The organism is Sphingobacterium sp. N143, assembly GCF_030325625.1.
In the GTDB taxonomy this organism is placed as follows: domain Bacteria; phylum Bacteroidota; class Bacteroidia; order Sphingobacteriales; family Sphingobacteriaceae; genus Sphingobacterium.
This window is the reverse complement of the sequence record NZ_JACAIS010000001.1, coordinates 346029-461371: the sequence shown is the minus strand read 5'-3', so window position 1 is coordinate 461371 and position 115343 is coordinate 346029. Positions and strand designations below refer to the sequence as shown.

The 115343-nt window shown below is 41.6% G+C and carries 97 protein-coding genes and 1 riboswitch (2 of these 98 cut by a window edge); of the genes, 48 read left to right on the top strand and 49 right to left on the bottom strand.

Annotated features, from left to right (window positions below):
• On the bottom strand, window positions 1-705 hold the 5' portion of the coding sequence (locus HX021_RS01945) for an SIMPL domain-containing protein (RefSeq protein ID WP_286587919.1). The gene continues 30 nt to the left of window position 1, outside the view; only the first 705 of its 735 coding nucleotides appear in the window; the start codon lies at window positions 703-705; the stop codon falls past the left edge of the window.
• A 93-nt stretch (window positions 706-798) separates the two neighbouring features.
• On the opposite strand from HX021_RS01945, the gene HX021_RS01940 reads away from it, so the two are divergent.
• A complete protein-coding gene (locus HX021_RS01940; RefSeq protein WP_286587917.1) occupies window positions 799-3639 on the top strand; it encodes a prolyl oligopeptidase family serine peptidase in 2841 nt (946 codons plus the stop codon).
• A gap of 171 nt (window positions 3640-3810) precedes the next feature.
• A complete protein-coding gene (locus HX021_RS01935) occupies window positions 3811-6000 on the top strand; it encodes a glutamine synthetase III family protein (RefSeq protein WP_286587916.1) in 2190 nt (729 codons plus the stop codon).
• A 95-nt stretch (window positions 6001-6095) separates the two neighbouring features.
• On the opposite strand, the gene HX021_RS01930 is transcribed toward HX021_RS01935, so the two are convergent.
• The gene (locus HX021_RS01930) at window positions 6096-8543 is read right to left on the bottom strand and encodes an outer membrane beta-barrel protein (protein WP_286587915.1); all 2448 of its coding nucleotides are present in this window, start codon (window positions 8541-8543) and stop codon (window positions 6096-6098) included.
• A gap of 340 nt (window positions 8544-8883) precedes the next feature.
• Here HX021_RS01930 and HX021_RS01925 point away from each other — a divergent pair, with 340 nt between their 5' ends.
• From HX021_RS01925 to HX021_RS01910, 4 genes are all read left to right on the top strand, one after another.
• Window positions 8884-10920: an FUSC family protein gene (locus HX021_RS01925; protein WP_286587913.1), complete on the top strand. Its 2037-nt coding sequence runs from the start codon at window positions 8884-8886 to the stop codon at window positions 10918-10920.
• Between the two features lie 178 nt (window positions 10921-11098).
• A riboswitch (SAM riboswitch) is annotated at window positions 11099-11211 on the top strand.
• Window positions 11212-11434: 223 nt separating this feature from the next.
• On the top strand, window positions 11435-12745 hold the full coding sequence (locus HX021_RS01920) for an O-acetylhomoserine aminocarboxypropyltransferase/cysteine synthase family protein (RefSeq protein ID WP_286587911.1): 1311 nt from the start codon (window positions 11435-11437) through the stop codon (window positions 12743-12745).
• A 29-nt stretch (window positions 12746-12774) separates the two neighbouring features.
• Window positions 12775-13818: a homoserine O-acetyltransferase family protein gene (locus tag HX021_RS01915; RefSeq protein WP_286587909.1), complete on the top strand. Its 1044-nt coding sequence runs from the start codon at window positions 12775-12777 to the stop codon at window positions 13816-13818.
• Between the two features lie 39 nt (window positions 13819-13857).
• The gene (locus HX021_RS01910) at window positions 13858-15039 is read left to right on the top strand and encodes a homoserine dehydrogenase (protein ID WP_286587907.1); all 1182 of its coding nucleotides are present in this window, start codon (window positions 13858-13860) and stop codon (window positions 15037-15039) included.
• A 43-nt stretch (window positions 15040-15082) separates the two neighbouring features.
• On the opposite strand, the gene HX021_RS01905 is transcribed toward HX021_RS01910, so the two are convergent.
• Entirely contained in the window at window positions 15083-17413 is a 2331-nt protein-coding gene (locus HX021_RS01905) for a GH92 family glycosyl hydrolase (RefSeq protein ID WP_286587905.1), read from the bottom strand.
• 240 nt (window positions 17414-17653) lie between these two features.
• On the opposite strand from HX021_RS01905, the gene HX021_RS01900 reads away from it, so the two are divergent.
• Window positions 17654-17869, top strand: a complete 216-nt coding sequence (locus HX021_RS01900; protein WP_286587903.1) for a hypothetical protein — start codon at window positions 17654-17656, stop codon at window positions 17867-17869.
• Between the two features lie 123 nt (window positions 17870-17992).
• Window positions 17993-18547 carry a glucosidase family protein gene (locus HX021_RS01895; RefSeq protein ID WP_286587901.1) on the top strand — a complete coding sequence of 185 codons (555 nt, stop codon included), beginning with the start codon at window positions 17993-17995 and terminating at the stop codon, window positions 18545-18547.
• Between the two features lie 69 nt (window positions 18548-18616).
• Here the strand turns inward: HX021_RS01895 and HX021_RS01890 are convergent, their stop codons facing one another.
• Window positions 18617-19351, bottom strand: a complete 735-nt coding sequence (locus HX021_RS01890; protein ID WP_286587900.1) for a GntR family transcriptional regulator — start codon at window positions 19349-19351, stop codon at window positions 18617-18619.
• A gap of 94 nt (window positions 19352-19445) precedes the next feature.
• Here HX021_RS01890 and HX021_RS01885 point away from each other — a divergent pair, with 94 nt between their 5' ends.
• The 3 genes from HX021_RS01885 to HX021_RS01875 are packed head-to-tail and all read left to right on the top strand — an operon-like array spanning window position 19446 to window position 23914.
• A complete protein-coding gene (locus HX021_RS01885; protein ID WP_286587899.1) occupies window positions 19446-20792 on the top strand; it encodes a sugar porter family MFS transporter in 1347 nt (448 codons plus the stop codon).
• A gap of 42 nt (window positions 20793-20834) precedes the next feature.
• Window positions 20835-22583 (top strand): class I mannose-6-phosphate isomerase, encoded by a 1749-nt coding sequence (locus tag HX021_RS01880; protein WP_286587898.1) that lies wholly within the window; start codon window positions 20835-20837, stop codon window positions 22581-22583.
• 32 nt (window positions 22584-22615) lie between these two features.
• On the top strand, window positions 22616-23914 hold the full coding sequence (locus tag HX021_RS01875; protein ID WP_286587897.1) for an amylo-alpha-1,6-glucosidase: 1299 nt from the start codon (window positions 22616-22618) through the stop codon (window positions 23912-23914).
• Between the two features lie 129 nt (window positions 23915-24043).
• Here HX021_RS01875 and HX021_RS01870 read toward each other — a convergent pair whose 3' ends face one another.
• The 4 genes from HX021_RS01870 to HX021_RS01855 form a co-directional block, all read right to left on the bottom strand.
• Complete coding sequence (locus HX021_RS01870; protein ID WP_286587896.1) at window positions 24044-25480, bottom strand: c-type cytochrome domain-containing protein; 1437 nt, start codon at window positions 25478-25480, stop codon at window positions 24044-24046.
• The gene (locus HX021_RS01865) at window positions 25477-26358 is read right to left on the bottom strand and encodes a sugar phosphate isomerase/epimerase family protein (RefSeq protein ID WP_286587893.1); all 882 of its coding nucleotides are present in this window, start codon (window positions 26356-26358) and stop codon (window positions 25477-25479) included. Before HX021_RS01865 ends, HX021_RS01870 begins: the two co-directional genes overlap by 4 nt.
• 3 nt (window positions 26359-26361) lie before the next feature.
• The gene (locus HX021_RS01860; RefSeq protein WP_286587892.1) at window positions 26362-27861 is read right to left on the bottom strand and encodes a DUF1501 domain-containing protein; all 1500 of its coding nucleotides are present in this window, start codon (window positions 27859-27861) and stop codon (window positions 26362-26364) included.
• Between the two features lie 113 nt (window positions 27862-27974).
• The gene (locus HX021_RS01855) at window positions 27975-30731 is read right to left on the bottom strand and encodes a DUF1553 domain-containing protein (RefSeq protein WP_286587890.1); all 2757 of its coding nucleotides are present in this window, start codon (window positions 30729-30731) and stop codon (window positions 27975-27977) included.
• Between the two features lie 545 nt (window positions 30732-31276).
• On the opposite strand from HX021_RS01855, the gene HX021_RS01850 reads away from it, so the two are divergent.
• The 3 genes from HX021_RS01850 to HX021_RS01840 all read left to right on the top strand — a co-directional run bounded on the left by HX021_RS01850 (window position 31277) and on the right by HX021_RS01840 (window position 33387).
• Entirely contained in the window at window positions 31277-31543 is a 267-nt protein-coding gene (locus tag HX021_RS01850) for a glycoside hydrolase N-terminal domain-containing protein (RefSeq protein ID WP_286587889.1), read from the top strand.
• Between the two features lie 202 nt (window positions 31544-31745).
• Window positions 31746-32510 (top strand): type I methionyl aminopeptidase, encoded by a 765-nt coding sequence (gene map / locus HX021_RS01845; RefSeq protein ID WP_286587887.1) that lies wholly within the window; start codon window positions 31746-31748, stop codon window positions 32508-32510.
• 22 nt (window positions 32511-32532) lie between these two features.
• Window positions 32533-33387, top strand: a complete 855-nt coding sequence (locus tag HX021_RS01840; protein WP_286587886.1) for a helix-turn-helix domain-containing protein — start codon at window positions 32533-32535, stop codon at window positions 33385-33387.
• Window positions 33388-33474: 87 nt separating this feature from the next.
• Here the strand turns inward: HX021_RS01840 and HX021_RS01835 are convergent, their stop codons facing one another.
• Window positions 33475-34026 carry a cysteine hydrolase family protein gene (locus HX021_RS01835; protein ID WP_286587884.1) on the bottom strand — a complete coding sequence of 184 codons (552 nt, stop codon included), beginning with the start codon at window positions 34024-34026 and terminating at the stop codon, window positions 33475-33477.
• Window positions 34027-34306: 280 nt separating this feature from the next.
• Between HX021_RS01835 and HX021_RS01830 the strand changes: the two genes are divergently transcribed.
• Window positions 34307-35098, top strand: a complete 792-nt coding sequence (locus tag HX021_RS01830; protein ID WP_286587883.1) for an alpha/beta fold hydrolase — start codon at window positions 34307-34309, stop codon at window positions 35096-35098.
• 77 nt (window positions 35099-35175) lie between these two features.
• Here HX021_RS01830 and HX021_RS01825 read toward each other — a convergent pair whose 3' ends face one another.
• From HX021_RS01825 to HX021_RS01805, 5 genes are all read right to left on the bottom strand, one after another.
• Window positions 35176-36480 (bottom strand): cryptochrome/photolyase family protein, encoded by a 1305-nt coding sequence (locus HX021_RS01825; protein WP_286587882.1) that lies wholly within the window; start codon window positions 36478-36480, stop codon window positions 35176-35178.
• An 84-nt stretch (window positions 36481-36564) separates the two neighbouring features.
• The gene (locus HX021_RS01820; RefSeq protein ID WP_286587880.1) at window positions 36565-37620 is read right to left on the bottom strand and encodes an NAD(P)-dependent alcohol dehydrogenase; all 1056 of its coding nucleotides are present in this window, start codon (window positions 37618-37620) and stop codon (window positions 36565-36567) included.
• Between the two features lie 156 nt (window positions 37621-37776).
• Window positions 37777-38181 (bottom strand): hypothetical protein, encoded by a 405-nt coding sequence (locus tag HX021_RS01815; RefSeq protein ID WP_286587878.1) that lies wholly within the window; start codon window positions 38179-38181, stop codon window positions 37777-37779.
• Window positions 38182-38295: 114 nt separating this feature from the next.
• Window positions 38296-38910, bottom strand: coding sequence for a GrpB family protein (locus HX021_RS01810; RefSeq protein WP_286587877.1), 615 nt, complete (start codon window positions 38908-38910; stop codon window positions 38296-38298).
• Between the two features lie 20 nt (window positions 38911-38930).
• Window positions 38931-39737, bottom strand: a complete 807-nt coding sequence (locus HX021_RS01805) for an AraC family transcriptional regulator (RefSeq protein ID WP_286587876.1) — start codon at window positions 39735-39737, stop codon at window positions 38931-38933.
• Window positions 39738-39814: 77 nt separating this feature from the next.
• Between HX021_RS01805 and HX021_RS01800 the strand changes: the two genes are divergently transcribed.
• Window positions 39815-40870 carry an SDR family oxidoreductase gene (locus HX021_RS01800; protein WP_286587874.1) on the top strand — a complete coding sequence of 352 codons (1056 nt, stop codon included), beginning with the start codon at window positions 39815-39817 and terminating at the stop codon, window positions 40868-40870.
• Between the two features lie 210 nt (window positions 40871-41080).
• Here the strand turns inward: HX021_RS01800 and HX021_RS01795 are convergent, their stop codons facing one another.
• From HX021_RS01795 to HX021_RS01785, 3 genes are all read right to left on the bottom strand, one after another.
• Window positions 41081-42223, bottom strand: a complete 1143-nt coding sequence (locus HX021_RS01795) for an acyltransferase family protein (protein ID WP_286587872.1) — start codon at window positions 42221-42223, stop codon at window positions 41081-41083.
• 127 nt (window positions 42224-42350) lie between these two features.
• The gene (locus HX021_RS01790) at window positions 42351-43319 is read right to left on the bottom strand and encodes a glycoside hydrolase (RefSeq protein ID WP_286588515.1); all 969 of its coding nucleotides are present in this window, start codon (window positions 43317-43319) and stop codon (window positions 42351-42353) included.
• A gap of 460 nt (window positions 43320-43779) precedes the next feature.
• Complete coding sequence (locus tag HX021_RS01785) at window positions 43780-44019, bottom strand: hypothetical protein (RefSeq protein WP_286587870.1); 240 nt, start codon at window positions 44017-44019, stop codon at window positions 43780-43782.
• A 284-nt stretch (window positions 44020-44303) separates the two neighbouring features.
• Here HX021_RS01785 and HX021_RS01780 point away from each other — a divergent pair, with 284 nt between their 5' ends.
• Entirely contained in the window at window positions 44304-44498 is a 195-nt protein-coding gene (locus HX021_RS01780; RefSeq protein ID WP_286587868.1) for a YqaE/Pmp3 family membrane protein, read from the top strand.
• Window positions 44499-44522: 24 nt separating this feature from the next.
• Here the strand turns inward: HX021_RS01780 and HX021_RS01775 are convergent, their stop codons facing one another.
• The gene (locus HX021_RS01775; RefSeq protein ID WP_286587866.1) at window positions 44523-44954 is read right to left on the bottom strand and encodes an SRPBCC domain-containing protein; all 432 of its coding nucleotides are present in this window, start codon (window positions 44952-44954) and stop codon (window positions 44523-44525) included.
• Window positions 44955-45255: 301 nt separating this feature from the next.
• Between HX021_RS01775 and HX021_RS01770 the strand changes: the two genes are divergently transcribed.
• On the top strand, window positions 45256-45702 hold the full coding sequence (locus tag HX021_RS01770) for a hypothetical protein (protein WP_286587864.1): 447 nt from the start codon (window positions 45256-45258) through the stop codon (window positions 45700-45702).
• A 152-nt stretch (window positions 45703-45854) separates the two neighbouring features.
• On the opposite strand, the gene HX021_RS01765 is transcribed toward HX021_RS01770, so the two are convergent.
• Entirely contained in the window at window positions 45855-46295 is a 441-nt protein-coding gene (locus HX021_RS01765) for a hypothetical protein (RefSeq protein ID WP_286587862.1), read from the bottom strand.
• A gap of 192 nt (window positions 46296-46487) precedes the next feature.
• On the bottom strand, window positions 46488-46832 hold the full coding sequence (arsC, locus tag HX021_RS01760) for an arsenate reductase (glutaredoxin) (protein ID WP_286587860.1): 345 nt from the start codon (window positions 46830-46832) through the stop codon (window positions 46488-46490).
• A gap of 184 nt (window positions 46833-47016) precedes the next feature.
• Here arsC and HX021_RS01755 point away from each other — a divergent pair, with 184 nt between their 5' ends.
• The 4 genes from HX021_RS01755 to HX021_RS01740 all read left to right on the top strand — a co-directional run bounded on the left by HX021_RS01755 (window position 47017) and on the right by HX021_RS01740 (window position 50883).
• Entirely contained in the window at window positions 47017-47925 is a 909-nt protein-coding gene (locus tag HX021_RS01755; RefSeq protein ID WP_286587859.1) for a helix-turn-helix domain-containing protein, read from the top strand.
• Between the two features lie 81 nt (window positions 47926-48006).
• On the top strand, window positions 48007-49011 hold the full coding sequence (locus HX021_RS01750; RefSeq protein WP_502958989.1) for an aldo/keto reductase: 1005 nt from the start codon (window positions 48007-48009) through the stop codon (window positions 49009-49011).
• A gap of 269 nt (window positions 49012-49280) precedes the next feature.
• Window positions 49281-50012 (top strand): class I SAM-dependent methyltransferase, encoded by a 732-nt coding sequence (locus tag HX021_RS01745; RefSeq protein ID WP_286587856.1) that lies wholly within the window; start codon window positions 49281-49283, stop codon window positions 50010-50012.
• A 139-nt stretch (window positions 50013-50151) separates the two neighbouring features.
• The gene (locus tag HX021_RS01740) at window positions 50152-50883 is read left to right on the top strand and encodes a 3-keto-disaccharide hydrolase (RefSeq protein ID WP_286587855.1); all 732 of its coding nucleotides are present in this window, start codon (window positions 50152-50154) and stop codon (window positions 50881-50883) included.
• A gap of 89 nt (window positions 50884-50972) precedes the next feature.
• On the opposite strand, the gene HX021_RS01735 is transcribed toward HX021_RS01740, so the two are convergent.
• The 5 genes from HX021_RS01735 to HX021_RS01715 all read right to left on the bottom strand — a co-directional run bounded on the left by HX021_RS01735 (window position 50973) and on the right by HX021_RS01715 (window position 54174).
• A complete protein-coding gene (locus HX021_RS01735) occupies window positions 50973-51443 on the bottom strand; it encodes a hypothetical protein (protein ID WP_286587853.1) in 471 nt (156 codons plus the stop codon).
• Window positions 51444-51555: 112 nt separating this feature from the next.
• On the bottom strand, window positions 51556-51873 hold the full coding sequence (locus tag HX021_RS01730) for a DMT family transporter (protein WP_286587851.1): 318 nt from the start codon (window positions 51871-51873) through the stop codon (window positions 51556-51558).
• 74 nt (window positions 51874-51947) lie between these two features.
• Window positions 51948-52508: a Crp/Fnr family transcriptional regulator gene (locus HX021_RS01725; RefSeq protein ID WP_286587850.1), complete on the bottom strand. Its 561-nt coding sequence runs from the start codon at window positions 52506-52508 to the stop codon at window positions 51948-51950.
• 136 nt (window positions 52509-52644) lie between these two features.
• Entirely contained in the window at window positions 52645-53553 is a 909-nt protein-coding gene (locus HX021_RS01720) for an NAD(P)/FAD-dependent oxidoreductase (protein ID WP_286587848.1), read from the bottom strand.
• A 24-nt stretch (window positions 53554-53577) separates the two neighbouring features.
• Window positions 53578-54174 carry a class I SAM-dependent methyltransferase gene (locus tag HX021_RS01715; RefSeq protein WP_286587846.1) on the bottom strand — a complete coding sequence of 199 codons (597 nt, stop codon included), beginning with the start codon at window positions 54172-54174 and terminating at the stop codon, window positions 53578-53580.
• 260 nt (window positions 54175-54434) lie between these two features.
• Between HX021_RS01715 and HX021_RS01710 the strand changes: the two genes are divergently transcribed.
• Window positions 54435-55097: a DUF1349 domain-containing protein gene (locus HX021_RS01710; RefSeq protein WP_286587844.1), complete on the top strand. Its 663-nt coding sequence runs from the start codon at window positions 54435-54437 to the stop codon at window positions 55095-55097.
• A gap of 40 nt (window positions 55098-55137) precedes the next feature.
• On the opposite strand, the gene HX021_RS01705 is transcribed toward HX021_RS01710, so the two are convergent.
• From HX021_RS01705 to HX021_RS01690, 4 genes are all read right to left on the bottom strand, one after another.
• Window positions 55138-55593, bottom strand: a complete 456-nt coding sequence (locus HX021_RS01705; RefSeq protein WP_286587842.1) for a response regulator transcription factor — start codon at window positions 55591-55593, stop codon at window positions 55138-55140.
• Window positions 55594-55671: 78 nt separating this feature from the next.
• A complete protein-coding gene (locus tag HX021_RS01700; protein ID WP_286587841.1) occupies window positions 55672-55932 on the bottom strand; it encodes a hypothetical protein in 261 nt (86 codons plus the stop codon).
• Between the two features lie 62 nt (window positions 55933-55994).
• Complete coding sequence (locus HX021_RS01695; RefSeq protein WP_286587840.1) at window positions 55995-58547, bottom strand: BamA/TamA family outer membrane protein; 2553 nt, start codon at window positions 58545-58547, stop codon at window positions 55995-55997.
• Window positions 58548-58709: 162 nt separating this feature from the next.
• On the bottom strand, window positions 58710-59159 hold the full coding sequence (locus HX021_RS01690; RefSeq protein ID WP_286587839.1) for a DinB family protein: 450 nt from the start codon (window positions 59157-59159) through the stop codon (window positions 58710-58712).
• A 247-nt stretch (window positions 59160-59406) separates the two neighbouring features.
• Between HX021_RS01690 and HX021_RS01685 the strand changes: the two genes are divergently transcribed.
• The 11 genes from HX021_RS01685 to HX021_RS01635 all read left to right on the top strand — a co-directional run bounded on the left by HX021_RS01685 (window position 59407) and on the right by HX021_RS01635 (window position 75232).
• Window positions 59407-60006, top strand: a complete 600-nt coding sequence (locus HX021_RS01685; RefSeq protein WP_286587837.1) for a TetR/AcrR family transcriptional regulator — start codon at window positions 59407-59409, stop codon at window positions 60004-60006.
• Between the two features lie 78 nt (window positions 60007-60084).
• A complete protein-coding gene (locus HX021_RS01680; protein WP_286587836.1) occupies window positions 60085-61281 on the top strand; it encodes an efflux RND transporter periplasmic adaptor subunit in 1197 nt (398 codons plus the stop codon).
• Between the two features lie 21 nt (window positions 61282-61302).
• A complete protein-coding gene (locus HX021_RS01675; protein ID WP_286587835.1) occupies window positions 61303-64491 on the top strand; it encodes an efflux RND transporter permease subunit in 3189 nt (1062 codons plus the stop codon).
• A 6-nt stretch (window positions 64492-64497) separates the two neighbouring features.
• Complete coding sequence (locus tag HX021_RS01670) at window positions 64498-65937, top strand: efflux transporter outer membrane subunit (protein ID WP_286587834.1); 1440 nt, start codon at window positions 64498-64500, stop codon at window positions 65935-65937.
• A gap of 197 nt (window positions 65938-66134) precedes the next feature.
• A complete protein-coding gene (locus HX021_RS01665) occupies window positions 66135-66617 on the top strand; it encodes a DUF4822 domain-containing protein (RefSeq protein ID WP_286587831.1) in 483 nt (160 codons plus the stop codon).
• A 317-nt stretch (window positions 66618-66934) separates the two neighbouring features.
• Window positions 66935-68041 (top strand): sensor histidine kinase, encoded by a 1107-nt coding sequence (locus HX021_RS01660; RefSeq protein ID WP_286587830.1) that lies wholly within the window; start codon window positions 66935-66937, stop codon window positions 68039-68041.
• Window positions 68038-68799, top strand: a complete 762-nt coding sequence (locus HX021_RS01655; RefSeq protein WP_286587829.1) for a LytR/AlgR family response regulator transcription factor — start codon at window positions 68038-68040, stop codon at window positions 68797-68799. The genes HX021_RS01660 and HX021_RS01655 overlap by 4 nt, the downstream gene beginning before the upstream one ends.
• Window positions 68800-69030: 231 nt before the next feature.
• The gene (locus tag HX021_RS01650; RefSeq protein WP_286587828.1) at window positions 69031-70134 is read left to right on the top strand and encodes an efflux RND transporter periplasmic adaptor subunit; all 1104 of its coding nucleotides are present in this window, start codon (window positions 69031-69033) and stop codon (window positions 70132-70134) included.
• A gap of 36 nt (window positions 70135-70170) precedes the next feature.
• Entirely contained in the window at window positions 70171-73320 is a 3150-nt protein-coding gene (locus HX021_RS01645) for an efflux RND transporter permease subunit (RefSeq protein WP_286587826.1), read from the top strand.
• Between the two features lies 1 nt (window position 73321).
• Entirely contained in the window at window positions 73322-74740 is a 1419-nt protein-coding gene (locus tag HX021_RS01640) for an efflux transporter outer membrane subunit (RefSeq protein WP_286587825.1), read from the top strand.
• Window positions 74741-74863: 123 nt separating this feature from the next.
• Window positions 74864-75232: a VOC family protein gene (locus tag HX021_RS01635; RefSeq protein WP_286587823.1), complete on the top strand. Its 369-nt coding sequence runs from the start codon at window positions 74864-74866 to the stop codon at window positions 75230-75232.
• A 49-nt stretch (window positions 75233-75281) separates the two neighbouring features.
• Here HX021_RS01635 and HX021_RS01630 read toward each other — a convergent pair whose 3' ends face one another.
• Together HX021_RS01630 and nhaA are read right to left on the bottom strand one after the other, a co-directional pair.
• Window positions 75282-76520 carry a DEAD/DEAH box helicase gene (locus tag HX021_RS01630; RefSeq protein WP_286587821.1) on the bottom strand — a complete coding sequence of 413 codons (1239 nt, stop codon included), beginning with the start codon at window positions 76518-76520 and terminating at the stop codon, window positions 75282-75284.
• Window positions 76521-76692: 172 nt separating this feature from the next.
• A complete protein-coding gene (gene nhaA, locus HX021_RS01625) occupies window positions 76693-77883 on the bottom strand; it encodes a Na+/H+ antiporter NhaA (protein WP_286587819.1) in 1191 nt (396 codons plus the stop codon).
• A gap of 604 nt (window positions 77884-78487) precedes the next feature.
• On the opposite strand from nhaA, the gene HX021_RS01620 reads away from it, so the two are divergent.
• Entirely contained in the window at window positions 78488-80113 is a 1626-nt protein-coding gene (locus HX021_RS01620) for an ABC-F family ATP-binding cassette domain-containing protein (protein ID WP_286587818.1), read from the top strand.
• A 260-nt stretch (window positions 80114-80373) separates the two neighbouring features.
• On the opposite strand, the gene HX021_RS01615 is transcribed toward HX021_RS01620, so the two are convergent.
• On the bottom strand, window positions 80374-81357 hold the full coding sequence (locus HX021_RS01615; RefSeq protein WP_286587817.1) for an endonuclease/exonuclease/phosphatase family protein: 984 nt from the start codon (window positions 81355-81357) through the stop codon (window positions 80374-80376).
• A gap of 204 nt (window positions 81358-81561) precedes the next feature.
• Between HX021_RS01615 and HX021_RS01610 the strand changes: the two genes are divergently transcribed.
• Genes HX021_RS01610 through HX021_RS01600 form a run of 3 tightly spaced genes read left to right on the top strand, consistent with a single transcriptional unit; the run spans window position 81562 to window position 84888 of the window.
• Window positions 81562-82737: a glycosyltransferase family 4 protein gene (locus HX021_RS01610; RefSeq protein WP_286587815.1), complete on the top strand. Its 1176-nt coding sequence runs from the start codon at window positions 81562-81564 to the stop codon at window positions 82735-82737.
• A complete protein-coding gene (locus tag HX021_RS01605; protein WP_286587813.1) occupies window positions 82725-83726 on the top strand; it encodes a lysylphosphatidylglycerol synthase transmembrane domain-containing protein in 1002 nt (333 codons plus the stop codon). The genes HX021_RS01610 and HX021_RS01605 overlap by 13 nt, the downstream gene beginning before the upstream one ends.
• The gene (locus tag HX021_RS01600) at window positions 83713-84888 is read left to right on the top strand and encodes a glycosyltransferase family 4 protein (protein WP_286587812.1); all 1176 of its coding nucleotides are present in this window, start codon (window positions 83713-83715) and stop codon (window positions 84886-84888) included. Before HX021_RS01605 ends, HX021_RS01600 begins: the two co-directional genes overlap by 14 nt.
• Window positions 84889-84891: 3 nt before the next feature.
• Here the strand turns inward: HX021_RS01600 and HX021_RS01595 are convergent, their stop codons facing one another.
• From HX021_RS01595 to holA, 6 genes are all read right to left on the bottom strand, one after another.
• Entirely contained in the window at window positions 84892-86112 is a 1221-nt protein-coding gene (locus tag HX021_RS01595) for a sterol desaturase family protein (RefSeq protein WP_286587810.1), read from the bottom strand.
• Window positions 86113-86324: 212 nt separating this feature from the next.
• Window positions 86325-87908, bottom strand: a complete 1584-nt coding sequence (locus HX021_RS01590) for an MDR family MFS transporter (RefSeq protein WP_286587808.1) — start codon at window positions 87906-87908, stop codon at window positions 86325-86327.
• A 2-nt stretch (window positions 87909-87910) separates the two neighbouring features.
• Entirely contained in the window at window positions 87911-89014 is a 1104-nt protein-coding gene (locus tag HX021_RS01585; protein ID WP_286587806.1) for an HlyD family secretion protein, read from the bottom strand.
• Between the two features lie 14 nt (window positions 89015-89028).
• Entirely contained in the window at window positions 89029-90339 is a 1311-nt protein-coding gene (locus HX021_RS01580; RefSeq protein ID WP_286587804.1) for a TolC family protein, read from the bottom strand.
• Window positions 90329-90946: a TetR/AcrR family transcriptional regulator gene (locus HX021_RS01575; protein WP_286587803.1), complete on the bottom strand. Its 618-nt coding sequence runs from the start codon at window positions 90944-90946 to the stop codon at window positions 90329-90331. Before HX021_RS01575 ends, HX021_RS01580 begins: the two co-directional genes overlap by 11 nt.
• Window positions 90947-91358: 412 nt before the next feature.
• Window positions 91359-92369 carry a DNA polymerase III subunit delta gene (holA, locus tag HX021_RS01570; RefSeq protein ID WP_286587802.1) on the bottom strand — a complete coding sequence of 337 codons (1011 nt, stop codon included), beginning with the start codon at window positions 92367-92369 and terminating at the stop codon, window positions 91359-91361.
• A 322-nt stretch (window positions 92370-92691) separates the two neighbouring features.
• Here holA and HX021_RS01565 point away from each other — a divergent pair, with 322 nt between their 5' ends.
• The 8 genes from HX021_RS01565 (at window position 92692) to HX021_RS01530 (ending at window position 102626) form a co-directional block, all read left to right on the top strand.
• On the top strand, window positions 92692-93153 hold the full coding sequence (locus tag HX021_RS01565; RefSeq protein WP_286587800.1) for a type I restriction enzyme HsdR N-terminal domain-containing protein: 462 nt from the start codon (window positions 92692-92694) through the stop codon (window positions 93151-93153).
• A 169-nt stretch (window positions 93154-93322) separates the two neighbouring features.
• On the top strand, window positions 93323-94024 hold the full coding sequence (gene clpP / locus HX021_RS01560; RefSeq protein ID WP_286587798.1) for an ATP-dependent Clp endopeptidase proteolytic subunit ClpP: 702 nt from the start codon (window positions 93323-93325) through the stop codon (window positions 94022-94024).
• Between the two features lie 2 nt (window positions 94025-94026).
• Entirely contained in the window at window positions 94027-95277 is a 1251-nt protein-coding gene (clpX, locus tag HX021_RS01555) for an ATP-dependent Clp protease ATP-binding subunit ClpX (RefSeq protein WP_286587797.1), read from the top strand.
• A gap of 157 nt (window positions 95278-95434) precedes the next feature.
• Window positions 95435-96268: an AMP nucleosidase gene (locus tag HX021_RS01550; protein WP_286587793.1), complete on the top strand. Its 834-nt coding sequence runs from the start codon at window positions 95435-95437 to the stop codon at window positions 96266-96268.
• A 247-nt stretch (window positions 96269-96515) separates the two neighbouring features.
• Complete coding sequence (locus HX021_RS01545; protein WP_286587791.1) at window positions 96516-97676, top strand: efflux RND transporter periplasmic adaptor subunit; 1161 nt, start codon at window positions 96516-96518, stop codon at window positions 97674-97676.
• A gap of 78 nt (window positions 97677-97754) precedes the next feature.
• Window positions 97755-100907 (top strand): efflux RND transporter permease subunit, encoded by a 3153-nt coding sequence (locus HX021_RS01540; protein ID WP_286587789.1) that lies wholly within the window; start codon window positions 97755-97757, stop codon window positions 100905-100907.
• Window positions 100907-102373 carry an efflux transporter outer membrane subunit gene (locus HX021_RS01535; RefSeq protein WP_286587788.1) on the top strand — a complete coding sequence of 489 codons (1467 nt, stop codon included), beginning with the start codon at window positions 100907-100909 and terminating at the stop codon, window positions 102371-102373. The genes HX021_RS01540 and HX021_RS01535 overlap by 1 nt, the downstream gene beginning before the upstream one ends.
• A gap of 25 nt (window positions 102374-102398) precedes the next feature.
• Complete coding sequence (locus tag HX021_RS01530; RefSeq protein ID WP_286587787.1) at window positions 102399-102626, top strand: DUF6965 family protein; 228 nt, start codon at window positions 102399-102401, stop codon at window positions 102624-102626.
• A gap of 174 nt (window positions 102627-102800) precedes the next feature.
• On the opposite strand, the gene HX021_RS01525 is transcribed toward HX021_RS01530, so the two are convergent.
• The 6 genes from HX021_RS01525 to dinB form a co-directional block, all read right to left on the bottom strand.
• Window positions 102801-103004 (bottom strand): YwbE family protein, encoded by a 204-nt coding sequence (locus HX021_RS01525; RefSeq protein ID WP_286588511.1) that lies wholly within the window; start codon window positions 103002-103004, stop codon window positions 102801-102803.
• A 127-nt stretch (window positions 103005-103131) separates the two neighbouring features.
• Window positions 103132-104457: an RIP metalloprotease RseP gene (gene rseP, locus HX021_RS01520; protein ID WP_286587785.1), complete on the bottom strand. Its 1326-nt coding sequence runs from the start codon at window positions 104455-104457 to the stop codon at window positions 103132-103134.
• 18 nt (window positions 104458-104475) lie between these two features.
• A complete protein-coding gene (locus HX021_RS01515; RefSeq protein WP_286587784.1) occupies window positions 104476-105633 on the bottom strand; it encodes a 1-deoxy-D-xylulose-5-phosphate reductoisomerase in 1158 nt (385 codons plus the stop codon).
• 16 nt (window positions 105634-105649) lie between these two features.
• The gene (locus tag HX021_RS01510; RefSeq protein WP_286587783.1) at window positions 105650-106456 is read right to left on the bottom strand and encodes a beta-carotene 15,15'-monooxygenase; all 807 of its coding nucleotides are present in this window, start codon (window positions 106454-106456) and stop codon (window positions 105650-105652) included.
• A 234-nt stretch (window positions 106457-106690) separates the two neighbouring features.
• Window positions 106691-108817, bottom strand: coding sequence for a S9 family peptidase (locus HX021_RS01505; RefSeq protein WP_286587781.1), 2127 nt, complete (start codon window positions 108815-108817; stop codon window positions 106691-106693).
• Between the two features lie 119 nt (window positions 108818-108936).
• On the bottom strand, window positions 108937-110034 hold the full coding sequence (gene dinB / locus HX021_RS01500) for a DNA polymerase IV (RefSeq protein WP_286588510.1): 1098 nt from the start codon (window positions 110032-110034) through the stop codon (window positions 108937-108939).
• A 281-nt stretch (window positions 110035-110315) separates the two neighbouring features.
• On the opposite strand from dinB, the gene HX021_RS01495 reads away from it, so the two are divergent.
• Window positions 110316-110720 (top strand): hypothetical protein, encoded by a 405-nt coding sequence (locus tag HX021_RS01495; RefSeq protein WP_286587779.1) that lies wholly within the window; start codon window positions 110316-110318, stop codon window positions 110718-110720.
• Between the two features lie 74 nt (window positions 110721-110794).
• Here HX021_RS01495 and HX021_RS01490 read toward each other — a convergent pair whose 3' ends face one another.
• From HX021_RS01490 to HX021_RS01480, 3 genes are all read right to left on the bottom strand, one after another.
• The gene (locus HX021_RS01490) at window positions 110795-111748 is read right to left on the bottom strand and encodes an exonuclease (RefSeq protein ID WP_353621004.1); all 954 of its coding nucleotides are present in this window, start codon (window positions 111746-111748) and stop codon (window positions 110795-110797) included.
• A gap of 4 nt (window positions 111749-111752) precedes the next feature.
• Entirely contained in the window at window positions 111753-112328 is a 576-nt protein-coding gene (gene coaE / locus HX021_RS01485) for a dephospho-CoA kinase (protein WP_286587778.1), read from the bottom strand.
• Window positions 112329-112389: 61 nt separating this feature from the next.
• Window positions 112390-113340, bottom strand: a complete 951-nt coding sequence (locus HX021_RS01480; protein WP_286587776.1) for a CdaR family protein — start codon at window positions 113338-113340, stop codon at window positions 112390-112392.
• A gap of 321 nt (window positions 113341-113661) precedes the next feature.
• Between HX021_RS01480 and HX021_RS01475 the strand changes: the two genes are divergently transcribed.
• Window positions 113662-114297: a hypothetical protein gene (locus tag HX021_RS01475; protein WP_286587774.1), complete on the top strand. Its 636-nt coding sequence runs from the start codon at window positions 113662-113664 to the stop codon at window positions 114295-114297.
• Window positions 114298-114481: 184 nt separating this feature from the next.
• Here the strand turns inward: HX021_RS01475 and HX021_RS01470 are convergent, their stop codons facing one another.
• Together HX021_RS01470 and yajC are read right to left on the bottom strand one after the other, a co-directional pair.
• The gene (locus HX021_RS01470) at window positions 114482-114898 is read right to left on the bottom strand and encodes a hypothetical protein (protein ID WP_286587772.1); all 417 of its coding nucleotides are present in this window, start codon (window positions 114896-114898) and stop codon (window positions 114482-114484) included.
• A gap of 201 nt (window positions 114899-115099) precedes the next feature.
• A protein-coding gene (gene yajC, locus HX021_RS01465) for a preprotein translocase subunit YajC (RefSeq protein ID WP_286587770.1) crosses the window boundary here: on the bottom strand, window positions 115100-115343 show its 3' portion. It continues 74 nt past the right edge of the window; the window shows 244 of its 318 coding nt (coding positions 75-318); its start codon lies off the right edge, out of view; its stop codon occupies window positions 115100-115102.

The window sequence follows — 115343 nt, the reverse complement described above, 5'->3', positions numbered from 1 at the left end:
TATATTTGCTGTTTTCTTACGTGAAGTTGTGTTAAAGGCCCCACCCGAAGAGTATTCTTCATTATCATTTTGACCAGTTATCTGAAAAATTCCAAGATCCGCTTTTACCAAATCCCCAAGCCCGGCATCAGCTTCCTCCGCAATATTTACGGCCCGCTGGTGGGCATTTTTGGAAGCCTGTGAAATGAGCTCCAGTTTTAAATCTTCCAGTTTCGAATAATAATAATTGGGTACGCTTGAACTCAGTTCTATCCCTTTCGAAATCAAAGTTGAAATCTCTCTTGAGGCATTATCCACTTTATTGAGGTCTTTTGATTCCACACTGACGGTCTGCGATAAGGTATAACCTGAAAAAGTATTGTAACCGTTTCCTTTACCATCTGTATGATATTCGAAATCTTTCGCAATATTGACCGCCTCAAAACGAATTTCATTGGCTTTAACTCCTTGTTGGACCAAAAAATCCCGCACCAGATTACGATCGGTGGCTAATTGTGCCGAAGCCGCACTTAATTCATAATTTTTTCTACTAAAAGTAGCATTCCACTTGACCAAGTCGGATTCAAAATCTTTTTTCGCATTACCATTTACAGTAATTGTCTGCGTGGAATTAAACTTGTACCGATAAGCAGCTCCCAATATCCATGCAGTTAGCAGTACAACAATGCCCACGATAATAGAAATAATAACAGATGGTGATTTCATAACCAGTTTTTTATATTTACGTAACAATGAATATACCAAAAAATCAACGTTTTTTTATTTTTTATAGATAAATTGCGACAAAAAGAATTAAATATGAATAAGAAAAATATCTGTATTCCATTCTGCTTTCTTGTGACACTTGCAGCTCAAGCACAAAAGAAACCATTAGACCATACAGTATATGATAGCTGGCAAAGCATCTCCACTCCATACATCAGCAAATCCGGTAAGTTTATCCTTTACCAAGTGAATCCACAGGAAGGAGACAATCAACTTTTATTGAAAACAAAAGAGAACAAGGAACTTATTCAGGTCGCCAGAGGGTATAACGCACAACTGACCGATACGGAAAATCATCTGATCAGTCTGATCAAAGCTCCATTTGCACTTACCAGAGAGGCCAAAATCAAAAAGAAAAAGGCGGCGGATTTCCCAAAAGACTCCCTGGTCATCTACAACCTGACCACATCATCTGTTGTCAAATTTGCTCAGGTAAAGTCATACAAGCTTGCGGAACAAGGCAATAATTTCGTTTCATTCCTTTTCGACAAAGAAACAAATGAAAAACCTGCTTCCATTAATACAGGTAATACAGGAGGAGAAACCACCGAAGCAAAAAAAAATACCGATAAACAGAAGAAAACGGCCACACTGGCCCTTTATAATTTGAATTCAGGTGATTCTGTTCAATTTACGTCTGTCGACCAGTACGCTTGGAATAATAACGGGACCAAAATTGTTTTCTCCAAGAAAGTAGAGACCAAAAATGCCAACGAGGGCCTATCAAAGGAATCTGGGGTTTACCTCTATGATGTAACCACTAAAAATCTAAAGAAAATATCAAATGGTCAGGGCGATTATAAGAACTTCAGTTTTGACGAATCAGGAAATCAATTGGCCTATTTGGGAGATCTCTCCAATGAAAAGGCCCTGCTTAAGAAGTATAATCTTTACTATTACTCAGCAGGCATCGATACGGCACAATACTTGGCCACGCAAAGCAGCCATGGTATTCCCAAAAATTGGGCTGTCAGTGGCGATGGCCACATTCGCTTTAGCAAAGATGGTCAAAAGCTTTTCTTTGGCATTGCGCCTATCCCACGGATCAAAGACACCACGTTAGTTGATTTTGAACATGCCAAGGTCGATGTATGGGGATGGCAGGACGATTATTTGCAGCCCATGCAGCTGGTCAATCTGAAAAAGGACCTAGCAAAAAGCTTCCTCGCAGTTACTTACCCTAAAAGCAACCGCAATGTTATCCCCTTAACAGATGAAACGTTTAATTCGACCATGCTTACACCTGACGGAAATGCTGAATATATTTTGGCCCGCACAGATTTTGGAAAGCGGATTGAGAGCCAATGGGAAGGTAGAACAAGGGATGATATTTATCTTGTTTCGACAAGAACTGGAAACCGGGAATTGATTCTTTCCAACTTTTCGGGAACGGCAAGCTTAAGTCCCGACGCAAAATATATAGTCTATTTTGACCAGGATAAAGGAACCTGGAACTCCTATCAAGTGAGCTCAAAAAGAAAAATCGTCTTGAATGATGGCATTCCAGCTGCTTTTGCGGATGTGGAGAATGATATGCCCAGCACTGCACAGGGATATGGTATGGCTGCTTGGAGCCCTGATTTTAAAGGTATCTATGTCAACTCCAGATATGACATCTGGTATTTCAATCTGGATGGATCCAAAAAATCAATTCTGACCAATGGATATGGTGCAGCCTCCCAGACAACACTACGTTATCTTCCCCTACGCCGCGAAGAAGACCGTGATCAGGCTTTAACTTTGGATTATAAAAAAGGCGGTCTTTTGACATCCTTTGACAATAAAACCAAAGAATCCGGTTTTTATCAGTTTAAAGGTCAGCATAATGATCCGAAGATGCTCTTAGTGGAGCCAAAAAGCTTTAAGAACATCAGTTCTTCCGCTGACCAACAAACCATTCTATACAGCAAGGAAGATTATGTTCATTCACCCGATATTTACGTCAATAATAGTAAGTTTAAGGATGAAGTGCGACTATCCGCCATTAATCAACAACAGGCAAACTATAATTGGGGAACGGCGGAACTTGTCCACTGGACCACCCCTGCGGGGCATCCGGCCGAAGGCATTCTCTATAAACCAGCGAACTTCAATCCTGCAAAAAAATACCCTATCATTGCTTATTTCTATGAGAAACTGTCGGACGGCCTCCATACCTATCAGCCCCCAGCCCCTACGCCTTCCCGGCTAAATATACCCTTCTTTGTGAGTAACGAATATCTGGTATTTGCGCCCAATATTAGCTATGAAACCGGACATCCCGGCAAATCAGCAGAAGAATATATCAATTCAGGCATGAAATACCTCGCCCAAAATCCATGGGTAGATAGCACCAAAATGGGAATCCAGGGACAAAGTTGGGGTGGGTATCAAGTTGCGCATCTCATTACACGTACCAATATGTATGCGGCAGCATGGACTGGGGCTCCTGTGGTCAATATGACATCGGCTTATGGTGGCATACGGTGGCAATCAGGCATGTCCCGTCAGTTTCAATATGAGCATACCCAAAGCCGCATTGGAAAAACATTATGGGAAGCACCAGAACTATATATTGAAAACTCACCTTTGTTTCATTTGGATAAAGTAAATACGCCGGTCGTGATCATGGCCAATGATAACGATGGAGCCGTTCCTTGGTATCAAGGAATCGAAATGTTTACCGCCCTTCGACGGTTAAACAAACCTGTGTGGATGTTAAATTATAATGGTGACGAACATAACCTAATCCAAAGACAGAATAGGAAAGATATACAGATTCGGGAACAGCAATTCTTCGATCATTACTTAAAAGGAGCTCCGGCACCCAATTGGCTCAAGAAAGGTGTTCCAGCAACCTTAAAAGGGATAGACTGGGGCCTAGATTACAAGTAACGAATATCAAAACAGGGTAATTTCACTACATTACCCTGTTTTTTTTGACCAAAAATCATTTTATAACAGTTATTTTATAAAAAACATTGAAAAAAATTTCAATTTTTAACAAAAACACAATACTTTTGAAAAACAAAATCAACAAAACTGTAATTTAATTATAAAATACAAATGTCGAACCTAAGATTCAAAGCAGTAGAAGCAGCAGGCTCACGCCAAATTGCTCCATTTGAAAAAGTTGAAACAAAAAAAGCAACTGACATTTATGGAAAAAACGTTTTTTCCATAAACAAAATGAAAGACTACCTTCCAAAAAATTCATATAAGGAGTTAGTTGCATCCATTGAAGAGGGACAGATTATTTCAAGGGACCTGGCTGAGCACATTTCTCAGGCCATGAAAACATGGGCCCTTAATCACGGTGTTTCTCACTATACACACTGGTTTCAACCTTTGACAGGTTCAACCGCTGAAAAACATGATGCCTTTTTTGAACCCGATGATGATGGTGAAGCCATTGAAAAATTCACCGCAGACGCCTTGGTTCAACAAGAGCCTGATGCATCATCATTCCCTAACGGAGGTATCCGTAACACGTTCGAAGCGAGAGGTTATACTGCATGGGATCCTTCCTCCCCTGCTTTCATCTATGAAACAGGTGCTGGTAAAACACTCTGCATCCCTACAGTATTTGTTTCCTATACCGGAGAATCTCTAGATTACAAGGCTCCTTTATTAAAAGCCATCAATGCGATTGACAAGGCTGCAACCGAGGTCGCACAATATTTTGACAAATCGGTCACTAAAGTAAATCCATCACTGGGTATTGAACAAGAATATTTCTTGGTTGACCTATCTTTATATAATGCCCGTCCAGACCTTCAGTTAACTGGCCGTACCTTATTTGGCCATATGTCTGCCAAAGGACAACAACTGGAAGATCATTACTTCGGTGCGATCCCAGAGCGCGTATTGGCCTATATGGTGGACCTGGAAAATGAGGCATTAAAATTAGGTATTCCATTAAAAACACGTCATAATGAGGTTGCACCCTCACAATTTGAGTGTGCCCCAATGTATGAAGAAATTAACTTGGCAATAGATCACAATCAATTGTTGATGAACGTGATGGAGCAAGTTGCTTTGAGACATAACTTCAAGGTATTGTTACACGAAAAACCATATTCTGGCGTCAATGGCTCCGGAAAACACAATAACTGGTCTTTGATCACCAATACCGGTGTGAATCTATTGTCGCCAGGAAAAACACCTAAAAACAACTTGATGTTTTTGACATTCTTTGTCAATACCATCAAAGCTGTTTTTGAAAATGCCGATTTAATGCGTGCATCTATCGCTAGTGCAAGTAACGATCACCGTTTAGGTGCCAACGAAGCTCCACCGGCAATTATCTCCATCTTCTTAGGTTCTCAACTCGATGAATTATTAGAAGAAGTAGAATCAGCTCGTGTGGCCAAAAAGGTAAAAGCTGAAGCCAACTTATGGCATGGCATCCCTAAAGTCCCCGAATTGAAATTGGACAATACCGACCGTAACCGTACTTCACCTTTCGCTTTTACTGGCAATAAATTTGAATTCCGCGCCGTGGGCTCTTCTGCAAATTCTGCCCTACCAATGACCGTATTAAATGCGATCGTCGCGGCACAATTGATCGAATTCAAAACCGAAGTAGATAAACAGATCAAAAAAGGCACGAAAAAAGATCTTGCGATCTTAAATGTTGTCCGTAAATACATCAAAGATTCAAAAGCGATCCGTTTTGAAGGAAACGGATATAGTGAAGAATGGGAAAAAGAAGCTGCAGCACGTGGCCTTTCGAACATCAAATCTACACCGAAAGCATTGGATGTCTATGTGAAAGAAGAGTCATTGACTTTATTTGAGTCATTGGGTATCTATACAAAACGTGAATCAGAAGCCCGTCACGAGATCTTATTGGAAAATTTCTATAAGAAACTTCAGATTGAAGCTCGTGTGATCGAGGAAATGGTCAACAACCAAATCGCTCCGGCATGTTTCACTTACCAAAATGAATTGATTGAAAATGTGAAAGGCCTTAAAGACTTAGGTCTGGCACCAGCAGCATTCAGTTCACAATTGAATTTTGTGGAACGCATCTCAACACATGTAAACACTATTCTGGAGCAAGCTGAAGCTATGCGCCAAGAACGTAAGAAAGCAAACCAGATTGAAGATGTACGTGAAAAATCAATCGCTTACGATGAGCAGGTAAAACCATATTTCGATGTGATCCGTTACCATGTCAACAAATTGGAAAAAATCGTGGACGATAAAAAATGGCCTCTTCCAAAATTGAGAGAGATTCTATTTTTAAGCTAATATATAGCTCCCAACTAAAAAGAGCACCCCAGCTGGGGTGCTCTTTTTAGTTGGATACCAGTGGGTTTATGCAGAAACTTTACCCACCCGTACAATTATTTTTTTAAACGGCTGTCTTCCTCATTATCGCCGCCCCTCTTATTCACTGACTTTATATTGACGTTTCCAAAACGATACGACAGTGAAAGGCGGATCACCCGACTATCATATCCGTTTCGGATATGGTAATAGCCATTTTCCTGATAGCTGGACAATCTCCGCTTGCCCCTGGTATTCAATATATCATTCACGGCAAGCTTCACATTTAGTTTTTTATCGAACAATGTTTTTCCAGCCCCTACGTCTACCCCATAGTACGACTGAAAGCTGAAGACACCATAGACCGCCGGAGAGAAATAATTCGCCGTCAGCTCAACACTGGAGGTTTCACCAATATGGATATCATGACTGGAACTCACCTGAAAAGATAGTTTTTCCAATTGCCGCGGGGCACCCGAACGCGCATCAAAATTATATTTACTGTAAAATGCAGATGCATTGTTGGAGGTAGTCCACCATTTGAACAGCTTAACCGGTACAGTAATATTCATATTGTAATAATCGAAATAAGTTAAATTCCGGTCGGTCTGTGCAATGGCTTTGGTCGCTGAATTGCTCTCGATCACCTGCGTGATCGCATCGCTGGTCCTCTTGTAGCCAAGGTTCAACAAGTAACGTTCCTTAAAAGTATAATTCAATTCATACGAATTGGTATATTGTGGGTTCAAATATGGGTTACCATATTGATAAGTATACTGGTCCAGATAATAAATAAATGGATTCAATGCACCATAATCCGGGCGGTCTATCCTTCGGCTATAACTGAGGCCAAGTTTGTGATGATCATTGATCTGTTGCTGCATGAATAGCGTTGGAAAGAAATCCGTATAATTACACCTGGTCTGCTGCCCCAAAGTCACTGAATTCCCTAGTGAACCTGTATTTTCAATACGGAGTCCTGTTTGTACCGAAAATTTGCCAAAGGATTTATTCAAGGTAAAATAAGCCGCGACAATATTTTCATGATATAAAAAACGATTGCTCTGTTTCTTGTCCAGCACAAACTCCCCTTCGTGATTTTGATTCGCATAGATCAAATTATTATCGGTTTTCACGCGACTGTATTTCAGGCCTGCTTCAAATTTGGTTGTCTTATCAAAAGGATGGACAAAATCGGTTTTAAAAACAAGAATTTTGGTATTCGACAGCATATCGTTTCGAAAAACCTTGGGCATCTTAAACTCTTCCCAATCCGCATCCAGAAAACGGTTGCCTACATTGCTTTTATCTTGATTTTTGGAATAGGAATAATCAGCGTTAGCTGTCAGTTCAGTCCCTAAACTGTCGAAGCTTTTTTTGTAGTTGAGATTATAGGTTAGGTAATGATAGCTGAAATCCGAAAAATTACTCCCCAATACAACTGAATCTAGTTTTCCTTTTTCTGAGGCAATCAAATTGGTTCCCTGCCGTGTAGAATTTCCACCGCTCACATTGCCATTCACCACAAAGCCAAGCACCTCATGTTTCCCTAGGTCAAAATCTGCTGCAAATTTAAAATTATGCGCGCGGTAACGAAACTTGGAATAAGAATCTGAATTGAAGTAAGTCACTGTTGCTGAATCATGCACGGAGCGGTCGATAGTTAAATCATTAAATCCTAAGCTGTTATTATAATTATATGAGGTAAACAAATTCACCCAATTGTTTCGATGATTAAGTAGAAAGCCTCCATCTATTTTTCCATATTTTCCCTGTCCAAGGTTCAAGTTTAAGCTCACATTACTACCGAACTGCGTATTTTTCTTGGTTTTGATATTGATGATACCCGCATTTCCGGCAGCATCATATTTTGCCGGTGGATTGGTTAATACTTCAATTGACGCAATTGAATTTGAGGCGGTATTTTCCAACAGCCGAGAAACTTCATCTGCAGAAAGATAGGTAGGTTTCCCATCAAGCATAATAACGACATTGCTTTTTCCGCGCAGATTTATTTTTTTATTGTCCAAGGTAACACCCGGCACCTTTTGGAGAAGCTCCAATGCATTATTTCCAGTTGCCAATACACTATTTTCCACATTCAGCACAATTTTATCCAATTGACTTTCGATCAACGGTTTCTTACCGATCACCTGCGCTTCACTCAAAACCTGAGCAGTTACTTGTAAGCGAATGGTATCCAAGGTCAGCCTGCTACCTGTCTTTAACATGACTTCGTCGGAACGATAGACCGCATACCCTACCGCCGATACCTGCATCGTATATTTCCCTTCAGGGATTTCCTGTAATTCAATCGCACCATTCTCTTTGGACAATGTACCTTTCAATGGTATATCACTGGGGCTTCGCAACAGTAAAACACTGGCAGCATGAATCGGCCGCCCAGCCTGGCCAACGACAATGGCATTTAGCTTTCCGCCACCAGATTGTCCAAAAACAGCTCCCTGGAAAAAAAATAGAACCATAAGAATGAATAACGGCAGTTTCTTTTTTTGTGAGTTCATTATGTTTTGTTTATACCATCAATTGGATAGTGAGTTCATTTAGATGACAGCAAACATCCAGTATTCATTACATGTATACCAGTAGAAATAGACAGAAACACCAAAATAGTCGGTAAATGGAGAAATAACTTCGGTAAACCATTTTATCGTTTTTCAACCAGTATCCCAGGAGAAGCTCATTCATTGGGCCTGGCTTTCACAGGTGTTTGGCAGAGAAGTGATTCAAAATAAAAATTCATAAAAACGTAAATATTCAAAATAATTAAAATGAATAAATAAAATATTAAACATAATATTTGTATTTTTGCCGAAAAAATTAGCAAACTGATTGATAAACGTCGTGTCATTAAAAAGAAGATTTTACCGTATGCGGGGCCAGATTATGCGCTTTGTCCAAGGCGAGCACAGTGGTGATGCGCTACGGAATGTTTCTATCAGCATCTTACCTGCTTTAGCAATTTATCTTCTGGGGGCCCATGCCAATACAGCCATCGGTATTGGAGTAGGTTCATTATTGACGACCTTGACCGACCCGCCAGGAAACCGGAAAGACAAACTTCATTCGGCCTTGATATGTATACCTACATTCTTTATCGCCACCTTACTTACCGCCTATCTATTTCCATATCATTGGCCACTGGTCATCCTTTTGGGACTGGCTGGGTTTATCTGCACATTATATGGTTTATTTGGTCCCCGCTATGCGGCTATTGGTAATATGACCCTCATTTTAATGAGCTTTGTTATTGGCCTGACCCCGCAACAACCGATTACTGTAAGTTTGCATATTGCAACAGGAGCCTGTATTTATTATTTTTTTAGTCTTTTACAAGCTTATGTTCTTCCGTATCGTTCTTTGCGGCATGCTATGGCCAATGGTTTCCATGGACTGTCCCAATTTTTGCTTATACGTGCACAATCTTACGACCCCAACATCCCGCTGAACCTCACGTATAGCCGGGTCGGAAAAATTCATGGGCAAATAAGTGAACAACAGGAGCAAATTCGCTCATTGTTATTTCGTGAAAAAAAAATCATTGGTTATCAGTGGCATAAAAGTAATTACTGGCTCAGCCAGGTCTATGGTTTAATTGATCTCCATGAACTGATCATTGCCCTTGATCATGACTATGATGCCATTCGCAAAAACCTTTCCCCGACCGGCAGTCTTCCCCTTATTCGGCATGCCATCAACCTTTTAGCGTTGGAAATTGAGAGCTTTTCACACCCAAAAACTAGGTTCCGTTACGAACATCAATTGTATTACAACAATATTAAAATCAACGAGATCCTAAGCAAGCTCAACGCTATCCAGGAACAGCAGAATGGACCAGCAAAGCCGATCCTTTCCTCCATTGTGACCAATATTGAGGCGATCATCGAAGTACTCAACCGTATTCAGGTTGCCTTTTACCAAAATCAGGAAATCAAAAACAGAATCGGAACGGAAGAGTATCAACAATTCATCAATCGCCCATTAAGCAGTCTGCATGAGATCAAGGATAAGCTCAATACTAAAAACCCTTTATTTCGCTTTGCCCTCCGTATGGCATTGCTCTTTAGTGTCGGCGCCTTAATCGGTATCTTATTTTTGGATTTTAAATATACCTATTGGATTCTGCTCACCATCGCCATTGTTGCCAGGCCCGCATTTTCGATGACAAAAAGCCGCAATATTGAACGGATCGTTGGAACATTTTCTGGCATTTTGACCGGTCTATTTTGCTTATCGGCTTGTCATGACATCACTCTGCTCCTCCTTATTTCCACCTTAGGTCTTTTTGGCTTTTTTCTGTTCAATCGTTCCAACTACATGGTTAGTGTTATTTTTATCACCGTTGGAATAGTCATCGCTTTAAACCTATTTGAGGGTAATATTAACCTGATCTTAGGCAGCCGCATCGCGTTTACGCTAATAGGTGCCTTCTTAACTATTGTCGGATACTACCTGATCCCAGTCCGCCAAAGTACGAGCATGATCCAATTGGCCAAAGAAGTATCACTTTACAATCAGTATTACTTTGAAGTCATCAACAAAGGTCTTTATCATGATTTAGAGAGTTCCTTTGATCTACGGTTGGCCAGGAAAAAGGCACAAACAGCCATGGCATTATTCTCCGCCTCTATCAATCAGATGCGCAAAGAACCTGAACATAAATGGTTGGACTGGACATATATCCATTACTTCCAGGCACTATCCTATCGAATCAATTCCCATTTGGTCGGGCTTTCAATTTTATTGAGTAAAAAGAATCAAGTCCATGCACAGGGCGATCTGTACGACAGAATCAATGCGTTAAAACCGCTTTTGACAGATTTGGAACAAATCGCTGAACATATCAATCTAAATAAAGCCAAACGAGAAATACTGAATTAACATCCGCTCACCTCCTGGTACCAAACAACCGGCTAATTCCTTTCCGGAACAGTTCCCATCCAAAAATAGTTTAACTAAAAAAACAGCTTTTCTTTTGCATTACTAAAAAAGAAGTTTATATTTGCAAGGTCTTCAAATGAAGATTTCTAATCAACACCTTCCTTAATCAGCAGGTCTTGATTTATAAAGAAGTGGCGAGAGACTGGCTCAATGACCCACTGGCAACCTTCAATTTGCTTGAAAAGGTGCCAAATCCTGTCCAAAACAATATCGTTTTGGAGCATATAAATGAAATAAGACAATGATTATTACATTACAGACAGACCATTTAACAAGTAAAAGAGCAATACATAGCACCGCCATGTCTATGCGAATGCGTATGCATATGCACTTTCCAACTTGTTAAAGATCATTTCCTTTTTCTTGGATGCGATTTAACAGACCTTTATGAAGGTGTGTATGCTTCTTTTTTCTCGTTAATCATTCTTTTTGAACCCTTAAAATCTAAGATATTATGTCTTCAAACAAAAATCTAAAATTCGAAACATTACAGGTCCATGCCGGACAAGTTGCTGACCCTACAACAGGTTCCAGAGCTGTACCCATATATCAAACCACCTCATTTGTATTTGAAGATGCCGAACATGGGGCCAATTTATTCGCATTAAAACAATTCGGGAATATCTATACACGGATTATGAATCCGACCACAGATGTTTTTGAACAACGTATTGCGGCTCTTGAAGGGGGTGTTTCGGCACTTGCCGTCGCATCGGGTCAGGCAGCACAATTTATTGCATTAAACAATATCCTAGAAAATGGTGACAACTTTGTCGCTGGATCCAATCTGTATGGGGGTACATTTAACCAATTCAAGGTTGCCTTTAAACGATTGGGTATCGAAGCTCGTTTTGCTACAGACGCTGAATCAGATAAGATTGAAGCCCTAATTGATGAGAAGACAAAAGCGATCTTTGTAGAGACTATTGGTAATCCAAGTTTCAATATTCCTGATTTTGAAAAAATTGCCGCAGTTGCAAAAAAATATGATCTTCCCCTGATTGTCGATAATACTTTTGGAGCGGGAGGCTATCTATTCAAACCATTGGAACATGGAGCACATGTTGTTGTTGAATCCGCAACCAAATGGATCGGTGGTCATGGAACCAGCATCGGCGGGGTAATTATTGATGGTGGAAATTATAATTGGGGCAATGGAAAATACCCACAATTTTCCGAACCTTCCGAAGGTTACCATGGATTGGTTTTTTCTGAAGTATTTGGTGAAAATGGTCCTTTTGGAAATATTCAGTTTGCTATTCGGGCACGTGTGGAAGGCTTGCGGGATTTTGGTCCTGCCCTCTCGCCGTTCAATTCTTTCCTCCTGCTTCAGGGACTAGAAACACTGTCGTTACGCGTACAACGCCATGTTGACAATACCTTAGAAATTGCCAAATGGCTTGAAGCTCACCCACAAGTTGAAAAAGTAAATTACCCGGGATTGAAAAGCTCGCCAAGTTTTGCCAATGCACAAAAATATCTTAAGAATGGTTATGGTGCTGTACTTTCATTTCAATTAAAAGGTGATGCGGCCCAAAAAGCGAATAACTTTATCGATAGCCTGGAATTAATCAGTCACCTAGCCAATGTGGGCGATACCAAATCATTAATCATTCATCCTTCAGCGACTACGCATCAACAGCTAAGCGAAGAGGATCAAGCCAATGCTGGAGTATTTCCAGGAGTATTGCGTCTTTCGGTAGGAATAGAACACATTGATGATATCAAAGCCGACCTACAACAAGCATTTGATAAAATCAAATAGTCAATAAACGATCAACATTTAAGCATCCTATGAGCAGGCATATCTATCAACACCCTAAGCCTTTTGTATTTGAGAATGGAAAGGAAATTATTGATCTACAGATCAGTTATGAAGTATTTGGGGAGCTCAATGCAGCACATAATAATGTGGTCTGGGTATGCCATGCGCTAACAGCAAATGCGAATGTACTGGATTGGTGGCCCGGCCTTTTTGGGGCAACGGAGCTATTCAATCCAGACGATTACTGCATCATCTGCGCAAATGTGATTGGCTCAGCTTATAATGGAACCAATCCGCTATCCATCAACCCATTAACTGGTCAACCTTACTACCTTTCTTTTCCGGAATTTACGATCAAAGATTTAGTTAAGGCCCATCAGTTACTTGCTGCTCATCTTGCCATCCAACAGATAGCGGTTTTAATAGGCGGGTCTTTGGGTGGGCAACAGGCATTGGAATGGGCAGCTTCAAATGAAATCTTGATCGATCATCTTATCGTTGTAGGCACCAATGCAGTACACTCCCCTTGGGGCATCGCATTTAACGAAAGTCAACGGCTAGCGATTACTGCTGACCGAACTTTTTATGCTAACCATCCGGATGGAGGCATAAAAGGCCTCAAAGTCGCCAGATCTATTGCCCTGTTATCTTACCGTAATTATACAACCTATGGGCATACGCAGCAAGATGACGATCCGAACAAACGTGATCATTACCGAGCTGCTTCATATCAGAATTATCAGGGCGAAAAATTGGTGCGGCGCTACAATGCTTACAGTTATTTTTACCTGACAAAAGCAATGGACAGCCATAACCTGGGACGGGGCAGAGCATCTATAACAGCTGCACTGGCCAGTATCTCCTGTCCGACATTGGTCTTAGGAGTTGACACTGACCTGCTTTTCCCTCCTGAAGAACAGCAATTTATTGCTCAACATATTCCTAATGCCTGCTATCAGGAAATTGAATCGACCTACGGCCATGATGGTTTTTTGATCGAAACAAAAAAACTAACAGCAATCATTACTACTTTCCTAGAAGATAAGAAAGAATATATCAATGAATTAGTATAAGAGAAGTAAACATTAATATAAGAGAATCTAAGAAGAAATATGAGTAACAAATTAACGATAGGGATGTTTGGATTTGGGGTTGTGGGCCAGGGTCTATATGACATCATCAAAACCAAAAATCTTAATCTGGAAATCAAGAAATTCGTCATTAAAAATGCTGATAAAAAACGGTCTTTACCAGCCGATTTATTTTCTACCGATGCTGAGGCTATCTTAAATGATCCGGATATCAACACCGTTGTTGAGCTAATCGATGATGCAGAGGCAGCCTATCAATTAACTGTGCGTGCCCTGAAATCTGGAAAAAATGTAGTTTCTGCCAATAAAAAAATGATTGCCAACCATTTGGAGGAATTGGTAAACATCCAACATGAATTTGGAACAAGCTTACTTTATGAAGGAGCAGTATGTGGCAGTATTCCCATTATTCGGAATCTAGAAGAATATTATGACAATGAGTTGTTACATTCTGTCAGCGGAATTTTCAATGGATCATCCAACTATATTCTTTCGAAGGTGTTCAATGAAAATCAACAGTATGCTGATGCCTTAAAAAAAGCACAGGAGCTCGGATTTGCAGAAACCGACCCTACCTTGGATGTGGGGGGTTATGATCCTAAATTCAAGGTCTGTATTGTCGCATCACATGCCTATGGTATTTATGTCAAACCTGACGATGTATTCAATATCGGTATCGATAAATTGGGGCACCAAGATATTCGTTTTGCAAAGGAAAAGAATTTCAAGATCAAGTTGATACCTACGGCCAAAGAAATTGATGGCAATAAAGTGGTGCTTTATGTATTACCTCGTTTAGTGAGCAAGGAGAGCATGCTTTATAATGTCGAGAACGAGAATAATGGGGTATTGGTCAAGGCGGCCTTTGCAGATGAACAATTTTTCTATGGCAAGGGAGCTGGTGGTCACCCGACGGGCTCAGCAGTTTTGTCAGATATTGCGGCATTACGCTATGGCTACCGCTATGAATATAAAAAACATCTGGATTCAAGCTCCTTACACTATAGCCAAGATTATGTCATTAAGGTATACTTGAGATACACCGACGATAAGTTAATTGAGAAATTGAATTTTAACGAAATCACTGAACGATATTACGCTGCAGATTTTAAATATGTTATAGGCCACATTAATCTACATCAGATTGCCACCCACAAAGCTGATTTGGATCAAGAAGGAAATTTCATTGCTGAAATCGCGTAGGGCAATCAACAACCAACCTATCCCTAAATAGCCCCATATGGGGCTATTTACTTTTTAATTGAAGATCCAAAACCCCACCTTTGAGCAACTGTTCGAAAGGAAGCGACCAACTAGCCCAGGGCTGATTATTCAATCGGATCTGATCTACCAGAAAACTGTCCGCATCGCTTTTCTTTACCCGAATTATAAATTTATTTTTCCGTATGGCCTTTGGCAGTTGTATGGTAACCTGATCAAATAGTGGTGCACCGATCTGAAATGCGGGATCCTTTGTGGTCAGGCTGCGTACATCAAATAATCCCATACTTGACAAGACATACCAGGCACCAAGTTGTCCCTGATCTTCATCCTGGCCATAACCATACCCATGTATCCCATCGGTACCATAAAACTCGTTACAGATTGCCCGCACCCATTTCTGGCTCAAATCTGGTCTTTCCGAAAAATAAAACAGCCATGAAACATGTAGATTAGGCTGATTACCATGATTATAAAGACTCTGAATTCCTGCAAATGCATCAATCTGTGTACCTCCACCGAATACATTTTTTTGGGATACGGTAAAAATACTGTCCAATCGATGATTAAAAAGATCCTTTCCCACCAGTTTAACCAATTCTTGTGGTACATGCGGAACATAAAATGTATATTGCCAGGCATTCCCTTCCTGAAAGCCGCGCCAGGGTTCAGTGGGATTGAAATTGGAGATAAAGCTCCCCACACTGTCCTTGGGCCGCATAAACTTGGTCGTCGGGTCGTATAATACCTTCCATGCATCTGAAAGTTTATGCAATTTGGCATAATCCGATTCATGCCCCAGCTGGCGGGCAAATTGGGCTGCTGCAGCAGCAGAAAAAGCATATTCCAGTGTATGAGAAGCACCAAACGGAGATCCACTGGTCATCAATTCGGGGTTCCCCCCATCATCTTTTATATAAGGTGAATATCCTTTATTGACAAAGACACCTACATCCAATTTTCCGGCTCCGGGAATCCGTCCCTTTGCTTCCAATTCATTTTTTCGAACAGCCTCGTAAGCAAGATTCACATCGTAATTACGAATACCGACATTATATGCTGCTGCAATTGCCAATCCTGTAAAATTGGTCCCCACACCGGAAACATATTTACTGTTGGCAATACCATCCCCCAACCAGCCAGCATCCCGATATACCAACAATTGGCTTTGAACCCAATCGTTATAATAATCTGGATAAGCAATGGACCAGAGCTGCGTAAGGTTCCAAAACGCACCCCAGATCGCATCTGTATTATAATGCTGATGTATTGGGTTTCCTTGGGCATTGAGGGCAATCTGTCCAACTGTTCCATCATTTTTAGGATAGGCACCATTGCTGTCACTCGCAAGTCCCCGTCCAAGCAATGCATGAAATAATCCAGTGTAAAACTTGATACGGTCATTTTCCTTTCCACCTTCAACACGTATGCGCCAAAGTGCATTATTCCAGGTTTCAAGGGCCTGATGTTTGGCTTTTATAAATGATAGTCCTTTGGCTTCCCGCGTTAAGTTTAAACGCGCATTTTCAACAGAAGTATAAGAGAGCCCTGTTTTTATATCGATAGCTTCGCCCTGCTTTGTGTCAAATCGGAGAAATAGGCCTGCACCTTTTCCCTGGATGCTTTTATGCTGATCGTACCTGTCTTCATCCTTGAACGTACCAAATGATTTCGGCAGTTTGCTTATTTCAGCAAAAAAATACATCTTAATCGTTGCACCCGGCTGATATTTTTGCACATAGACCGGATTTGTAACCACATAGCCCCAAATCTTTTGCTCGTCATAATTTACTTCGGCATCCACTACCGGCCCACTCTCACCCATGACATGGCCAATATCAAATAGAATATTGGCAGCATCCGTCTTCGGAAAAGTATAGCGATGAAATCCGACACGTTTGCTTGCTGTCAGCTCCGCAACAATATCATAATCTTTTAACCTGACTTTGTAATATCCAGCAGTCGCAAATTCCTCTTGCTTATCAAATGTGGAACGATAGCCACTTGCTGGTTGATCCAATTGTCCAGGAACAGTTTTAAGCCTGCCAACAGATGGGGCGAAGACAATCCCCCCAATCTGAAATTCATGAAAATTGGCAAAACCCGCGATAGAATGGTGCCTATCATCATAGCCTACCGCTTCCCATCCCGACTTATTTCCAACACTTCCATTGGTACTTGGAGCAAGTTTGGCCATCCCAAAAGGAACTGCCGCGGGGGTATAAAAGAAATATCGACTGTGTGCAGAACCTATATTGGGTTTTACATATCTGGTTAAATCGAATGTAGGCTGGCCAAGCACACAGGTCATACCCATGAGCAAACCACAAAAGTAAAATAAGATGCATTTAATCATAATTCTCCGTTAGGTTCAAGGCAAATTTACAAAAAATAATATATGTATAAACATAAGTTAAATAATAGGGTTTGAAAAACCACTGTAATCATAAGAGAAATAACAAAATTTTCGTATTCCAGCTATAAATAAGGCTGCTTAAGCATGAATACATAAATAATAATATTTTTTCATAGCTTTGATTGTATATACATACAAAATAAAATTGACCTTCAACTAAAAATTATAAACACAATTTAAATGAAAAAAAAATTAACATTATTTAGTCTGACCCTCTTTTTACTAGCCAGCAGCTCATCGGCCCAACAGCATACTCCACAAATTGAGCTTGCAAAAACCATCCTAGCAGATACGAAGTTAAGCTATGTGGATAGTTTGGCCCGCCAGATCATCAAAGAGGGATTTAATGCTGGGAGTGGCTATTCACAGATCTGGGCAAGGGACCTCAATACCTAATGAGCTTTCCAACGAGGCTATCGATATCTATGACAATGCCATGCTCATTATAGCATTGAAAACACTGATCGACATGTTACCCAATGCTACGAAAACAGAAGAGTGGAAGGCCTTAAAAAAACCTTGGAAACAAACAGCCGACGTTATTTATGGGACCACGGAAAACAGAAATTTATTCCACATATCTACCCCGATAGATCTCCACTCCCTGCAGGATTCGATGAAAATACAATCCATTATCATGGTGGGACAACCATTGCCATTGAAGCAAATCTGCTGACGCATGATGAGATAAAGATTGTCAACAAACAGATGTTACAAAATGTACAATTATCAGGCATGCCAAGCATTGGGTTAACCTTATACCCCACTTACCCGATCAATTTTTTCAAGGGTAGCATGGCACAACATTATCAGTATCAAAACGGAGGTGACTGGACCTGGTTTGGGGGGAGGACGATCCAACAGCTTGTGCACAACGGTTTCTATCAGGAAGCCTATGAGCAATTACAACCGATGATTGACCGAGTTGTCAAAAACAAAGGCTTTTATGAGTGGTACGGAAAAAACAATGTCCCTAGTGGATCCGGCAAATTCAAAGGCTCAGCAGGTGTGTTAAGCAAAGCCATCAGCCTGATGAATCAATGGGCAAAGAACACAGTAGGTCAACAGCAATAAGCTCGTTTTATCGCCTAATTCCTGTAGCTAGCATAGCTACAGGAATTATATATTGTAAAATCACAGCAATTAATAATCCCGCCTACTTTCGACTGTATAGGTAAAGCTCTCCGCCCGATAGAATCCCACATTGTACTCAATAGCTTTTCCGGCTTGGTCGAACACAAATCGTTTTCGGGACAAAATAGGATCTCCAACATTGATCTCCAATTTTTCGGCGATAAACTTATTTGCTGCCATCGCATCGATTTCTTCCTGTGAAAGATCTGCAACAACATGATAGTCGGCTTCTAGCATTTCATACAAAGGACGTTTGAAATCTTCATCTCCGGTCAGGCCAATACGCGGGTGGAAATAAGAAATAAAATAGACAAAAGGGTCATCTTTTTTCCCTCTTAGCCGCTCGAGTTTTAATAGCTTTTGGTTCGCGTCCACATGAAAGAACCTTGTAATGGCTCTGTCTGGGATGACCCAGCTAACATGAAGCTCAAAATTCTTCACTTCGATTCCACGATTTTTCATCTCCTGGGAAAAACTAAGCCAGTTCTTCGACTTTGAGCTAAATTTTGAACTAGCGACTTTGGTACCAATCCCCTTTTTTCTGATCAATAAATCTTCATAAACCAACTTATTGATCGCCAGACGCAGTGTAGAACGTGAAATCGCAAGCCTCTTTGCCAATTCAATTTCATTAGGCAATAATTTCCCCTCAATATATTCGGGTTGCTTAATTAATTCCCTCAACAAATTTTCTGCTTGTATATGCAGGGGAACAGGACTTTTATGATCTATTTTCAAATTCATGATATGCATTTCTTAAGCTAAAATAAGATTTTTTGCATAATTAAAAAAATAGACATATGTTTGTATGTATATACATTTAACTAGTAAACCGAGTATGTCAAGCAAATTTATTATTATTTTATGCATCGTCTCACTTGGAGGCCTCTTATTTGGATTTGACATGGCTGTCATCGCCGGCGCACTACCTTTGGTAAAGGAATATTTTGGCTTATCACCCATACAGGAAGGTGTTTTTGTGAGCTCTGCATTGATTGGTTGTATTATCGGTGTATTGTTTACCGGGAGTTTGACGGACAAGTACGGTCGAAAACCAGCTTTTACCCTAGCCTCGCTCCTTTTCTTACTCTCTGCAATCGGCTGTGGATTCAGCTCAACATATACCTTATTGCTTTTGAGCAGAAGCATTGGCGGGCTCGGTGTTGGTATGGCTTCCATCGTTGTACCCCTATATTTAGCGGAAATATCACCAAGTAAATTCAGAGGGAGATCCGTCACTTGTTATCAATTAGCCATTACCTTCGGGATTCTCATTGCATACATGAGCAATTATCTGTTATTGCAATATGGTTCTATGCAGCAAAATGAACTCTGGCGCGGGATGTTTTTGGTCGGTGCAATACCGGCACTACTCTTGTGCATAGGCATTTTCTTCATTCCTGAAAGCCCCCGTTGGCTTTCCAAGAATGGCCGGACTGCAGAAGTAGCGGAAATAAGTGCATCCCTGGGGCTCCTTGATTTGCAGGACTCCCCCAGCGCTTCCAAAGGTCATATCAGCACGCTTTTTTCACCAATATATCGCAGGGCCTTCTTATTGGGCTTATTCCTCCCCCTATTCTCCCAGCTCAGTGGAATTAATGCCATCGTCTATTATGGCCCCAGTATCCTGCTTGAATCGGGTATTTCTTTGAACAGTTCTTACCATGCCCAAATATTCTTTGGTGTGGCAAATGTACTTTTTACCTTCTTTGCTATATGGAAAGTAGACAATTGGGGAAGAAGACCTTTATATATTATAGGAACTTTGGGCGCCAGTATCAGTCTGCTCGTAACGGGCTATTTTTTCCATCAGGAACATACAAACAATATTGCACTGATTGTTTCTATACTCCTATTCTTATTTTTCTTTGCTTTTTCAATAGGCCCCTTAAAATTTGTGGTGGCGGCAGAAATATTCCCCAATGCGATACGCGCACGTGCCATGGGCATCAGTATTATGGTCATGTGGATTTCTGACGCTATTGTGGGACAATTGACACCGATCCTCCTCGCATCATGGGGTGCCAGCTATACCTTTTGGTTATTTGCTTTTTTCTGTGCCCTCGCTTTTGTCATTGTGTTGATGTATTTACCAGAAACCAAGGGCAAACCGCTAGAGGATATCGAAAAATATTGGATTGAAAAATCACGGCAAACTTCAACAGGTCAAGGATCAAATCCCTAATATCATTTAAATCCATTTTTTAATACGCAATAATAATATCTTATGTATTCCAATAGTCAAACTACGTCTTTTCAGTACGACATCTTACCCACATTTCCAGTTCAAGGGAAGCTGTCAAATTCCTATCAGGAGCTTGTCGCCCACCTGATCCAACATAATATACATTGCATAGATGGATTTGTTGGGGTAAACTGGAAACTGCCCCTATCTCAAATCGAACAGGAATTTGTTAATCAGGGGATCAAGGTAAAACTGATTTCGATGGAAACAGCCTTATTACCTGAAGCTATCATACAGGAGAAAGTTGCCCCATACCTTGGCGGTAAAGATCCTTTATTTGGGAAAAAGGCCTCACTCCACCTATCGGAACTCTTTGATCAGAAAAAACTGGCTCATCTCCAAGAAATAGTCAGGGCCTCAACAAACGGAGAATATATTATTTTTTATGGCATTGGCGCCGCCTTGCTTGAAGGTGCCCATCCGGTCATGTACATTGACCTCCCCAAAAATGTCCTTATTCAGCGCATGCGTGCCGGACAAGCCTGGAATCTGGGTTGTTCGGTCCCTACAGACCAAAAAGAAACCTATAAACGCTACTATTTCGTCGACTGGGAAATATTAAACCGACATAAACGAAGCATACTGCCTCGCATAGAAATTATAGCTGACCAGCAGTCAGCAACGGAACTGCCCTGGATGGTTGGGCAAGATCTGCAAGCTACATTATCCCGCATGTCTGAAAATTACTTTCGGGTAAGACCGACATTTGAACCAGGCGTATGGGGTGGACAATGGATGAAGGAACACCTGATTGGTATTGATCAGCAACCTAAAAATTATGCCTGGTCGTTTGAAATGATCGTTCCCGAGAATGGAATATTACTCGAAGACAATGGACTTGTTCTCGAAATTTCGTTCGACCTGCTGATGTATCAGGAAAGTTTGAATGTCTTGGGAAAGGCACAGCAACGCTTTGATGTGGAATTTCCGATACGCTTCAATTTCCTTGACACCTTTGATGGTGGCAATTTATCCATTCAGTGCCACCCTAGCCCGGCTTATGCGAAGGCAGAATTTGGTGAAAACTTTACACAGGATGAGTCTTATTATATTGTGGACCGAAAAGAGGATGCACAGGTGTACCTGGGGTTTCAGGAGGATATAAAAGCTGACGATTTCCGCGCGGCACTAGAGCAGAGTTTTCATACAGGGATTGCATTGAACATAGAGAAGTACGTGCAAAAATTTGAATCTCAAAAACACCAATTATACTTGATCCCCCATGGTACCGTCCATTCATCCGGTGTCAATAACCTGGTACTGGAAATTAGTGCTACGCCCTATAACTACACCTTCAAAATGTACGATTGGGTTCGCCCGGATTTAGATGGAAAACCGCGTCCACTAAATATTGAACGTGCATTTTCCAATCTGAACTTCACCCGAAAAGGTGATGTTGTAAAACGTACGCTCATATCCCAACCAGCGGATCATGAGCTCGATGTACAATCAAAAAAAGTACATTTACCGACACATGAAGATCATTTCTATGCGGTTTGCCGGTATGAATTTGAGGATGGTGTCAATATCGAAACAAAAGGACAATGCCATATTATGATGCTGGTGGAAGGTGAAGCCATAGCCTTAACAACAGCTAATGGCATGGAAAAAGTCTTTCATTATGCAGAGACATTTGCTGTACCGGCAGCGGCCAACTCGTACTCACTTCGCAACCTGGGCACAGGTACAGTTAAGGTAATACAATCCTTTGTAAAGGACGCTAAATGTTAATCTAAGAATAAAAACTATAAAGAAACAGTATTATGAGAAATTTATTTTTCGCATTATCGTCATCATTTTTAATCCTATCCTGTACAGGGGGAAATAATCGGTCTGCCAACACAAATCTCCAAGAAACAGTTCAAAAAGACAGTAGCCTTCAGCTTGTCAAAGAGATGGCAACAAATATTGTCAAGACGGGATTCAATGCCGGTGATGGGTATAATGAGGTATGGATCCGAGATTATAACACCTTTATTACCTTGGCAACGAAGGTGCATCCCCATGAACAGATCAAAGAGCAGTTGGCCCTTTTTTTTAAACTACAGGGAGCAGACGGCAATATTGCTGACGGTTTTGTAAAAAAATCCAGTTTAAAAAATGGCGTTTCGGATTATTATACCATAACAAGCCCACTCGCCCCAGCATATGCTGCGCACAAGAATACGGTGGAGACCGACCAGGAAACCTCTCTAATCCAGGCTGTACACAAATATATTGCGGCTACACAAGACAGTTCTTTCCTTTCCCAAAAAATCGGCGACAGCCCGGTCAAGGACCGGATGGAACATGCTTTACAATTTTTATTGGATAAACGCTATAATGATCGTTATGGTTTACTCTGGGGGGCAACTACCGTTGACTGGGGGGATGTACAACCGGAGCATGATTGGGGTGTACACCTGGATGAAAATTCGCATATCGCCCTGGATATTTATGATAATGCGATGTTTTTGATTGCTCTTGACAACTATATGGATCTTTTTCCTGAAAAAAAAGAAAAATGGGGAAAAATCAGAACAACAATCGCGGATAATAGCATGAAACATCTTTGGGATGAAAAAAATCAAAAATTTATTCCGCATATCTACATAAAGGATTCTCCATTTCCGAAGGATTTCGATGAAAATCAAATTTATTATCATGGGGGGACGGCAATTGCTATTGAAGCTAATTTGCTCAGCAGGGATCAAATCAAAAGTTCTCTTGACAAAATGATCAAAAATGTAAAGGATGCTGGTGCCGCCACAATAGGATTAACGATTTATCCGACTTACCCGGCCGGTTTCTTTAAAAACAAGGGAATGTATCCATATGGCTACCAAAATGGTGGTGACTGGACCTGGTTTGGAGGCAGAATGATTCAACAACTGGTCAAAAATGGATTCACGCAGGAGGCCTATGAGCAGCTCCAACCGATGCTGGAACGTGTCATTAAAAATAAAGGTTTCTATGAATGGTATACCAAAGACAATAAACCGGAAGGTTCGGGAACTTTTAGGGGCGAAGCTGGGGTTCTCTATGACGCCATCGAACTATTGGAAAATACAGGTAAACAATAGTAGCAGATCCACTATGCTGCATACCTAAAAAAAGCCACTTCTTGTTGTAGCTTTTTTAGGTATGCAGTATTACTCAAGTACGAATAAAGCACCTATCAAACTACAGTAGGCGTACATCATGTATACGTATCAAAACCGAATGGTATCCGTCGCAAGGAACGGTAAGACGTAGTTACCGGTATCAACCTTAATTTTAGGATTTACTTCTTTTAATACCTTAGCATCTTTCCCTGGGCTTTGATAGATATATACGTTTTTCAGGCTAACCATATCATTTAAGCTTTCCAGTCCTTTTGCCGTCACCTGGGTTCCCACTAGATTCAGATAGTTCAATTTTGTGAGTCCCCTCAACTGGGCTAAGCCCTGGTCTGAAACTTTCGTGTTTTCAAGATGTAAACGTGAAATTACAGGCATATTTTTTATCAGCGAAAAGGCCTGGTCAGTAATTGCGGTTTTTCCAAGTTTCAGCTGAACAATATTATCTTTGATAGCCATCAATTCCTGTAAATCCTGGTCATTGAACTGAGGATAGTTAATGGCATTGACCTGAACAAAATTATTGTCCTTGGCAACCGGAATGATCTTAATGCCTTTAGCCTGCCAAACATCCACTTTCTTTTTCGGAAGCATGGGGGCTTCAGGAAGGTCAGCATATAATGTTGCCGGAATCTCGCCCTCCCCTTTTTCCAATCGTTCCAAGATGTGGGCAATTTCCTCTGATTGAGGCAATTTATTCACCTTTGTATCAAAACTGGCTCCCTGATCAATCCACCATGCTATTAATTTTATCTGATCAGCACTGATGGGCGTACGCCCCTTAGGGGGCATCCGTTTCTTGTGTCCCTCAGGAAGGATCAAACGTGCATATAACTCACTCTCCTTCGCGCTGTTAGCCTTCAGCACATCGCCATTGTCGCCACCTTTTAATAACTTTTCTCTGCTGTCCAATGCGAGTCCGCCCTCCTGTTTTCGATCACCATGGCAACTTTGACAACGTTGTTTTAATATAGGCTGTATAAGCCCCTCATAGGCCATGACTTCTTGTACATTTTCAACCGTAAGCTGCTCTTCACTGTCTTTCTCTATCCCCAGCGTTTTTTTCATCGCCTCTGGCATGGCTTCCGTAAAATAACCTTTTCCATGTGTCAGAGTTCCACCATAATGCCCTGTAACTGCGAGTAATATGATCACCGCCAAAAAGAACCAGATCCGGAAGCTGCCTATTTTTGTTGACCAGGCTGTGACCTTATTTTTTTCCCGGTAAAGGAGATAGAGCAGGATACCGCATACTGCCACTGCAATACCCAGCCCTTGATGATAAATGAGTACCTGACTATCGTAACCTCCTTGGCGTGAGAGCAAAAATCCAGAAATGGCAGCCCCTATGGCAGCCATACTCCCTAAAAACAACGCTAATCGGATTGCAGGAAGATAGGGATTTGTTTTGGTGAATCTTTCTAACAAAGCCATCACAAATGCGATCAACAAAATTCCAATGGGTAAGTGCACTAAGATCGGATGAAACCTCCCCAAAAATGCCATCAATTCTTCAAGGAAAGCCATCATTCTTTATATCTGTCTTTGAGTAGATTTAACATATATACATTTACAGTCCATTGATCGGCCACCGGTTGCTGTGTAAACGGCAAGGTTGGCAAATAGCCGGCTGGCCCAAATTCCGTGGTCATGGTCAGCACCTTTGCGCCATTTCTTTTATGCTGGGCAACGACTTCGTCCCACCAGGCCAAATGCTGATCGACAGTACTCTTCCATTCTGGTGCCGCTGGATCGTTGACCTGAGGTCCTTCCGGATGTCCTATCCGCGCATGAATATGTGCTGTTCGTGAAAGTGCCAGGGACACAGCCTCCACTTGGTCGGAAAGCATGGATTCGTGTACATTGCACCAGTGAGAGATATCAAGTGCCAGCCTTAAAGCAGGAATTTTTTCCAGATATTGCTTCGTTAAATGTGCTGCAAAAGTAAATCTTCCACGGTGTGTTTCATGATATACAGGCACCTTATCCCGCTCCATGGCAAGCTGCCCTAGGTCGATCAACTGTTTAATTTGATCAAAAGTATAATATTCTTTGCCGGTATGACAATTGATATAATCCGGTTTTAAGCCTGCGGCTTCTTTCAGATTATGGTTAAAATTATCGCGGTATTGTTCGAATGAGGTTCCTGATCCGCCCGAGAGCAAGCCTAAGCGCAGGTTGTACTTTTTTAAAGCTTCGATCATTTCCTTTCGTTCGTTGTGATCTGCGGGCAACCAGGCTTCAACACCATCATAACCAGCTTGCTTAACACGTTCACAAAAGCGGTCCCATGAATCGGTATTTCCCCAATTGGTACAATAATATCTGATCTGTAGTTTCTCTTGTTGTTGCGCAAACAGGGGAAAAAAATTGGCCAGCAAGAGCATGAATAATAGCAATCGTTTCATTCGTTAAATAATAGCTTGTATAAGTTCACCTTCCACATCAGTCAAACGGAATGGTCGGCCTTGAAATTCGTATGTAAACTTTTCATGGTCAAATCCCAGAAGATGGAGCATGGTCGCATGCACATCATGTACCGAAGTCCGGCCTTCGACTCCCGCAAAACCAATCTCATCCGTTTGTCCATAACTGATCCCATTGCGCACACCACCACCGGCCATCCAAATGGTGTAGGCATCTGTATGATGGTCTCTTCCCAGAAAAGGCATATCACTATTATCCCTGTTCTCCTGCATGGGTGTGCGTCCAAATTCACCACCCCAGACCACCAAGGTATCCTCCAATAGTCCCCGTTGTTTTAAATCCAGAATCAACGCCGTCATCGGGCGATCGATTTCACGGCATTTATTTCGAAACCCAAGGTCTATGGAGTCTGCTGCATTTGTTCCATGGCTGTCCCAGCCCCAGTCAAATAATTGTACAAAGCGTACTCCCTGCTCAACAAGTTTGCGCGCTAACAGGCAGTTATTCGCGAAGGATTCCTTGCCCGGTTCAGTACCATATAATTCATGAATATAGGCTGGCTCATTATTGATATTCATTACTTCAGGTACCGCAACCTGCATTTTATATGCCATCTCATACTGTGCAATCCGCGACAATGTTTCTGGGTCTTTAAAAGTATCATACTCGGTTTTATTAACCTGATTAATCGCGTCAATAAGATGGCGCTTCATATCGCGGTCCATTCCCTCTGGGTCGGCAATAAACAACACAGGATCTCCTTTAGACCGGCATTGCACCCCCTGATAAACTGATGGCAGGAAGCCACTTCCCCAGACACTCTTTCCAGCATCGGGTGTTTTGCCACCGGAGGTCAGTACCACAAAGCCAGGGAGGTTGCTATTTTCTGAGCCCAAACCATAAGTTACCCAAGAACCGATACTGGGACGCCCCAAACGTGCGCTTCCCGTATGCATAAACAATTGTGCTGGACCATGGTTAAATTGATCGGTATGAACGGCTTTCAAAAAACTAACCTCATCTACTACTTTACTAAAATGAGGTAAATGATCTGAAACCCAAGCTCCACTATCACCATACTGCTTAAAAGTAGCCTGTGGTCCCAGCATGTTCGGAACGCCGCGAATAAAGGCAAATTTCTTTCCTGCCAGGAGCGATTGTGGACAGGGCTGATTATGTAATTTCTGCAATGCAGGCTTATAGTCAAACAGTTCAAGCTGCGAAGGTGCTCCCGCCATATGTAAATAAATCACACTTTTAGCCTTGCCGGGGAAATGCGGTGATTTAGGAATCAATGGGTTTAAAGCATTTAAATCCAAATCTCCTGCTGATTTGGAGCTGCCCCATCCACCACAACCTGTCAAAAGACTTCCCAGGGCAATGCCACCAATACCAGCAACACAGTCTTTTAGAAAGTGCCTTCTTGTCACAGCTTTCAGTTCGGACTGTTTTGCTTCTTCGATGAGTTTATTGAGATCTTTCATGTATGTATCTTTTAATAGCAATGCTGCTGCTATGAATCTATTATTTGCACTTGTTCTTTCCTTGCACAGGCTTTAGTGGGCCATATGACGAGGCTCAACCTTGCATGCCTCCGCTATGATTTGGTCAAAAATTCATCGAGATTCAACAATGCATTTGCAACCAACATGTATGCAGCTCTGGACGACAGTGTCTTGCTATCAGCCTTATTCAAATCTTCACCCACATATTTCGCTGCCGCAGCTGGTGTTTTACGAAATTCCAGCACTGCTTTTTGATAAAGCTGTTCAAGGTCAGCAATCTTCTTGGGGTCAGCCTCTTTGAGCATTGCCCTTCGGTACCCGGCGCTGATGCTCTTTTTTGTATCCCCTTTTCCCTCAAGTGCCATGATATCACCCAAATGCTTCGCCGCTTCCAGGTATACAGGATCGTTTAACGTGGCCAACGCCTGTAAAGGTGTATTGGTCCGTATACGATCAACCAGACACACCTCCCGGCTGGATGCATCAAAGGAAACAAAGGATGGATATGGGCTCGTACGTTTTAAGAAGGTGTACACAGCACGTCTATACTGATCTTCACCTTCACTTTTGACCCAGGACTCACCGCTATATACGGTCATCCAAACACCATCCGGCTGATAAGGCATGACACTCGGACCATACATCTTGTTGCTTAACAATCCACTTACAGCTAAGGCCTGATCGCGGATCTGCTCGGCTGAAAGACGAAATCTCGGTCCTCTGGCGAAATAATGATTCTCGGGGTCTTTCTGGACGTTTTCGTCATTTCGTGTTGAAGCCTGCCTATAGGTGCCGGAGAGAACAATCTCCCGAACCAGTTTTTTCATGCTCCATTTTTTTTCATTCATCAGATCCAAAGCGAGGTAATCCAATAATTCCCGATGAATTGGTGCTGTACTCTGTGTCCCCATATCCCCTAGCGGCTCGACCAATCCACTACCGAACAGCTGTGCCCAGACACGGTTGACCAAGGTTCGGGCAGTCAGCGGATTTTCTTTACTGACTATCCATTGTGCAAATCCCATACGGTTTCGGGGCGCACCTTTCGGAAAATCATTGAGTGATTCCGGCACCATCGGCTGTACTTCTTCCCCGAGTGTCAATCTATTACCACGGAGGAAAACATTCGTTTTCCGCTGCATATCTTTGGGGTTTTCGATCATCACGGGCACACTTTCAGGCTGCAGGTTAACAAGCTGCAAAAAAGTACGCTGAAAGTGCTGATGTTCGGTAGCTGTGCCACTGGGAAAATCTTTCCGAAAGGCAAACCATTCAATCATACATATTGGCTGACCGGCAGCCACGGCAGGATTTTTAAATACGAGATAAAGATCATGTGTTCCTGCTGTCGACAGAATCGGCGCCTGAATAACCTGTCTTCCAGCAGTTTTCGGCAAATCCACATGAGCCAACAGGGGGCCCTGTGCAGCATCAAGGTGTATTTCCATTTTTCCGCCAGCTACATCGGTCCAGAAGTTCATGAATAGCTGTTTTTTCCCATCCAGGGCAATTGCTTTCAACCGTGCAGAACCTCCGTTGCGTACACCGAGCCATTTGGTATCATACAAAGCGCCATCCGTAATCTTGTCACTATAATGCGCATGGATCTTAGGTTCAAGCGTGTACAAAAATAGATCCGCTGATTTTACGGCGTTTCCATCAGCATTGGCCGCCAACCAATGCTTAATACTATCGATACGTTTCTCGTCCTCCGCTGTATAGAAACGTAATTTTGGATGATCACCCTGAGTATCTTCATCGCGTGTATTGTTGAAGAAGGCCAAGGATTTATAGTATTCTTCAAATTTAAAAGGATCGTAGGTATGACTGTGGCATTGCACACACTCAAATGTGGTACTTAACCATACTTGATAACTGGTATTCAATCGATCTAAAACGGCGGCCATTCTAAATTCTTCACTGTCGGTTCCCCCCTCATCGTTATTCATTGTGTTACGGTGAAAAGCGGTGGCAATAAGCTGATCTTTGGTGGGTTGAGGCAAGAGGTCGCCAGCGAGCTGCTCAATGGTAAATTCGTCATAAGGCATATCCTTATTTAGCGCTTTAATCACCCAGTCGCGGTAGGGCCAGATATGACGTGATCCGTCTTTCTCATAGCCTTTGGTATCTGCATAACGTGCCATATCCAACCACCAGCTGGCCCATTTTTCACCATATTTGGATGAGGCCAATAAGCTGTCGACCCTCCGGGAATAGGCATCGTCACGTTCATCTTCGATAAAAGCATGAGTTTCGGCCAAGGTAGGCGGTATACCAATCAGGTCCAGGTAAAGTCTTCTCAATAAGGTGCTGCGATCAGCTTCATCTGCACGTGTAAGATCCTTGGTTTTCAATTTGGCCTGAACAAAATAATCGATATTGTTGTTCACCCCTTTGGGTTTTATGCCAAACAGTCCTGCGAAGGTGAAAGGCTTGGGGACATCCACCTCTTTGGGTAAGGTATAAGCCCAATGTTCTCCCCACTTTGCACCTTGGTCGATCCATCTTTTTAAAATGTTAATCTCCTCATCATTCAGTTTGGGTGCATTATAAGGCATACGTAATTCCGGGTCATCCGAAAGTAGCCTTTTCATAAACTCACTGTGCTCGGCATCCCCTGGAATAATCGCCGGCCTGCCAGATTCAGCCCGGGCAAAAGCTTCATTTTCAAAAAGAAAACTTAATCCGCCATTTTTTTTCACTCCGCCATGACAGGTAATACAATGTTTATTTAAGATCGGTTTCACATCTGCACTAAAGTCAACGGTTTCTTCTTTACCCAGCGTAAAGAGTGCAATACAAGTAACGGCTAAGGCCAATAATGCTAAAACCATTAATTTTCTACTCATAGCAATAAGGTCTATTCAATTTGATTTCTGTAATTAGGTTTATTTTTATAATTGTGATGCGACTATTCCAATGCTAGTCAGTCCAATAACGACAAATGAGTCTCTATTATTTAATATAAAAATAAATAAGTATGATTGTATATACTAAAACTAGATTAACAGAAACATACACTATATTACCATCAGTCGTCATAATCTTCATTTTCATCAGTGTTGCCCCCTTTTTAGGATCAATAAATAGCTGATAACATTTTAGTTACAGGATATGGATAACCAAACAATTGTTACACTTTTAATCTATAGTGAGGGTTTACTGGCACTGGTTATATCCATTTGATCAGCATTTCTGGGCAATAAGTAGTTAAGGGCAGGCATTGGTGAACAAGGTGGGTCTGATGGACGTATTGGGAGCAACAAGGGTAAGAATAGGCTGTAAAAAAGCCGATATCGTATCAGCTATTTATCACAGTGACGATTAAATTTGTAAACCATATCGCATAAATTATGAAATACAGCTATCTCATCTTATTTTTTTACTGACCCGTTTGGTAGCTGCGCAACCATCCAGCAGCTATAATCTTAGTTTTACAGATCTTGCGGCGCAGTGGGATGAGGCTATTCCCTTGGGCAATGGCCAATTGGGTGCATTGATCTGGAAAAAAGAAAATACGATCCGCTTATCCTTGGATCGGGCTGATCTGTGGGATGAACGCAAAGCATTTGAGATCGAAAAACATGATTTTAGCTGGGTGCAACAACAACTGAAAAATAAGCACTACGAAGCAGTCCAGCACTGGGGAGATGCCCCCTAAAAGAACATCCATATTCAGGGGACCGAAACGACCATGGCTGGAATACCATTATCTCAAGCAGCCATTGACATCCATAAGGATGTCTATCCGATTACGTCAAAAATTGATAGCCGTCATCTGCAATATTAACTGGGCGGAATGTTTCTGCCCTAGATTCTCCATTTTTTTTATGACATTTGTGTATCAATAAAAAACAATTATCATGTCTATTACCAATGAAACTGAATTGGCTGGAATGCAAAAGGCCAGTGAGGCTGTAGCAAAAACGCTCCGTGCGATGTGTGAATATGCAGCAGTTGGGATGTCAACAAAAGAATTAGATGAATATGGCGCTAAAATATTAACGGGTTTTGGTGCAAAGTCAGCTCCGGCACTTACTTATGGCTTCCCAGGATGGACATGCATCAGTGTTGACAACGAATTTTGCCATGGCGTTCCATCCCAAAATCGCTTACTGCAGGAAGGTGACCTAATCAATATCGATGTTTCAGCCGAGCTGGATGGATTTTGGGCAGATAATGGAGCTTCCTTTGTCATAGGCCAGGACATAAATCATCATCAAAAATTGGTTGATGCCTCTAAGGAAATCCTTCAAAAGACCATAAAAAATATTCGTGGGGGTGTTAAAATTGCTGAAATAGGCCATTTAATGGAAACAGAAGCAAAAAAAAGAGGATACAAAGTCATTAAAAATCTTGGTGGCCATGGCATCGGCAGAAGTTTACATGAAGAGCCTGATGAATTGCTCAATTATAAAAATCGATTGGACCAGAGACGGTTTAGAAAAAATAGCGTAGTTGCCATTGAAACATTTATTTCCACCGATTCCACCTATGCTACTGAATTGAATGATGGTTGGACGATGGTCGGTGATAAAGGCGGATATATGGTTCAACATGAACACACCATCTTAATTACTGATGGAAGTCCCATTATATTGACAGCGGATAATGGTATATTTCATTAGCAATGAGTTACATCCATAACTATTGAGAACAGTAAAATTTCATAAAGGTGAATGCGGTGTTGAGTTTCTACTGAATGTCCTTACAGATCAAGAAACTGACTATACACATCAGGAAACCTATCATAAGGATTTTTTCGAAATTCTTTTTTTCAAAAAAGCCAAAGGACAATTGATATTGGCTCAGCAAGTTGTTGAGCTGGAGGATAATTGTATAATCTTCATTTCAGCATTTCAAAAGCATACCTGGGAAGTAGACGCTGACCACCTGGAATTCACCACATTGATTTTTCAGGAAGATTTTCTAAATGAGTTCTTTTCCGATAAGCTGTTTACCTATAAGCTTCTATATTTTTACCAATTGAGCCATTCACCAAAGATTATAGCAGATGATACACATATGTCTAAATTTTGCAATTTACTTACTGAAATTAAATCAGAACTTGTTCATACTGAACCAGACAGTGCACATATCATTCGTTCGTTGTTATACTATTTACTACAAACCTTAAACCGTAAATATGCTAAACGCAATGGGCTTCCTTCACAAAAACCAGAAAATAACTTTGCTTATCAGTTCAAAAGACTCTTGGAACAGCATATCAAACAAAGGCAACGAATCGCTGACTACAGCATGCTCATGGGAATTAGCCGAATCACCCTTAATAATGCTGTTAAAACTCAATTTAATATAACCGCATCACAATTGCTTAAGCAGAGACTTTTGTTTGAGGTGCAAGAGCTTCTTATCCATTCTAATAAATCCATCAATGAGATTGCATTTGAACTGAATTTTTCTGAGCCCAATCATCTGATGCGATTTTTTAAGGCTCAGACCGGTAAAACCATCAGCACATTTACCCAAGAATTCAGATCATGAGTTTAGACCACAGATAATAGCACGAACAACCTATTAATAGGATGACTGACAGATAAGAGTTTTTTTTTCTGTCAGTCATCAACAGGATTAGTTCTCTGCGAGGTATTTTTCTGTACTTTGAATATTGGCATAAAAAAATGCCAGCGCGGCAAGAAAAGCCTGATGAACGTCATCTGCTTTGATGCATTTACCATTAATTTCCAAATCAAGGGTGGCACATGCATCATCAATTACTGTACATGTATACCCTAAATCCACCGCGGCCCGCGTTGTAGCGTCTATACACATATGTGTCATCATCCCTACGACAACCAGTTCGGTAATCTTGTTTTCTTTTAGATAATTGAGCAAGCCTGTTTCCCTGAAGCCATTGGGAAAATGTTTTCTTATGACAACCTCGTTAGGTAGTGGTTTTACATTCGCATGGATTTCAGCAAATTCTGTTCCCTCAATAAAGAAAGGCAGGTGGATAGGGTCTGCGGAAATATGTTGAATATGAACGATAGGAAGACCTTTTTCCCTAAATCTTTGGATTATCTTTCCTGCCTGTATACTCGCCGGGACGGGATTGACAAGCTCCATTCCACCATGCTCAAAATATTCATTTTGAATATCAATAACAATTAATGCTTTATTCATCTGTTATATATATATATTAAGTTTTTCGATAGTACAAAAATAACATGTATCACCACTGCAATACCTACCAAAAAAACAACATGTACTATCATTTTGATAAGCCGGTCACCTAAAATTTTTGAACTCTTGGGTGAATTTTATAGTCTTTCTTTTATCATTATTTTCCATACCCCACATAGATCTTCATCTTTTACATAAAATAGATCAAAAAATCATCAACAAAAGCTATCTTAGCTGATATAAAAGCCCGCTTGAAGGGTTAAACAAATAGGATTTAAAAGTGGCGGATACATTGAAAGAACTACAACACAGCAAGATATATGGAGCTGAAAACAGGGGCATACCTTTAATCGTCTTACATGGCCTTTTTGGGATGGCGGATAATTGGGGATCATTCGGACGCAATTTTGGCGAAACAAAACAAGTGCATCTTCTTGATCTCCGCAATCACGGCCGTAGCTTCCATAGTGATGATATGTCCATTGCCGTTATGGTCAACGATCTTTTAGACTATATCACATCCATTGGAGCAGACAGCGTCTTCTTATTGGGGCATTCACTTGGCGGAAAAGTGGCCATGCAATTTGCAATTGATCATCCAGAGAAAGTGGAGAAATTAATTATTGCTGATATCGCCCCGAAGGCTTATCCGCCTCATCATGACGATATCTTTAAGGCACTCAGTGCTGTTGACATTGCACAAATGGACAATCGCAAGGATGTACAAACAAAGCTTCAGGATTATTTAGATGACCCTGGCGTCATTCAATTTTTATTAAAAAATGTCTATATCAAAGATGACAGGAAATTGGGCTGGCGCTTTAATTTGGATATTTTACATCGAAAATATACTGAATTCATTACGGTTGGCATCAAAGATGGTGTTTTTTCGGGACCTACCTTATTTCTAGCAGGTGAAAAATCCAGATATATTCTGCCCGAAGATCAGGTTAGCATCTTAGCACAATTCCCTAATGCCGGATTTAAAACCATACCCAATGCGGGACATTGGGTGCAAGCTGAAAACCCAGCAGTGTTCGATGCATTTGTCGCCTCATTTTTAGATCAGTAGCCTAGAAGAAGGGGTTCATTCCGAAAGCTCATGGAATAAAAAAAGGAAATTGCATGCGCTTTCGTGTGAGCGAACGATTATTTTAAACTATCCTTGTATATCTTTAAAGCGCGGTCACGGGCAAACGCATGCGCTATCATCGGCTTTGGGTACATTGGAGTGCCCAACTCCTCCACCCACCGTTTAATATATTCTTGCTTTTTATCAAATTTCTCCGCTTGAAGTATGGGGTTAAAGATTCTAAAATAGGGCGCGGCATCACATCCGCAACCTGCCGCCCATTGCCAATTACCGTTGTTGGCAGAAAGATCATAATCGTTAAGCTTTTGGGCAAAGTATGCCTCTCCCCATCTCCAATCAATCAGCAGGTGCTTGCAGAGAAAACTTGCTGTTATCATTCTTACCCGATTGTGCATATATCCCTGGCTATTTAACTGACGCATTCCCGCATCCACGATCGGGTATCCAGTTTTACCGGCACACCACAACAGAAAATTTTCTTCATCCTGACGCCATGGAATATGGTCATACTGCTGTCTGAATGACTGATTCACCACATGGGGATAGTGATACAGGATCTGCATAAAAAACTCACGCCATATCAATTCGGAAAGCCAAGTCAGATTATGCCTTAATGCAAATGCAACACATCTTCGTATACTGATTGTACCAAAACGGAGGGCCACCCCCAATTTGGTGGTACCTTGCATAGCCGGATAATCGCGATATTTATCATAAGCCGCAATAATATCCTTCTCCAGTCTGGGACTCTCATATATCAGATCAGTTTTTTTAAATCCCAATGCATTTAAAGAAATGATGTCTGTATGTTCCTGCTGAAAGAAAGGCCCAATGGGATAATTTATTAAATAACCCTGTTCTGGCTCGGCCATTAACTTAGCTTTCCATTTCTTTGCATATGGAGTATAGGTAACATATGGCATACCATCATCCTTTAAGATATCGTTTTGGTCAAAAATAACCTGATCTTTGGTCGCTTTAAATAAAATTCCTTTTTCTTTAAAAAAATCAAAAATTTCCTGATCCCGTTGGATAGCTTTTGGTTCATAATCGCTGTTGCAATACAGCCCTTGGATATCAAATTTTTGGTACAGGTCTTTATAAATCTCCAAGGGATTGCCATAAAACGTCATTAATGTAGCACCATAACTTTTCAGCTCATTATTTATCATTTCCAAAGCTTGGTGAATATAATGAACACGCCTATCCGCTTTGTTTTCCAATTGTTTTAAGATGCCTTTGTCAAATATGAAAATAGGCAGCACCGGAAATCCAGCTGCAAATGCATTCGCTAGACCAGCATTATCATTGAGGCGTAGATCCCGCCGAAACCAAAATAAAACGACTTTGTTTTTTCTCATGCCAAAACGATCAGAAAGCTGAACCAAACTCAGCAAGCATTATCTTTTTCTTTAAATTGGTTCAGTCTTTCATCCTGGAGTATATTAATTTTTTAAACTTGCCATGTCAATGACAAATCTATATTTGACATCGCTTTTTAGCAGTCTGTCATAAGCCGCATTAATATCTTGGATACGGATCAACTCGATATCAGAAGTAATATTGTGTTTTCCACAGAAATCCAACATTTCTTGTGTTTCAGCAATTCCACCAATCATGGAACCAGCAAAACTTTTACGCATTGGGATCAAGCTGAAAGGTGCCACGGGAAGTGGATGCTCCGGAGCGCCAACAAGGGTAAGACTGCCATCACGTTTCAGTAAGCTCAGGTATGCATTTATATCATGTTGGGCCGATACACAATCTAAAATAAAATGTAATGTTCCAACGTTATCCTTCATCTGTTCCGGATCGGTCGACAAAATTACCTCATCCGCCCCCAAACGCTTGGCATCATCGACTTTTGATGCAGATGTTGTGATCACCACAACTTTGGCCCCCATCGCCTTGGCAATTTTTACGCCCATATGGCCCAAGCCTCCTATTCCTACGATCCCGACCTTTTTACCAGGCCCCACATTCCAATGACGCAAGGGTGAATAGGTCGTGATTCCTGCACATAACAAGGGTGCTACGGCAGCCAGCTCTAAATTATCTGGAATGTGCAGTACGAAATCTTCATCGACAACCACCCGTTCGGAATAACCCCCGAAAGTTTGTCCGTTCAAATGTTTGTCATGGCTATTATAGGTTTGAATATTTCCATTTTCACAATATTGCTCCAGTCCTTCCTTACAGCTCTCACATTCGCGGCAGCTATCAACCATACAGCCTACACCTGCTAAATCGCCTATCTTAAATTTTGTAACGTCGGCACCTACTTTTGTAATTCGCCCAACAATCTCATGACCCGGAACGTTGGGATAAACTGTACCGCCCCACTCGTTACGGGCAGTATGTAAATCTGAATGGCAAACCCCACAATATAAAATATCGATCTCGACATCTTTTGCCGTTACCTCACGACGTTGAATTTCTAACTGTTTTAGATCTGTTGTCGGCGATTCTGTTCCGAATGCCCTAATTGATACTGTATTCATACTTGATATTAAATTGATCTCGATTTAAATGTAAACAAACTCATAAAGGATGCTTCAGCAATCCTTTCTCCTGCAAATTAAGAATAACTCCTTAGGCCAAGAAATGTTTTGTTTAAGCTGCAATAATTTGACAAAAATCGGATCAGCAGCATGTCTTTATTCGAGCTGTCCATGATCTATATCCTCTATTTGGATAAATTGCATCGCAAGTTCCTGCTGCTGGCAAAAATTTAAAATAGAGAATTCCAAACGACTATGCATCTTGATGACAAGCAGAAACTGTTGGTCATCCAGCTGGATAGCAATACTGTTGATCTCAGGAATACCCCGATATAAAAGCTCATATATCTCCTTTGCTTTCCACCTCAATTTTTTGGTTGCCAAATCAATATGGTCATATTCAAAGGGTACTATCAGATCACCATCTTCCTTAAGTACACCATAATAACCATCTCTGACCACCACAAACATATCTGCAGCATGTTGTTCAATTCCGTCAATCCAAAGCTTTCCATCTAAATGATACAACAGGCTTTTTCCTTCTTTTTTGATGCGGACCAAGGGTGAAAAATCCCGGTCAAAAGCAATGGATTCTACGAGCTCTTCCGATTGGGATTGGCCCGCTGATGGATCTCCGGGAGGGGATCTAATTTTTTCAATAAAATGCGCTTAAAGCTATCCTATGTGATTAATCTGTTGGCCTGCAGTATACCATTTTAGGGCCTGTTGCTCCTGTTTTTTTAGAAATGCATCTTTTCCCATATTGTAATCGTTTCCATCAACCCATTCTTGTTTGACGAGTTCTTCTTTTAGCTCTTGGTAAGCTTCCTTGACCTTTGGATGAGCCTTTAGATACTCCCGAAATGCAAGATGTCTGGTCCAGTCCATTGATCCTTTTACAAAGGCATGGATATGTGCCACGCGCAGCTCATGATCATGCATCGCTTCTGGGATTTCTTCACTGGCTTTTATGATCGAAGGAATTCCATTTTTTTCGGCATTTTGCTTAAGCCAAATGAAAAAGCGCCGTTCAGGCCATTCTTTGTTATACTTTTCATAATAAACGATATTTGGCGCCCCCATAAAACCGGGTAACCGATCGAGATCGCTTTCATTTTTTAATCCCAATTGTATATCAATAACAGGTTTTGCCGAAAGCCCCTCCACTGCTGTACTGCCAATATGATCAATTTGTGGGTTTAAAGGTCCAAGCATACTTTCCAGTTCCATTTTGATTAGTTCAAATTGCCTTTTCCATTCCGGATCATAAATTTGAAAGGGTAATTTCATCGTGATATTGTTTTAAATATTTAGATTTTCTTTTTCATAATTTTGGTTAAATGACTGACATCCGTCAATCCAAATTCTTCTGCGATCTCCTTTAAAATCATTTTGCCAGCAGTCATACGTTGCTGAATAAGCGCTCTTCTATATTGATGGATATACATCCTCAAGGTTAAGCCAACATGACGTTTAAAATAGGCCCCCAAATAATCCGTAGCTAAATTAAAATGAGGGGCCATGATTTCAGACCTTAACAAGTCGGGGTGGTATATATTTTTGTGGATATAACAGAACATTGCCTGTAGGTCGCTATTCCTATTATTATGCGTCTGCAATTCGGGCATATTGCGCATGAGTAAGGTTACAATACTAACGAGCTGATTCCATATTAAATCCTGATTGGCAAACGGGTCAGATTTTAATAATGCAATTACATTGAACAGGGAGCGAACGATGGGGCTGTCCTTTGCCGCCAGCGAAAAACCCGCGTGATGGGTTTCCCTGCTTTTGATCAAATATTCTAATTGCTGTATCTCCGTACCCGCCCCGTTTCTACTTCGATAAATATAGGTATCTGTAAATTTTAGGTAAATGAAATGTGTTTCCTCCTTAATTTCGAAATAATGATGTTCTTCAGGCCCAATGAAGAAAATGCTATCATTTTTGTAGGGTACGGCATTTCCATTAATCACATGTGTCCCAGCTCCATCCACAATAAAAATAAGCTCATAATGATTATGATTATGTTCGGGATGTGTCCATTCCTTTGTTTTCAATTCGGAAATAACAACAGGTTCAAATTGCCGATAGCGCTTCATTTCAGAAATGTACAAAATTATATCCGATTTTTACATCATTAAAAATGTCCCCACCTTTAATTTTGTTATCATCAAATAATAAGAAAATCAATATGGAAATCGCAAAAAATACCGCATTAATTGTTGGCGCCAATGGTGTCATCAGTACCCATCTCATTGCTCATCTCAAGGCCCTGGGCAATTGGGAAATCATTGGTTTGTCTCGTCGTGGCGGAATGGATACCGATCAGATCCGCTATATTGCTGTTGATTTATTGGATCCCATTGATTGTGCCGACAAATTAAGTTCATTAACAGGGATCACGCATATATTTTATGCTGCCTATCAGGATCGGGACAGTTGGGCGGCATTAGTTGAGCCCAATGTAGCGATGCTGGTCAATGTGCTGACAGCAATCGAGCCCATAGCCAAAGGACTGCAACATGTGAGTCTCATGCAGGGTTATAAAGTATATGGTGCTCATCTCGGTCCCTTTAAAACACCAGCCAAAGAATCTGATGCAGCTCCTATGCCTCCAGAATTCAACAGCAGTCAACAACACTATCTACAGCAGCAACAACTTGGTAAAACATGGACCTGGTCTGCGATCCGACCATCGGTCGTGGGTGGGACAACTCCTGGAAACCCCATGAACCTGGCTTTATTGATCGCTGTATATGCGACGATATCCAAGGAATTGGGGCTTCCCCTTCGTTTCCCGGGGAAACTCGGGGCTTATGATGCTTTACTTGAAATGACCGATGCATCACTATTAGCCAAAGCCACTGTTTGGGCAGCAACAAATCCGCAATGTGCTAATCAAGCATTCAACATCAACAATGGTGATTTATTTCGCTGGAAAGACCTCTGGCCAAAAATTGCCTCTTATTTCGGAATGGAAGCAGGTCTGCCCCAACCCTTAACGTTGCAGACAATGATGGCTGACAAAGAAAAACTATGGGAAGATATCAAACAACGTCAAGGCTTAGCCCATCATTATCAGGAAGTTTCTTCATGGGCTTTTGGCGATTTTGTGTTCTCTTGGGATTATGATTTCTTTGCCGACGGCACCAAAGCACGAAGGCTTGGTTTTCATGAATACATTGACACCGAACAGATGTTTTTTCAATTGTTTGATGAAATGCGGGCAAAACAAATCATCCCCTGATAGCCGCTTGTTTCTCCGGATAATAGTATATTCGGAGAAACAAGCTGTTTGAAACCATTCATCAGCTATGCCTGATTTTTAAGCCTCCGAAAGGTTCCTTCCAGTAATGACAATTTTAAAAAGAACCAATTCAACACGCAGCAATTAAATTAACATCCCAACTTATACAGGAAAGATCATTTGCTAAGGGTATGATCCACAACAATCAATTTACTTCTTGCTATTGGATGTTAAAAAGCGTTGTGTCAAATATTTCCGGACTGGAATATCATATATTCTTAGACAAAGATAGGCGAGAATGATACTTCCAATGACAACTGCTGAAGCGCCTGGTAATGATTCTTCAAAACTCAGGTTTTCATTTTTTACCCAGGCATAATATAGATAAATAAAAGGATAATGCACCATATATAAAGGATAAGAGATATCCCCGAGGAACTTACATAACCTTGTCGTAAAGATGCTGTTACTTTTTCCTGAGGCCCCAAATATCACAAGGAGTGGAAAGGCGATCAGGCAACATAAGGTATCGTACAATCCATTCATCCACATATTTTCTGTTCCACCAATGCGTGGGATAGCCAACAGTGAAACTAAAATAAGGCCACATATCCAAAATGTATTTTTAGTAGCGATAGGTTTAAATATCCTGGAAAGTAATAGTCCGGCTGAAAACGAAAATAAAAATCGTAAGGATCCGGCCGTAAACTCAATTCCTGTAAATGAAAATCCTGCGCAGATATCACCATATGGACCAAAGATAGCAAATGTTGCCAATCCTAGCCCGGCTGCAATGACAAAACCGATCAGCACTTTGTTGGAGAACCGCCGGATAATCAGCGCGTAGAGAAGAGTACCTATATACTCAAAAAATAAGGACCAACTGGGGCCATTTAAGGGAAACATTTCACCTACCCCCCTAACCTCCTGTCCAGGAATAGCCGGAATCAACAGCGCATTTAATAGTGTCGCAAGCGCTAAGGATGTAACCGTTACTTTAGATACATCCCATACGGAACAACCTTGGAAATAGAACATGACCGCTCCAATAATTGCTCCTAAAAACACCATGGGATGCAAGCGTATCATACGACGTTTAATGAAATTCTTGGTTGTCATTGTTCCCCATCGGTCGTCATAGGCATAACCAACAACAAATCCGGAAAGCATAAAGAAAAAGTCAACAGCCAGATATCCATGATTGATCCGTTGATCCAGATGACTAGTGGCAAAAGCTTCAAAGATATGAAAACAGACTACGGTAATTGCGGCGACACCACGGAGGCCGTCAAGCACTTTATAATGAGGTTTGGTATCGGCATAGACCGAGGCAGGGATTTCTGTAGTTGGCATAAAACGTCTTTGTTTATGGATTGATGTAGAATAAGGGGGTAAATATAAACAAATTTCAAGAAGCACCGCATGACAAAGCAAGGGCCCGATGATACATCGGCCCTTGCTTGCTAAACTATTTCTATCATTACTGTTTGGTACCTGCCAAGGTAGAAATACTTTTGGCTGGAATAGTTAAGTTATATATACCATTTGCACTTGGAGAAATAGCACTTGCCAGGTTCCAATGCCCACTGCTATTTGCCGTTGTCTGGTAGTTTGCTAGCTGACCACCTGTGACCCCAGAAAGCTGAATATCCAACGGTACCGCCGTAGTGCCAGGATTGGTGATAATGATGGTAAATTTTCCGGTTTGGGGATCTTTATAAGAAGATATCAACAAGCCATTTCCATTCTGAACCGCGACATGGATACGTCTATAGTCAGCTTTGACAAATCTCGAATAATGTCCCAGTACATCATAAGCTTTGGTAAATTCCAGTGAGCCATCACTTCTTGTACAAATTAGTGCTTCATTATTTTGAAATGCAAGCATCCCTAACCAAAAGATATAGGCACTGGCATCACAATCGGCAAGTAATTTATGCATATTGACAGCAAGTTTTAAACCACCTTCAATACCACTATCGTAGCTGCCACCATCATCAGACGCTTCAGTTACCCACATCGGTTTTCCTCCGGTCGAAAAAGTCCATTTTGATGGATTTTGATTACCCCCCCTTTTACCGCTTATAATTTCACTGATTTCAACATATCCATGTCCAGCCAAAATATCGATGTTGCTCCTATCCATTCCCGACAGGTAGGTATTTGCAGTCCCCCAGGCTGCGTTTTCAGAGGATATGATTTTTGTATTTTGCAAGCCTTCTTCCTGAAGTGCGGGTCTAAGATTATTGGTAATAAATTCGCCCAATTTATTAGAAGCCCAATAGGACGCATCCCAGTCGGAAAATACGTTTTCAGGTTCATTGCTGGGCGATATGGCATTAATGGTAATTCCTTCATTTTGATAAGCTTTGGCAAATCCTGCTAAATAACGTGCGAAAGCTGTTGAGGAGGTATTGAGGTTAAGCCCGTTGAACCATTTCCCACTGATGCTATTTGCTGTTCATAAATTTTTATTTATAATTAGTAATAAGAATTACCATCATAATATCATTTGGCTGGAAATTGTTTTGTCAAATTTCAAACAAATTATAATTTTTTTGAAATTAGATTACACGAAAACATAACACACTTCGAATGAATAGCGGCTAAGGACAGCACAGCCCTTCTGGCAAAAAAAATTGACATTTCACAAAATCAAGATGAAAAAAGCTATTGTGGTCACGAGAAACTGTAGACCACTATTTGGGACAATGTGGCGTATGGTCAGGGTAAAAATTAGGTCTTAAACCGGTAGGAAAAATGAAAGAAAAGAAATCAAGGTTTGGTTCATAAATTAGCCAATAAAATCATCCATGAAATACCATATCAAGTAATAAAAACCTACATAGGTTCCTGTACTGCTATGATTAACATGATTTAGATTGAATTTATTGGCTCTCTTATACTTATTAGATTGAACTGTCCAATAATTGATCGACATGTTCTCTGATGTCTTCTGGTAACATCAGATACACTGATGTTTTTAGATTATTTCTACTAGGTTCGCCATCAATGAAAATGTTCTTAAATCCTTCATTGAGCCATTTTCCATCGTCTTCTAAGTAGTTTTTATACCTTCTATCCAAATTCTCAATAATGTTTTTATTATTTTCCATTTGTTCCGTCATTAGTTCTATTGTAAACTGCATCTAAAAAATATTCGACAGGAAAACATCAACATTAATGCCATTCCTATTCCAAAATTTAAAATAAGGCTGGAAATGACATATTTTAAGTTTTCTTAACATTTCCCTTATCCAATTTCCAAATATGCATACGGACGATATTAGTCATCAAGGATAATAATATTTGTTTTATTTTATATTATTACTGATTTTTGTTTGGAAATAAATCACATGCCCATTAAATGGATAGAAATCAAGGGCATATTGTTTTTGATGTTTAATATTTATCTCTTAGCAAACCAGTTCATATGATATTAATCGCCGTATTGCTTCCTTGGTTATCCTTTTTTTTACGAGGTAAAATTTTCAGTGGAATTATTTGTTTGATACTTCAGCTCACGATTCTTGGCTGGTTGCCTGCAGCGATTTGGGCTGTTGCATCTCGGGTCGATGGCAAAAACAAAAAACGCATACAACGTTTGGAGCGAAGTATGCGTCATTAAAAACGCTTCCCCTCAGCTCGAGCATCACCTGCTGCTCTCAACAAAGTTTTTAAAATTCAACAGGACCGAATCTGTAAAGTTTTGCTGTACATCCAATGGCGTGGTAGGATCAGGTTCAAAAATCTCACGAATAATCGTATTGTTATCAATAGCTTGAAACTCCACCACACAAGACCTTCCCCCGCAATCACTTTCAATATATTCCATGGTCGTTATACGGGTGTATATTCCACTATAATTAAAACCGTCTTGACTATTTTTTTGCTCCATTCTAAAGTTAAACCGCCCGCCTTCCCTAAAATCGTTTGTAACTTCCGGGCAATGCCAATCATCAAATGGAACATTCCACTGTTTTATGGACTCGGGTCTGATCCAATGTTTCCAAACCATGTCAATCGGTGCTTCAACCAATATGACCGATACCAGATTATTGCTATGTTGCGCTGTTTCTTCCATGTGCTTTTTAGATTAATTCATCCCCTGCCACTCCTCATTTTCATTCCTTAAAACATATCATTCGGCTAGCGATACCTAGGCCAAGCTGCTCCTCTTCAAAAAATTATAATATGAAGACAGGTGATCATATTAAATGTATAGCTACAATATTAGTAAACAGGAGGTAAATTCCACTTGTCCTATGGCAATATCGCCATCTGTCATTGAATAAGCACCGCCCTGCCCAGAATAATACGGCTACACTGCAGATTATGGTATATTTATTGCAAGACAAGAACAGAACATATAAAAACCAATCCAAATGAAAAAAATAGCATATATGTCTTTAGGGCTCCTCTTCTTTACTTCCTGTAACAACCCGCAACAAGCTGGCACTTCTGAAAAAACTGAAAACCAAACTGAGGAAGAAGCTCCAGCTATCGGAGGTAGCAAAGATGAACACGGATGCCTCGTTGGGGCGGGTCAAACTTGGAGTGAGATCAAACAAGGCTGTATTCAAGTGTTCAACGTGGGCACCCGTTTGAATCCCGTTAAGCCTCAAGAAGGTGAAGCAATAATGAGTGCCTTTGTGGTGGCTAATGATGATAAGTCCAAAATTGAACTCTTCCTACCGGATGACAGTAAAAAAACGATTATCCTCGATAAAGGAGATCATAATCAGTACCAAAATGACATGTATAAATATGATGAAAACAATATGAGCTTATACATCAATGGTGAAATCACCTATAAAGGAAACAAGGAATAATTTCCCCGGTCTTTATGGAACAAATAAAAATGCCAATTAAACATTGGCATTTTTATTTGTTCCTACGGCATTGTTCAATACAACAGTCATCGCATCGAATTGGAATAATCAGCATGAAACTCCTGGAAAATTCAGTTCAGATGACCACGGTATTAATCCATTGGCAATATTTCCACTTCATACGGCCCTGTATACGCATTACCAACCATTTTATTCTCATTGATCGTGAGGTAGTATTGCCCAGTATCGCTAAATTGATATAGGAGTTCTTTTCCAAAAGGACCATCCGATGTACCATTTGGAAAGAGCAGCTGACTAATCCTGATGTTGGCGGTATCCATTGGGGACTTGACCAGAATATGGACCGAATCTGGTATATGAACAGAAAAACCAATGGTATCCGTATGTCCGGAAGTGAATTCTAGGTTTTTCGATAGTTGACCATCATTGAAAGTAATCCCTTTTTGTTCGGTTTTTAACTCCTCTTGAGCATTTTCTCCCGTTGTCTTTTCGCCTTGCTTTACTGGGGATTGACAAGCCGTATGGATAAGAAAAGCCAGGACGATGGAACTTATGGATGATAATTTATTCATAACTTTTACTTCATATAACAATTCTGCCAAGAAGTGGTTTTATTTTCAGCTCAGCAGCTGAAAGGTTCATACCTAAACCTGATGGTGTACCTCATTTCATCATGGATGCCAGGCCAAACGATTTACCGATTAATGAGGGGTATTGGCCGAGATTATCACCATCTGTTGAGCAAGCAGGAGGATTAAGAGCTATTATTTAAACAGTGCGATGACCTTTTCTATCGGCCGGCCAATGACTGCCTTATTGTCCTTTACTATAATTGGACGTTCAATTAAAATAGGATAAGCCAGCATGGCATCAATCCATTGCTCATCGGTCAGTTTCAGGTTGAGAAATCGCTCTTGAAATATGGGCTCTGTTTTTCTGATGAGCTCCAAAGGGTTCAGGCCAAGCTGATCCAATAGGTCAATCAACTGGGATTTTGTAGGAACATCATTTAAATATTCTTGCACTTCTATTTCAGTATCCTGTTGTTGCAAAAAATCCAGGGCTGCGCAACTTTTACTGCACTGTAAATTATGATAAATTTTGATCATGACCAAAAAAGGGATTATAGTGTATCTACATAAAAAGACACAGTCATTCGGTACCTCCAAAAGTAACAACTAAATTCTAAATCATGGATATAAAATAATCAGATTCTATTGCAGTAGCATAAACTGTTTTAGAAACTGAACCCCTGATGACGTACAATTGCTTCTATTTCTTTATTTTAGTTATATGAAATCAGCTGAAAGTGTAACAGAATTTTATAAAAGACAACCTGGATTATTGAATCCTGATTTGGCACTGAACAATACTGGAATTGGGCATTTCAATGTTTTTAGCAGAGCAACTTGTACTGTCGTATCCCCTTATAATCGCCGTGATTTCTATAAAACATCCCTTATTATTGGCCGTGGAAAATTATATTACGCAGATAAGTGGATACAGATTGATAGACCTGCCATGCTATTTGCCAACCCGGTTGTTCCTTATGCCTGGGAGCCGGAATCTACAGCTCAATCTGGCTGGTATTGTGTCTTTACGGAGGAATTTATACAGCATAGCGAACGGATGGACAGCCTGAAAGACTCACCACTTTTTAAGATTGGCAGTAACCCGGTCTATTTTCCGGACCAAATGCAATTAAAGGAGATCTCATCTATTTTCCAAAAAATGATGGCCGAAATGAATTCCAGTTATATCCATAAGGATGACATACTGCGAAGTTATTTACACTTGTTGATTCATGAGACCATGAAATCGAGTCCAGCCGAAAACTTCGGCTCTTATACCAATGCATCGACGCGGGTTTCGGGGCTTTTTCTTGAGCTGTTGGAACGGCAGTTTCCAATCCATACATTACAACTTAGCCTCCAGTTGAAGAGCCCTGCTGATTATGCCCACGCACTTTCGGTACATATCAACCATCTCAATAGGGCGGTCAAAGAAACAACAGGTAAAACAACGAGCACCCACATTGCGAATCGTGTAGCCCAGGAAGCCAAAGCACTCCTACTGCATACCAATTGGAATATTGCAGATATTGCTTACAGCTTGGGATTTGAATATCCCTCCTATTTCACTAACTTTTTCAAGAAACAAACAGGGATGTCGCCAAATCAGGTCAGAAACAGTACTGTTTGAATTGTATAACAATCTGTTTGATTGTCTTAAGTCTATTCGTGGGTTCCGTTATTAATTTTGTATTGAACTAAAAACGTCATCATGATGAAATATAGAAATCTTGGAACTACAAATGAAAAACTCCCCGCTATTGGATTGGGCTGCATGGGCATGAGCTTCGCTTACGGTCCTACAGATGAACAGGAAAGCCTTGCGACATTGGAAAGGGCCCTGGATCTTGGCATCAATTTTTGGGATACCGCAGATATGTACGGTAACGGGGCCAATGAAGAACTTATTTCAAAGATCCTCGTTCCCAATCGCGACAAAGTATTTATTGCCACCAAATTTGGCTTTCGTTTTAAAGATGGGGTTGCCGGCCCAAGTGGCACCGCAAGCACCTATTTTGATGGTTCACCGGCCTGGGTGAAAGTAGCCGTGGAAAACAGTTTAAAGCGACTTGGCATTGAAACAATAGACTTATATTATGCGCACCGAGTGGATCCCAATATTCCGATCGAGGAAACCGTAGGTGCAATGGCCGATCTGGTGAAAGAGGGAAAGGTAAGATATCTAGGCTTAAGTGAAGCATCAGCTGCTTCCCTAAGAAAAGCAAATGCTGTACATCCTATTGCAGCATTGCAGAGTGAATACTCCATCCTTACGCGTGATGTCGAAAAGGAAATTCTATCGACTGTACACGAATTGGGCATTAGTTTAATTCCTTATGCTCCTCTTGCCCGCGGACTATTTTCTAATGCATTGGATCTGGAAAACCTTGCTGCTGACGACTTCAGAAGAACCTTGCCACGCAATCAGGGAGCTCATGCACGCAATAACGCCCATTTGGTCGCCGAATTTTCCGAATTGGCCGCAGCTAAAAACTGTACAGCAATTCAACTTGCCCTCGCTTGGGTATTGGCACAGGGAAATGATATGATTCCCATTCCCGGAACTAAAAAAAGAAAATACCTGGAAGAAAATGTAAAGGCCCTTGATATACAGTTATCAGCTGCTGACCTTGAAAATATGGAGGCCATTCTGCACAAATATCCTAATATAGGAGCACGTTACAGTGAAGGGGCCATGGCTTTAGTCAACCATTAATCCGTTCTTTCAACTAAGAGTGGCTCGGCCACTCTTAGTTGAACCAATTTTCAATCCGCCATCCTGAAAATAGGTCACATCCACCCCCGTCCTTTTATATACTGCTCAAACTATGGCAAATGCTTACTCTGTCTGATCATATGAATTTCTGGGAAATGATATCAGGTTAATTTCTACAAGATCAAGCGCTCTGTATGGTATACAACATTATAATGTGTACATTGTGACATATTCTGAAGCGATTGAACTTCAACTAACCGAAATATATTATGCAGGAAAACAAGTATGATGATGTAGAATTCTTCAAAGAATACGAAAAGATGTATCGTTCACAAAAAGGACTTTTGGGCGCCGGAGAATGGCCCGCTTTTCAGCAACTTCTTCCCGACTTTAAAGGTAAAGATGTGCTGGATCTCGGCTGCGGATTCGGTTGGCACTGTCGCTATGCTATTGAAAATGGCGCCAACAGCGTTATTGGCACTGATATATCAAAGAGAATGCTCAAAAAGGCCAGGAAGATCAATCCCTCTCCAGGTATTGTGTATCAGCAGAAAGCCATGGAAGAATTGGTCTACCAGAACGAGCAATTTGATATCATTCTCAGCTCATTGGCTTTCCATTATATCGCGGATTTTGCGCAGATATGCAATAATATATTTCATTGGCTCAAACCTAATGGCCATTTCATCTTCTCGGTAGAGCATCCAATTTTTACAGCCCGACATGAACAAGACTGGATCTATGCAAAAAATGGAAATAAGCTGCACTGGCCAATAGATCATTACTTTACGATAGAAAAAAAAGAAACTAAATTTTTAGGTAATACAGTCACCAAATATCATCGGACACTTACCGCCTATTTTAACACGGTCCTTCAAGCTGGATTTACAATAAAAGCTTGCATTGAGCCACAGCCAACGGCAGATATGTTAGCTGTTTTTCCTGAAATGAGGGACGAACTACGACGTCCGATGATGCTCATTATTTCTGCCACAAAATAAGGGCTATGGACAAATTAAAGACTAGGGGAAAAACTGATTTATGTAACAAATTTGCAAAGCAATAGGAATTAATCGCATAAGTTAAGATTAAGAATTATTTTAGCTAGGACTTACTCAAAAAACATATACAAATTAAACAATGATCAACTTAAACCTCATCAAAAAGACGGCCTTATTCATCTGTTTTGCAGGTGTCCTTGTCGCCTGTAAGAATGATACAAACGAGCCTAATACATTGACCGAAAAAGAGCAGCATGAAGGATGGGAGCTTTTATTTGATGGTACTACGCTCAACAATTGGCATACCTACAACAATACTAAAAATGCACCAACACCTTGGGTCATAAAAAATGGAGCTATTTATTGCGACCCGAATAATGAGAGCCAGAAATACGATCTTGTAACCAATAAAGCGTATAAAAACTACGAGTTTAAATTCGAATGGAAACTTGAAAAAGAAGGTAATAGCGGGGTCTTCATCAATGTACAGGAAAGACCGGACATCAATGCTACCTATCACTCAGGACCAGAGTATCAACTGCTTGCCGACTCCCATCCGGACTTTGATAAACCATTAAAACGTGCTGGATGTTTATATACCTTCTTACCACAGCAAAATTTTGTCAATACCAGACCAATGGCGGAATGGAATGAATCACGGGTTGTTCAAAAAGATGGACAGGTTACATTTTACCTCAATGGAAAAGTAACAGCGGAGATGGATTTTAATTCACAAAAATGGAAAGATCTCGTCAAGCATAGTAATTTTAAAGATTATCCCGAATTTGGTCAGCACAGCAGTGGCAAATTGGCCCTACAGGACTGGTCCAGGGGAGTATCGTTCAGGAATTTAAAAATAAAACAGTTATAAGTATATAGTAATTACAAATTATTCGGTCCTGACCGATGGGTTTTGTCGAGCAAAGCGGATATGGGGAAGCTCATTGGATTTAAATGAATTTAACGTAATTCTATTCGTCTATCTATCCAGAACCAAGCTCTATTTTTACGAAATAAGCCATCTGGCGTCTGATAATTGTAGATAAGCTCTTCAGGGGTATTGAAATCGTAGTGGCGTAAATCCTCCTCCCGAACTTGGATGGGACGTAAGATGGCATCTTCATCATCGATAAAAATATCCGATTCAAAGAGTTTGATTTGGTATTTAGCGACCCAAGAAACGGCTGCTCCTTTATCCATTTTTTCCAATGCATTGGCAGCTTCCTGATATTGTTTCATCTCCCACGGAAGATCTTCCGGATAATGTGAAGCAACGTAGTCTTGGTAGATTTTCATGTCTCCTGTACGTAAACATTCATTCCGGAGCAACAACCTTGTTGTATCCCGTGCAAAACTAATATAATCAGGATGCATAAACAATCCGTACCGTTTTCTGTACAATGCTATCTTATCGACCAATTCCTGCCTCATAATTAAATTACCTCACAAAAATCGGCCCAACATACTCTTTTATAGTCAGTTTCAAATAATTATGTTAACGTATTTAAATTAGGAAGAAATAAAATAAGGACCCAAAGGAGGATTAAAATATTTTCAAGCCTATGATTCCGGCCACAATTAACGTGGCGGACAGCAGTCTAAATACATTCGCTGAATCGTTAAAAAAGACGATTCCGACCAGTAAGGTTCCTACAGCTCCCAATCCTGTCCAAACAGCATAAGCAGTGCCTATAGGAATGGTTTTTTGTGCATAAAATAGCAGTCCACCACTGATGGACATGGAAACTATGGCCAATACCACCCAACCCAATTTAGAGCCACCCGGGTGTTGCGCCATTTTTAAGCCCAGAGGCCAACCAATTTCAAAAATCCCAGCGACAATTAATGCAATCCAATTCATTTTCAATAGTTTAAAATTACACCACAAAAATACCGGGTTTATGTAGGCCATTTTTTGACTTAGATCAAAATCGTCTATAAACGTCTTATTCGGCTCAATGTCTCCTGCGTAATCCCCAAATAAGATGCAATATGACCAAGGTTTACCCTATTTAACAAGTTGGGCTGCTGTTTTATAAGGGAATGATAACGCTCTGTTGCCGATTCGGTATGAAGCGAAATGATCCGCTCTTCAAGCACAATACAGACCTCCTCCGCAATCTTTCGGCCTATAAAATTCAGCTCAGGGTATTTCCGATAAAGCTCATTTAAACTGTCTGCCGAGATGGCATAGATCTCTGTGTCTTCCAGAAACTGAATATTTTCAAATGAGGGCTTCTGCGTATACACGGGCAGTATCGACCCAAAAATCTGGTTCTCTTCTCCAAACCAGCTATTAAGTTCCTTTCCATTTTTAAAAAAATAGGCTCGAATCAGTCCCTTTTTAAGGACAAAATAACTGGATATATGCTGTCCTTCTTTTAAAAAATGTTCACCTTTTCTTTTAAGAAAATAGTTAGTTCTATCTTCAATATCCTGCTCAATTGCTTCCTGAAGACGCCCGTACTTCCTAAACTGTTCAACCAATGGATTCATTCCTTTCCTTTTTTAGGTATGGTACAGACTATAATGGGATGATTATAGCTGCCTTTACGGTCTTTCCGTTCCCATCATAATCTGTACAATGAGGATTGAATATACAAAACTTCAACAGATAAGCAGGCAATTAACTTCAAAACTGCTCATCCACAAGTTCTTTATTAGCCATGGCGCCAGCCAGATTGCCCGTTGCTACGGCATTGGCCACCGAGCGCATCATACTCGAATTGTCGCCACAGGCAAAAACCCCTTTTACACTCGTTTTTTGAAAATTGTCGACCATGATGTACCCCTGCTCAGTCAGCTCACAACCCAAGGAAACAGGAATGCCGGCATGCTGCCGAAATGGAACCGCGGCATATACAGCATCGAAAGCCATTTCTTCGTCATCATTGAAAATCACTTGTTGAACCCACCCATTCTTGTGCTGGATTTTACTGATTTCCTTTTCAACCACTGCTATGCCATGTGTTTTTAGCTTATCAGATTGTTCTTTGGTAAAACTGGCTTGGCCGGCAGTCAATATGGTCAGATCTTTAGACAGGTTATGAACTAAGGAAGCTAGATGCATCGCTCTTTCACCATTGGCCATAATCGCCGTTTTCCGTGTTTTGAATTCATACCCGTGGCAGTATGGACAATGAATGACCGAAATGCCCCAACAAGCCGCAAAGCCCTGAATTCTTGGCATGATATCTTCGATACCACTCGCCAAAATAAGTTTCCGGCTCTGATATTTTTCACCATTTTCAGTAAGCAGCTCAAAACCTTCTGCCGTCTTCACCCCACTCACAACAAATCCTTTCTGGAATTTCACTGTTGCATACTTCTCGACCTGTTCCTTTGCTTTTTTGGCGATCACTGATGGCTTTTCACCATCTTGTGTGATCAAATTATGGGAATGTGGCGTCTGCCAATTACAGGGTAGACCACTGTCAATAATTAACACTTGCCGTAATGAACGGCCCAATGCCATTGCTGCTGAGAGTCCGGCATAACTTCCGCCAATAATAATTACATCTAGCATTCTATCGTCCTTCATATTATTAAAAACTTATATTCGTTATTATTTTTTACAGGTAATCAAATAAAAGGGATAATTCTCCTTTACCTCATTGATCGCCAATAATCCATATGCATCAAACTCCGCGTGGATGGACTCTTCATCATAGAAGAACATCTTTACACCATTAAATAGCTCAAAGCGATCTTTGCCCACGTTTTGCCCCTGCCCATAGCTACTCGCCTTTTTTGATAAAGCGGTAAATATCATATAACCATCGTCAGACAGTTGATCAAAACAATCATGGATAAATTTCTTCCTATCCGCAGTGTCCAAAAGGTGGATCAGCGCATAACAATATATGCCTGCATATTTTTTTTGATCAAATGGCATTGCAGTGACGGATCCCTGATAGATGGTTACTTGGTGCCCAACATGCTTCTTGGCAAGTTCAATAGCAGTTTTTGATAGCTCTATGCCTGTAACCTGCATACCATTGTCTAAAAACAGCTTTGCATTCCGACCGTAACCAAAGCCAGGGATCAGGATTTCCTTCACGTTTTTCTCTAGAAAGAAATCTTTAGCTATAACTGTGGAGCTTGCAGGGGTATTACCCCACATCGCTCCTTTTTCTATAAAATTACGCTCCCAAAATTCCACTATTAATTACATTTTATATCATGAGGTGCCTAAGCACAATAATTTTTGCTGTTGCCAAACCTCGATTGCATGGCATACAACGAAGGTAGCATTTTTTAGTATTGCAACAATGTAGCAACACAAACAAATGCAATTAAATTGCAAATAGATTACATTTAAAGTCTTTTGCTGATAATGGTTATATATCAGTATTGAAAAAATCTAAATGCACAAGATATCTTTGTGACTAGAAAATATAGGCCCTTTAACAACATACAAGAATGAAAAACATACAGCATTTTTTGTCCGCTACACTACTCGCATTCTTACCGGCATCTGCTATGGCACAGCAGTTGGACCGGATGACTTGGTTTAACGAACCCACTGAATGGAAAGTTGCTGATCAGTCGCTTTCACTGTTTGTCACGCCAAAAAGTGACTATTGGCGCATATCACATTATGGGTTTACGGTAGATGATGCTCCTTTTTTCTATACCGAACGTGGCGGTGAGTTTGAAGTAAAAGCAAAGATTTCTGCAAACTATCAAAATCGTTTTGATCAAGCTGGTATTATGTTACGTATAGATCATGAAAACTATATCAAAGCAGGAATTGAGTTTGTCGATGGAAAATACAATCTTAGCACAGTTGTGACCCATCGGACGAGTGACTGGAGCATAATCCCCCTAGAAAAGGAAATATCTTACATATGGATCAAAGCCGTGCGCAGATTGGATGCAGTCGAGCTCTTTTATTCTTTTGATGATAAAGAATATGTTATGATGAGAAATGCCTGGTTGCAAGATAATCACCCTGTACGTGTGGGTATGATGGCTGCCTCTCCGGATGGTCATGGCTTTCAGGTCAAATTTGAGCATTTCAGCATTCAACACCTCGCAGACCAACGCCGGACAAAATGGTTAAAAGAAAATAGTGCTGACTAAAAATATTCCTACCTGTCAAAAGTTTTCGGCAGGTAGGATATCATCTCCCATCCTGTGGATATATTCTGTTAAACTCACGTACAGCTTCATGTGAATTTCGCACGCCCAATTTTTGAAGTATATTTTGCCGGTGCCGATTGACCGTATTGATGCTCAGTCCCAATTTGGCAGCAATATCCTTACTGATCATCCCCACTTGTATGCAGGTCAAAATTTCTTTTTCGCGTGTACTTATTACTTTTCTACTCTTTTGTTTGCTTAAGGAATAACTGGTTCCTGTCAACTGATTGAAGATGTAATTTTTGCTGCCTGTCGCCTCTTCCATATCGGGACATAAGGTGTAGCAGCAGAGGGCTAGCTGTGGAAATTTCTCCCCCGGAGCATCCAGATAGATAATCTGGTGTAACATCATCAGATTTTCCCCGTTCTTTCCTTCCATGCGTAATAGCGAGTTCGCTTGATAATGAAAGCGTTCCTTCAATGGTAGGTTTTTCACTAGGTCCAGCAACTGAAGTTCAAGCCCATGTTTTGTGGCAAGATCGTCCGGATGTATACGTTCTAAGAGAAAATCCTCCTAAATGCTATTAATTTCCAGCTGTCTTTCAGTCAGTGAAAGGGGTAACCGTTCGGCAATGGTCCCCATATAAGTGTAACTCCAATTTGCTGTCAGATCGCTCAGCACCACGATTCCGTTGTGTATTTCGGCATAAGCCTTTGCATATTGTTTATATTGCCTCAATACAGAAAGGTCTACCATCGTGTTCCGCAGTCCCTTCCCGATCAGATTTTTATTTAGTTTCTTTTTATTCTCCGATTCCATATCAGTACCATCCAAAGAAGTCCGATTTAAGCTTTATTGTTCTACAATTTCCCCCCCTACCCGACTAGCCTTCGTTTTTAGAAGGAGAGACCGATCCGGATATAGGGCAAGGTTGCTTCTTTACTGACCCCCAATACCCCCTGTATAGTCAACAGATCACCAGGCATGAAGTAAATGCCGCCACCGTAGCCCATATGCCAGTTGTCTGCATCCTCAGCAGTCATCCAAACACGCCCTATGTCATAAAAACCGATTGCACCTACCGTCCCTGGAACAATATAGGAGGAATAACTAAAGAGCTTTAAGCGCAGGTCAAAATTATTGTAAACAGCAGTCTTTCCTGTAAATCGTCTTGAGTTGAAACCACGTAAACTCATTTCGCCGCCAATTTGCGCATGCTGATAAAAATAAGGGGCACCCCATACGGCATCCAGACCTACCCTATTGGCAAGTGTAAGATGATCATTTGCCAAGGTCTTGTACACGCTCATGCTGTGTTGCCACTTGGCATATTTCCTAGCTTCGCCTCCGAGTTCTGCACGCCAACCCAGACGAGAATGCACATGTATACCGGATTTTGGATTGGCTGCATTGTCACGTGTATCATAGTCTATTCCGGCACCGATGCCCGTAAAAAAATTACTTCCGTAAATGGTTTCGGCAGGATATTGTTCATTGAATTCCTCAAAATATCGCCCGACATTGTTGGCCGCTTTACTGTGATAGTATTCCGAGGTAGAACCATAGAATAACTTCAGCTTAGGGCTAAGATATTTCTCCAAAAAGATATCGGCATTGACAATATCAAATCTATTTCGATAATAAGAGATCCCTCGCTCAGCGGACTTTTCAAAAACAGTCTTATTTCCATAACCAAAAAAGTTACTCAGATTTTTGGGGCCAAGGGATGAAAGATGAATAAATAGATCGTGCCCGGCAATCAGCTCCTTATAATTGCCCTTATAGTCAAACATAAATGACCTACGACCGGTAAGATAACTTGCCATAACCTGATGTCTATAGGCATAAGGCTTTTTTCTAAATCCTTGATTTTCTATCAGATATCCAAACCCAAAAATCAATCCTCGATCCACGCCATAATCTACATTAAGAATAGTGCCTTTTCGGTCATATACAAAATTATCATACTGAAACTGATGTACCGCGGTATCGTTGACCAAATTAAACCTGATCTTATTGGTTATTTGTTTTTCATCAAACGACTGACTTTTAGCATCATAAACATATACCTTTCGGCCATTTTCAAATTTTTCGCTACTATAATAACGCTCTGCGTCCTTGCCGCCGATTAATCTGAGTTTTATAGGAGAATGACCACTGCCATGTATTTTGTACTCATCCTGCCCCGCTATTCCATAAATTCTGATTTCTTTGGTTTCCCTTGGGAGAAAAGTCCGTTTTATGAGTTTCCGTCCTTCGGTACCATCTTTTTTCTTATTGTGGACATCGACCTTAATGGACCCATCTTTTTTATAATCAATATCAACAAATTCAGATTTGGCCGACAGCGGTAAGTCCACCACTTGTGCTAAAGAGCGGTAGTAAGTCATGCCAGTTTGCAATAGTTCATCCCTTCTCGACTGAATATTTCTTTCCAGTTCGGCAGCGCTCAACCGGGCAATGGTATCTGGCATCGCCAACATCCCTGCATGGATAAGCGAATCTGAGAGTGTCTGCTGCACAAATTTGATCTCTTCTACCCAGTCATTTTCGGTCAGGTGGTTGAGAAAAAAACGATCGAAATGACGCGCATTAAAATTCCAATGGGCCACATTTCGGATATGTGGGCTAAAAGGCTGCAAGTGTGCCTTCAGCCATTGGTAAGACAGCAAAACCGGAAATACACCAGAAGTTTTGTAATACACCTTATCCCGATCTCTAGGCACAGGTGTGTACACTTTCTTTCCTTTTTCCTTCTCTGGATCCCATCGCCAATTATCTTCATGTCTATCCCAGTCCCCCAATACAAAGTCCAGCATTCTGGCCCTTAAGGTTAATTTTTGATCAATTTGTGTATCATTGTCCGCTAAGACTTTTCGGATAACTTTTGCAGTGTTATCGGTTTTCTGCGCTTCGAAAGGTGTCCGTGCCTCAAACATGTAGGCCCTGTTCTTAAAAATCTGGCGATAGTCTCCTAATATTGGATCGTCGCCCACATAAACCAGCTCGGGTGATGCATATGGTATACCTAATGCCCTATTGAATGGAGGAACGGTCAACGCCCCAAAGGGATGTGCTATCGAAATCTGATCCTGAACAATATTTTTTGCGAATGTTTTCCGTAAGCTTTCGGGAAGACTGCGCTCAGGGTATTTCTGAATAGACCGCAACACCCACTCTCTGCCCCTAGGGTCTACCATTCGAAGGGATTGTGTCTGCATGCCGCCGCCAAGTTTAACGACCTGAAGTCCCCCCTTTTCATGTTCCAAATCCATTACACGCATCCTGACCGGGGTATTGTACAGCTTACGATAACTATCACCCAGCCAAAACCGGTGGACCAAACCAACCTGATCATATTCCGGCGCGATAACAGCCGTTATGCTATCTTGTTGTGCATGCGCATTTATCAGGCAACAACAAGCAATCAAAGTCAAGACTTTTTTCATATTTCTTCAGCAGGTGGCCAGCAAAATCAATTCCGGCATACCAGGGCAACACAGTTCTTATTTCGGCTAAAGTTCATATTTTAAAGCATACTATCAAAGATTTTCTGCTCCTTTTTGGTTTAAACCATAACTTTCATCATTTGGTCAGATCTGAACAATAAACTAAGACATGTCCATAAGCCGGCGATGATAGTTTATTTGACCCAAATGATATGTTAAATGGGTTGCTAAATGCACCAATATATATTCGGTTGTTGTTTTTTCTTCAAACACCAACACCGGATAAATTGTTTGGAGCTGCTCTTCTGTTAGTAAGTCCAATGCCCGATCAACAACGTCCATTGTTTCATCTATTTTCGCCAAGAGCTCTTTCCGAGAAATATCCTTCAATGAAAACTCCTCAGGTCTATTTCGAAGATAGCCGGTTTTTCCAATTTCCGCTCCAATATAGGTCTGTAAATTCCCGATTAAATGTAGACATAAGTTTCCAGCAGAATTTGTGATGTCTTTATCTATGCGCCATATATTATCTTCACTACGATAGTGTACAATTTCAGACTTTAATCTATTTAGGTCCCTATGGAAAAGAGTTTTTAATGTTCTTATAAGCATAATCTAATTGAATTTCCGGTTTAATTTTTTTTGTTCTTTATTGAGCGGCTAATAGGTTCTATCTTTAATTCATATAAAAATAAATACTATTTAAATAAATATCCGCATCCACCATAAAAAAGCTGGACCTTCGCCCAATGAGCCATTGTTAAAAGACTATTTTCAATTAATGACTTTTAGATGTCAATAATTAAAATAAAAAGTTAGAATTTTGTTTAACGCTGTTAAATTATTTATGAATTAAAACATGGGTAGTAAAGAACGTATACAACGTCTTAAAGACGAGAATCGGTCAAATATTCTAGATGCTGCACTCCAAATTGTCAAGGAAGAAGGGTGGCAAGCATTAAGTATGCGCAAAATAGCAGATATTATTGAATATACTGCTCCCATGATTTATGAGTACTTTGCCAATAAGGACGCGATATTAAACGAGCTCGCTAACCAAGGATATCTCTTGCTTGCCAAGAAAGTTAAACAAGCTAAAGTGACTGAAACAGACTTGGAGAAACAATTGGAAGCAATGTGGTTTAGTTACTGGGACTTTGCCTTTGAGGAGCGTGAATTATACCAGCTGATGTTTGGTGTAGGAACAGCATGCTGTGGATTTGAAAAGACCTATAAATGTGCTGAGTCACATGGCAGGTTGATCAGTGATGTCATCCGTGAAATCATGAAGGATAAAAATCCGCCCGAAGATCTAATCTGTAGAAAGTATTTTACGTACTGGTCCATCATTCATGGGCTCATATCTATTAATCTGGTCAATCAAGGCAATGGTGACAGCACCAATCAAGAAGTATTAAAGGATGCCATCTATGGTATCACCCGTTCACTTAAAGACTAATTTTTTTTGCATAAAAAAATACAACGTTAAAAAATCTAACACCGTTAAATACACCATAAACTCAATTTTTAATATCTCATGAAAACAAATGTATTACCAAGTCTTAAGCAGATTTACGTTCCGGCACTTAACAGTGTTAAACGAATTAATATCGTAAAGACGGCATATGTGCTTAGCGCAATCTTTCTATACAGCTGCTCAACTGGAACAAGCAAACCAATTGATGCGCCCCCGGTTAGCCTACCTGTAGTTCCGATTGAGAAGGGCAGTGAAACAGTCTACCAGGAGTATCCTGCAACCATTGAGGCCTCTGCCAACATTGAAATCAGACCTCAGGTGGAAGGAATCCTGGAACGGATCTATGTAGACGAGGGCGCCAAAGTAACGAAAGGTCAAGCTTTATTTAAGATTAATGACCGTCCTTATCAGGAGCAATTAAATCAGGCTAAAGCAAACCTGCTAGCCGCAAAAGCGACACTAGAAAATGCGGAATTAGAGGTCGAAAAGAAAACAAAATTAGTCAATAACAAAGTGCTGACTGATTTTCAACTAAAAACTGCCATCAGTGCACGTAATGCGGCAAAGGCCAATGTACAATTAGCGATATCTGCTGTTGAAGCTGCCAAGATCAATGTCGGTTATACATTGATCCGGGCCTCTGCTGAGGGTTATATTGGAAGGCTACAACGAAAACAGGGAAGTTTAGTTGGTCCCACCGATACAGAAGCCCTGACATCTCTTTCAAATGTCAAGGATCTGCATGTCTACTTCTCTTTGGGCGAAAATGACTTTATCGCATTCAAAAACAATACTGAAGGCCATAATCTACAACAAAAGTTAAACAACCTGCCCCCCATTAATTTGGTGCTTTCCGATCAAACCATTTATGATCAAAAAGGAAAGATAGATATGGTCGATGGCCAATTTGACAAAAACACAGGTGCCATCACTTTACGGGCTACATTCAGCAATCCTGAAGGTATTTTGCGCAATGGCAACACCGGCCGTGTCAGACTTCAAAAGAAATATGACCAAGCCTTATTAGTGCCACAGCTTGCTACGCTAGAAATGCAGGACAAGATCTTTGTCTACATTGTTGGCAAAGAGAATAAAGTTGTACAGCAACCGATCACTGTCATAGGTAAAAGCGGTTCAAACTATTTGGTAAGCAAAGGTATCAATGCGGGAGATCATATTGTCTATAAGGGCATTGACTTACTTCAAGATGGACAACAGATTACACCACAAGCTTTTTCAAAAGACAGCATCAACTAATATTATAAAACGACAAACATTATGCTTAAGAAATTTATAGAAAGGCCTGTCCTAGCCACCGTAATTTCCATATTGCTGGTCATTTTGGGAATTATCGGGATTCTAAAACTCCCCTTACAGCAGTTTCCCGATATTGCTCCACCAGCAGTACAGGTTACTGCCTTATATCCAGGGGCGAATGCCGAGACGGTACTCCGCGCTGTTGCTCCCTCCCTGGAAGAATCGATCAATGGTGTCGAAAACATGAGCTACATGAGCTCCACTGCGAGTAATGATGGTTCACTGATGATCACCGTTTATTTTAAATTAGGCACTGATCCTGATCAGGCCGCTGTAAACGTACAAAACCGTGTGGCTCAAGCGACCAGCCAGCTTCCTGCGGAAGTTGTACAGGCAGGAATTACAACTGCCAAACAGCAAAATAGCTTAATCATGGTATTGGACCTCTACACAGAAGATGAAGGTAAGTATGATCAGACTTTTATTACCAACTATGCGCAGATTAATATTATACCCGAGCTCAAACGTATCCCAGGTGTCGGACAAGCGATAGCATTTGGCGGTAGCAAAGACTATTCGATGCGTGTATGGCTTAATCCTAACCAGATGGCCGCTTACAAGCTGACTCCCGAAGAGGTTATGGCTGCTATCCAGGATAAAAATGTGGAAGCTGCCCCCGGAAAATTCGGGGAAAGCAGTCGTGAGGCTTTCGAATTTGTGATTAAATATAAAGGCAAGCTCAACCAACCCAGCGATTATGAACAAATCATTATTCGCTCAAATACAGACGGTTCAGTCTTGAGACTTAAAGATGTAGCACGAGTCGAACTAGGATCTTATACCTATGCGAGCCATACCCGCATTAATGGAAAAGCAGGGCTAAATATTGGTGTCATGCAATTAGCAGGCTCCAATGCCAACGAAATTCAGATTGCTATTCAGGAGTTTATGGAAAAAGCTTCTTTAAGTTTTCCAAAAGGCGTAAAATACCTTGTTTTATATAATACAAAAGATGCGCTTGATCAATCCATTAATCAGGTTAAACATACCCTTATCGAAGCCTTCATCTTGGTCTTCCTGGTTGTCTTCCTATTCCTTCAGGATTTTAGATCCACTTTGATACCTGCTATTGCGGTACCGGTGGCCATCGTAGGAACCTTCTTCTTCATGCAGCTTTTTGGTTTTTCGATTAATCTGCTGACCCTGTTTGCGCTGGTACTGGCCATCGGTATCGTGGTCGATGATGCCATTGTGGTGGTTGAAGCCGTGCATGCGAAAATGGAGCATAATAATCTACCGCCCAAATTAGCAACGACCTCGGCCATGAGCGAGATTACCGGTGCCATTATTTCCATTACGCTGGTTATGTCAGCTGTGTTCTTGCCCATTGGTTTTATGGAAGGCTCTACCGGGGTATTCTATCGACAGTTTGCATTTACGCTTGCCATTGCTATCGTTATCTCCGCGATAAACGCACTGACTCTGAGTCCCGCTCTTTGTGCGCTGTTTTTAAAGCCTATGCACCACACAAATGGGGAGAGGAAACAACTCAGTTTTAAAGAACGTTTCTTTACAGGCTTCAATGTTGGTTTTGAGCGGCTGACCAAAAACTATTTGGGGAGTCTACGCTTTCTAATTCGTTACAAATGGGTCGCATTTGCCGGACTTGGCATTACGTTATTATTGACCATTTTCATGATCCGCCGTACACCGACAGGTTTTATTCCTTCGGAAGACCAAGGTTTTATTGCAGTATCATTATCCATGCCCGCAGGAGCATCGCTGGACCGTACCTCTGGCGCATTGGCAGAAGCCGAAAAACAACTGCAACATGCAGACTTCACCAAAACATTAAACGTGTTGGCCGGATTCAATATTCTAACACAGTCGACGAGTCCATCCGCTGGGGTAGCCTTTATTTTACTTAAACCGCATGAAGAACGCGGAAAAATCAAAGATATCAATGCCATCATGGCCGATGTCAATCAACGATTGGCGAATATCAAGGGAGCAAACTTCTTTGTATTTACCTTCCCTACTGTTCCCGGTTTTAGTAATGTAGATGGCCTTGACATGGTTCTTCAGGATAGAACTGGTGGAAAGTTGGGTAAGTTTAGTACCATAGGGCAGAACTTCATTGGCGAACTGATGAAGCGGCCTGAAATCATGATGGCTTTTACCACCTTTAAAGCAGATTATCCGCAATATGAGCTGCAGGTTGATGATATCAAAGCGGAGCAGCTCGGTGTGAGTACCAAAAGTATTTTACAGACTATGCAAGCTTACTTTGGCAGTGCACAGGCCTCGGATTTCAACCGATTTGGGAAGTATTATCGCGTCATGGTCCAAGCCGATGCAAAAGATCGTAGCGAACCTACTGCCATGGACGGTATTTTTGTCAAAAACAGATTAGGCGACATGGTCCCAATCAATACACTCGTGAAATTGGAACGTGTATATGGTCCCGAAACAGCTTCTAGGTACAACTTATTTAACTCCATCGGGATCAATGCCATTCCAAAACCAGGATACAGTTCCGGCGATGCGATCCGTGCGGTGGAAGAAGTTGCCAAGCAACAACTACCAACTGGATTTACCTATGAATTCTCGGGTATGACAAAAGAAGAAATCGTTTCGGGCGGACAGTCCACTCTTATCTTTATACTCTGTCTGATTTTTGTTTACTTTCTACTGGCCGCACAATATGAAAGCTATATCATCCCATTGGCAGTTATCCTTTCTATTCCAACAGGTATTTTCGGTGTCTTCGCTGCCATCAGTTTAACAGATATCGCCAATAACATTTATGTGCAGGTCGCCTTGGTGATGCTCATCGGGTTGCTGGCAAAGAATGCTATTTTGATTGTTGAGTTTGCCATTCAGGGACGTAAACAGGGACTTTCTATTCCCAGCGCGGCACTGAAGGCGGCAAAATTGCGTCTGAGACCGATTATCATGACTTCGCTCGCCTTCATTGTGGGTATGATTCCCATGATGGTTGCTGTCGGACCTTCAGCACAAGGTAATCACTCGATCAGTATTGCCGCGGCAGGTGGCATGCTTACAGGGGTTATATTAGGACTCTTTATTATTCCTATTCTCTTTATTTTCTTCCAGTATATACAGGAGAAAATAAGTTCCGCGCCGAAGCAAGAGCAGCATGCAAAGGACCCCATTGCCGTGGAAATTCCTGTACATACAAATAACTAGTATACAATGATAACAACGAAATATATAAATAGAACAAAGCTATTGGCAGTTTCCATCTTATCTTTTGCCCTCTGGTCCTGTCATACAGATAAACTGGTCAGCAATAAGCACCTTGCGCCCGATTTACCTGAGCAGTACCGGGACCAGGGAAAAACACAGCAAGAAAGCAACATTGGCTCTATCCCCTGGCGCAATTTTTTTAAGGATCCTGTTTTACAAGGCTTAATTGACAGTGCTATTCAGCACAATTTGGACATGCAGCTGGCCTTAAAAAATATAGAAGCTGCTGGACTGAGCTTGAAGCAGGCAAAGGCGGGTTATCTTCCCACAGCACAATTACAAGTGCGGGGAAATAGTACTAACCCTTCCAATAACAGCATGAACGGGCTGAGCTTGGGTCAATTTTTGGGCCAGCATCATGTGGAGGACTATACAGCTTCTGTAGGCTTATCCTGGGAAGCAGATTTATGGGGGAAAATCAAAAGTCAGAACGTTGCCGCTTTAGCCTCATACTTACAGACCGAAGAAGCAAGGAAACTGATACAGACACAACTGGTGGCACAGGTAGCACAGGGTTACTATCAACTTTTGATGCTTTATCAGCTACGTGACATTGCACAGCAAAACCTGCAGTTGAGCGATACCACCCTTCGGATTGTCAAACAGCAATATGAGGTCGGTGATATTACCTTACTCGCCTTAGAACAGGTAGATGCTCAGCGTCTGTCCGCTGCGGCGCTTATCCCTGATTTCGAACAACAAATTCGGATTCAGGAGAACGCCATTCAAATTCTTAGTGGAAAGTTGCCCGAGGCCGTCCAAATACAAGAACAATTGGTCAATGTCCACTTTCCCGAGAATCTGGCCACGGGAGTTCCCGCAGATTTATTAAGCTATCGGCCGGATGTCAAACAGGCAGAACTCGCAGTCACGGGATCGCAGGCTTATCAGCATTATGTCAAAGCTAGAATGTACCCGTCACTCGTCATCAGTGCCGAAGCAGGTGTAAATGCGTTTAAAGCCAGTAACTGGTTTAACTTACCAGCTTCCCTATTTGGCGCAATCACCGGGAGCATCACACAACCCATTTTTCAGCGTAAAGAACTAAAGACTCAATATGAACTGGCCCGTGTAGATCAAGAAAAGAACGTGATGATTTTTAAACAGAAGGTTATTACCGCAGCTGGAGAGGTTTCCGATGCCCTGATCTCCATTCAGAAACTCAAAGAGAAGCAACAGATTGCAGTAAACAAAACCAATCGTTTGAAAGAAGCAACCAAACATGCCAACCTGCTCTTTGAAACCGGTATGGCAACCTATCTGGAGGTCATCACCGCTCAAAGCAATATCTTGCAGAGCGAGCTTGAATTAGCACAGATCAAAAAAGCAGAACTTGCAGCAGTAGTAGATCTATATCGATCTTTGGGTGGCGGTTGGAGCAACTAGATTGCAATTTTTCTAATTTTATATCACATATCTGGAAAAACAGGGGACCGAAATGGTCTCCTGTTTTATTTTGCAAGGTCCTGTTGCTCTATATTTATCCTGTTTGGCTTGTTATAAATCTTTCAAACGTTGGAATAAAAGGGACAAATCTGGCGGCTATAAGGGAATTACTTTCGTAAGCAATAAATTATAGCACTATGAGAAATTTAAAAAACATGGCAATGGTATTTTGTATGACCATTGGGACTTTACTGACAATAAGCTGCAGTAAAGATGACGAAACCACAGTAGAGCCTCAGCTTACACCGAGTGAAGTATTAGCAAGCACCGCCTGGGAAACAACAAATGCAAAAAATAATAATGGTGAAGATGTCGTATTGACTGATGCCAATGTTTCAAATTTTGTCGGTTTTGCCTATTTCAAATCTGATGGGACATTTACAATGTTTAATCTAGATGATTCACCAAAAATGCAGGGGGACTGGAGTGTCTCAGCAGACGGAAAGACAAGGACAATTGTTGCTAAAAATGCTGCTGGTGAAACCTTATTTACACGAGTGGTGGATATTACCGTATTGACAAAAGACGAATTCACCTATCGGATCTATCCAAACAATGATGATAAAACTGTTTATTTTGATATTATCCATACGCCTACAACACATGTAGAGCCCAACTAATCAGTCGGATAATTTGACGAGTATACCGCAAGGATTGACAATGGACCATTTGTCAATCCTTGTTTTTATACAGCCCCTCCACAAAATACCCAGCAGAGCCATTAAGAAAATATGACCTAAAAGCCTTAATTTTTAAAATAAATCCCTATATTATAAACAAGGCTTGGGTATAGCTGATGTTCTCAATATACGATTGAGTGATGACAAAATGATATTTCAGCATGCTCTTTGTACACTTCAGAATAAATTTATGATCCAATCCTTAAACGAATTGCGAAATTTGTGTAGATTTCATAGATACATTTTAAATAAAACGAATGCAGGATAAGACAATCTATAAAAATGAGAAAAATTTAATCAGTACAAACAAAAAGAGGTTATTATTTACTATACTGTCTTTTTTCCTTATCTATCTTATTGCCTATATTATCGATCCTTTTTCCAGTTGTTGGAATGGATATTTTCAACGAAATATATTTGAAATACTTGGAGAATGGACATTCACGATCATTTACAGCTTTCTTATTTCTGAGTTTAGCATCTTTATGCACGCCAAACTGGACCGGGTTATTACCTGGAAAGATAACCCCACCGAAAGACTTATTATTGAAACTGTAATCAATCTTTTTGTCGTACTTTTGATCAATCTACTGCTGGTTTATATGATTTCCCGTTATTATTATGAACTCCGGAATGTCACTATTGCAGCATCTTTAGAAGAAAAAAGAGGGGTCATACAGAACATTTCGATCAGCGTGATGGTTGCATTATTAATTATGGGGATTAATATCGGCATCCATTTGATCAACAATTGGAAAAACGAATCCATACGTGCGGCAAAATTAGGACAAGTCATTCTAGAGACTGAGCTTCAGTCCCTCAAACTTCAGATTGACCCACATTTCGTCTTCAACAATTTGAGTGTCTTATCGGAAATTATCCTTGAGGATCAGCAACTGGGTTATGAGTATGCTGAAAATTTCTCCAAAATATACCGTTATCTATTGGTCAATTCAAAGAAGGATGTTATCTCACTCGAAGAAGAGCTCAATTTTTTGGACTCTTACATTTTTCTGATAAAAAACAGATTTGGTGATGGCGTTAATTTTGAAATAAACGTAGATCCTGCCAAATATAATGACCAGCTACCTCCTCTTACCCTGCAACTCCTGGTAGAAAATGCACTGAAACACAATCAGACCAACAAAAAAAAGCCTTTAAAAATTAAAGTATATACAAATTCGCAAAATCAGCTCGTGGTAGAAAACACGCTGATACCTATAGAAAACGTATCCGAATCATCTGGAATAGGCATCTCCAATATCATCAAGCGATATGACCTGCTATCCCACTTGCAGCCGCAGATCATGAATACAGGGAGAACCTTCAAAGTTAATTTACCACTAATCGAACAAGCGTCATGAGTATAACCAATATATTGATCATCGAGGATGAAAAGCTCAATGCGGATCGCCTAAAACGTCTTTTACGAGAAATAAAGCCTTCTGTACACATTTTAGATGTGTTGGACAATATTGTTGACAGCGTAAACTGGTTTAAAGACAATGAAATGCCAGACCTGGTCATGATGGACATCCGTCTCTCCGACGGCTTAAGTTTTGAGATTTTAGAAAATAGCAAGATAGACTGCCCCATCATCTTTACGACAGCATTTGATGAGTACGCCGTTCGGGCATTTAAGTTCAATAGTGTAGATTACCTGCTGAAACCTGTAGAGAAAAAAGAGCTGGCAGACGCCATGACTAAATTGGAAAATCTATTGTACCAGCAACTCAATCAGGCCCCTTTACAGGGACTGCTGGATTTCATCTACCCGAAAGATTTTCGGACCCGCTTTCTACTCCCCTATAAAGATGGCTATAAAACTATTGTGGTCGAAGATATCCAATATTTCTATTCCGAATTTAAATCAACCCATGCATGCTTAAAGTCCGGACATGTAGAGGTTGTACCCCAGACCATGGAGGAATTGGAACAACAGCTGGATCCTAAGTTCTTTTTCCGGGCCAATAGACAATTTATTGTGCATATCGATGCGATCAGAAGGCTCCACAATCATTTTAATGGTAAGCTGAAAGTCGAGATTAAACACAGTGAGGCCACCGAAATCCTGGTTAGCAGGGAAAAAGCACAGCTCCTAAAAAATTGGCTGGATTACTAAGGGCTGTGTCGATTTTTTCATCCTATTTCTTAATCACACGATCATTCAATCTATCCGACAGCCGGACGCATTTTTCATCGCTAGCTGCAAAAAAGAACAGTATTTATTAAATAATCAATAGATTCAGTTCAAAACGGCTACGTTTCAGAAAGCAATTATAACGTCTCAGTAGATTTTTTTAGCATATCATTTCAAACTATTCTTTCTTTTGCTTTATTATAAAATGATAATATGGCACAAAGAACGATGACTTTAAAACCTTTCCTTACATTTATTACAGCAGCTACCCTATTATCGTCCTGTGGAGGCACACAAGAGCAACCACAAGAGCAGGCCGTCACTGTTGATTTTATTGAATTGTCTCCGGCCACAGCGGAGACAGAAAAAAAATATCCAGGCACATTAGAAGGTACCGTGAATGTTGACGTTAAGGCCCAAGTAACGGGCTATTTAGATCAGATTTACGTCAAAGAGGGAGATTATGTGACCGCTGGCCAACCCCTTTTTAAAATAAAAGCCGATGTGTATAATGAACAGGTTAATAACAGCAGAGCGGCTTACCAAGCGGCATTATCAGCTGAACAGAATGCTAAACTAGAGATTGAAAAAATCAAACCGCTTGTAGAGGGCAAGGTATATACGGAACTTCAGCTCAAAACGGCCGAAGCAAATTATGCTGCGGCAAGGGCTCAGGTAGCACAGGCTCAGGCAGCCGTAGGTTCCGCACAGATCAATGCACGGTTTACCCTGATCAATGCACCTGTAAGTGGTTATATCGGGCGTATTCCAAACCGCATCGGTAACCTCATTACAGCAGCTGACGCAACACCCCTGACGACCTTGTCGGAAATTAATACGGTCAATGTCTACTTCGCCCTTAGTGAAGCTGATTTTATATCTTTTATGCGGGACCACAAATCAAACAAACAAGAGGCGAGCTTGATCCTTGCTGATGGAAGTGTTTACGACCATTCGGGTAAAGTAGAATTGGCCAGTGGTAATATTGACAAAAACACAGGAAGCATCACATTAAAAGCGAGTTTCCCCAACCCAGAAAAAGTCCTCCGTTCGGGTGGATCAGCAAAAGTGGTCCTAAAGAAAGCACATGATCATGTGCTGTTGGTTCCTATGGCTGCTGTGAAAGATATTCAGGATCGCTATTTTGTCTATGTCATTGGAGACAAAAATAAAATAGCCATGAAGCAGATTGAAATTGCGGGCCATACGGCCACTGCGTATTTGCTCAAATCAGGACTCACAGCAGGCGAAAAAATCGTAATGAATAGAATTGATATGCTCAATGACGGTATGCAGGTTCAACCTACTAAAAAATAAAGACCTCTGTTTGACGTCAATTAAAATTAAAATAAAATGCTGAAGAAATTTATTGACAGGCCAGTATTGGCGACTGTTATCTCTATCATATTTGTCATACTCGGGATAATCGGACTTTTGCGTTTACCCCAAACAAGATTTCCAGACATCGCTCCCCCCACAGTTCAGGTGACGGGAAGTTATCCAGGCGGGAATAGCGAAACGGTGTTAAGATCGGTTGTGACGCCACTTGAAGAACAGATCAATGGTGTCGAGGACATGGAATACATTACATCGACAGCCAGCAACGATGGTACATTTTCTGTACGTATCGTCTTTAAAGCTGGTGTCAACCCAGATCAGGCCGCCGTGAATGTGCAGAATCGTGTGCAACAGGCTACCCCGATCTTACCACAGGAAGTGGTACGGATGGGGCTTACGACCTCCAAACAGCAGAATAGCATGATCATGATCTTTAACATCTACACGGTAGATAACAAGAAATATGATGAGCTGTTCTTGCAGAACTATGTCAATATCAACCTGATTCCACAGATCAAGCGGGTTCCTGGCGTTGGCCAGGCCATGGTATTTGGTTCAAAAGACTATTCCATGCGTGTTTGGCTAAATCCACAAAAAATGGCCAGTTATAGTCTGGTACCGCAGGAGGTCATTGCTGCCATTTCGAAACAGAGTCTGGAATCTGCACCCGGAAAACTTGGTGAAGAATCCAATGCCCCACTTGAGTATGTAATACGATACAAAGGAAAAAAGAACCTTCCGGAGCAGTATGAAAATATAATCGTCAAAAACGATGGTGTTCAGATCGTTCGCCTGAAGGATGTTGCACGGATCGAGTTCGGTTCGATCAGTTATAGCGGAAATTCACAGAATAATGGTTTAAATACTGTCACAATCGGTATTTTTCAGACCTCTGGCTCAAATGCCAATGAAATCGAAATTGGCATCGACAAACAGATTGAAATCGCAGCTCGCTCTTTTCCTCCAGGGATAAAAATATTTAAACTGGTGAGCACCAAAGAGCGGCTGGATGAAAGTACGGCACAGGTACGTTCAACACTGATCGAAGCATTCATTTTGGTATTCTTGGTCGTATTCCTATTTCTGCAAGATCTACGGTCTACAATTATACCAGCTGTTGCCGTACCTGCGGCTATTGTAGGCACCTTCTTTTTCTTGCTGGCATTTGGGTTTACCATTAATATTTTAACGCTTTTTGCTCTGGTATTGGCTATCGGTATTGTGGTCGATGATGCCATCGTTGTCGTCGAAGCAGTGCACGGCAAAATGGAAAAGTCCAATATGACGGGTAACCAAGCGACGCATAGTGCGATGGGTGAAATCACCGGCGCCGTCATTTCCATCACCTTGGTGATGTGTGCTGTATTTATTCCGATCGGCTTTATGACAGGCTCCTCGGGTATGTTTTACAAGCAATTTGCGTATACTTTAGTAATAGCAATTGTCATTTCCGCAGTCAATGCCTTGACACTGACGCCTGCACTGTGCGCTTTATTGCTCAAAAATACGCATGCCGAAAATCAGGATGGGCAACCGCAAAAGACGGGATTCTCACAACGTTTTTTCAAGGCTTTTAATGCAGGTTTTGAAAATATGACCAATCGCTATGTTGGTTCCCTGAGGTTTCTTGTTCAAAGGAAATGGATAGCAGCATTGTTAATCATTGGCACCATTGCCGTGGCTGGATATCTGATGACAAGTACCTCCAAAAGCTTTGTCCCCATGGAGGATGACAACTTTGTCGTATATAGCTTAGAGATGCCGCCGGGAACAGGTTTGGATCGCACCACAAAGGCTGTGGAAAAAATAGAAAAACTATTGGCTGACATCCCCGCTATTGAGAGCCACACCAGTATTACAGGATTCAATATGATTGGCAACAACTCAAGTGCTGCCTATGCCACAGGATTTATCCGGTTAAAAGATAAAAAGAAACGTGGTGAAATGAACGATATCGATCAGATCCATCAGGTGATTTCAGAAAAGCTAACGACGGTCAAAGAGGGAACAGCTATGGCCTTCCGCTCGCCACCTGTGGATGGCTATGGGATGATGAACGGCGCTGAACTGGTCTTGCAGGACCGCGCCGGAAAATCGCCAGTAGAACTTAAAGCGATGTCCGATTCTGTGATTGCCAAGATTATGCAACAGCCGGGTGTACAGTTTGCTTATACCATGTTTCGGGCCGACTATCCACAACTGGAACTGGAGGTGGACGAAGACAAGGCCGCGCAGCTGGGTGTCGACGTCAGTGAGATGCTCTCTTCTGTCCAAACGTATTTTGCTGGTGATCAGTCTTTGAACTTTAATCGTTTCGGTAAGTTCTATCGCATTGCGGTAAAAGCAGACGGCATTTATAGAACAGACAAAGAAGCATTCAACGAGATATATGTCAAAAATAACCGTGGTGAAATGGTACCCGTAAATACATTGGTAACCCTTCGTAAAGTGTACGGGCCGGAATCTGTGACACGCTACAATTTATATAATTCACTTACCATCAATGTTGTCAGCAACCCAGGTATCAGTAATGGTGCTATTATGGAAACCTTGGAGACGAACGTGCTGAATAAATTACCGGGCGACTATAGTTACGAATGGACGGGGCTTAGCCTAGAAGAAAAATCATCAGGTAACCAGACCATGCTTATTCTGATGTTGAGCCTCCTATTTGTTTACTTTCTGCTTTCGGCACAGTATGAAAGTTATCTATTGCCTTTGGCTGTTCTATTGTCCATTCCGACCGGGATAATAGGCTCCTTCCTGGGTACACGCGCTATCGGATTAGACAACAACATTTATGTACAGGTCGGATTGATTATGCTGATAGGCCTTTTGGCAAAAAATGCCATTTTGATTGTCGAATTTGCCTTGCAACGCAGACGTGCGGGATCATCACTGGTTGATTCAGCCTTAGCCGGTGCACGTACACGGCTTCGCCCCATTTTAATGACCTCATTAGCTTTTATCGCTGGTATGGTCCCATTAATGTTCGCTACTGGCGGAACAGCAACAGGGAATCACTCCATCAGTACTGGTGCGGCCATGGGCATGTTAAGCGGGGTTGTCCTGGGTATAGTTATTATCCCGCTATTGTATCTGGTATTTCAATATTTACAAGAAAAGGTTTCGAGCAAAAAAATTGCAGACCAAACACATGATTAACATGAAAAGATTTCATCATTATATTATTTTAGCAAGTACAGCCCTCCTACTCGCTTCATGTGCTGTCGGAAAAAAATACACCCGTCAAGAAATGGAGCTGCCCAATGATTTCAGAAACAATGAGCTTGTCCTTACTTCTGATACGCTGGCCTTATCCTGGCGTGAATTTGTCAAGGATCCTGATTTAACTGGACTTATTGAAAAGGCACTGCATAAGAACACGGATGTAAGTGTGGCACTCCTGAGCATGAAGCAACTTGAACTGGCTTATAAACAGTCGAAAAAAGGTTTGCTGCCAAGCCTTGATCTTAACCTGGGAGCCAACAGAACCTGGCTGTCAACCAATTCACTGAATGGATCGCTGAGTGACCAATTTATCGGCACCCCCTATATGGATGACTACAATGCTACGCTCCAGCTTTCATGGGAAGCAGACATCTGGGGAAAAGCCAAAATGCAAAAAGAAGAAGCCCTGGCAAATTTCTTTGGCCAAAAAGAAAACCTGACCGCTTTAAAGACCCGCATTATTGTACAAGTCATACAGTCCTACTATAATTTGCTTGCTCTGGATGAGCAGCTGCAGATCGCTCAAAAAAATGTACAGCTTAGCGACAGCACATTGAGCATGATCCGGCTCCAATACAACTCTTCACTCGTCAGTTCGTTAGCTGTAGAACAGGCCGAAGCGCAGAAGAAGACGGCAGAATTGCTGATTCCTTTGGCCGCACAAAGTATTGCCATTGAAGAGAATGCCTTAAGTATTTTGTGTGGTGATTTTCCGGAACAGATCCAGCGATCAACAAATTTGGATGCCGCAATGATCGGTCAGCCATTTCGTACGGGAGTGCCGGCCGAACTGCTCAGCCACAGACCTGACGTTAAAGCAGCTGAGTATGCCGTTGTCGCCGCTACCAGCAGAATTGGGCTGGCCAAGGCGGCCATGTACCCATCCATCAGTTTAACACCTTCAATTGGTACCAACTCCTTTCAATTCAGTCGCTGGTTTGACCTACCAGGGTCCATTGTAAAGACGGTCGCAGGAAATATCACTCAGCCCATCTTTCAGAAAGGTGCATTAAAGACGAACTATGAAATTGCGGTGATTGAACGGGATAAGCTGGCCGTGCAGTTTAAGCAATCTGTTATGCTTGCCGTTTCAGAAGTCTCGGATGCACTTTCAAAAATAAAGCATACGGAACAACGTTTGCAGCTTATTGAAGCAAAATCCAAATCTCTGGCAAAGGCAACCGCCGATGCAGGCCTGCTCTATAAGAGCGGCATGGCGAATTATCTAGAGGTCATTACAGCACAAAACAATGCATTGCAGAATGACTTAGAGCATATTTCGGTCAAACGCGAAAAAATCACGGCTCTCATCGATCTCTATCGCGCACTGGGAGGTGGTAACGACCTGCCCTAACAGCACATGTGTTTATAAAAGGCAGTCCAATGATCGGACTGCCTTTTTTATCTCCATGTTCTTGGCGCAGCTTTTCAATCAAAGTCTTATATTTATATACGATCAATCAATACATTCGATACCATGAGTCATTCTTCTGCCAACAACAAACTGATACATGAACAGATTCAATATCTTGAATTCTTGTCCAATGATCTGGAAAGAGCCAAGCAATTCTATACCAAAAGTTTCGGTTGGAAATTTACAGATTACGGTCCCGAATATACCGCTTTTGAAGGCGAGTATGTAGACGGAGGCTTTACCATTGGAACATTTCAACATGGCAGCATTCTCGTTGTGATCTATTCAAACGATCTAACGGCCACGCGAGACCAAGTTATTCAGGCGGGTGGAACCATTGTAAAAGATATCTTTAATTTTCCGGGTGGACGACGCTTTCAATTCAACGATCCGGATGGATACGAATTAGCCGTTTGGTCATTCGCAGAATAAGTGGTCTACGCCAAAGACCAGCACAAACAAAAAAAGGCTAAGTGAAAACTTAAGCCCTTTTTTGTTTGTGGTAATTTTTATTTTTGTTCTTATTAAAGCGTCGCCGTTTTGCTGGATTGCTGCTATTGTTATTTTTCTTTTTCGGATTATATTCCGGTCCGGCCTCAAAGCCTTCAGGCAAGGTCATCTGTTCGATAGGATAGCCGATCAGATTTTCGATCTGTGCAAAACGATATTGATCCTTGTCATTGACAAAGGTTATCGCCGTACCCGTAGTTGCTGCCCGGGCCGTACGTCCGATGCGATGCACATAGTCCTCCGGATCTGGGGGAACATCATAATTGACAACTAAGCTGATCCCCACAATATCAATACCGCGGGAGATGACATCTGTTCCGACAAGCACCCTGACCTGACGCGATCTGAATCGGCTCATGATATCTTCACGTTTGGCCTGTTCGAGATCAGAATGAAACCCTTCGGCATTCATCCCCAGTTTCTGCAGTTCCTGCGCCAACAGCTTGACTGTACTTTTTTGGGAGGCAAAGATAATGACAGAAACATAATTGGGGTCCTGCAGGATAATTTTAAGCAAGTTCATTTTCTGCTGGTCATACACCAGATAAGCTTGCTGGTCAATGCCTTCAGAAGGTTTGGAAATGGCAATATTGACTTCAACAGGTTTCGAAAGGATCTTCCTGGCAAAATTCCGTATCTTAATGGGCATCGTCGCTGAAAAAAGAAGCATTTGCTTCTTTTTAGGCAGATAACTGACAATACGCAATATATCGTCCTGGAATCCCATGTCCAACATGCTGTCTGCTTCATCCAATACAAAATGGGTTAGCTGTGACAGATCCACTTTCATCGAGCTGAGATGACTGATCAATCGTCCCGGGGTAGCGACAATAATATTAACACCTTCTCGTACAGCACGTTTTTGCTGTTCATAGCCCATACCATCCCCACCACCGTATATTGCAATCGACGTAGCTCCTGTATAATAAGCCATACCCATAATTTGCTGGTCTATCTGGAGCGCCAGTTCGCGTGTTGGAACCAAAATAATTGCACGGATAGCTTCTTTGGGATCTTTGGCTACCGCATTGAGGATCGGCAACATATATGCTGCAGTTTTGCCTGTACCAGTCTGAGCGCAGGCTATCATATCAGCTCCTCCTGTAATGATGGGAATGGTCTGTTCCTGAATAGGAGTCGCCTCTTCAAACATCATGCTTTCTAAGCTCTCTTCCAATGCTGGAACAAAACCAAATTCAGTAAATTTCAAATTTTATTGTTTTATTTTATTGTCTCCTAAGGTACTAAAACTAATCCATATCGATCGAAAATCTGACTACAAAAAACATATTCCTGCTGGCAGCCCCCGTTTTTCCTGTTCTTTCAATATCAGGTTCCCGATATAGATGAGTTCATTGTAACGATCTTAACTGCTCCAGGGATTATACCACCTGCAGCTTATTCTTTTGATTATTGGCCAGCATGAGCAATGTGTACCCCAGTATTCCAGCGCATAAGGAAGCAACAAGCACCGCAAATTTGGCTTCCTCAATCAACAAAGCATCATCAAAGGATAAGATTGAAATAAAGATAGACATGGTGAAACCAATTCCTCCCAAAAGTCCCACACCAAATATCTGTGTCCAATTTGCGCCCTCAGGCAACTGTGCAATCTTGAGCTGTTTGGCCACAAAACAAATCAGAAATATACCGATTGATTTTCCAGCAATCAATCCCAAAATAATGCCGATTCCCAATGTGGATGTCAGACCGCCAAGCATCTCTGCATGAATCGGGATCAATGTATTCGCGAAGGCAAACAAAGGAATAATCAAAAAATTCACTGGTTTGGTAAGCATGTGCTCAAGTTTCTCCAAAGGTGATTCTGTTGCATCAGGTGTCGTTGGCAATGTCATGGCAACCAGGACTCCTGCAATCGTTGCATGAATGCCAGAATGATGGATAAAATACCAAATGAATATCCCTGGAATGAGATACGCCCATAGCGCTTTCACACCCAATTTATTTAATACAATGAGAAAAGCAAATATGCCTAAAGCAATAAAAAGATAGGTTGCATGGATTCCGCTGCTATAGAATAAAGCGATGACCAAGATAGCTAGCAGATCATCCACAATCGCTAAAGCTGCTAAGAAAATTTTGAGACTTGCAGGAACTTTCTTTCCCAAAAGTGTAATCACAGCCAGCGCAAAAGCAATATCCGTTGCCATAGGTATCCCCCAGCCATGTGCTGTATCACCATTATCCTTATTTAAAATGAAATAAATCAATGCTGGTAAAAGCGCTCCACCAATCGCAGCTAGAATAGGAAGAATTGCCTTACTTGGTGAAGATAGCTCCCCTTCCACGATTTCTCTTTTGATTTCAAGTCCTACCAATAGAAAAAAGATGGCCATCAGCCCATCATTCAGCCAGAGGAGCCAGGAATATTTGAGATGGACATGTTCACTTTCAAACCCTATTTCTTGATTGAGAAAACCCATAACGGCTTCATAAAGCGATGTGTTTGCCACAATCAGTGCTAAAACTACACAGGAAAAAAGGATGATACCACCAGCAAAGCTAGATTTTAAGAATTCCCTAAAGACGGTTAAATTAATAAGTTTTGACATGTTAATAAATCTTAAAATACTTCAAAGGCCCACAAGATACAATTTTATGCCCATTAATCCATTTTATGGAAGCAGGTAGATTCATTTTTAATATATTGTTCATACTTTCTTTCCCCAGCGAACCTGCGATTCGGCAATTTTAACAACATCAGTAGATACAGTCAGCCATAGGGCTCCATCAATAATACCGAAAGGATGTATATATTGTCATTTTTATACAATTAGCTTGTCTTTGTTCAAAAAATTACTTAGCTTGCTAGTATAGTTAATAAACCGTTTATTATGTACAAGAAGTGGATTTTCATGGTGCTTCTTTTCGTAGCAAATTTTATATATGCGCAGACGACAGAGGATACAACCCAACATCAACAATCAGGTTCCCATTATATCATTTTAGGGATCATCGCTATTATTGTCATCATTTATATATTATACAGAAGGCAAAAGAGGAAATTTAATGAATAAGGGCGATTTTTAATCGCCCTTATTCATTAAATCCATCACCCCATCCATCTTTATCCAGCCTTTTTTTTTTAGATTTTAGCCTCTAAACTGAAGTTTTGAAATAGTTAAAAAATACGAGATTAAAACGTATCTTTGCAGCATGATTAATGTATCGAACCTCTCTCTTCGTTTTGGTAAACGTGTACTATTCGAAGATGTCAATCTAAAATTCACCCCTGGAAACTGTTACGGTATTATCGGTGCTAATGGAGCTGGTAAATCTACTTTCTTAAAAATTATCTCTGGGGAAGTTGATCCCTCCACAGGATCAGTAGCCTTTACCCCTGGCGAACGCATGTCCGTATTGAGCCAAGATCACTATGCCTTCGACGAATTTACGGTGTTGGAAACAGTGATGATGGGTAATCAGGAGCTTTACAAGATCATGAAAGAGAAAGATGCCATCTACATGAAAGAAGATTTTTCAGATGCAGATGGTGAGCGTGCCGGTGAACTTGAGAGTCTCTTTGCAGAAATGGACGGTTGGAACGCCGAATCAAATGCTGCAACATTATTGAGCAATCTAGGGATTAAGGAAGATTTACATTATAAGCTGGTTTCAGAAATCGATGGTAACCAAAAAGTACGTGTCTTATTGGCACAGGCCTTATTTGGCAATCCCGATATCCTGATCCTGGATGAGCCTACCAATGATTTGGACATCAATACCATTGCATGGTTAGAAGACTTCTTAGCAAGTTACGAGGCTATTGTATTAGTGGTATCCCACGACCGTCACTTCCTGGATGCCGTATGTACCCATACTGTCGACATTGATTTTGGAAAGATGACCATTTATACAGGAAATTATTCCTTCTGGTATGAATCTTCACAATTAGCATTGAAACAACGTGCTGACCAAAACAAGAAAATGGAAGACAAAGTCAAGGAACTTCAGGAATTTATCCGTCGTTTCTCAGCCAATGCCTCCAAATCAAAACAGGCCACTTCACGTAAAAAAGCATTGGATAAGATCAACATTGATGAGATCAAACCATCCAACCGTAAATATCCGGCCATTATGTTCAATACGATGAACCGTGAACCCGGGGATCAAACCTTGCAAGTAGAAGGATTAAGCAAAACTGTGAACGGTGAAGTCTTCTTTAAGGATATTTCATTCATGATCAACAAAGGCGACAAAATTGCTGTATTAGGCCCCAATTCATTGGTCACCACAGCATTCTATGATATTATTACCGGCAGGGATACCGATTTCGGTGGTGAATTTAAATGGGGAGTGACCATCACCCCTGCTGATATGCCTATTGAAAACGCAGCTTTCTTTGAAGGTAAAAATGAGAACCTAGTTGACTGGTTGAGAGATTACACCACCAATCCCGAAGCTGACGAACAGTTTCTACGTGGGTTCTTGGGTAAAATGCTCTTTTCGGGAGAAGAAGTGATGAAAAAGGTATCTGTACTTTCCGGAGGTGAGAAAATGCGCTGTATGTTCTCTAGAATGATGCTCCAAGGAGCCAACTTCTTGATTTTTGACGAACCTACCAATCACCTGGATCTGGAATCCATCACAGCCCTAAATAATGGTATGTCAGACTTTAAGGGATCAATGCTGTTCACTTCCCGTGACCACGAATTGACCGAAACTGTCGCCAACCGAATCATCGAATTGACACCTAAAGGAATCATCGACAAATTAATGACATATGATGAATACATTAATAGCGACGTGGTAAAAGCACAACGTGAGGAAATGTATAAATAAAGATAACTTATCCCAATTTTAAAGGCTCCATAATTTATTTTATGGGGCTTTTTTGATCTTTGGCCCTCTGACACCGATCCGCAGCTGTCACACTTCCCCTTAAATTTGGTCAGCTATTCGCTACCTTCCTCCTGAAATGGGTAAAAGGTAGGCCGGTTAGCCTGGTCGATCCATCATAAAAAAGCACTGAAGGGGTTCAGTGCTAATCGCGATTGATATGAAAGAATTGAGAAAGTCTTGTTATAAAAGTATTGTAAGGTTTAATAAGCAGCATCTTGTCTTACATGCCAGGCCATGGCCAGCGATACTGCGCAGTGGTCTGATAAATCTTGGCCATCCCGATTTTGGAAAAGTTCTTTTTGGACCTGATAGTTCTTGGCCTCAAACTGCAGCTGCCCACTGTTACGGTAATAAATTTTATCAATCCCTTCACAGTCATCTGTCAATTCCAATGCAGCCCTAGCAATGAAATTAGGTTCGTTTGAAGGTATTTTCCCTTGGTTTTTTAAACTTACCCAAGCATCTACCAAGCCCAAGTCCTTTTGAAAAGAGGCCACATTGTCCAACGCGTGAGCATAATGTGCGTTAAAATCCCCCATAATCAATAGCGCTTTGCCTGCCGAAAATTTTTGGATGTACTGCTTCAGTTGATTTAAATTTTTCTGACGGGCCACTGTTGCCTCCTGATCATCCTGTGCTGTTGCGTGGACATTATATACGTCAATAAACACGGCCTTCGCCAGCTGAATGCGCGCATATGAAAACCCTTTGGGTGTGAGACAATCGGTCCCGTGACAGGCCGTCCAGCTCACCCGTTCAAAATCCACAATTGGGTATTGCGATAAAGTACTCAAACCATCCCCAAAAGGCACACCGCCCATATTCTCCGTCCTGTACCTGTGTCCATTTCTACTGTATAGATATTTATTATAATTAAAATCCTCCTGCACATTTACAATATCAAACTGATTGATCCGTTCTCCGATAGCAGCAATACTGGATGCCCGGGCTGTCACTGCACTGGATATCAGCTCCGGAAGTCCTGCAATATTATAAGTCAATAAATTGAGCTGTCCATGTTGCACATCAGGCATCTCGACATGCACCAAATTGTTCAGTTGACTCCGTTTTGGTTTCAGTTTAAACCCGAGCATCACACCTGCAGCAGCACAGACCGTGAGTATAAGTATTTTCCTGAAGGTTCTTGACTTGAGTCTTTTTTCGAACAATAGATCTAATAGCATGGGTTGAATATTTTGTTCAATCCAAAATTATGATTCCAACATTAGCTCAATTATAACGATCAATTAATTCTGTTTATATAAATTATTTCCAAATTATTAATACCTAATAATTTATAAACAGCCCCGTGATAAAAAATTAACACCTTGATAGCATTGAGGTTACGGAGTTCAACTATTTTTATGGAGCCCCTAATTGAGAATAAAATGAGAAAGATAGCCTTCTTTACAGAAATCCTCGTTGAAGATTTTGACGGTGCATCCCGGACGATGTTCCAGTTAATAAACCGTATTGATCAAGAACGATTCAACTATTTCTTTATTTACGGTGGAGGTCCCGCACAATTTAGAGATTTTCATTCCTACAAAGTTCCGACCTTCAAGATTCCTGTAAACGACGATTATTGCCTGGCAATTCCACAGCTCATTAAAAAGAAACTCGAGCTGGCATTGGACGAGTTTATGCCCGACGTGATCCATATCGCTACCCCTTCACTATTAGGCTTTTTTGCCCTCAACTATGCAAAGCGCAGAAACATCCCTGTGTTAACAATTTACCATACCCATTTTATCTCTTATATAGCTTATTACTTCAAGAATATGTTGCCCTTGGTGAAACCAACAGAGCTCTGGATGAAACGGGCAATGAATAATTTTTATAATAAGTGTGATATTGTCTATGTCCCCACCAGATCTATTTTAAGCGAGTTACAGCAGATCGGCCTGCAGCAGGAAGGTCTAAAGCTATGGCAAAGAGGCATAGACACCAAACTTTTCACCCCACAAAAGAGAGATCTGTCGTATTTGCGCGGACTGACGAACAACGACAGGCCCACGGTTCTGTTTGCAAGCCGGCTTGTATGGGAAAAAAACATTAAAACACTCATAGAAATTTACCAGGCAATACAAATACAGCAATTGGACTACAATTTCATCGTCGTCGGTGAGGGAACTGCCAAAGCTACAGCCATGCAGGAAATGCCGAAGGCCATCTTCCTTGGAAAGAAACCCCATCAAGAACTCGCCCGGTTATATGCCTCGGCGGATGCCTTTATTTTCCCGTCGGTTTCCGAAACCTATGGAAATGTCGTTATTGAAGCCATGGCTTCCGGCCTCCCTTCCATTATTGCCAATGGTGGCGGATCAGCTTCCCTGATCCAACATGGTGTCAATGGGTTTAAATGTCAACCCGATAACGCCGCTGAGTATGTTTATTATTTAAAGCAAGTACTCTCCGACTCAAAGCTAAAAAGAAACCTGGTTACTGCGGGGCTTGCCTATGCTGGCCAGTTGGATTGGACAGCATTAACACAGCAATATTTTGATGATATTGAATTACTGGCCAACAAAACTCCTGACACGGCATTAGCATGGGCAAATTAGCAAATCCACGCAAGCTATTCAAGGTTTCCTTTATAGTCCTGATCCTGGTGTCAGTTGCTATTTTTCTGGCCCACAGTGATCTTTCTGCCTTAAAGAAGGAACTCAACACCATCGGCTACCGTTTTGTTTTTATTCTGCTCACCACCCTTGTTGCCTATTTTTTTGGAACATTAGGCTGGTGGATCTGTTTGGGCGCTTCAAAAAATCGCATCCGCCTGAGGGAACTTTATGCCATACGGCTGATTGGCGAAACGGTAGGCCTCTTTAATCCCACGAGTATCATTGGTGGCGATCTGCTCAAAGCAGACCTTGTATCCCGTTACGGCATTCCCAAAAAAGAAAGTATAAACGCTGTTGCCATCTCCCGTATCACAGCCGTATTATCCCAGTTGACCCTATTTCTGTTGGCCATGTGCTGGTTGATGCTATCCCCCTTGAGATTGGAAATCATGCGCTTTACTGGCCAGGCTATCTATATCCTCTGTGCATGCCTATTGTTATTTATGGCCTTTATATTTTACTGGTTAGTCTCGACCAAGTCTCCCCCTTGCCCCAGCTCCGCCAGTTCCTCATTTTTTGGAAAAGCAAGAATACGCATACAGGTGCTATGCTGGAGTATAAAGGAATTTTACCAACAGCAAAATAAGATCTTTTGGTGCTCATACCTCCTATTTGCCATTCACTGGCTTATCGGTAGCTTAGAATTTTACCTCATCTTAAGGTTCCTGACCATAGATGTCCAGGTTATTCATGGGCTGATCCTTGACATGAGTGTGATTATCTTAAAAAGTGCTGGGGCTTTTATCCCCGGGCAGTTGGGTATCGAAGAGATTTCCAATAAACTGCTGCTAAACATGATCGGAATTACCGGCGGAAGCATCTGGTTAAGTGTGTCCATCCTACGCCGTGGCCGCCAAGTGTTCTGGATTGCCATTGGTTTTATATTTTATTTATGCATCAAAAGAAAGAACATCCATGTCACCGTCTGAAATAGAAGTATTGTTTGTCAGTCACAAGTATCCTCCCGCAATCGGGGGAATGGAAAAACAGAGTTTTGAGCTCATCAATACTGCAGCACTTTATGTAAAGGTACATACCTTGGTGTATGATAACAGCGAACCGATCTGGCGGTTCTTCTGGCAATTAAACCGTCGGATTCTATCCAAAATCAAGGCCCACCCGCAGATCAGGGTGATTCATTTTAACGATGGCCTGATCGCTTCTTTGGCCTCTTTTCATCGGGGCTATGAGCATCTAAAAAGAGTGGTTACCCTCCATGGGCTGGATGTGGTTTTTCCGCACAGTTATTTTCAGCGTAAAATCATACCCCGCTTCAATTGCTTTGACCAAATCATCACTGTCAGTCAAGCTACAGCCAGCGCCGCAGTGCTACGGGGTATTGACCCCGCCATCATCATCACTATACCCAACGGTGTAGATCCCATCCACACGAGCATATCAGACAATACAGGACCTGGTAAAGACACCGCTGATCATATGCCCGTTCCCATCCCTTATTTTATCACCTTAGGGAGACCCGTAAAGCGAAAAGGTTTCTCCTGGTTGATGCAAGAAGTTATCCCAGCACTGCATGGAAATTTTAAATTGCTTATGGTAGGACCTTTTGACCATAAGCCCCAGTGGAAAGAACGGCTGTTAGATCTCTTACCGGCCCAATTATCGCATCTGATCAGCTTATTTCTGGGGCATCCAACGGATCAGAAACAAATGCGTCAATTGTTAAATGCTTACCCTAACAAAATACAGCATTTGGGGAAAGTACCTTTTAATCAGCTTCAGGACCTTCTGGCTCATGCCCAGGCATTTCTAATGCCCAATATCAAAGTATATGGCGATATGGAAGGCTTTGGCCTGGTCTGCCTGGAGGCTTCCATGGCAGGCACCATGGTGGTTGCTGCCGAATTGGAGGGCATAACCAGTGCCATTACCCACAACTGCAATGGTCTCTTACTTCCCAGCCAGGACCCCAAGGCATGGATCAGCCAGCTCCAATCCATGATAGATTTACCCGACCACTACACATTGCTGGCACAAGAATTCAAAAAAAATACAGCCGAACACTTCAGCTGGGATATCATGGCCAGGACCTACTGCCAGACCTTCATCGACTTATGTGCAAGTCGAAAGTGATAATTACGAATAAAGAATTTTATCATAACGATGCTTTAACCCATTATAGAACAGCAGCAGGACAAAGATCACTGCTCCTAACAGCAGCAGCAGACCGAAAAGATGCAAGGTCATCCAAGCAAACAGAAGCAGCAGCAACACCCGAAATATCTCGAGCTGAAAAACCCATTTTTCATGTTCCAGCAAGCCACCAATACAGATGACACTGCACAGGATAAATAGGCCACCGACCATCAACTGACCACTTTGCTGATAATTACCGAAGAGCAAAAAGAAAAATAACAACAGCATGGTCAGCATGGATTGAAAAAAGATATATCGGCTCAGACGTTTTCCATGAACCCGGGATTTGGTTCCGGCAAAAATCTTCTGTTCCAGTTTTTCCCTGATTTCAGGCTGGATGTCATCCGGCCGCCCAAAGATTGTCCGCAGCTTATTTTTTACTCCCTCAGCACGCTTAAAAGATAAGCCTATTTCAAATAAATAATGAAAGTGCTGCCATAAGAAAGTATAACGATGAATAGGTTTGGTGAGACCATAAACACAGGGTTGATCTTTTTGCTCTGAAATAAATGTTCCAAACAATTTATCCCAGATGATTAAAATGTCGCCATAGTTTTTGTCCAGGTAAATGTCATTACTACTGTGGTGCACCCGGTGATGTGATGGGGTAACAAATACTTTTTCAAGAACCCCCAGGTTACCCACAGTCTGCGTATGGGAGAAAAATGGATAGACACCATGGATCAGTAAAATAGCTGTCATCATAAAAGGTGGGAAGCCCAAAAGAGGGATAAAGGCCCAAAAAAGTGAACGGAATACAGCTTGAAATATCGTGATCCGTGCCGCCACAGTAAAATTATAATCTTCACTCTGATGGTGAACCACATGAGCCGCCCAGAGCAGGTTTACTTCATGACTATAACGATGGTACCAATACCACAGAAAATCGGTAAATAAAAAAAGAAGCAGCCAAGTCCATAGATTGGCCTGGATATCAAAAATTGCAAAGTGCTGATACACCCAAACAAAAAAGAAGTAAAATAAACTCACGGAAAACATGTCACACATACGTTCGACTATACCAACATTGAGATTGGCAACGGATTCATCAAACGTATAATAGTGCTTCTGTTGCTTCAGACTGTACCCATACTCCAATACCATCAACAGCAAAAACAAGGGGATTATAAACGCTAAAAAATTAAGTTTTTCCGTATGCATGTCCTGTTACTTTGAGATCAGAAACTTATTTAAACCTCTTGACAACCAATAGAACCTGATGTGGTTTCACGGGTTAGTCATAAATTTTAAAATCTTTTATTAAGTAACAATCAATTTTAAATCGGGTTTTCTTTTATCACATTTGGAGCACAAAAAAGCCCTCAAAAAACATCCGTTTTTTGAGGGCCGAGGATAGTTATATTTTGTCATTTCTAATGGACACTGGACATATCAACCTGTGTTTTCCCTTGTTTGATCATCAATACAAAGGGCACACAAAGGAGAAATACGACTCCAAGATATAAAAACACATCCATATAGGACAAAACTGTAGCTTGCTTCATGACACTCATGTCCAATAATTGATGTGCTTTGGCCATTGCTTCATTAGGTGCAAAACCTTTTGACTGGAAACTCATCTGCAGCTGTTGCAGCCTTTGTTGCACATCAAACTTACTGGGGTCCAAATTGGCAACCAGATCCACACGGTGTTTTTGAGAGTCACGGGCAATAAAGGTCGTAATTAAGGCAATACCAAACGAGCCCCCCAGCTGACGCATCATCCCTGTAAACGCCGCGCCCTCCCCAATGGACTTCCCATGCAAGGTAGACAACGATAGCGTCATGACAGGAACAAACAGCAGCCCCAAGCCCACACCACGGATGATCAATGGCCAAAACATATGCTCAGACCCCGTATCATTGGTCATCAAGCTGTACATCCAGAAACAAAAGCCAAAGAAAATGCTCAAGCCTACTGCAACCATATATTTTTGAGGAACTCCATTCTGAATCATCTTACCGATAAAAGGCATCATGATCCCCGTCATGATCGAACTAGGCAGTAGCAGGAGTCCGGCATCAGTCGCCGTCCAGCCAAGGATGGATTGCGTGTAGATGGGGATAATAAAGGTTGATCCAAACAGGCCAAAACCGAGTATAAAACTCATCACGACACCGACCTGCAGATTCTTATCCTTCAATACCCGAAGGTTAACGATAGGTTTATCGTAAACCAGTTCCCGCCAAATGAAGAATAGCAAACCGAAGACCGATAAGATCGATAAGCCCAGGATCAGTGGATCGTCAAACCAGTCATCCTGCTGGCCATGTTCCAAAACGAATTGGAGCGAACCGATGAACATGATCAAAAATATCATGCCAAACCAATCCACCTCTCTTGCGGATTGTTTTTGACTATATTTCGGGCTGCGCACAAAGGACAATGTCAGCAATGTCGCGATGATTCCCAGGGGTACATTAATATAGAAAATATAGGGCCAGGAGAAATTATCGATGATATACCCCCCCAATGGTGGACCCAAGGTAGGTCCTATAATAACCCCCATTCCATAGATGGCCTGCGCCATACTGCGTTTTTCCTTGGGATAGCTTTCGGTAATAATGGTCTGGGCAGTTACCAAAAGGGCTCCCCCACCCATTCCCTGTATAAAGCGGAATGCCACAAGCTCCCAGATATTGGTCGCGTTGCCACATAAAAATGAAGATACCGTAAATATGATAATAGACGCAGCAAAGTAGTTTCTCCGTCCGAACTGCTGGGACAGCCAGCTGGTCATCGGAATCACGATAACATTGGCGATGGCATAAGCCGTAATAACCCAGGCTACATCCGTCAATGTTGCTCCTAATGAACCCTTCATATCATTGAGCGCGACATTCACGATCGTTGTATCCACGATTTCAAGCAGCGCACAGAGCACTGCTGTAATGGTGATCACAACACGTCGAAAACCATATTCAACCAGACTATCTTGTTGATTTAAATTTTCCATAGTTATTGAACATGCACATCTACATCAGCATTCATGCCCGGTCTGAGCAATGCTATGTTTTCAGCTTTATTGTCTTTTGTCAGTTTGATTTTCACGGGCAGGCGTTGTACCGTCTTCACAAAGTTACCCGTAGCATTATCCGGAGGTAATAAAGAAAAGCGCGCCCCAGTCGCTGGAGAAAATGAATTTACCTCGCCTTCAAATTCAATAGTTGGATAAGCATCCACTTTGATACCTACTTTTTGCCCCGGTTTCATTTTCTGTAACTGGGTTTCTTTAAAGTTGGCAACAACCCAGGTTTCAATATTGTCCACGATGTAAAACAAAGATTGACCTGGATTGATCATCTGTCCGGGTTGTACCTTAATATTTGACACCTGCCCATCAACAGAAGCCAGGACGGCTGTATAGGACAAGTTCAGTTTAGCCGCTTCCAATTGCGCCTTGGCTCTTTTTATATTAGCCTCAGCTACTGATGTTTGCTTAGATGCCACTGTAGTCTTACTTACGATAGCATTGCGTTGCGAAGCACTCGCATTACGCTGTTGTTGCAAGATCTCAACCTGCTTATCAGCCTCCAGCTTGGCCGTCAGTGCCTGTTCATACTGTTGTTTTGTGATGGACTGGTTGTTGTACAAATTTTGGTAACGGATATAATCGTTATTCGCCTGCTTTGCGCGGATACGTGCTGCTTCTATACTTCCCAAGTTTGACTGAATGGTTGCATCTGAGATCGCCACATTGGCAGAAGAGGCATAGACGTCCGCCTTAGACACATCAAGGCTGCTCTGCGCTGCCGCTAAAGCAGCTTCAGCTTCGTCCACACGAACCTGGTAATCCTGGCTTTCAATGGTAAATAATGTATCGCCCTTCTTCACCAAATCGTTGTCCTTGACATATACTTTAGCAATGAATCCGCCCACGCGCGGGATAATGGGACTCATATTTTTTTCGACCTGCGCGTCATCAGTCGTTTCATGAGACTGGCTGTGGATATATTTATACCCCCCATAAGCCCCACCAAAGATGACCAAAGCAGCCAATATTATAGTAAATTTTTTATTTGTGCCCTTTTTTTCAGGTGCGTTTTCTGTTGTATTTTCCATGTCTAGATTAATTGCTATTTAATGTTTAACGACCCGTTTGCCAAAAGAAGGTCATAATATTTCTCAATTGTATTTGCTTTACTTATAGCAAGGTTTATTTTACTCTGAAGCTGTTGTACATCCGCAGTCAGCAAGTCATCCGTATCAGCAATGCCATTGTCATATTTATCCTTTGTAATACGATAATTTTCAACGGCCTGGTCTACAGCCTGATGATAGACCAGGTCCTGCTTTTGCGCCAATAGATAGTTCTCGTTTGCCTGCTGTAACTCTACCTTGACCTTATCATTCAGTAATTCCAGATTTTCATCAATCTCCTTGATGCGATTTTTCGCGATATGCACTTCTCTTTTATTTTTGTACAGCGAACCGATATCATAGGATACACCGACTCCCACTGATGCTGCATTCGTTACGGTCACCACCTTTTGAAGGCCAAAAGCATTGTAGCCGGCAGAAGCAAAGACCGTAGGCAAAGTAGCAGCTTTTGTGACTTTTAATTGATCCTCAGCAACCAAGCGCTGCGATTCCAATGATTTCACATCCGACCTATCTGTTTTCGCAGTTTCATAAGAAGCCTTCAGCCCCAAATCTATCCCAGCAACTTCATTCAGGTTGATCTGATCCAGCTGGGTATTTTCGTCAATCTTCAGAAAATTGGCCAACTGATAATTTAATACTTTGATGTTTTTTTGCGCTTCCTGTAGTGATACCTGATAATTGGACAGCTGCAATTCAGCTTTCAGCAGATCATTTCTAGCAATCAGACCATTATCCAGCATGGCTTTAAAATCCGACACCCGTTGTTCAGACTGCTTGATATTTTCAGCAATTAACAAATTGGTCTGCTGCGCCTTATACAGACTTAGATAAAGGCCTATAGCACGTGATGCCAATTGTTCTTTACTGGCCACAGCCTTCCATTCTTCGGCCTTTAGCACATCCTTTGCGATATTAATTCCACCCTTGATCTTCCCTCCAGTATAGATCGGCATACTCACTGAAGCCTGCCCCAGCCACAGTTGATTCGCCGCAATGTCAGGTGCTGATCCGCCTTCACCCAGGGCCATTTTTAAATTCACATTTGGCGTAGTCATCGCCATATATTGTCCACTCAATTTTGCATCGGGAAGCTGTTTGGATTTGGCACTTTCAATTTCGAGCTGCCTACCCAATACCCTTGTATCAGCAGATTTAGCTTCTATGCTTTGATTTGCGGCCATGTGAATTATCTCTTCCAAAGTCAGATGCCTGTCGTCTTGCGCCAACAGCCCCAAAGGACTCAAAAGCAATAAAACACCCAAATGGGCCAACTTATTTTTCATATGTCAATAAAGCTTTAATTGTTTTCTGTATAAATTCTGTTAAAGTTGTTTCGATATAATTCGCATATTCCGCATCACTTCCAATCTGCAGCTGCTCCTGCAAAAAGCTGTAGTTCATCTGAAAATTCATGAAAGTCCCCATCATCATGGAATGGATCAAAATCGGTTCATGACCAGCATTGAAGACCCCCTGTGCGACACCTTCATTGATGACAGACGATATGACTTCAAGATTATGCAACTTGAGCTTCCTAAATGCTTCGGAGATCAGCATACGTTGTTTTAAGGAACTCTCAATGGTGATGATATGATATAACTTACGGTGTGAATTCATGGATTTTATGGACCGGTCGACCATGGCATCAATCTTTTCCAATGCATTGTCAATCAGCGCCAGCTCATCCACATTGATCATAAAATCTGGGACACGCCACTCAAAAAAAGTGTCCAGCAACTTGTCTTTGGATCCAAAATAATAATTGATCATCGCCACATTGACATTCGCCTCATTGGCGATATCACGAACGGACGTTCCATCAAATCCTTTCGTTGCAAAAAGCCGTTCAGCAGCAAGAAGGATGTCAATCTGTTTCTCGTTAAACTCCATTTAAACCCTGTTTTACCCGTAGTTACACCTTAAAAGACACGAGCTAAAAAATCAACTCTTGTCAGATGCGCGACAAAGTTAAACAAACGTTTAATTTAAACAAACGTTTAATATAAATTTAATGTAAAAAAATAAAGCCAGAATGCTTCATCAAAACGGATTAGCAATTTTAACAAAATGACTACAACAAGATAAAATACAAAAAAGACCATTTAAACGGTTTTTAAATGGTCTTTCCTCCTATCCAACTTGCCAACACATCCATCCAAACACAATGGACGAGAAATCAGGCTAAAGGTGACTACAAAACTTTTTTTTATTTTTTTCCGGTTGATGTAAAATAAACAGCATTCGATTGAAAACTTAAGTCGGATTGGTGTCCGGTCCTCAAACGTTGGCAACTAGCTAAAACTTATGGATTTAATATCTTATAGATCATTTCTTTCAGAATCTCTTCACTATGAAAATTGCTTGGCACATTCACTCCTTTTGATTTTAGGTCGGTCTCTTTCAGCACATTCAGCACATCAAAAGTCTTACGGCGGTTATAATTTCGTGCAGCCAGTTCATATTCCTTCAGGAAAAATGGATGTACCCCCAGTTCTTTTGCCGCGGCAGACTTATCGATCAAATAGTGGTATTTTAATATTTTGGTAAAATAAGTAGCCACCTGTCCAATCACCATGACCAGTGGGTTATTCTTTGGGTTGGCCACAAAATAATCCACAATCTGGTATGCTTTTAGGACATTACGTTTGGCGAGGGCAGTATTCAGCTCAAAGACGTTATAATCTTTGGAAATACCAATGTTCCGTTCCACATCATCCCCATTGATTTCCTGATTTTTAGGTACATTGAGCATCAGTTTATCCAGTTCATTGGATACCTTTGCCAGATCATTTCCAAGATAATCCGCAATCAATACCGTTGCCTGAGGGTGAATCTGCCATCCAGCATCTTTGATATAAGCTGCGATCCAGGGCGCTACCTTGTCGTCATACAGTTTCGCAGCATCAATGACGAGTCCTGCTTTTTCAAATACCTTGTATATTTTTTTACGTTTGTCGAACTTTCCATGCTTATAACAAAACACCAAAATTGTGGTCGGTGTCAAATGCTCAAGATACTTCATCAGAAGCTCCTCGGTATCCGATTTCCACTTTAGATCCTGAGCTTCCTTCACCATGATAACCTGATAATCACTCATCATGGGATAACGCTTGGCCGCATTGACAATGGTGGACATATCAATATCTTTCCCATAAAAAATGGATTGATCAAAACCTTTCTGTGCCTCGTTCAATACCGTTGATTCTAAGGCATCGGCGATGGTATCAATAAAATAACTTTCCTCCCCTTGCAGCAGATACACTGGTTTAAAAGATCTGTTTTTGATATCGGATAAGATCGGATTTATATTCATATGTAAATAATGATTAATACATGCTGATTTTCATTCACTATTTTTTTGACCTCCATGCTTCCTTCAGCTGTTTTAATGGCACGCATCTACATGTTGGTCCGAGGTATTTGTATTTCCAAACCTGGTATTTTATCAAAAGCGAAATTACGATTTTAATGGCAAATCAATACCTGCAGTCCATCAAAGTTGTAATTTTAAATTTGCGCAATAGCCTATCTTATTGTAATCAATTGGTTTTTAGCGGCCAACATTCATCTATAAAAATACCCTAGGACAGTTTTTGAGATTCGCGCTTTCTGCTAAAATTTTAGTATATTTGTGTATGTTTTCACCGACTCCATTGAACTTACCACCCTTTCAGGCTAAAATATCCAAGAGAAATAACGCTATTTATATATTTGATGAGCTGAGACGGAAGGAATTGATATTGACACCGGAGGAATGGGTGAGACAACACTGGATCAACTACTTGTCACTCATGAAGAATTATCCCAAGTCGCTGATGAACATTGAAGGTGGTTTAAAGTTGAATGATCTTCAGAAACGCAGCGATTTATTGATTTATAACAATCAGGGGATCAAGGTTGTCCTGGCGGAATTCAAAGCGCCCCATGTCAAGATTACCCAGAAAGTATTCGAACAGATTGCCAATTACAATTCGGTGCATCGTATTCCCTACTTACTGGTGAGCAATGGAATAAATCACTACTATTGCAAAGTGGATTTTGAACGCGAGTCATACGAGTTTCTGGAGGAACTTCCCAGTTATGAAGAAATAAGCTAAGCGATTCGGCTTGAAATAAATACAGCCCAGTTTGCCGTTAAAAATGGTTTTGACCGCTGTAAAAAGCTATATCAAAAAAATGTAAAGCGGATGTAAAACATCTTTTCACTTTATCTGATTTTTAAAATATAGTTTTATATTAGTCCTACAAAATAGAAAAAATAAAAAGATGAATATAGATAAAAACGAATTCAGAAAATATGCCGTAAAGCATCACCGTATTGGAAGTCAACATGTTGACAGCTTCATTGCGCGTACGGAAACTAGTATCCCTACCAATCTTACACCTTACATCGTTGAAGAGCGCCAGTTGAATGTTGCGCAGATGGATGTATTCTCCCGTTTGATGATGGATCGCATTATATTTTTGGGCAGTGGCATCGACGATCAAGTGGCCAATATTATTCAGGCACAATTGTTGTTTTTACAATCCACTGATGCACAGCGTGACATCCAGATTTACATCAATTCCCCTGGCGGCAGTGTATATGCAGGTTTGGGAATCTATGATACCATGCAATATATTACGCCGGATGTGGCAACGATCTGTACAGGAATTGCGGCATCTATGGGTGCTGTTCTTCTGGTCGCAGGAGCAAAGGGTAAACGTGCAGCTTTGCGTCATTCACGTGTGATGATTCACCAGCCTTCTGGAGGTGCTCAGGGAGTTGCCGCCGATATGGAAATCAACTTACGTGAAATGATGAAATTAAAGGAAGAATTATATACCATTATTTCAGAACACTCTGGACAAACTTACGAGTGGGTAGAAAAATCTTCAGATCGTGATTACTGGATGCGGGCCAATGAGGCTAAGGATTTTGGTATGATTGACGAGATTTTACTGCCAAAGAAGGAGATTATTAAATAAAGATGGCTAAGAATAACGATAGAGACATTCATTGCTCATTTTGTGGGATAAGCAAAAATGAAGCCCAGATGCTCATTGCCGGAAATGGAGCACATATCTGTGATCGGTGTATCCAACAGGCAGGAGAAATCTTGGCAGAAGAACTGAAACAGCGCAAAAGCAAAACCTTGCAGACTGCTTTAAAGTTGATACGTCCCCAAGAGATCAAAACGCACTTGGACCAATATGTAATCGGTCAGGATGATGCAAAGAAAGTCATTTCAGTAGCAGTTTATAATCATTATAAACGCTTAAATCAGAAGGTGGATAAAGATGAGATCGAGATCGAGAAATCGAATTTGATTATTGTCGGCGAAACAGGTACCGGTAAGACATTATTGGCAAAGACTGTTGCCAAGATATTGAATGTTCCATTCTGTATTGTCGATGCAACCGTACTGACTGAAGCAGGTTATGTCGGCGAAGATGTTGAAAGCATTTTGACCCGTCTGCTCCAGGCTGCTGACTATGATGTCGCCGCTGCCGAAAGAGGTATTATCTATATTGATGAGATTGATAAAATTGCACGCAAGAGCGATAATCCATCCATCACAAGGGATGTTTCGGGTGAAGGTGTACAACAGGCATTGCTCAAGATCTTGGAAGGAACAGTTGTCAATGTCCCACCTCAAGGGGGACGTAAGCATCCCGATCAGAAAATGATCGCTGTCAACACCAGCAACATTCTATTTATCTGTGGTGGTGCATTCGACGGCATCCAAAAGAAAATTGCCAACCGCCTGCGCACGCAAACTGTGGGTTATAAGATGAATGAAGACGAGGAAGAGATTGACTTAAACAACCTCTACAAGTATATCACCCCGCAAGATCTGAAAAACTTTGGATTGATACCCGAGCTGATCGGTCGTCTGCCAGTGCTGACTTACCTGAATCCTCTTGATAAAGGAACCTTGTTGAGCATTCTCACCGAACCGAAAAACGCTTTGGTAAAACAGTATAAAAAGCTGTTTGAATACGAAGGTATCGACCTCAAATTCGATCCTGAAGTGTATACATTTATTGTTGATAAGGCTGACGAATTTAAACTTGGAGCCCGGGGATTGCGCAGTATCTGCGAAGCTATCATGCTGGATGCCATGTTTGAAATTCCGTCAACCAAAGAACAGACGGGGCAGAAAGCACTGGAAATCACGCTGGATTATGCGAAGAAAAAATTCGAGAAGTCCGATTTGAAAAAGCTTAAAGTCGCTTAAAAAAAATCCCGTTCGCTGAACGGGATTTTTTTTTATCTGGCCATCATCCCCAGTTTATCCATCGAAAAAAGGATAAAAAATCTTATATTACATCAATAGCATACGCCATAACAGCATATTGACCGAAGAAAGATCAGAGATTACAGAAATTAAATATATGACTATGACAACAAAGAAGAATACAAAGAATACCGTAAATAGTCCGATAACACCTGGTTTAAAAACCAAAGAAGAAATCGTAAACAATTGGTTGCCACGTTATACTGGAAGGCCCCTGGATGAATTTGGGGAATATATTATCTTAACCAATTTTTCAAAATATATCCACTTATTTTCCGAAATGCATGACAATGCCCCTATTTATGGGGAAGATAAGCCCATGCAGTCGGTGACAGCAGGAGGAATCACCATCATCAACTTTGGTATGGGGAGTCCGATGGCAGCAACAATTATGGATCTTCTATCCGCCATTGCACCTAAGGCAGTTCTGTTTCTGGGGAAAACTGGGGGGATCAAGAAAAAAATTCCCGTCGGTGAATTGATTCTTCCGATAGCGGCCATTCGTGGCGAGGGTACATCCAATGACTACTTCCCGCCTGAAGTTCCTTCATTACCTGCCTTTGCCATGCAGAAAGCAATATCCACCACGATCAGGGATCATCAGCGGGATTATTGGACCGGCACGGTATACACGACCAACAGAAGGGTCTGGGAACATGACAAGAGTTTTAAAAAATACTTAAAGTCCATCCGGGCCATGTGCGTCGATATGGAAACAGCGACCATATTCAGTGTCGGGTTTGCCAACAAAATTCCCACCGGGGCACTATTGCTGGTTTCTGATCAGCCCATGGTTCCTGAAGGAGTCAAAACCTCCGTCAGTGATGTCACCGTGACGGCCAAATATGTGGAGGCTCATATCAGTATAGGTATTGATGCACTAAAACAGCTCATCAATAATGGTTTGACCGTCAAGCACCTTAAATTTTAAGGGCTTTAACAAAAAAACATCCTATTTTTCTTCCTTTAAAGAAAATAGGATGTTAACGCCATAATATCATTAAAAACCAACGCCTTAAAACTAATAAACATTATATTTGATTAATAATTCAACATCTATTAACTAAAAATTGAGATGTTAACAAATGTTAATCAACACAATAATTAAACTATTTGGCGTTTATATTGTAATATTCATATTACATAAAGCACATATATCTTAAATTTAATCAAATATTGTGAAGAAAAAAACGTTATCTATTTTCAAAGTATCCCTATTGATTTGTTCAGCCCTAGCCACACAGGTAAGTTGTTCTTCAAGCTCCTCAAAAGAAAATAACACCGAAAAACCCATAGCATTACCCGTCTACACGGTCGTTAAATCCAATGCTACTACCATTAAAGATTATTTAGGCACCATTGAGGGCAAAGTGAATGTGGAAGTTCGTCCGCAGGTGGAAGGTCTTTTGCAGGAAATTTATGTCGATGAGGGTTCATTTGTACAAAAAGGGCAAAAATTATTCAAGGTAGATCCTTCCACCTATCAGGAGAATCTAAACAACATGGTGGCGACCGAACAGGTTGCCAGGGCCAAGCTTAAAAATGCACAACTGGAAGTTGATCGATTAAAACCCTTGGTTCAAAATGATGTCATTTCAGACGTGAAATTAGCATCGGCCAAATCGGACTATCAAGTCGCCAAAGCTACGCTTGATCAAGCCATTGCCGCTGTCCGCTCGGCCCAGATCAGCAAAGACTTTACCGTTATCACCGCACCAGTCAGCGGATACATTGGACGTATTCCCAAACGTATCGGAAACTTGGTATCAAAAGGAGATAAAGAGCCCCTCACCTATCTCTCCGATATTCAGGAGGTCTACGTTTACTTCTCCATGAATGAATCTGACTTTCTATATTTCTCCAAAGCCCAGGCCAAAAAAGACAGTATAGAAGGAAAAAAATACGATCAGAACCAAAAATTGGTTTTCCCTGAAGTGACGCTTGTACTGGCCGACGGCGAAGAATATGCTAAAAAAGGAGTTGTTGATGCCGTTAATGGTCAGATCAACCGGACTACAGGTGCGATTTCATTGCGGGCAACTTTCCAGAACAACGATAATATCTTGCGTTCGGGAAGTAGCGGTACACTCAAAATTGCGGAAGTTAAGAAAGACGTGCTACAAATACCACAGATTGCCATCAATGAATTGCAGGACAAAACTTTTGTTTATATATTGGATCAGAACAACAAGGTACAACGTCGAAACATCCAGATTTCGGGCAAAAGCAAAGGCAATTATATCGTTAATTCGGGCCTTAAAGAAAATGACCGTGTCATAACCAGTGGTTTTGACAAACTAACCGACGGTTCAGTGGTAACACCGATCTTACAGAAATAATTATCTCACATTTTTGCATATCCCGTGGCCAGCGTCAATACATGCGGCCACTTTGGATATGTCTAAAATACTTCATATATGCTAAAAACATTTATAACCAGGCCCGTTTTAGCCACCGTTATCTCTATACTCTTGGTGATCCTGGGTTTAGTAGGCCTAAAACTGCTTCCTGTATCCCGATTTCCTGAAATTGCGCCACCAAGTGTCCTGGTTTCATTAAGTTATCCTGGGGCAAATGCCGAAACCGTAGCCAAGAGCGTATTGCTTCCCATCGAAGAAGCGATCAATGGAGTAGAAGATATGACATATATCAAATCTTCCGCATCCAATTCAGGCTCGGGCAGCGTCTCCGTCTACTTTAAAACGGGAACAAATCCGGATATCGCCTCAGTGAATGTGCAGACCCGTATCTCCAAAGCCATTAGCGCTATTCCGGCAGAGGTTAACGAAGCCGGTATTACGGTAATGCCGCGGCAGACAGGGGTTATCATGACCATCAATCTTTATTCGGATCATCCGGACAGTGCCTATGACGAAACCTTCCTGCAGGCTTATGCACAGATCAACCTGATGCGTCCCCTACTGCGTGTGGATGGTGTGGCCCAGGTATCCCGATTGGGAGCCCGGGATTATGCCATGCGTCTTTGGTTAAACCCCGAAAAATTGGCCTTATATAACCTCGTCCCACAGGACGTCATGACGGCCATCAAAGATCAGAATTTTGAAATAGCACCCGGTAAATTCGGAGAAACCTCAGACGAGGCTTTTGAAACGGTGATCCGCCACAAAGGGCGTTTTACCACACCCGAAGAATTTCAAAATATCGTTATCAAGACCAATAATGATGGTTCGGTGCTTTACCTGAAGGATGTGGCCCGTGTAGAATTTGGTGCTACAAACCTCAGCAGTGACAACAAGGTCGATGGACATCCGGGCTTAACACTCAATCTGACCCAAACAAGTGGTTCCAATGCCCATGACATCGATGTTGCCGTCCGAAAAGTACTCGAGGAGCAGTCCAAGACCTTCCCAAAAGGAATTCACTATGAAGTCACCTATTCTGTGCGCGACCAGATTGACGAATCCATCAGCCAGGTTGAGCACACGCTCTTTGAAGCATTCATCCTGGTCTTTATTATCGTCTTTATCTTCTTACAGGATTTTAGGTCTACGCTGATTCCAGCGATCGCCATTCCGGTATCGTTGATCGGTACCTTCTTCTTCCTGCAGCTCTTTGGATTTTCATTAAACGTATTGACCATGTTTGCCTTGGTCCTGGCCATTGGTATTGTTGTCGATGATGCCATTGTGGTCGTGGAAGCTATCCATGAAAAGATGCATAGTACAGGATTGAAACCCAAGGCGGCCACCTTATCCACCATGTCCGAAATCACAGGTGCCATCCTATCGATTACTATGGTCATGGCAGCTGTATTTTTGCCCGTTGGATTTATGGAAGGTCCTGCGGGTATCTTCTACCGCCAATTTGCCTATACTTTGGCCACCGCGATCTTGATATCGGCGTTGAATGCTTTAACCTTGAGTCCCGCACTCTGCGCATTATTGCTAAAAGCACCAAAGCATCCGGATGAGGAGCAAAAAACAACGAAGATCAATCAATTTAAAGACCGCTTTTTTAAAGCATTCAATACTTCCTTTGACCGTTTGACGGCCCGCTATGTGGCTATTGTGCAGCTCTTGATCAAAAACAAGAAAATAGCCTGGTTGGGATTGGTGCTGATCACGGCGGTCGGAGCCATCTTAATGGTCAATACCCCAAAAAGCTTCATTCCTACGGAGGATGATGGCTTTGTGACGTATAATATTGCCCTGCCTCCAGGAGCTTCCTTGAGCCGGACGACAGAGGTGTTGCACCGTGCCGACAGTATCCTGAAGAAAAGGCAAGATATTGAAGGGATGACCACCGTATCGGGTTACAATGCTTTGGATGCCAGTTCGAGCCCGGCATTCGCTGCTGGCTATATCACCCTTAAACCGCACGCCCAGCGTAAGCATATCAAAAATATCAATGCCTTTATGGATACCATCAGAAGTGATCTAGCCCAAATCAATGAGGCTACTTTTACGGTGTTCCCAAGGCCCACCGTACAAGGATTTGGTGACTTCGCTGGTATAGAAATGGTTTTACAAGATCGTATGGGCGGTGATGTACGGGATTTCAATATGATCGCTGATACCTTTATCAACCAGCTCAATAGCTTGCCTGAAATACGAAATGCATATACAAGCTTTAAAGCCAACTTTCCACAATATGAAGTCAACATCGATGCTGTTAAGGCCAAATCCCTTGGAGTAGAAATCAAAGACCTCATGTCGACCATCAGAACTTATTTTGCCCGTGTACAGGCCAGTGATTTCAATCGGTTTGGTCGTCAATACCGGGTGTATGTACAGTCTGATTTTGACTTCCGAAAAGATCCAGAATCATTCAATTCCATATTTGTGCGCAACAATAAGGGTGAAATGGTGCCGATCAATACCCTATTGACTTTAGAAAAGACCGTAGGACCGGAAGTTATAACACGTTATAATCTTTATAATGCCATCACGGTCAACATAACTCCAGCCGAAGGGTACAGTACCGATGATGCCATGCAGGCCATCCAGAAACTGGCGGATGAAAAACTTCCTGGAAACTATGGCTTTGAGTGGACAGGTATGAGTTACGAAGAAAGTCAGTCAGGATCGCAGACCATTTTGATCTTTGTGCTAAGTATCCTGTTTGTTTATTTCTTACTGTCTGCCCAGTATGAAAGCTATATCCTACCTTGGGCAGTATTGCTGTCGATACCGGTAGGATTAATCGGTGTGTTCTCGGTCATCAATCTTGTCGGGCTGCAAAATAACATCTATGTCCAGGTTGGACTCATCATGTTGATCGGACTTCTTGCCAAGAATGCCATTCTGATTGTTGAATTCGCCGTACAGGAGCGAAAAAGTGGAAAGAGTATCGTGGAAGCGGCCATCAGCGGTTCGAAGCTCAGGTTAAGGCCGATTCTGATGACCAGCCTGGCATTTGTGGCCGGTCTGATCCCTTTGATGTGGACCGTGGGGCCTTCGGCCATTGGTAACCACTCCATTAGCTTCAGTGCCGCAGGAGGTATGCTTTTAGGTGTTGCTTTCGGCATTTTTATAATTCCGGTACTCTTTGTCGTATTTAAGGGTCTGGATGAAAAATTACACGATAAACTAGCTAAAGAAGAAGAATAATGCAGCATATAAAAAAATATAGTTCGGTTCTATTTATATTCATTGGATTACTGGTGCTGATGAATGCCTGTAAGGTGGGAAAAGATTATGTTCAGCCCAAGCTGAAGCTTCCTGAATCCTTTCGTGGAGATACTTTGGACTTCTTTGGGGATACTTCCAGCATGGGGTTGATCCAATGGACATCTTTCTTCCATGATCCTACTTTAAAACTCTTGATTGACTCAGCCTTGGCTAATAATTTTGATATGAGGACAGCTTTGCTCAATCTGCAGATCTCCAATCGGGTACTGGCACAGAATAAGGCCAATTACCTCCCAACTGTCGATGCGACCATTGCCGGCGTCAACCGTACCTGGAGATCAAAGGATTTTGGAAGTGGTCCATTGAGCAAATACTATGAACGCAAGGGCGAGAAAGCACCGGAGAACATGTTTGTCTATCAATCCCAATTTGGCACCGATATCAGCTTTAGCTGGGAAATAGACATCTGGAAGAAAATCAGCAGTAAACAAGAACAGCTGCTGGCGGAATACCTGGATACTCAGGAAGCAAAAAATGCGATTCAGACCAATATTATCACCTCCGTCGCAAAAGGATACTTTAACCTGTTGATGCTGGATGCCAAAATAGAAGTGGCCAAACGCAATGTTCAGCTGAATGACAGCACACTGCGCATGATCAAACTGCAATATGAAGCCGGTGAGATCACAGCTCTGGCTATTCAACAGACCGAATCGCAACGGTTACTGGCGGCCTCACTAGTACCCGAACTGGAAAAGCAAATTGTCATCCAGGAGAATGCTTTACAGACCCTGACGGGCAGGCTGCCTGATAGCATCAAACGGGGCAGATCTTATGAACATCTTTTTGCCGAAAGTAAGGACATATCACTCGGATCACCAATAGAAATCGTGCGCAACCGCCCAGATATCCGCTCAGCCGAGTTTCAGCTCATGGCGGCCAATGCAAATGCGAATATCCAGCAGGCCATGCGTTACCCATCGCTGAATATTGGTGGTGCATTGGGGGTAAATACCATGTTGCCCAAAAACTGGTTTAATATCCCGGGAGCCTTACTCGGTGGAATAACGGGAAACCTGACGACACCGATCTTTAAAAACAAAACCCTAAAAACCCAATATGAAGTTGCAAAACTCGAGCGGGATAAGGCTGAAGTCCAGCTCCAACAGAAAGTGGTGGAAGCAGTCGCTGAAATCTCCAATGCTGTAGTCACTGTGGACAAACAGCGGGAGCAACTGGAGCTGGCAAAAAAAAGAGTGGATAATGCCCAACTGGCGGTAAAAAATGCAAATTTACTGTTCAAAAGTGGTTATGCTACTTATCTGGAGGTGATTACCGCACAAAGCAATGCCCTGGATAGCGACTTGGATCTGGTTGAACTGAGGCAACAGCATTTGGACGGTTTCGTTGATCTATACCGCTCTTTGGGCGGAGGTTGGAGATAAAGATTTAAAACTTTATTTTTGCAGTATGACACCAGAAGAATTACAGCAATACTTTCAATCCATGGACCTTCCTGACTCCATACAAATACAGCAGGACATGCAAGTGATCGATGTACAACGGTTTATCAGCACCAGTTTTATCCATGTTGGGTTATGGAAAAAGGATTTGAGTAAATGTCCTTCCTGGATCAGACTGTTAAAGCTCAAGGATACCTTGGAAAATTTGGAAAATCCTACCATAGAAAAAGCCTAACAGAGTTAGGCTTTTTCTATGGTAGGCTGTGTTCGGCCTTGACCTAGATCCCTGAAGCCAATTGCTCCAGTAAAAGAGGCATTTCTTCCTTCCCATTATTCGGACTGAGGGGAAGATTGAACCATAGCCTTCATCATCAGATGATGCATCACAGCATCGTCTGCATAGACAATTCTATAAATCATCCTCAATAATTTCAGCTACGCGGCCTATCTGTCCATCCGTTAGCCTCACTTTGATTCCCCTCGAGTGATATGATGAAGAGGTCAGGAGATCCTTTACAATACCTTCGGTTAGATTACCGGTACGTTGGTCCTTTTTCAAGATTATATTCACCAGCATACCAGGCTTTACATCTGCTCTATTTCTTCCGTCCATAGCCAAATGTAAGAAATAAAAAAGGAGTTCTCCAAAGAAAACTCCTCTATTTTTATAGTGATGCAAGGCCTGGGCTAATGACAAACAAGAGACCATGTCCTGACGCATCGGTCAAGCTTTTTACAACTTATTTAAATAGCTTAAATATATCGTTTCCAAAAATAAATACCATCAATGCCAGCAGAATAAAGAAGCCCACCATTTGCGCCTTCTCCAAAAATTTCTCGCTCAATGGTTTTCCCTGGATCATTTCGATCAGTAAAAACACGACATGACCACCATCCAATGCCGGTATTGGCAATAGGTTCATAAAAGCCAGGGCCATGGAAAGCATCCCTACCAATGACCAAAAACGGATCCAGTCCACTTCTGTACCAAACAATGTCGCAATACCTATTGGCCCAGACAGAGCCTTATCTGCCCGCACTTCACCCTTGAATATTTTGCCAAAACCTTTGGCATTATCCGTGATGACCGTAAAAGCCTTTTTGGCTCCGATCGGAAAAGCTTCCATTAAGGTATAGTTGATCGTAAATGGCTTAATGGACGAATCATGACTGATGCCTATACCTAACATCGCATCAGCAGGCACATTTCCTTGTAGAGACACTTCTGCCCCTGCACGGACCACTTTAATTGCTACCGATTTATTGATATTTGCTTTGATCTGCTCCCTAAACTGATCGAAGAATGGCACCTGAACACCGTTTACTGCGATAATACTGTCCCCTTTAACAAAGCCCATTTTACTGGCCGCCGATTCCGGAACAACTTGCGCAATGCTTGTTGTTTTCACCCTTGGCTCGATAAACTTCTCGCCTTTCTTATCTGATAAGGTATTCAACAAATCAGCTGGAACTGCGATCTCTTTTGTCGCCCCATCACGTTCTATGGTTAAGGTTACACCGCCCATCAGCACTTTGGAGCTGACCAGTTCCGAATAATTTTCCACACGGTGCCCGTCAATGGCAATCACCTTATCCCCTGCTTTAAGACCGATAGACTCACCGATACTTCCCGGCACGATACCATTGACCAGCTGATCCATCTTGATATCGGTATTTCCCATCTTGAAGGTCAACATCCAAAAGACGAGAACGCCCACAATGACATTGACAATAATACCACCCAACATGACGATCAAACGCTGCCAGGCAGGTTTTGAACGGAATTCCCAGGGCTGAGGCTCGCCTTTCAGTTGCTCCGTATCCATCGATTCGTCGATCATACCCGCAATCTTCACATATCCACCCAAAGGCAACCAACCGATACCATACTCACAGCCCTTATAATTGAATTTAAACAATTTCACTCCCCAGGCATCAAAGAAAAGGTAAAACTTTTCGACTTTGATACCAAATGCACGTGCTGCTAAAAAATGCCCCAACTCATGTAGGACGATTAAAATTGACAAGCCTAAAATCACTTGTCCGACCATAATTAAAACACCCATGTATGTCTTCTAATAAATTTAATCTTTGATTATTTCACTCGTTATTAACCTTGTTACGCGGTCTGTTTCCAGATAGTCATCCAGTGTTGGATGAGCTATGAATTCCATTTTATTTAAGGTTGCTTCGATCACATCACTCATCTGTAAAAAGCCTATTTTATCCTTCAGGAAAGCATCGACAACAACTTCATTTGCAGCATTTAATACACAGCACTTATTCCCACCTGCACGCAGTGCGTCATAGGCAAGAGCAAGATTACGGAATGTATCCATGTCCGGCTTCTCAAAATTAAGTGTCGGGTAATCCATAAAATTGAAACGCTCAAAGCTGTTTTCAAAACGGGCAGGATATGTCAGTGCATATTGAATGGGTAATTTCATATCTGGCACGCCCATTTGAGCCTTCATTGAACCATCTTTAAACTGAACCAAGGAATGCACGATGGACTGTGGATGTACGATCACATCCACCTGATCAATGGACAGGTTGAAAAGCCATTTTGCTTCAATCACCTCCAGCCCCTTGTTCATCAATGAAGCCGAATCAATGGTGATTTTTGCACCCATGGCCCAGTTGGGATGCTTCAGGGCCTCTGCTTTGGTAACCTGTAGCAACTCACCCGTTTTTTTGCCTCTAAACGGTCCACCAGAGGCTGTCACGTATATTTTTTCAATGGGATTATGTGCTTCCCCGACCAAACACTGGAATATAGCCGAGTGCTCAGAATCAACAGGCAGCATACTTACGCCGTATTGCTGAACCAGATCCATGATCAGCTCGCCCGCCACCACCAAAGTTTCCTTATTGGCCAGGGCAATATCTTTCCGACACTCAATTGCCTTTACAGTAGGCTTCAATCCTGCAGATCCAACGATCGCATTCAGCACGACCTTCACTTCCTCGTATTGTACCACCTCAACCAATCCTTCTTCACCGCACAGTACAGCTGTATCCTGTCTCTTGAGCGCTTCTTTGACGGTAGCAAGCTGTGTTGTATCAGTCAGCACAACAGCCTTTGGCTTAAATTCCAGGGCCTGTTTGATCAATAATTCCGCATTGCTGCCGCAGGTCAGCACAATTGCTTCAAAATCATTAGGGAAGGCTCTTACAACATCCAAGGCTTGTGTACCTATGCTACCCGTTGCCCCTAAAATGGCAATTCCTTTTTTACTCAAAACCTTCTCTATTTTATTAAAATATATTACTTAATATCTTCGGGTCCTCTCCACCGTGATAATCGGACATCATTTCCCGATACGCTACCGAAATGACAATGCAAGCCAAAGGTACCACTAAGAAAGAACTCACGAGGTTCAAAATAATAAAAATTATGTAATATTCTAAAAAATTAAAATATGCCTGCAAGATCTGAAAGAATGCAAATACGGCCAGTATCAACAGCAGCCTGAATACATTTCCCTTCGTCAGCGCAAAACTAAAACGCAGTGATTTAAGTGCTCCGGCATGTTTATCAATAATGAAAAATGGATAAAAAGCGACACGGATGATCAGTAGAAAGGTCAATATCGCTGCCACAAAGACAACGAAAAAAGTAAAGCTGCTCATCAGCTCCAGACGGTTATCACCATTCTCAAATAAATAAAGAAACGGGAAGGACACAACCCCCAGTATCATGAGAAGTGCAATAGAAAGAACCATGATGCTCAACATTGCCCCGAAAAAATAGAGCAGTTCCCTGGTGCTGGGAATGCATTGCATCAATTTTTTCTGGTCGTCGCCATCGATCAGGTGAAGGATATACTTGAAAAGAGTCAGATTCAGTCCAAAATATAACACCATGAAAAAAAATGCCATAAAACCACTCAGCACGACATTAAAATCACTGATTGTGGTGGCAAGATAATTAGATAAGCCTGAGGTGATAAACAGTAGAAAATATAGGCCTGCAACAGAAAAATAATGCTTTTTCAGCAGCTCCCATGACTTATTAAAAACTTCATTTACGGCAAAAGTACTTTCCTTTAGGAATTGAATCATTTTTTCTTTGAATAAACTTTTACAAAGATGCCATTATTTTTAATTTTCAACAATTTACAGCCCAATAAAATTGATTTTTTTATTGTTTTTTAACACAAAAAAATAGGCAGCAATCCCGATCCGGCGCAAGGAAAGTATCCTGAAGATTTCAATTGGTCATATGGACAGGCCATTCCCATAAAAAATCCCCTATCTTACTCAGATAAGGGATTTTTATGGGATATCAGCTCCATGCTACTTAAATTCGTTTGGAAGCGGTTTTTCCAATAAATATTGATAGTAGAAACGGGCCCGTTCATTGAAGTCATACTTACTTTTGGAGCGGTCAAATCCATGACGGCTACCCGGATAGATCATCAGCTCAAAAGGCGTTTTCCGATCCGTCAGTTTGTCGACCAGCTGAGTTGTGTTCTGCAAATGGACATTATCATCCATATCGCCATGCATAATCCGTAATACGCCTTTATAGTTATCGGTATAAGTCAATACCGATCCGGCTTTATAACCATCAGGGTTATCCTGAGGGGTATCCATCCAACGTTCGGTATAATGGCTATCATACAGTTCCCAGGAAGTAACCGGAGCTCCTGCGATTCCGAAATCAAATACATTGGCGGCTTTGGTCATGGCAAGGCAGGTCATGTAGCCCCCATAACTATGTCCCGTGATCAGTACCTTATTCTTCGCTACCCAGGGCTGCGATTTCAACCATTTAACAATAGTGGAATAATCGATGATCTCCCAATGTCCCAGATTGCGGTGCATATACGCCACCCCCTGTTTACCAAAATGCCCCGAAGCACGGTGATCTGCCGAAACCTGGATGATACCTTCGTTAGCCCAGTACTGATTGTTGGTCCCCTTCCAGGTATCTTTTACCGTTCCTGCATCCGGTCCACCATAGATACTAAAAATCACCGGATAGGTTTTGGTCTTGTCAAAATCTGTAGGATAGGTAATCGTCAATGGAAGGTCAAACAGTCCATCATCCGATTTGATGTGCAAGTATTCCGTTTTGCCATAGGTATAGGAACCAAAATCTGCGGCTTTGCTGTCTGCCAGTTGACGGACGACTTTCCCCTTATTGTCCACTAGTGCAAAACGGTCAGGCGTACTTACATTAGAATAACGTGTGATAAAGTATTTACCATCAGGCGAAACAACTACGTCATGTGAATAATCGCCAAAGGTCAGTCGCTTCAGGTTTTTACCGGAGAAGTCAACACGATACAAATCAAAGCGGGCGGAATTTTCCTTACGGGCCGTAAAATAAAGCACCTTATTTTTTTCGTCTATCCGTTTAATCTCGGTGACCTGCCAATCGCCTGAAGTGATCGGATTGACCAATGTGCCATCCAGCTTATACAGGTAATAATGCGCCCAGCCCGTTTTATCCGATTTTAAGATATAATATTTATTGTCGGCAAGGTAGGTTATACGTTCATCGTGGTCCAAATTGATCCAGGAAGCTTGACGCTCATCATAAATCTCTTTTTTTGTACCCGAATTGGGGTCTACCTGATAGAACTTCAGATTATTCTGGTCCCTGTTCATCCATTGGACCATGATATTTTTGCTATCGAAAGCCCAATAAGGCTGTCCGAAGTATTGATCATCCTTTTCGTTGAAATCTGCCCAGGTAACACGGCCTCCGTCCAGATGAGCAATGCCGACCTTCACCTCCGGGTTTGGGTCACCCGCTTTGGGGTATCTCGTTTCTTCGAGATAGCCATGCTGTCCTTTGGAGGAATAGATCGGGAACATGGGCACCTTGGTATCGTCAAAACGCATAAAAGCGATTTTTTTACTGTCCGGCGACCACCAAAAAGCCTTATATTTTGTGGCCCTGCCCAGGATTTCCTCGTAATACACCCATGAAGACCAACCATTATAGATCACATCAGTACCATCATTTGTGTATTGCGCTTCCTTGCCTGTCGTGACATCCACACTATATAAATTGCTTTTACGCGTGAAAGCCACATATTTGCCATCCGGAGATAAAGTAGGATTCTGTTCGGCAACTTCAGGAGAATTGGTTATTTTTTTTGCAATGCCATTGCCACTTTTCATGTAAATGTCATTGTTTTCTACGTAGACAACTGTCCCCTCCTTCACCGGGACTGTATAGATGCTCCGGTTTCCTGATCTGATATTTACCTGATATAAACGACCATCGTTCACATCATTTTCCAGATAAGCTGTTTCATCCGCCCAGCCAGGATACTGATTTGTGCGCACTGTCAAAGACTGCTTCTGCCCCCAGGACTGAGCAAAATCCAGTTTTTTCTGTGCAAAGCCGAGGTCATGCACAAAAAGAATAATAGATGCACCTAAGAGTACTCTTGATACCGTATTCATTAATTTTTGGATATGTTTATTAATTAATTCGGCTAAGATAAAGAATTGCACTAAATAACCACGATTTTTCCCTGTAACATGCTTATAGAAATGCGCAGGCTCATGAAGATAATTCTCTTCTAGGGATGATTTTCAAAAAGCGTCAGCTGGACCCCTTCTTTCGGAAAATCCACTTCATCCACGAAATTTGATAGCGAAACACCCAGCAGCCGTACCTTATTGGCCAGGGTTATCTTTCCCAGGAGCCCCTGTGCTGTTGCATAAATTTTCTCCTCGGAGTCGAAACTTGTATCGATGGTCAGGCTTCGGGTCAGCTGCACAAAATCGGCGTACTTAAGCTTGACGGTTATTGTACGGCCCGAAATTTCTTTTTTACCGATACGGGTCCAGAGCTGTTTACATAGGCGTAGCAAGATCATATTCAATTCTTCCAGCGATGCAATGTCCACATCAAAAGTATCTTCTATTCCGACAGATTTCGTGCTGCGATTAGGTACCACGGCACGTTCGTCCATGCCCCGGACAATGCGGTAAAAAAAATGCCCGGTTTTGCCAAACCACCGTACCAGGTCATCTTCACGTTGCTTTTTTAGATCAAGCCCCGTGAACAGACCGAGCTCGCGCATCTTCTTTGCGGTGACTTTACCCACACCGAAGAATTTTTCCACGGGTAAAGATTCCATGAATTTTACGATTTTCGAAGGACCGATAAAGGTCAGCCCATCCGGTTTATCCATATCTGAGGCGATCTTGGCCACAAATTTATTGACCGACACGCCGGCCGATACGGTCAGGTCCAACTCGTCTTTGATCGCCGCTTTGATTGCTTTGGCAATGTCAATGGCCGACCCGATCCCCAGTTTATCGACCGTCACATCCAAATAAGCCTCATCCAGAGACAACGGCTCGATCAGATCGGTATACCGGTGGAAAATTTCCCGGATCTGGTATGATACCTGCCGATATACATCAAAACGGGGTGAGGTAAATATAAGCTGTGGGCAGAGCTGAAGCGCCATCCGTGAACTCATCGCAGATTTGACACCATATTTGCGGGCTTCATAACTGGCAGTCGCAACCACCCCTCGCCCATCCGGAGATCCCCCCACAGCAATCGCTTTCCCCCTATATTCAGGAAAATCACGTTGGTCTACGGAAGCATAAAAAGCATCCATATCCAGATGAATAATTTTACGATATACCTGTGGTGAATCCATCTCTTCAATCTTACCGGCCTTTAGCCTGTGCAGGACAACTTGTTTCTTCTGTAAAATTACAAAATTTAGCATAACATCCATGCCGGATCAAAAATAACTAATAGAATTAGTACATGTTCACCACTACCTTCCGAAAGTCTATTTTTTTAATCTATCCATAGATCTTTATTCTGTTAATTTTTTTATCTTTAGGTGAAATTATCCCGGTAGAAAACGGCATCGTATCGCTATACAGTGCCCTTTAAAAAACGGGACTGATGACATAACTAACACAACATATTATGGAAAAATTGCCTGAACAAAAAAAGGCCAAATCTGGGTTCAAAAAATTTTTACTTATCCTGACACTATTTCTGGTGGCCGGATGTGGGACCTATGTCTACTGGAAGTACTACTATGTTTTTGGCGAGGGTGTAAAATCCGGTTATCTGAATTTTGCTGTAAAAAAAGGAAATCTCTTCAAGACCTATGAGGGGAAGCTGATCCAGGAAGGATTTGGAAGAGCAAAGACTGGTGGCATTGCCAGCAATCAATTTGAATTTTCGATCGAAGACGATTCCATATTCCGTCAGCTCGAATTAAACAGCGGCAAATATTTTGATCTGCGCTACAAAGAATACCATGGCATACTCCCTTGGCGGGGAAATACCGTATACATTGTCGATCAGATCATCAATATGAAATAATCAATGGATCAGTTCCATTGATTATTTCATATTGATGTAGGCAGGGTGAAGAGCCGTGCCCCCAGCAGTAAACCCTATGCGAAGATAACATCTCTGACGATCAGCTTCTCTTCAAAATAACTTTTGAGTATGCGTCCATCACCATGCAATGTCCATACTTCTTTGGGATCGACCATATTGATATATTGGAGGATATCTTTCCAGTCCACATGATCTGAGATGTACAGTTCAATATCGTTCTGCGCCTGCAGTCGCTTCCATCCCGAAGCAAAAGCCCGTAATACCTTTGTTGCCCGAAAATAACTGTTAAAGGTCATCGGCGGTACCAGGTACACCTTATTCTGGTCCCCCTGTTTCATTTCCTTCCTGTTGTAAGGCTCATATTTCAGCTTTTTGAGACCATATTGGTCATACAGCCTGTGATACGGCAATATACCATTATGCACCAACACCTTTCTTTCCGGGCAATACGTATTGATCAGATCCGTCACTCGCTGTGCCTTCCCCAGTACATAAGTACCCAGCAGGATATTACTTGCATGCCCATCCAGCTTTCTGATTTCTTCTGCAGGGTCCGGATGGCAGATTTCGGGATCTGCAAAGGTACTTTCAGTGATCAGTACATCAGCTTGCTGTACCTCCAGGGCCTCACAGGTCGCATCGGGCTGTAATTTATAATCACCGGTATACAAGTATCGCACGCCCTTATATTCCATCAGAATCTGTGCTGATCCCAATATATGGCCTGCAGGCAAAAATGTCACCTCCACTGGTCCCATGTTAAAGGGGCTGTTGAACAATTTTATCTGGTGGGCATCTTTACGGTTCTGCTTGTAGCGATAGGCCATAAACAGCGCCGTGGCATGGGTACTATAGACATACTCATGGCCTGAGCTTGCATGATCACCGTGCGCATGCGAAACCACGTTATGTACCACAGGAGCGCTGGCATCGATATAAAAATCACCATAACGGCAATAGTAGCCTTCCGGTTTCCTGACTAAGAAGTCAGCCAATATTATAGACATATACTTATTTTAGAAATTTTTGATGGAGTGTCCACACCTGAGGCAACAGCGGGGTGACTCCATCGTTCACGATGACAAAGTCGGCCAATTTCAGTTTTTCCTCGTCAGACAGCTGTTTGTTGATCCGCTCTCGGACCTGTTGTTCCGTCACAGCATCTCTTTGCATAACCCGTTCTATACGGAGCTCCAAAGGGGCGGTCACCAATATGGTATAATCGAGTTCTTTATAGGAACCGCTCTCAAAGAGCAGTGCGGCTTCTTTGAGGGAGTAGCGGGATTTTTGCTGGTCGGCCCAATCCTTGGCCGCCTGGATAACAATGGGATGCACGATGCTGTTTAACCGGTCCAGCTTCGCTTTATCCGAAAAAACCTGGCTTGCCAAAAAAGCCCTATCCAGCTGATTGTCTTTATAGGTAGCATCACCAAACTCCGCGATCAGCCTTTCCCGAATCCGCGGATCGCCGTTCATCAATTTTTTAGCTTCGTCATCCGCGTTATACACAGGAACGCCCAGCGCCTTAAAAAGCTGGCAGATAAATGTCTTTCCGGAACCTATTCCGCCCGTTATCCCTATTTTCATTCGCTATAAATTGCTTATACGTACATGAGTACACAGCCGCAGCTGATTTCAACTATTTTCATTATTTCCGGACAAAGAAGTCCACATTCTGCGGTACGACACTGATTACCTTACAGTAATCGGGCACCTTGGTCAGCAGTACAGGTAAATACTGGACTTCATTTTTTTCCCAATCCGCCAGATCCACGACAGCTTCAAAATCCCGTGAGGTATAATTATTATAATCCTTGACCGACATCAGGACAGTCACCACCACCTTGCTCGGGTTGGGGCGCACCGAACTATAACGCTGACCATTCTCCACTTTTACCGGGAGTTCGATCACCTTTTCTGTCAGCTCCCCCACGGGCATCAATACCTCGACAGAAGTCGGGTATACATTGATATTCCCTTTCTGATTTCTGGCCAGGTTTGCTACGGTACGTACATCCGTTTCCACTTCCCTTCCACGGACCGTATCTGTTTCCCAGTATTCGATGGCTGAAACATCTTCATAAGGCCCGGTAATCGTCACATAGGCTGGGGTCACTTTCGTATCGGCAATAATCCCATAGCCCCGCTTAAACAGGATATTGGATTCAGGCTTTACAGGAACTTTACGTTGTGTCTGTTTGGAGAAATCAAAAAACAAGGTATCAGGACTTACCGAGACCACCCTTTGCTCATGTGGAAACTGCCGGTTGATAAAGCCCAGTTGGTTGGAGAAAACAATCCAATCCCTGGTTTTCAGGGAGCTGAGATCGACCTGTATCTTTGGTGTCTCCAGCGCTGCTTTTGAAAACAGGAATTGCCAGCCCGTCATCTCCAGTTTCACCTTTACGGTATCCAATTGCTGGGGATGGAAGGCCCTTTTCTCAGGAAGATTAACGTATTCGATAGCTGCCTTGACCGATATCGTATATTGATTGGAAATTGAAAACAGCAGCCAGGCCAGCAATGAAATCCCAATACAACGCACAAAGATGTTTATCTTTCTGCGCTGGGTCTTATTTAATCGAACTGCATTTGCCATGGTACAAACTTAATCAATTTGCATAAAAATCAGCTCATAAGGGGATAAAAACTTGGTTGATATATAAAAAGGAAGAATGAGGTGAAATAGTTCTTTTCTCGACCGGTACAAGATCATATCTGATTCCTACCAACTTCTATATTTATAGTGTATTTACAGGGGAATAGTAGAGGGTTAACAGGGGGTTAACAGGGGTAAGCCCCTGCAATACCCCTGTTAATTCCCTGTAAAAATAGTGTTACTCCTATTTTAATCACGAATTTAGTATTAACTTGATAGTAAGTTAATTATCAGAAACCAAGAATAACTAAGGAAAAAACTATGGCAATTTTACAAAATGGCCCCAATGGCCCGATCACCGGAAAATTTGGCTCTGTTAGTGCTTACCTATTGAATGGCCAAAATATTGTACGCGGACCAAAAAAGAAACGTACATCCCCTCCCAGCCAGGCAGAACTGATCAACAGGAAAAAACAAAAAGTTGCTGGGCGGTTTGCAGGGGACAATAAAGGGATATTTGATTTTGGTTATCAGTTTATGACGGAAAAGGGAAAACGGATAGGTGCTTTCCAATTGGCCCAGCGCCATATTTTCAAGGAAGCTCTGGAACTGGATTCGGAGCAAAATCCCTTTGTCAACCCCGAAAAACTGCTTGTATTTGCCGGACCGCTCACGCCATTGGCCAACTGTCAGGTTAGCCTTAACGGTGATGTGATTGATCTTAAGTGGACTCCTGATGCTAAATACAAGGATAGTACATACAAACTCATTCTTGCATTAATTGGTTTATATGGCGAATCTCATTTGGAAACTTCCATTGCGGAGATCAAAAAAGGAAGCTGTTCATTACAATTTGATGGCATAAGCAAAAAAAATTGCGATTACCATGTTTATGTCGGCATATGGGATACGTTTGAAGGTAAATTTTCAAATTCCATCTATTGTGGGGTAATATAAAATAGACCAACGATCTATTTCTGCATCATAGAATCTTGCCCCATCATATAGACTAGTTTTTTAACGACGAATTCTTAACACCAATCTCATGATAAAGAAATGGTTTTTTGTCTTACCGCCTTTTTATAAGAGAATATATGATTTTTCAAAAATACTACAATTTTGTATCTCCACCATTTAGTATTTATTCCTTTAAATTTTTCACAAATTTTTCTTGTCTTTGTTTATCATTTATCACCCTTGTGACATATTCTTCCCAACTGCTGTCTTCATCGTCTAAGTATTCAAAAGGAGGAAAATTAAATCTAAAACTAGGTGACGTAAAGGAAAATTTAATAAGTACTTCAGACCCATCTAAAAGAATAAATTCACTGGTATTTGCAGCCTTTGTTTCCAACAACACTTGATGAGAGCTCGAAATCCGTATCATATTATCCCCATAGATAAAATCAAGTTGATTATCCTTAACCAATAAAGCAGATAAATTATTATTAATAAATTTATACCATCCTTTAATTTTAGGATTTGAAGTATCATTAATCTCTCTATTTTGACTGTAATCGAAATATTTTTGGGCAACATCAAAGTTTCTTAATAACATAAATATTTTAAAAGCAATAAACTTTTGTCATACTTTTCAATTGACCCGCCTAATTAGGGGGGGGTGCAAAACTGTTAAAACCTATCAATAGAAACAACGAACTGAAACAAATAGAGCTGCAATTATCAAATTATTAGTACAAAATAAAAAAAGCCAATCTCTTATCGAGATTGGCCTGCAATTACGTTTAGGAAAAAATACTTAAGAAGCGCTTTTCTCTGCAGTGTTTGCTGCTTTAGATGCATCCAGCGCAATCGCTGATTTATCGAAACGGATTCTCACACCAGAACCTACATCCACTAGGAATGTAGTGTCCGATACTTCCACAATACGTCCGTGAATACCTGCTGTGGTCACAACCTTGGAGTTTACGCCCAATTCTTCAATATATTTCTTATGTTCTTTTTGCTTTTTCATCTGCGGTCTGATCATGAAGAAATAAAAT

Excerpts from the sequence above, each read along its gene's own strand:
- clpP (WP_286587798.1), top strand. The coding sequence starts at position 93,323 with ATGAATATAGATAAAAACGAATTCAGAAAATATGCCGTAAAGCATCAC.
- HX021_RS01580 (WP_286587804.1), bottom strand. The coding sequence starts at position 90,339 with ATGAAAAATAAGTTGGCCCATTTGGGTGTTTTATTGCTTTTGAGTCCT.
- arsC (WP_286587860.1), bottom strand. The coding sequence starts at position 46,832 with ATGATCAAAATTTATCATAATTTACAGTGCAGTAAAAGTTGCGCAGCC.
- HX021_RS01635 (WP_286587823.1), top strand. The coding sequence starts at position 74,864 with ATGAGTCATTCTTCTGCCAACAACAAACTGATACATGAACAGATTCAA.
- HX021_RS01740 (WP_286587855.1), top strand. The coding sequence starts at position 50,152 with ATGATCAACTTAAACCTCATCAAAAAGACGGCCTTATTCATCTGTTTT.
- HX021_RS01795 (WP_286587872.1), bottom strand. The coding sequence starts at position 42,223 with ATGCCAACTACAGAAATCCCTGCCTCGGTCTATGCCGATACCAAACCT.
- clpX (WP_286587797.1), top strand. The coding sequence starts at position 94,027 with ATGGCTAAGAATAACGATAGAGACATTCATTGCTCATTTTGTGGGATA.
- HX021_RS01535 (WP_286587788.1), top strand. The coding sequence starts at position 100,907 with ATGCAGCATATAAAAAAATATAGTTCGGTTCTATTTATATTCATTGGA.
- HX021_RS01655 (WP_286587829.1), top strand. The coding sequence starts at position 68,038 with ATGAGTATAACCAATATATTGATCATCGAGGATGAAAAGCTCAATGCG.
- HX021_RS01905 (WP_286587905.1), bottom strand. The coding sequence starts at position 17,413 with ATGATTAAATGCATCTTATTTTACTTTTGTGGTTTGCTCATGGGTATG.
- HX021_RS01610 (WP_286587815.1), top strand. The coding sequence starts at position 81,562 with ATGAGAAAGATAGCCTTCTTTACAGAAATCCTCGTTGAAGATTTTGAC.
- HX021_RS01490 (WP_353621004.1), bottom strand. The coding sequence starts at position 111,748 with ATGTCTATAATATTGGCTGACTTCTTAGTCAGGAAACCGGAAGGCTAC.
- HX021_RS01505 (WP_286587781.1), bottom strand. The coding sequence starts at position 108,817 with ATGAATACGGTATCAAGAGTACTCTTAGGTGCATCTATTATTCTTTTT.
- HX021_RS01615 (WP_286587817.1), bottom strand. The coding sequence starts at position 81,357 with ATGCTATTAGATCTATTGTTCGAAAAAAGACTCAAGTCAAGAACCTTC.
- HX021_RS01885 (WP_286587899.1), top strand. The coding sequence starts at position 19,446 with ATGTCAAGCAAATTTATTATTATTTTATGCATCGTCTCACTTGGAGGC.
- HX021_RS01565 (WP_286587800.1), top strand. The coding sequence starts at position 92,692 with ATGTTTTCACCGACTCCATTGAACTTACCACCCTTTCAGGCTAAAATA.
- HX021_RS01810 (WP_286587877.1), bottom strand. The coding sequence starts at position 38,910 with ATGAAATTACCCTTTCAAATTTATGATCCGGAATGGAAAAGGCAATTT.
- HX021_RS01620 (WP_286587818.1), top strand. The coding sequence starts at position 78,488 with ATGATTAATGTATCGAACCTCTCTCTTCGTTTTGGTAAACGTGTACTA.
- HX021_RS01680 (WP_286587836.1), top strand. The coding sequence starts at position 60,085 with ATGAAAACAAATGTATTACCAAGTCTTAAGCAGATTTACGTTCCGGCA.
- HX021_RS01525 (WP_286588511.1), bottom strand. The coding sequence starts at position 103,004 with ATGGACGGAAGAAATAGAGCAGATGTAAAGCCTGGTATGCTGGTGAAT.
- HX021_RS01540 (WP_286587789.1), top strand. The coding sequence starts at position 97,755 with ATGCTAAAAACATTTATAACCAGGCCCGTTTTAGCCACCGTTATCTCT.
- HX021_RS01915 (WP_286587909.1), top strand. The coding sequence starts at position 12,775 with ATGAGCAGGCATATCTATCAACACCCTAAGCCTTTTGTATTTGAGAAT.
- HX021_RS01835 (WP_286587884.1), bottom strand. The coding sequence starts at position 34,026 with ATGAATAAAGCATTAATTGTTATTGATATTCAAAATGAATATTTTGAG.
- HX021_RS01730 (WP_286587851.1), bottom strand. The coding sequence starts at position 51,873 with ATGAATTGGATTGCATTAATTGTCGCTGGGATTTTTGAAATTGGTTGG.
- HX021_RS01665 (WP_286587831.1), top strand. The coding sequence starts at position 66,135 with ATGAGAAATTTAAAAAACATGGCAATGGTATTTTGTATGACCATTGGG.
- HX021_RS01670 (WP_286587834.1), top strand. The coding sequence starts at position 64,498 with ATGATAACAACGAAATATATAAATAGAACAAAGCTATTGGCAGTTTCC.
- map (WP_286587887.1), top strand. The coding sequence starts at position 31,746 with ATGTCTATTACCAATGAAACTGAATTGGCTGGAATGCAAAAGGCCAGT.
- HX021_RS01940 (WP_286587917.1), top strand. The coding sequence starts at position 799 with ATGAATAAGAAAAATATCTGTATTCCATTCTGCTTTCTTGTGACACTT.
- HX021_RS01685 (WP_286587837.1), top strand. The coding sequence starts at position 59,407 with ATGGGTAGTAAAGAACGTATACAACGTCTTAAAGACGAGAATCGGTCA.
- rseP (WP_286587785.1), bottom strand. The coding sequence starts at position 104,457 with ATGGGTGTTTTAATTATGGTCGGACAAGTGATTTTAGGCTTGTCAATT.
- HX021_RS01725 (WP_286587850.1), bottom strand. The coding sequence starts at position 52,508 with ATGAATCCATTGGTTGAACAGTTTAGGAAGTACGGGCGTCTTCAGGAA.
- HX021_RS01775 (WP_286587866.1), bottom strand. The coding sequence starts at position 44,954 with ATGGAAGAAACAGCGCAACATAGCAATAATCTGGTATCGGTCATATTG.
- HX021_RS01800 (WP_286587874.1), top strand. The coding sequence starts at position 39,815 with ATGGAAATCGCAAAAAATACCGCATTAATTGTTGGCGCCAATGGTGTC.
- HX021_RS01860 (WP_286587892.1), bottom strand. The coding sequence starts at position 27,861 with ATGAAAGATCTCAATAAACTCATCGAAGAAGCAAAACAGTCCGAACTG.
- HX021_RS01640 (WP_286587825.1), top strand. The coding sequence starts at position 73,322 with ATGAAAAGATTTCATCATTATATTATTTTAGCAAGTACAGCCCTCCTA.
- HX021_RS01770 (WP_286587864.1), top strand. The coding sequence starts at position 45,256 with ATGAAAAAAATAGCATATATGTCTTTAGGGCTCCTCTTCTTTACTTCC.
- HX021_RS01585 (WP_286587806.1), bottom strand. The coding sequence starts at position 89,014 with ATGGAAAATACAACAGAAAACGCACCTGAAAAAAAGGGCACAAATAAA.
- HX021_RS01735 (WP_286587853.1), bottom strand. The coding sequence starts at position 51,443 with ATGAGGCAGGAATTGGTCGATAAGATAGCATTGTACAGAAAACGGTAC.
- coaE (WP_286587778.1), bottom strand. The coding sequence starts at position 112,328 with ATGAAAATAGGGATAACGGGCGGAATAGGTTCCGGAAAGACATTTATC.
- HX021_RS01745 (WP_286587856.1), top strand. The coding sequence starts at position 49,281 with ATGCAGGAAAACAAGTATGATGATGTAGAATTCTTCAAAGAATACGAA.
- HX021_RS01675 (WP_286587835.1), top strand. The coding sequence starts at position 61,303 with ATGCTTAAGAAATTTATAGAAAGGCCTGTCCTAGCCACCGTAATTTCC.
- HX021_RS01875 (WP_286587897.1), top strand. The coding sequence starts at position 22,616 with ATGAGAAATTTATTTTTCGCATTATCGTCATCATTTTTAATCCTATCC.
- HX021_RS01720 (WP_286587848.1), bottom strand. The coding sequence starts at position 53,553 with ATGAAGGACGATAGAATGCTAGATGTAATTATTATTGGCGGAAGTTAT.
- HX021_RS01530 (WP_286587787.1), top strand. The coding sequence starts at position 102,399 with ATGACACCAGAAGAATTACAGCAATACTTTCAATCCATGGACCTTCCT.
- HX021_RS01575 (WP_286587803.1), bottom strand. The coding sequence starts at position 90,946 with ATGGAGTTTAACGAGAAACAGATTGACATCCTTCTTGCTGCTGAACGG.
- nhaA (WP_286587819.1), bottom strand. The coding sequence starts at position 77,883 with ATGTCAAAACTTATTAATTTAACCGTCTTTAGGGAATTCTTAAAATCT.
- HX021_RS01825 (WP_286587882.1), bottom strand. The coding sequence starts at position 36,480 with ATGAGAAAAAACAAAGTCGTTTTATTTTGGTTTCGGCGGGATCTACGC.
- HX021_RS01510 (WP_286587783.1), bottom strand. The coding sequence starts at position 106,456 with ATGATTCAATTCCTAAAGGAAAGTACTTTTGCCGTAAATGAAGTTTTT.
- HX021_RS01890 (WP_286587900.1), bottom strand. The coding sequence starts at position 19,351 with ATGAATTTGAAAATAGATCATAAAAGTCCTGTTCCCCTGCATATACAA.
- HX021_RS01660 (WP_286587830.1), top strand. The coding sequence starts at position 66,935 with ATGCAGGATAAGACAATCTATAAAAATGAGAAAAATTTAATCAGTACA.
- holA (WP_286587802.1), bottom strand. The coding sequence starts at position 92,369 with ATGAATATAAATCCGATCTTATCCGATATCAAAAACAGATCTTTTAAA.
- HX021_RS01605 (WP_286587813.1), top strand. The coding sequence starts at position 82,725 with ATGGGCAAATTAGCAAATCCACGCAAGCTATTCAAGGTTTCCTTTATA.
- HX021_RS01690 (WP_286587839.1), bottom strand. The coding sequence starts at position 59,159 with ATGCTTATAAGAACATTAAAAACTCTTTTCCATAGGGACCTAAATAGA.
- HX021_RS01590 (WP_286587808.1), bottom strand. The coding sequence starts at position 87,908 with ATGGAAAATTTAAATCAACAAGATAGTCTGGTTGAATATGGTTTTCGA.
- HX021_RS01855 (WP_286587890.1), bottom strand. The coding sequence starts at position 30,731 with ATGAGTAGAAAATTAATGGTTTTAGCATTATTGGCCTTAGCCGTTACT.
- HX021_RS01780 (WP_286587868.1), top strand. The coding sequence starts at position 44,304 with ATGATATTAATCGCCGTATTGCTTCCTTGGTTATCCTTTTTTTTACGA.
- HX021_RS01600 (WP_286587812.1), top strand. The coding sequence starts at position 83,713 with ATGTCACCGTCTGAAATAGAAGTATTGTTTGTCAGTCACAAGTATCCT.
- HX021_RS01880 (WP_286587898.1), top strand. The coding sequence starts at position 20,835 with ATGTATTCCAATAGTCAAACTACGTCTTTTCAGTACGACATCTTACCC.
- dinB (WP_286588510.1), bottom strand. The coding sequence starts at position 110,034 with ATGGATTCACCACAGGTATATCGTAAAATTATTCATCTGGATATGGAT.
- HX021_RS01470 (WP_286587772.1), bottom strand. The coding sequence starts at position 114,898 with ATGTTATTAAGAAACTTTGATGTTGCCCAAAAATATTTCGATTACAGT.
- HX021_RS01645 (WP_286587826.1), top strand. The coding sequence starts at position 70,171 with ATGCTGAAGAAATTTATTGACAGGCCAGTATTGGCGACTGTTATCTCT.
- HX021_RS01755 (WP_286587859.1), top strand. The coding sequence starts at position 47,017 with ATGAAATCAGCTGAAAGTGTAACAGAATTTTATAAAAGACAACCTGGA.
- HX021_RS01935 (WP_286587916.1), top strand. The coding sequence starts at position 3,811 with ATGTCGAACCTAAGATTCAAAGCAGTAGAAGCAGCAGGCTCACGCCAA.
- HX021_RS01930 (WP_286587915.1), bottom strand. The coding sequence starts at position 8,543 with ATGAACTCACAAAAAAAGAAACTGCCGTTATTCATTCTTATGGTTCTA.
- HX021_RS01785 (WP_286587870.1), bottom strand. The coding sequence starts at position 44,019 with ATGCAGTTTACAATAGAACTAATGACGGAACAAATGGAAAATAATAAA.
- HX021_RS01695 (WP_286587840.1), bottom strand. The coding sequence starts at position 58,547 with ATGAAAAAAGTCTTGACTTTGATTGCTTGTTGTTGCCTGATAAATGCG.
- HX021_RS01820 (WP_286587880.1), bottom strand. The coding sequence starts at position 37,620 with ATGAATACAGTATCAATTAGGGCATTCGGAACAGAATCGCCGACAACA.
- HX021_RS01550 (WP_286587793.1), top strand. The coding sequence starts at position 95,435 with ATGACTATGACAACAAAGAAGAATACAAAGAATACCGTAAATAGTCCG.
- HX021_RS01920 (WP_286587911.1), top strand. The coding sequence starts at position 11,435 with ATGTCTTCAAACAAAAATCTAAAATTCGAAACATTACAGGTCCATGCC.
- HX021_RS01750 (WP_502958989.1), top strand. The coding sequence starts at position 48,007 with ATGATGAAATATAGAAATCTTGGAACTACAAATGAAAAACTCCCCGCT.
- HX021_RS01475 (WP_286587774.1), top strand. The coding sequence starts at position 113,662 with ATGGCAATTTTACAAAATGGCCCCAATGGCCCGATCACCGGAAAATTT.
- HX021_RS01910 (WP_286587907.1), top strand. The coding sequence starts at position 13,858 with ATGAGTAACAAATTAACGATAGGGATGTTTGGATTTGGGGTTGTGGGC.
- HX021_RS01710 (WP_286587844.1), top strand. The coding sequence starts at position 54,435 with ATGAAAAACATACAGCATTTTTTGTCCGCTACACTACTCGCATTCTTA.
- HX021_RS01595 (WP_286587810.1), bottom strand. The coding sequence starts at position 86,112 with ATGCATACGGAAAAACTTAATTTTTTAGCGTTTATAATCCCCTTGTTT.
- HX021_RS01650 (WP_286587828.1), top strand. The coding sequence starts at position 69,031 with ATGGCACAAAGAACGATGACTTTAAAACCTTTCCTTACATTTATTACA.
- HX021_RS01480 (WP_286587776.1), bottom strand. The coding sequence starts at position 113,340 with ATGGCAAATGCAGTTCGATTAAATAAGACCCAGCGCAGAAAGATAAAC.
- HX021_RS01765 (WP_286587862.1), bottom strand. The coding sequence starts at position 46,295 with ATGAATAAATTATCATCCATAAGTTCCATCGTCCTGGCTTTTCTTATC.
- HX021_RS01865 (WP_286587893.1), bottom strand. The coding sequence starts at position 26,358 with ATGAAACGATTGCTATTATTCATGCTCTTGCTGGCCAATTTTTTTCCC.
- HX021_RS01900 (WP_286587903.1), top strand. The coding sequence starts at position 17,654 with ATGAAAAAAAAATTAACATTATTTAGTCTGACCCTCTTTTTACTAGCC.
- HX021_RS01495 (WP_286587779.1), top strand. The coding sequence starts at position 110,316 with ATGGAAAAATTGCCTGAACAAAAAAAGGCCAAATCTGGGTTCAAAAAA.
- HX021_RS01870 (WP_286587896.1), bottom strand. The coding sequence starts at position 25,480 with ATGATGGCTTTCCTTGAAGAATTGATGGCATTTTTGGGGAGGTTTCAT.